Origin of the sequence: Aquimarina latercula DSM 2041, from assembly GCF_000430645.1 — a bacterium.
GTDB classification, from domain to species: domain Bacteria; phylum Bacteroidota; class Bacteroidia; order Flavobacteriales; family Flavobacteriaceae; genus Aquimarina; species Aquimarina latercula.
This window is the reverse complement of the sequence record NZ_AUMK01000004.1, coordinates 115,344-230,686: the sequence shown is the minus strand read 5'-3', so window position 1 is coordinate 230,686 and position 115,343 is coordinate 115,344. Positions and strand designations below refer to the sequence as shown.

The 115,343-nt window shown below is 31.4% G+C and carries 100 protein-coding genes (2 of these 100 cut by a window edge); 68 read left to right on the top strand and 32 right to left on the bottom strand.

Annotation, left to right across the window (positions count from 1 at the left end):
• Both H526_RS0105070 and H526_RS0105065 read left to right on the top strand, forming a co-directional pair.
• A protein-coding gene (locus tag H526_RS0105070) for a LysE family translocator (RefSeq protein ID WP_027391990.1) crosses the window boundary here: on the top strand, positions 1 to 526 show its 3' portion. It extends 74 nt beyond the left edge of the window; 526 of the gene's 600 nt are visible here — the last part of the coding sequence; its start codon lies beyond the left edge, outside the window; the stop codon is at positions 524 to 526.
• A 57-nt stretch (positions 527 to 583) separates the two neighbouring features.
• Entirely contained in the window at positions 584 to 1,084 is a 501-nt protein-coding gene (locus tag H526_RS0105065) for a DUF1761 domain-containing protein (protein WP_027391989.1), read from the top strand.
• A 51-nt stretch (positions 1,085 to 1,135) separates the two neighbouring features.
• Here H526_RS0105065 and H526_RS0105060 read toward each other — a convergent pair whose 3' ends face one another.
• Both H526_RS0105060 and H526_RS0105055 read right to left on the bottom strand, forming a co-directional pair.
• Complete coding sequence (locus tag H526_RS0105060) at positions 1,136 to 2,146, bottom strand: metal-dependent hydrolase (protein ID WP_027391988.1); 1,011 nt, start codon at positions 2,144 to 2,146, stop codon at positions 1,136 to 1,138.
• 2 nt (positions 2,147 to 2,148) lie between these two features.
• On the bottom strand, positions 2,149 to 3,336 hold the full coding sequence (locus H526_RS0105055) for a hypothetical protein (RefSeq protein WP_027391987.1): 1,188 nt from the start codon (positions 3,334 to 3,336) through the stop codon (positions 2,149 to 2,151).
• A 266-nt stretch (positions 3,337 to 3,602) separates the two neighbouring features.
• On the opposite strand from H526_RS0105055, the gene H526_RS0105050 reads away from it, so the two are divergent.
• The 6 genes from H526_RS0105050 to H526_RS30625 all read left to right on the top strand — a co-directional run bounded on the left by H526_RS0105050 (position 3,603) and on the right by H526_RS30625 (position 10,142).
• A complete protein-coding gene (locus H526_RS0105050) occupies positions 3,603 to 4,028 on the top strand; it encodes a response regulator (RefSeq protein WP_027391986.1) in 426 nt (141 codons plus the stop codon).
• Positions 4,029 to 4,074: 46 nt separating this feature from the next.
• A complete protein-coding gene (locus tag H526_RS0105045) occupies positions 4,075 to 4,476 on the top strand; it encodes a response regulator (RefSeq protein ID WP_027391985.1) in 402 nt (133 codons plus the stop codon).
• 170 nt (positions 4,477 to 4,646) lie between these two features.
• A complete protein-coding gene (locus tag H526_RS0105040; protein ID WP_027391984.1) occupies positions 4,647 to 5,099 on the top strand; it encodes a response regulator in 453 nt (150 codons plus the stop codon).
• Positions 5,065 to 5,475 carry a response regulator gene (locus H526_RS0105035; RefSeq protein ID WP_027391983.1) on the top strand — a complete coding sequence of 137 codons (411 nt, stop codon included), beginning with the start codon at positions 5,065 to 5,067 and terminating at the stop codon, positions 5,473 to 5,475. The genes H526_RS0105040 and H526_RS0105035 overlap by 35 nt, the downstream gene beginning before the upstream one ends.
• 126 nt (positions 5,476 to 5,601) lie before the next feature.
• Complete coding sequence (locus H526_RS0105030) at positions 5,602 to 8,307, top strand: TonB-dependent receptor (protein WP_245591185.1); 2,706 nt, start codon at positions 5,602 to 5,604, stop codon at positions 8,305 to 8,307.
• Positions 8,304 to 10,142 (top strand): YfiR/HmsC family protein, encoded by a 1,839-nt coding sequence (locus tag H526_RS30625; protein ID WP_051335989.1) that lies wholly within the window; start codon positions 8,304 to 8,306, stop codon positions 10,140 to 10,142. The genes H526_RS0105030 and H526_RS30625 overlap by 4 nt, the downstream gene beginning before the upstream one ends.
• Positions 10,143 to 10,207: 65 nt before the next feature.
• On the opposite strand, the gene H526_RS0105020 is transcribed toward H526_RS30625, so the two are convergent.
• On the bottom strand, positions 10,208 to 10,429 hold the full coding sequence (locus H526_RS0105020; RefSeq protein ID WP_027391981.1) for a hypothetical protein: 222 nt from the start codon (positions 10,427 to 10,429) through the stop codon (positions 10,208 to 10,210).
• Positions 10,430 to 10,841: 412 nt separating this feature from the next.
• On the opposite strand from H526_RS0105020, the gene H526_RS0105015 reads away from it, so the two are divergent.
• A complete protein-coding gene (locus tag H526_RS0105015; RefSeq protein WP_027391980.1) occupies positions 10,842 to 11,360 on the top strand; it encodes a DinB family protein in 519 nt (172 codons plus the stop codon).
• A gap of 3 nt (positions 11,361 to 11,363) precedes the next feature.
• Here H526_RS0105015 and H526_RS0105010 read toward each other — a convergent pair whose 3' ends face one another.
• A complete protein-coding gene (locus H526_RS0105010) occupies positions 11,364 to 11,945 on the bottom strand; it encodes a uracil-DNA glycosylase family protein (RefSeq protein ID WP_027391979.1) in 582 nt (193 codons plus the stop codon).
• 538 nt (positions 11,946 to 12,483) lie between these two features.
• Here H526_RS0105010 and H526_RS0105005 point away from each other — a divergent pair.
• The 14 genes from H526_RS0105005 (at position 12,484) to H526_RS0104935 (ending at position 28,622) form a co-directional block, all read left to right on the top strand.
• Positions 12,484 to 14,124, top strand: a complete 1,641-nt coding sequence (locus tag H526_RS0105005) for a TldD/PmbA family protein (protein ID WP_027391978.1) — start codon at positions 12,484 to 12,486, stop codon at positions 14,122 to 14,124.
• Between the two features lie 31 nt (positions 14,125 to 14,155).
• Entirely contained in the window at positions 14,156 to 15,472 is a 1,317-nt protein-coding gene (locus tag H526_RS0105000) for a TldD/PmbA family protein (RefSeq protein ID WP_027391977.1), read from the top strand.
• Positions 15,473 to 15,670: 198 nt separating this feature from the next.
• Positions 15,671 to 16,291: a DUF4159 domain-containing protein gene (locus H526_RS0104995; RefSeq protein ID WP_027391976.1), complete on the top strand. Its 621-nt coding sequence runs from the start codon at positions 15,671 to 15,673 to the stop codon at positions 16,289 to 16,291.
• Positions 16,292 to 16,305: 14 nt separating this feature from the next.
• Positions 16,306 to 17,301: an AAA family ATPase gene (locus tag H526_RS0104990; RefSeq protein ID WP_027391975.1), complete on the top strand. Its 996-nt coding sequence runs from the start codon at positions 16,306 to 16,308 to the stop codon at positions 17,299 to 17,301.
• A 19-nt stretch (positions 17,302 to 17,320) separates the two neighbouring features.
• A complete protein-coding gene (locus tag H526_RS0104985) occupies positions 17,321 to 18,217 on the top strand; it encodes a DUF58 domain-containing protein (protein WP_027391974.1) in 897 nt (298 codons plus the stop codon).
• Position 18,218: 1 nt separating this feature from the next.
• Positions 18,219 to 19,517, top strand: a complete 1,299-nt coding sequence (locus H526_RS0104980) for a BatA domain-containing protein (protein ID WP_027391973.1) — start codon at positions 18,219 to 18,221, stop codon at positions 19,515 to 19,517.
• A complete protein-coding gene (locus tag H526_RS0104975) occupies positions 19,517 to 21,742 on the top strand; it encodes a tryptophan-rich sensory protein (RefSeq protein WP_342667681.1) in 2,226 nt (741 codons plus the stop codon). The genes H526_RS0104980 and H526_RS0104975 overlap by 1 nt, the downstream gene beginning before the upstream one ends.
• Complete coding sequence (locus H526_RS0104970; protein ID WP_027391971.1) at positions 21,735 to 23,495, top strand: hypothetical protein; 1,761 nt, start codon at positions 21,735 to 21,737, stop codon at positions 23,493 to 23,495. The genes H526_RS0104975 and H526_RS0104970 overlap by 8 nt, the downstream gene beginning before the upstream one ends.
• 211 nt (positions 23,496 to 23,706) lie before the next feature.
• Complete coding sequence (locus H526_RS0104965; protein WP_027391970.1) at positions 23,707 to 24,384, top strand: hypothetical protein; 678 nt, start codon at positions 23,707 to 23,709, stop codon at positions 24,382 to 24,384.
• Between the two features lie 184 nt (positions 24,385 to 24,568).
• Complete coding sequence (locus H526_RS0104960) at positions 24,569 to 25,219, top strand: hypothetical protein (protein WP_155839625.1); 651 nt, start codon at positions 24,569 to 24,571, stop codon at positions 25,217 to 25,219.
• An 89-nt stretch (positions 25,220 to 25,308) separates the two neighbouring features.
• A complete protein-coding gene (locus tag H526_RS0104955) occupies positions 25,309 to 26,049 on the top strand; it encodes a hypothetical protein (RefSeq protein ID WP_027391968.1) in 741 nt (246 codons plus the stop codon).
• An 81-nt stretch (positions 26,050 to 26,130) separates the two neighbouring features.
• The gene (locus H526_RS0104950; RefSeq protein ID WP_027391967.1) at positions 26,131 to 26,781 is read left to right on the top strand and encodes a suppressor of fused domain protein; all 651 of its coding nucleotides are present in this window, start codon (positions 26,131 to 26,133) and stop codon (positions 26,779 to 26,781) included.
• Between the two features lie 519 nt (positions 26,782 to 27,300).
• Entirely contained in the window at positions 27,301 to 27,942 is a 642-nt protein-coding gene (locus H526_RS0104940) for a DUF998 domain-containing protein (protein WP_027391966.1), read from the top strand.
• Between the two features lie 98 nt (positions 27,943 to 28,040).
• Positions 28,041 to 28,622, top strand: coding sequence for a Crp/Fnr family transcriptional regulator (locus H526_RS0104935; protein ID WP_027391965.1), 582 nt, complete (start codon positions 28,041 to 28,043; stop codon positions 28,620 to 28,622).
• Positions 28,623 to 28,639: 17 nt separating this feature from the next.
• On the opposite strand, the gene H526_RS0104930 is transcribed toward H526_RS0104935, so the two are convergent.
• The 3 genes from H526_RS0104930 to H526_RS0104920 are packed head-to-tail and all read right to left on the bottom strand — an operon-like array spanning position 28,640 to position 30,246.
• Entirely contained in the window at positions 28,640 to 29,107 is a 468-nt protein-coding gene (locus H526_RS0104930; RefSeq protein WP_027391964.1) for a nuclear transport factor 2-like protein, read from the bottom strand.
• Positions 29,108 to 29,119: 12 nt separating this feature from the next.
• The gene (locus tag H526_RS28360) at positions 29,120 to 29,572 is read right to left on the bottom strand and encodes an MBOAT family O-acyltransferase (protein WP_051335988.1); all 453 of its coding nucleotides are present in this window, start codon (positions 29,570 to 29,572) and stop codon (positions 29,120 to 29,122) included.
• Positions 29,569 to 30,246: a DUF4386 domain-containing protein gene (locus tag H526_RS0104920; RefSeq protein WP_027391963.1), complete on the bottom strand. Its 678-nt coding sequence runs from the start codon at positions 30,244 to 30,246 to the stop codon at positions 29,569 to 29,571. Before H526_RS0104920 ends, H526_RS28360 begins: the two co-directional genes overlap by 4 nt.
• Positions 30,247 to 30,406: 160 nt before the next feature.
• Here H526_RS0104920 and H526_RS0104915 point away from each other — a divergent pair, with 160 nt between their 5' ends.
• Positions 30,407 to 30,862, top strand: coding sequence for a DoxX family protein (locus H526_RS0104915; protein WP_027391962.1), 456 nt, complete (start codon positions 30,407 to 30,409; stop codon positions 30,860 to 30,862).
• Between the two features lie 418 nt (positions 30,863 to 31,280).
• Positions 31,281 to 31,709, top strand: coding sequence for a VOC family protein (locus tag H526_RS0104910; protein WP_027391961.1), 429 nt, complete (start codon positions 31,281 to 31,283; stop codon positions 31,707 to 31,709).
• 112 nt (positions 31,710 to 31,821) lie between these two features.
• Here H526_RS0104910 and H526_RS0104905 read toward each other — a convergent pair whose 3' ends face one another.
• Entirely contained in the window at positions 31,822 to 32,232 is a 411-nt protein-coding gene (locus H526_RS0104905) for an Lrp/AsnC family transcriptional regulator (protein ID WP_027391960.1), read from the bottom strand.
• 166 nt (positions 32,233 to 32,398) lie between these two features.
• Here H526_RS0104905 and H526_RS0104900 point away from each other — a divergent pair, with 166 nt between their 5' ends.
• The 34 genes from H526_RS0104900 (at position 32,399) to H526_RS0104720 (ending at position 69,073) form a co-directional block, all read left to right on the top strand.
• Positions 32,399 to 32,632, top strand: coding sequence for a hypothetical protein (locus tag H526_RS0104900; protein ID WP_027391959.1), 234 nt, complete (start codon positions 32,399 to 32,401; stop codon positions 32,630 to 32,632).
• Complete coding sequence (locus tag H526_RS0104895) at positions 32,629 to 33,174, top strand: GNAT family N-acetyltransferase (RefSeq protein ID WP_027391958.1); 546 nt, start codon at positions 32,629 to 32,631, stop codon at positions 33,172 to 33,174. Before H526_RS0104900 ends, H526_RS0104895 begins: the two co-directional genes overlap by 4 nt.
• A 221-nt stretch (positions 33,175 to 33,395) precedes the next feature.
• A complete protein-coding gene (locus H526_RS0104890; protein ID WP_027391957.1) occupies positions 33,396 to 34,442 on the top strand; it encodes an alpha/beta hydrolase family protein in 1,047 nt (348 codons plus the stop codon).
• A gap of 117 nt (positions 34,443 to 34,559) precedes the next feature.
• On the top strand, positions 34,560 to 34,841 hold the full coding sequence (locus H526_RS0104885) for a hypothetical protein (protein WP_027391956.1): 282 nt from the start codon (positions 34,560 to 34,562) through the stop codon (positions 34,839 to 34,841).
• 177 nt (positions 34,842 to 35,018) lie between these two features.
• Positions 35,019 to 36,125, top strand: coding sequence for a helix-turn-helix domain-containing protein (locus tag H526_RS0104880; RefSeq protein ID WP_211237824.1), 1,107 nt, complete (start codon positions 35,019 to 35,021; stop codon positions 36,123 to 36,125).
• Between the two features lie 103 nt (positions 36,126 to 36,228).
• Complete coding sequence (locus H526_RS0104875; protein ID WP_027391954.1) at positions 36,229 to 36,792, top strand: porin family protein; 564 nt, start codon at positions 36,229 to 36,231, stop codon at positions 36,790 to 36,792.
• 230 nt (positions 36,793 to 37,022) lie between these two features.
• On the top strand, positions 37,023 to 38,390 hold the full coding sequence (locus tag H526_RS28355; RefSeq protein ID WP_051335987.1) for a serine hydrolase domain-containing protein: 1,368 nt from the start codon (positions 37,023 to 37,025) through the stop codon (positions 38,388 to 38,390).
• A 58-nt stretch (positions 38,391 to 38,448) separates the two neighbouring features.
• On the top strand, positions 38,449 to 39,597 hold the full coding sequence (locus tag H526_RS30620; RefSeq protein WP_081415557.1) for a S1 family peptidase: 1,149 nt from the start codon (positions 38,449 to 38,451) through the stop codon (positions 39,595 to 39,597).
• Between the two features lie 27 nt (positions 39,598 to 39,624).
• Positions 39,625 to 40,464, top strand: a complete 840-nt coding sequence (locus H526_RS0104860; RefSeq protein ID WP_027391953.1) for a carboxypeptidase-like regulatory domain-containing protein — start codon at positions 39,625 to 39,627, stop codon at positions 40,462 to 40,464.
• Positions 40,465 to 40,725: 261 nt separating this feature from the next.
• Positions 40,726 to 41,412: a DUF4386 domain-containing protein gene (locus H526_RS0104855; RefSeq protein ID WP_027391952.1), complete on the top strand. Its 687-nt coding sequence runs from the start codon at positions 40,726 to 40,728 to the stop codon at positions 41,410 to 41,412.
• 196 nt (positions 41,413 to 41,608) lie between these two features.
• Positions 41,609 to 42,106, top strand: coding sequence for a thioredoxin family protein (locus H526_RS30615; RefSeq protein ID WP_139195649.1), 498 nt, complete (start codon positions 41,609 to 41,611; stop codon positions 42,104 to 42,106).
• A gap of 711 nt (positions 42,107 to 42,817) precedes the next feature.
• Positions 42,818 to 44,068 (top strand): DoxX family protein, encoded by a 1,251-nt coding sequence (locus tag H526_RS0104840; protein ID WP_027391950.1) that lies wholly within the window; start codon positions 42,818 to 42,820, stop codon positions 44,066 to 44,068.
• A 187-nt stretch (positions 44,069 to 44,255) separates the two neighbouring features.
• Positions 44,256 to 44,843 (top strand): hypothetical protein, encoded by a 588-nt coding sequence (locus tag H526_RS0104830; RefSeq protein WP_027391948.1) that lies wholly within the window; start codon positions 44,256 to 44,258, stop codon positions 44,841 to 44,843.
• 561 nt (positions 44,844 to 45,404) lie between these two features.
• Complete coding sequence (locus H526_RS0104825) at positions 45,405 to 46,598, top strand: serine hydrolase domain-containing protein (RefSeq protein WP_027391947.1); 1,194 nt, start codon at positions 45,405 to 45,407, stop codon at positions 46,596 to 46,598.
• 188 nt (positions 46,599 to 46,786) lie between these two features.
• The gene (locus H526_RS0104820; protein ID WP_027391946.1) at positions 46,787 to 49,981 is read left to right on the top strand and encodes an AsmA family protein; all 3,195 of its coding nucleotides are present in this window, start codon (positions 46,787 to 46,789) and stop codon (positions 49,979 to 49,981) included.
• Positions 49,982 to 50,047: 66 nt separating this feature from the next.
• Complete coding sequence (locus tag H526_RS0104815; protein WP_035084509.1) at positions 50,048 to 51,193, top strand: helix-turn-helix domain-containing protein; 1,146 nt, start codon at positions 50,048 to 50,050, stop codon at positions 51,191 to 51,193.
• Between the two features lie 106 nt (positions 51,194 to 51,299).
• On the top strand, positions 51,300 to 52,718 hold the full coding sequence (locus tag H526_RS28340) for a S41 family peptidase (protein ID WP_051335984.1): 1,419 nt from the start codon (positions 51,300 to 51,302) through the stop codon (positions 52,716 to 52,718).
• A 195-nt stretch (positions 52,719 to 52,913) separates the two neighbouring features.
• On the top strand, positions 52,914 to 53,498 hold the full coding sequence (locus H526_RS0104805) for a GrpB family protein (protein ID WP_027391944.1): 585 nt from the start codon (positions 52,914 to 52,916) through the stop codon (positions 53,496 to 53,498).
• A gap of 145 nt (positions 53,499 to 53,643) precedes the next feature.
• Positions 53,644 to 53,904 carry an Imm17 family immunity protein gene (locus H526_RS0104800; RefSeq protein ID WP_027391943.1) on the top strand — a complete coding sequence of 87 codons (261 nt, stop codon included), beginning with the start codon at positions 53,644 to 53,646 and terminating at the stop codon, positions 53,902 to 53,904.
• Between the two features lie 228 nt (positions 53,905 to 54,132).
• Positions 54,133 to 55,314, top strand: coding sequence for an FAD-dependent monooxygenase (locus H526_RS0104790; RefSeq protein WP_027391941.1), 1,182 nt, complete (start codon positions 54,133 to 54,135; stop codon positions 55,312 to 55,314).
• Between the two features lie 279 nt (positions 55,315 to 55,593).
• On the top strand, positions 55,594 to 56,826 hold the full coding sequence (locus H526_RS0104785; RefSeq protein WP_027391940.1) for a cytochrome-c peroxidase: 1,233 nt from the start codon (positions 55,594 to 55,596) through the stop codon (positions 56,824 to 56,826).
• A complete protein-coding gene (locus H526_RS0104780) occupies positions 56,798 to 58,117 on the top strand; it encodes a sulfatase-like hydrolase/transferase (RefSeq protein WP_035084506.1) in 1,320 nt (439 codons plus the stop codon). The genes H526_RS0104785 and H526_RS0104780 overlap by 29 nt, the downstream gene beginning before the upstream one ends.
• A gap of 165 nt (positions 58,118 to 58,282) precedes the next feature.
• Entirely contained in the window at positions 58,283 to 59,131 is an 849-nt protein-coding gene (locus tag H526_RS0104775; RefSeq protein ID WP_027391938.1) for a GNAT family N-acetyltransferase, read from the top strand.
• A gap of 115 nt (positions 59,132 to 59,246) precedes the next feature.
• A complete protein-coding gene (locus H526_RS0104770; protein ID WP_027391937.1) occupies positions 59,247 to 60,104 on the top strand; it encodes a helix-turn-helix domain-containing protein in 858 nt (285 codons plus the stop codon).
• Between the two features lie 62 nt (positions 60,105 to 60,166).
• Positions 60,167 to 61,039, top strand: a complete 873-nt coding sequence (locus tag H526_RS0104765) for an SDR family oxidoreductase (protein ID WP_051335983.1) — start codon at positions 60,167 to 60,169, stop codon at positions 61,037 to 61,039.
• Positions 61,040 to 61,050: 11 nt separating this feature from the next.
• Positions 61,051 to 61,812, top strand: a complete 762-nt coding sequence (locus tag H526_RS0104760) for a DUF1330 domain-containing protein (protein ID WP_035084503.1) — start codon at positions 61,051 to 61,053, stop codon at positions 61,810 to 61,812.
• Positions 61,813 to 61,970: 158 nt separating this feature from the next.
• Positions 61,971 to 62,534 carry a Crp/Fnr family transcriptional regulator gene (locus H526_RS0104755; RefSeq protein WP_027391934.1) on the top strand — a complete coding sequence of 188 codons (564 nt, stop codon included), beginning with the start codon at positions 61,971 to 61,973 and terminating at the stop codon, positions 62,532 to 62,534.
• A gap of 131 nt (positions 62,535 to 62,665) precedes the next feature.
• Entirely contained in the window at positions 62,666 to 62,869 is a 204-nt protein-coding gene (locus H526_RS0104750) for a tautomerase family protein (RefSeq protein WP_027391933.1), read from the top strand.
• Positions 62,866 to 63,609: an SDR family NAD(P)-dependent oxidoreductase gene (locus H526_RS0104745; protein WP_027391932.1), complete on the top strand. Its 744-nt coding sequence runs from the start codon at positions 62,866 to 62,868 to the stop codon at positions 63,607 to 63,609. Before H526_RS0104750 ends, H526_RS0104745 begins: the two co-directional genes overlap by 4 nt.
• A gap of 12 nt (positions 63,610 to 63,621) precedes the next feature.
• A complete protein-coding gene (locus H526_RS0104740) occupies positions 63,622 to 63,990 on the top strand; it encodes a nuclear transport factor 2 family protein (RefSeq protein WP_027391931.1) in 369 nt (122 codons plus the stop codon).
• Positions 63,991 to 64,047: 57 nt separating this feature from the next.
• The gene (locus H526_RS0104735; RefSeq protein ID WP_081415555.1) at positions 64,048 to 65,610 is read left to right on the top strand and encodes an amidohydrolase family protein; all 1,563 of its coding nucleotides are present in this window, start codon (positions 64,048 to 64,050) and stop codon (positions 65,608 to 65,610) included.
• Positions 65,611 to 65,999: 389 nt separating this feature from the next.
• A complete protein-coding gene (locus tag H526_RS0104730) occupies positions 66,000 to 66,866 on the top strand; it encodes an AraC family transcriptional regulator (protein WP_027391929.1) in 867 nt (288 codons plus the stop codon).
• Between the two features lie 85 nt (positions 66,867 to 66,951).
• Complete coding sequence (locus H526_RS30610) at positions 66,952 to 68,340, top strand: S41 family peptidase (RefSeq protein WP_081415554.1); 1,389 nt, start codon at positions 66,952 to 66,954, stop codon at positions 68,338 to 68,340.
• Between the two features lie 163 nt (positions 68,341 to 68,503).
• Positions 68,504 to 69,073, top strand: a complete 570-nt coding sequence (locus H526_RS0104720; protein ID WP_027391928.1) for a hypothetical protein — start codon at positions 68,504 to 68,506, stop codon at positions 69,071 to 69,073.
• 5 nt (positions 69,074 to 69,078) lie between these two features.
• Here the strand turns inward: H526_RS0104720 and H526_RS0104715 are convergent, their stop codons facing one another.
• On the bottom strand, positions 69,079 to 70,353 hold the full coding sequence (locus tag H526_RS0104715; protein WP_035084500.1) for a M18 family aminopeptidase: 1,275 nt from the start codon (positions 70,351 to 70,353) through the stop codon (positions 69,079 to 69,081).
• A gap of 136 nt (positions 70,354 to 70,489) precedes the next feature.
• Complete coding sequence (locus tag H526_RS0104710) at positions 70,490 to 70,900, bottom strand: Lrp/AsnC family transcriptional regulator (protein WP_027391926.1); 411 nt, start codon at positions 70,898 to 70,900, stop codon at positions 70,490 to 70,492.
• Positions 70,901 to 71,018: 118 nt separating this feature from the next.
• Here H526_RS0104710 and H526_RS0104705 point away from each other — a divergent pair, with 118 nt between their 5' ends.
• The 4 genes from H526_RS0104705 to H526_RS28330 all read left to right on the top strand — a co-directional run bounded on the left by H526_RS0104705 (position 71,019) and on the right by H526_RS28330 (position 74,614).
• Positions 71,019 to 71,948, top strand: a complete 930-nt coding sequence (locus H526_RS0104705) for a 2-hydroxyacid dehydrogenase (protein WP_027391925.1) — start codon at positions 71,019 to 71,021, stop codon at positions 71,946 to 71,948.
• Between the two features lie 4 nt (positions 71,949 to 71,952).
• Positions 71,953 to 72,366: a VOC family protein gene (locus tag H526_RS0104700; RefSeq protein ID WP_027391924.1), complete on the top strand. Its 414-nt coding sequence runs from the start codon at positions 71,953 to 71,955 to the stop codon at positions 72,364 to 72,366.
• A 94-nt stretch (positions 72,367 to 72,460) separates the two neighbouring features.
• On the top strand, positions 72,461 to 72,955 hold the full coding sequence (locus H526_RS0104695; protein ID WP_027391923.1) for a MepB family protein: 495 nt from the start codon (positions 72,461 to 72,463) through the stop codon (positions 72,953 to 72,955).
• Between the two features lie 441 nt (positions 72,956 to 73,396).
• Positions 73,397 to 74,614 carry a S8 family serine peptidase gene (locus tag H526_RS28330; protein ID WP_051335981.1) on the top strand — a complete coding sequence of 406 codons (1,218 nt, stop codon included), beginning with the start codon at positions 73,397 to 73,399 and terminating at the stop codon, positions 74,612 to 74,614.
• A 154-nt stretch (positions 74,615 to 74,768) separates the two neighbouring features.
• Here the strand turns inward: H526_RS28330 and H526_RS0104685 are convergent, their stop codons facing one another.
• From H526_RS0104685 to H526_RS0104625, 13 genes are all read right to left on the bottom strand, one after another.
• The gene (locus tag H526_RS0104685; RefSeq protein WP_027391922.1) at positions 74,769 to 76,190 is read right to left on the bottom strand and encodes a TolC family protein; all 1,422 of its coding nucleotides are present in this window, start codon (positions 76,188 to 76,190) and stop codon (positions 74,769 to 74,771) included.
• Positions 76,191 to 76,201: 11 nt separating this feature from the next.
• Positions 76,202 to 76,870, bottom strand: a complete 669-nt coding sequence (locus H526_RS0104680) for an ABC transporter ATP-binding protein (protein WP_027391921.1) — start codon at positions 76,868 to 76,870, stop codon at positions 76,202 to 76,204.
• A 181-nt stretch (positions 76,871 to 77,051) separates the two neighbouring features.
• Positions 77,052 to 77,795, bottom strand: coding sequence for a GIN domain-containing protein (locus tag H526_RS0104675; protein ID WP_027391920.1), 744 nt, complete (start codon positions 77,793 to 77,795; stop codon positions 77,052 to 77,054).
• A gap of 52 nt (positions 77,796 to 77,847) precedes the next feature.
• The gene (locus H526_RS0104670; protein ID WP_027391919.1) at positions 77,848 to 80,280 is read right to left on the bottom strand and encodes an ABC transporter permease; all 2,433 of its coding nucleotides are present in this window, start codon (positions 80,278 to 80,280) and stop codon (positions 77,848 to 77,850) included.
• A gap of 163 nt (positions 80,281 to 80,443) precedes the next feature.
• Positions 80,444 to 82,822, bottom strand: a complete 2,379-nt coding sequence (locus H526_RS0104665; protein WP_027391918.1) for an ABC transporter permease — start codon at positions 82,820 to 82,822, stop codon at positions 80,444 to 80,446.
• A 14-nt stretch (positions 82,823 to 82,836) separates the two neighbouring features.
• Complete coding sequence (locus H526_RS0104660) at positions 82,837 to 85,191, bottom strand: ABC transporter permease (protein ID WP_027391917.1); 2,355 nt, start codon at positions 85,189 to 85,191, stop codon at positions 82,837 to 82,839.
• Between the two features lie 45 nt (positions 85,192 to 85,236).
• Positions 85,237 to 87,663: an ABC transporter permease gene (locus H526_RS0104655; RefSeq protein ID WP_027391916.1), complete on the bottom strand. Its 2,427-nt coding sequence runs from the start codon at positions 87,661 to 87,663 to the stop codon at positions 85,237 to 85,239.
• 25 nt (positions 87,664 to 87,688) lie between these two features.
• Positions 87,689 to 90,136 (bottom strand): ABC transporter permease, encoded by a 2,448-nt coding sequence (locus tag H526_RS0104650; protein ID WP_027391915.1) that lies wholly within the window; start codon positions 90,134 to 90,136, stop codon positions 87,689 to 87,691.
• Between the two features lie 25 nt (positions 90,137 to 90,161).
• Positions 90,162 to 92,582, bottom strand: coding sequence for an ABC transporter permease (locus H526_RS0104645; protein WP_027391914.1), 2,421 nt, complete (start codon positions 92,580 to 92,582; stop codon positions 90,162 to 90,164).
• Positions 92,583 to 92,637: 55 nt separating this feature from the next.
• A complete protein-coding gene (locus tag H526_RS0104640) occupies positions 92,638 to 95,019 on the bottom strand; it encodes an ABC transporter permease (protein ID WP_027391913.1) in 2,382 nt (793 codons plus the stop codon).
• A gap of 55 nt (positions 95,020 to 95,074) precedes the next feature.
• Entirely contained in the window at positions 95,075 to 97,474 is a 2,400-nt protein-coding gene (locus H526_RS0104635) for an ABC transporter permease (RefSeq protein WP_027391912.1), read from the bottom strand.
• Between the two features lie 45 nt (positions 97,475 to 97,519).
• A complete protein-coding gene (locus H526_RS0104630; RefSeq protein WP_027391911.1) occupies positions 97,520 to 98,197 on the bottom strand; it encodes an ABC transporter ATP-binding protein in 678 nt (225 codons plus the stop codon).
• Between the two features lie 26 nt (positions 98,198 to 98,223).
• The gene (locus H526_RS0104625) at positions 98,224 to 99,474 is read right to left on the bottom strand and encodes an efflux RND transporter periplasmic adaptor subunit (protein ID WP_027391910.1); all 1,251 of its coding nucleotides are present in this window, start codon (positions 99,472 to 99,474) and stop codon (positions 98,224 to 98,226) included.
• 363 nt (positions 99,475 to 99,837) lie between these two features.
• Between H526_RS0104625 and H526_RS0104615 the strand changes: the two genes are divergently transcribed.
• Both H526_RS0104615 and H526_RS0104610 read left to right on the top strand, forming a co-directional pair.
• Positions 99,838 to 101,184, top strand: a complete 1,347-nt coding sequence (locus H526_RS0104615) for a sigma-54-dependent transcriptional regulator (protein WP_027391908.1) — start codon at positions 99,838 to 99,840, stop codon at positions 101,182 to 101,184.
• Entirely contained in the window at positions 101,174 to 102,517 is a 1,344-nt protein-coding gene (locus tag H526_RS0104610; protein WP_027391907.1) for a sensor histidine kinase, read from the top strand. Before H526_RS0104615 ends, H526_RS0104610 begins: the two co-directional genes overlap by 11 nt.
• A 76-nt stretch (positions 102,518 to 102,593) precedes the next feature.
• On the opposite strand, the gene H526_RS0104605 is transcribed toward H526_RS0104610, so the two are convergent.
• The gene (locus H526_RS0104605) at positions 102,594 to 103,199 is read right to left on the bottom strand and encodes a pyridoxamine 5'-phosphate oxidase family protein (RefSeq protein ID WP_027391906.1); all 606 of its coding nucleotides are present in this window, start codon (positions 103,197 to 103,199) and stop codon (positions 102,594 to 102,596) included.
• Positions 103,200 to 103,347: 148 nt separating this feature from the next.
• On the opposite strand from H526_RS0104605, the gene H526_RS28325 reads away from it, so the two are divergent.
• On the top strand, positions 103,348 to 104,406 hold the full coding sequence (locus H526_RS28325; protein WP_081415553.1) for a succinylglutamate desuccinylase/aspartoacylase family protein: 1,059 nt from the start codon (positions 103,348 to 103,350) through the stop codon (positions 104,404 to 104,406).
• Positions 104,407 to 104,431: 25 nt separating this feature from the next.
• On the opposite strand, the gene H526_RS0104595 is transcribed toward H526_RS28325, so the two are convergent.
• From H526_RS0104595 to H526_RS0104560, 8 genes are all read right to left on the bottom strand, one after another.
• A complete protein-coding gene (locus H526_RS0104595; RefSeq protein WP_051335979.1) occupies positions 104,432 to 105,778 on the bottom strand; it encodes a DUF3526 domain-containing protein in 1,347 nt (448 codons plus the stop codon).
• A complete protein-coding gene (locus H526_RS0104590; protein WP_027391904.1) occupies positions 105,775 to 107,226 on the bottom strand; it encodes an ABC transporter permease in 1,452 nt (483 codons plus the stop codon). Before H526_RS0104590 ends, H526_RS0104595 begins: the two co-directional genes overlap by 4 nt.
• A 73-nt stretch (positions 107,227 to 107,299) precedes the next feature.
• A complete protein-coding gene (locus tag H526_RS0104585) occupies positions 107,300 to 109,798 on the bottom strand; it encodes a TonB-dependent receptor (protein ID WP_027391903.1) in 2,499 nt (832 codons plus the stop codon).
• Positions 109,799 to 109,824: 26 nt separating this feature from the next.
• On the bottom strand, positions 109,825 to 110,520 hold the full coding sequence (locus H526_RS0104580) for an ABC transporter ATP-binding protein (protein ID WP_027391902.1): 696 nt from the start codon (positions 110,518 to 110,520) through the stop codon (positions 109,825 to 109,827).
• Between the two features lie 308 nt (positions 110,521 to 110,828).
• Complete coding sequence (locus H526_RS0104575; protein WP_027391901.1) at positions 110,829 to 111,728, bottom strand: GTP-binding protein; 900 nt, start codon at positions 111,726 to 111,728, stop codon at positions 110,829 to 110,831.
• A gap of 140 nt (positions 111,729 to 111,868) precedes the next feature.
• Positions 111,869 to 112,825 (bottom strand): alpha/beta hydrolase family protein, encoded by a 957-nt coding sequence (locus H526_RS28320; protein ID WP_051335978.1) that lies wholly within the window; start codon positions 112,823 to 112,825, stop codon positions 111,869 to 111,871.
• A gap of 30 nt (positions 112,826 to 112,855) precedes the next feature.
• Positions 112,856 to 113,533 (bottom strand): GTP cyclohydrolase I FolE, encoded by a 678-nt coding sequence (folE, locus tag H526_RS0104565; protein WP_027391900.1) that lies wholly within the window; start codon positions 113,531 to 113,533, stop codon positions 112,856 to 112,858.
• Positions 113,534 to 113,539: 6 nt separating this feature from the next.
• On the bottom strand, positions 113,540 to 113,944 hold the full coding sequence (locus H526_RS0104560) for a MerC domain-containing protein (RefSeq protein ID WP_233557601.1): 405 nt from the start codon (positions 113,942 to 113,944) through the stop codon (positions 113,540 to 113,542).
• Positions 113,945 to 114,047: 103 nt separating this feature from the next.
• On the opposite strand from H526_RS0104560, the gene H526_RS0104555 reads away from it, so the two are divergent.
• Positions 114,048 to 114,680 carry an ABC transporter ATP-binding protein gene (locus H526_RS0104555; protein WP_027391898.1) on the top strand — a complete coding sequence of 211 codons (633 nt, stop codon included), beginning with the start codon at positions 114,048 to 114,050 and terminating at the stop codon, positions 114,678 to 114,680.
• Between the two features lie 50 nt (positions 114,681 to 114,730).
• A protein-coding gene (locus H526_RS0104550) for an ABC transporter permease (RefSeq protein WP_051335977.1) crosses the window boundary here: on the top strand, positions 114,731 to 115,343 show its 5' portion. 551 nt of this gene lie beyond the right edge of the window; the window shows 613 of its 1,164 coding nt (coding positions 1–613); its start codon is at positions 114,731 to 114,733; the stop codon falls past the right edge of the window.

Genomic DNA, 115,343 nt, shown 5'->3' with positions numbered 1-115,343 from the left:
CAATAGTAGTTTTCAGTATGGCTTAAAAGCAGGGTTTTCTGTTGCTTTTGGTATTATAGTCAGTGATTTCATATGTGTTTTATTATGTTATTATGGACTTTCTACTTTTATGACAGTAACTCAGAATCAATTTTGGATTGGTATTATAGGAAGTGTTATACTTTTTGGATTGGGAATTAATTATCTGCTTAAAAAAGCTGTAATTACTAGTAATATATCTATTAGTTCTAAAAAATGGACTTCTTTTTTTATCAAAGGCTTTAGCGTTAATTTTTTTAATCCTTTTGTATTTATTGTTTGGATCGGAGTGTTTAAATATGGATATGAAAAATATTCAGATTCCATAGCGCTTTTAGTTTTTTTGATAGCTGTGCTATCAGGTATATTGACTACAGATTTATTAAAAGTTTTTCTTTCAGATAAGCTTAAACCATTCATATCTCCTTATAGATTGAAAATATTCTTTAGGATAACTGGAGTAGTTTTGCTAATCTTTTCTTTCCGTTTAGCCTACCTAGTTTTGTAATATTTGATAAAATTCATTTTTGCTATATTTGAGTAACAACTTAAAAAACAAACCAATATGGAATTTAATTTATTAATAGTTGCAATCGCTGCTCTTGTACCTATAGTATTAGGGTTTATATGGTATAACCCAAAGGTTTTTGGTACTGCTTGGATGAATGCTTGTGGATTTACAACAGAAGATTTAAAAGGAGGGAACATGGCTGTAATTTTTATTGTTTCTCTTATTCTAAGCCTTATGTTGGCTTCTTCGCTTCCGACTATGGTAATACATCAAAATGGTTTTTTTCAGAGCTTAATGAATGAGCCGGACTTAACTAAGGAAGGGACAGAAATCTATCAGTATACTCAGGATTTTATGAATAAATATGGAACCAACTTTAGAACATTTAAACATGGTGCTTTGCACGGTGCAATGGCTGGAATATTTTTAGTTTTACCTGTGTTGGGAACAAATGCTTTATTCGAAAGAAAGGGAGTGAAGTATATACTAGTAAATGTTGGGTATTGGACTGTGTGCCTAGCATTAATGGGAGGCATTATTTGTGAGTTTACCTAATGTATTTAACAATAAAAAAGAGGATTTATATCTATTATAAATCCTCTTTTTTTATTTATTCCCAAGTACGCGAGAAAAGAGTTTTTTAAGCATAGGAGAAGCTTCTTCCACATTACGTTCACGTTCTTTAGCTTGTAAATTACCATTTTGATCATAATACAATTCGTAGCTAAAGACAAAACGACTCGCATCTTTACCCATTCCTAATTGTCCAAATCTAAGATCATTAAAGTATAATTTATCGTTATCAGATTCGATCGTATACCAACCTTCACTTAATTTAATTAGACGCGGAATTAAAGGATCATTTTTTGCTTCACCTAGTAAATAATGGTTTTTAGGAAACTCAGTAAAATTAATAATATCTGGTTTGTCAAGTAAGGAATAATATCCGATAAGAAAGGATTCGTCAGTTTCTATATTGGCTGTCCATAAAATGCTATTTAATGCAGTAGGTCGAGTTTGTATTTGATTATATGTAAGATGTTGGTTTTCTAAATTAGTGGTAAAATTAGATTCTGCAATTTGTTGTAATACCAAAGTAAGCAACATATAAAAACTACTACAGTACAATCCTAGATTATTAAAAAACTTTCTTTTAGGATTTGTACGTTTGTAAAACATAGCTATGAGTACAAAAACTAAAAACGGGACAGTATATAAAGGATCTGCTACAAAAATATTATGAAAAGCCACTTTATAGTCTAAAGGCCAAAATAATTGTGTTCCCCAAGTCGTAAATGCATCTAAAATAGGATGGGTAAATAGACTAAGAAACATAAGCTTGGTCCAATCTTTCCAATCTGCTTCTTTGTTTTTATATATTTTACTCACTAGCCATCCCAGAAGTGGAGCCATAAGTATACTGAACAAAATAGAATGTGAAAACCCTCTATGCAATTCATTAGAAGTAACGCTGTCAAAAAATAATTTAGCTAAAACATCTAGATCAGGAATCGTTCCAGCAATTGCGCCCCAAAGCATAGCTTTATTTCCTACTTTTTTTCCTATAGCAGCTTGACCAACAGCAGCACCGAGTACAATCTGAGTTAATGAATCCATTATTAACTTAACTGAAGTTTAAACGGATTTCTTACTTCATATTCGCTGGGAGAAATGAAATCAACCAAAGGTTTTAATAATTTGTTAGAAATTGAATTTCCATGACGAACATATAATTTCATTTCTACGGGTTTTGCACCTACGCAACTTTTTATGATTTCTGCTGTTCTACCCAATCTTAATTCGTCTACTTTTTTAGATACAGCAAGATCTACATAATCATAAAGCATACGTTGGTAAATATCATAAGACTTATTGTATTTGTAATCAATACCAATATGATTTGCTTCTACAATTTTATTAAGAATAAAAGAAGTGGTGAAACCAACAAGGGTATCTTTTAAGAAGTACGCTTTAAAAATAAACGAATCCTGAAGCGTCTTTTTTAAATTTTCAAAAGTAATTGCATTAAGTTTTCCAATTTTAAAATCAGCTTTATCTAGAACAGAAAGATATAAGGCGTCTATTTCTTTATGATATGTATTAATATCTTCATCCGTAAAATCTTTGACAATGATATCAGCAGACTTTTTAAAAACCTTTTTAGCTCTTGTTCTAAATTTAGTTTTCATACTATCCAGATAATCATCAAAGCTATTCCAGTCTTGTTGTATTTTTAATACCATATTGACGTCGATGCTAAACTCTCTAAAATCTTGTCTTTTAATATAATCACTTTGATTAAATGAAGAAGGCCAAAATTCTTTTAATAATATAAATGATGGCTTTTCTGATTTTTCTGATTTTCGAATTTCTCGTAACGCATCTGATAAACTTTCAAACGCTTCTTTAGAACTAATGTGAGGAGCATACAGAAAACCATGTTCTCCACAAGAAAAAAGATTTCCGCAGACAAGTACTCTCACATCCATACTTTTCATAAAAGTATTTTTGATTGCGTCACTTATTCGACAAGGGAACTCCTGAAACTTTAAATCTTCAGTGTTAAATTTTATAAGTTGTGTTACAGCAATTCCTACAGGGATATTTTGATCATAGAATAAAACATATCGAAATCCAATAGTTTCTGATAATGTCTGTTCTAAAGTGTTAAGATAGTTTAGTGTAAGAAAAAGATTATTTTCATTATTTACACTATTCCAATCTTTAGAAGGAACATCATTAGTACTCTGAAATATTGAATAATGAAGTTTAGTTGTTCTACAACTATTTTTTATTTTGTCAAGCATAAATCCCTTACCAATGTTTTTGACAAACTGTTGTCTGAATAGCATTCAAATTTACATTTATTTTTAATAGTAGTTTGTTAAACGATTGTCAATTTTAATTTTACAATTTTAAAAGGCTTTAATACCGTAATTTGGATACGGAAAAACATTTAATGTTGTTTTGTCGTGTAAATCACGTTTTTAAACGAAAAATGCCATGAAAAGTCTGATTTTATGATGCATATTTCAAATAAGTTTAGTTTTTTTGATTGTAATTGGAAAATTTTATGGGGAAATCAGTCACTTGTGTGCTTTTAATTGATGATGATAAGGCCACAAATTTCTTTAATGAAAGGGTAGTTACAAAACATAATAGTTTTGATAATGTAAATACAGTGCAGAGTGGGAAAGCTGCATTAGAATACCTTTCTAAAGTAGAAAATAGAGAAGTAATAAAACCTGATCTTATTTTTTTAGATATCAATATGCCAGCCATGAATGGATGGGAGTTTTTGATAGAGTTTGCGAAACTGAACAAAGCTATTACCGAAGGAATTAAAGTAATTTTATTATCAACATCTTCTAACCCTGATGATGTTAATGAATCGATAAAGAATCATTCAGTGGATGATTTTATTAATAAACCATTATCATTAGATTTATTAGATAATGTAATGCAAAAACATTTTTCTAAACGTGTGATAAAAAGTTGAGTTAAGATCACCTTTATTGTTTAAGTGTTTTTATATTTTTGCTTAAATGAATAAGTTAAAAAAGATTCTTTTAGTTGATGATAGTAAAGCAACCAATTTCTTTAATAAAACAATAATTTTAAAAACAAATTGTGTTGAAGAAGTTGTTTTAACTACTAATGGTGAGAATGCACTGGAAAATATTCAGACAGCTTCTATTCCTGAAATAATCTTCTTGGATTTGAATATGCCTATAATGAATGGGTGGGAGTTTCTAGAGCAATATGATACATTGTCAGATTCTTGTAAGAACACAATAATAGTAGTGTTGTTAGGAGCCAAGTTAAGTGAAGAGCAAGAGATAAAACTAAAATCTTTTCCGCAGGTTATGGAGTTCAGAGATAAGATGTTAACCAAGGAAGTTGTTCTAGATATTATTTCTAAGTATTTTAAGAATGCTATAAAATAATATCATATATGGTATTCCAATTATCTTTTTCAAAAGTACTATTTTAAATTAAAAATGCGCTTTATCGTTTGTTTTTGTATTTTATCGTAAAATACTTATCTAAAATTTTATTAAGATTAGTTTTCTTGTATTGATGTGGTTCTTTTGTTCGAAACCAACAAAAATATATTATGTATAATCCAATTGATTGTGTTTTATTGATTGATGATGATAAACCTACCAATTTCTTCAATAGTAAGATTTTATCAAAACATGATAGTTTCAATTCAATAAGGGTACGACAAAGCGGAAAGGCTGCTTTGGAATACTTAGCTGATGTTGATAAAGGAACCGAATTAAAACCTAATCTAATCTTTCTTGATCTTAATATGCCTGCTATGAATGGTTGGGAGTTCTTAATTGAGTATTCCAAACTAAATCAAAAAGTGATAGAAGGTATTAAGATTATAATACTTACCACATCTTCTGATGTTAGAGATGTAGAGAAATCCAAAGAAAATCATTTTGTAAAAGATCTTGTTAATAAACCATTATCATTCCCAACATTAAATAAAGTAGTTAAAAGACATTTTTTTAAACCCCACTCCAATGAAAACAATAGCAAAAGTACTTTTAGTCGATGATAGTGATGCAACCATTTTTTTTAATAAGATTGTACTTTCAAAAACTGGATATGTTGATGACATATTGATCGCTAAAAATGGTTTAGAGGCTTTACAGATTATCCAATCAGGAATAGTTCCGGAGATTATCTTTTTAGATATTAACATGCCGGTAATGGATGGTTGGGAATTTTTATCAAAATTTCAAGACTTAGAAAACTCTTTAAAGAATACAACGATCATTTTAATGATTGGCGCAGAACTGACAAAAGAAGATAAAGAATTAGCAGGATCTATCGATCAAATTAAAGAATTTAGTGGTAAAATGTTGTCTAGAGTTGGTGTAGATACTATCAGACAGAAGTATTTTAATAAAGAATTGACTTCGATAGAATAATTATTTGGTCTCTAAATCCACCAAAGGATATTAGTTTTAAGAAACTTTTGTTTTTTATTATTTATATTGCACAAACGGTTTAATAGCACAAACGTTTTAGTTGTAAATAAATTTAAAATTACCTTTATGGTTAGATTACAGACTATATCCTGTATCGCCTCAATACTCTTTTTTTGCCAAATAACTTTATCACAATCTAGAGCAACTATCTCCGGGAATGTTTCCGATCAATTTGGTAGTTTACCGGGAGCAAGAGTTAGTATAGAAGGGACTAATCAAAATACTACAACAGATGTAAATGGAAACTATACGTTTGATGTAGAAGAAGGCGAGTATGTTCTTACCGCTGGATTTGTGATGTATAACTCAGTTTCCAAGACTACAATGGTAAAAGTTGGAGAAACTGCCCAGTTGGATTTTGTACTAGAAACAGGGTTTTCTATAGATCAACCCATTTCAGTTGGTTCCAGAGCAAAACCAAGATCTTTACTTAAAACAACGGCGCCTGTGGATATTATTTCTCCTCAGGAGATTACTAATTCCTCACAAATAGAGTTAAGCCATATTTTACATTATTTAGTTCCATCTTTTCACTCTACCAATCAAACCATAGCGGATGGTACGGATCATATTGATCCAGCAACTTTACGTGGTTTAGGACCTGATCAAATCTTAGTATTAGTGAATGGCAAACGTAGGCATAATAGCTCGTTGTTAAATGTAAATGGAACTGTTGGTAGGGGTACAGTGGGGACTGATTTTAATGCGATTCCTATAGCATCTATAGAACGAATAGAAATATTACGTGATGGTGCAACTTCTCAATATGGATCAGATGCAATAGCAGGTGTGATAAATATTATTTTAAAGAAACAAACAGAAGTTATTAATATAGATAATAGGGTTGGTATTACGACAGAAGGAGATGGTTTTACTACGTATTCTTCGGCTAATTTTGGATTAAAAATTGGTAAGGAAGGTTATATTAATGTGACTGCAGAATATAGAGATAGAGAATCAATAAATAGAGCAGGAGATTATACAGGAACGGTTTATACAGATGATTTAGCAGAAGATCAGAGGTTAATCCAAGAAAATAATTTCTTTGATCAAACAGGGTATTCCGGGAATAGGGTTATGGAAATTGGAAGTGCAGAAACACAAAACCTTACGTTGGCATTTAATGGAGAAATCAAGATGTCCGAAAAAGCAACATTTTACTTACAAGGAGGAAGAAATTATAGAGAAGGTATGGCGGCTGGATTTTACCGTTTTCCAAAGGATCAGGATAGAGTAGTGCCAGAGTTATTTCCTAATGGTTTTTCGCCCCAGATATTAACTGATATTCAGGATGATGTCGTTGCAGGTGGAATTAGGGGAGTTAAGAATGGGTGGAATGTAGATTTTAGTCACTCCATCGGTATCAATAGCTTAGATTACACGGTGAATAATTCTAACAACGCTTCATTAGGTGTTGCTTCGCCTAGAACTTTTTATGCGGGTGGGTTCGAGTATCAACAAAACACCACCAATTTGGATATTTCTAAAACCTTTGATTGGTTAAAAGGAGTTAACATAGCATTTGGAGCGGAATTACGAGTGGAAAATTATCAAATCGTAGCAGGTGAGGAGGCATCATATATCAATGGTGAGAGTACATATTTTGATGAGTTTGGAAATGAGCTTCCTAGAGCAGCTGGAGCTCAGGTGTTTCCGGGTTTTCAACCAGAAAATGAATTAAATCGCTTTAGAACAAATAGTTCCGCTTATTTTGATGTAGAGACTAATATCTCAGACAAATTATTGGTGAAAGCCGCAGCAAGATATGAAGCTTATAATGATTTTGGAGGACAAGCTATCTGGAAACTGTCCAGTAGATATAGGATTAATGATAATGTAAGTGTTAGAGCAGGGTTTTCTACAGGTTTCAGAGCACCATCATTGCATCAAGTGTTTTTCCAAAATATTAGTACGCAGTTCGTAAACGGCGAAAGTATTCAAGTAGGAACGTTTAATAATGAAAGTGCAGTAGCTACAGAAGCATTTCAGATTGACAAGTTAAAGCCCGAATTGTCAAAACATTTTAGCGCTGGAATTAGTGGGAAATTAAATGATAATTTTACTTATACCTTTGATTATTACTTAATTAACATTGATGATAGAATAGTGCTTTCCGGGAGATTTGCTGAAGGGTATGAAACAATTCTCGAACCTTTTGGAGTAGGTGCGGCCCAATTTTTCACTAATGCTATTGATTCTAAAACATCAGGAGGAGATGTTGCAATACATTATAAAACGGACCTGGGAATTGGTAAACTGGGAGCCTCTTTAGGTGGTAATATTACAAGTACTAAAGTAAAAGGAAATATAAAAGTATCTCCTTCTTTAGTAGGACAAGAAGACGTGTTGTTTAATAGAGAAGAGATTGCTAGGGTAGAATCTGCACAGCCTAATTATAAGATAAATTCTTTGTTGTCATATGAGTTTGGTAAGTTTAGGCTGCAAATGGTCAATACGTTGTTTGGAGAAGTAAAGTTTGTACATCCGGATGATGGGGATCAATCGAATTGGGTGCTAAATAATTATACCGGAAATATAGAATCTCGTGATCAAATATTTTCTCCAAAATTAACAACCGACCTAGCGGTTTCTTACCAGATTAACGATTATGTGAAATGTACACTAGGAGGGAACAACATTTTTAATGTCTATCCAGATAGACATAAACATTCAGCAAATACTAGTAACGGCAATTTTGTTTACAGTAGAAGAGTACAACAATTCGGAGTTAATGGTGCTAATTATTATCTTCGGTTATTGTTAAAGTTATGAATAATAATTTGTGTAGTTTTTTATGTATTCAATTGAATAGGCAATATGTTTTAATTGCATTCTTAGCCTGGTTTTCCGCATTTGGGGCTAACAACCTTATTGCTCAGGAGACAGCTAATGAAGAAGTGAAAAGAGTACAACGTGCTATATTCGTATACAATTTTGCGCAACAAGTAGGCTGGCCAGAAATAGATAAGATAGATACTTTTAAAATAGGGGTTTTGGGGCCAGATAGAACAATTATCGACCTAAAATCAATGGCTCAAAAAAGAAAGATTTTTGGAAAGCCGGTAGAAATTGTTCGTTTTCAATTTGTGAAAAGTATTAAAGATGTTCAGTTGTTATATGTTCATAATAAGTATAATTATGATATAAATTATATTCTTGGCAAAATTTCAGAAAAAAATATATTACTAGTTACAGAAGATTACTTTTATAATTCTTCTATGGTCAACATGGTTAATGTTGGGGATTCTTTTGAATACGAGATTAATGTAAGTCGAATTAAAAATGAAGGTTTTGTAATAGCTCCCTCATTAGAACAATACGCAATTACCTCTTCTCAAAAATGGAAAGGTTTATTTAAAACGGCAGAAGAATCTTTAGAAAAAGCTTTAGATGAGAATGAGGAGCAGAAGGTTGCTATTAGGGATAATGAAGAACAAATAAAGCAACAAGAAGAAAAAATATCAAATCAAGCAAGGGCTATTGATACAATCCAAGGGAGTATTGTAGATAGAAATAATTGGATTGAAAAGCTATCAAGTGAAAGTAAAATACAAGAAAAGAAATACGAAGAAAAACTCCTAATAGAAAAAGAGTTAGAGAAAAACATTCAGGATCAGGTTGCATTTATTAAAAATCAGGAAAAAAAGATAGAAACAAGTATTCAAGAGATTAAAAAACAACAAGAATATTTAGAACAACAGAATGAAGAAATTAAGGAAAAGGAAAAGATTTTAGAAGAACAACGTTCGGAGCTAGATAATCAAAAAAAGATTAATTGGTACTTAATTGCGTTGATCGCTCTAATTCTAATTGGAGGTTTTTTTATCTATAGAAGTTATCTTAATAAAAAAAGATTGAATGCTTCCTTAGAGGAGAAGAATAAAGAAATACACGAGCAATCATTAGTGCTAGAATCAAAAAATAAAGAACTAGAACAATTTGCGTATATCGCTAGTCACGATTTGCAAGAACCTTTAAATACAATTTCCAGTTTTATAGGTTTAATATCAGAGGATTATGGAGATGTTTTTGATGACATAGGAAAGGAAAGTTTGAATTTTATAAAGGATGCTAGTATTCGGATGAAGAAACTGATTGATTCTTTATTAGAATATTCTAGATTAGGAAGAACTAGAGAGTTTACAAAAGTGGATATGAATACAGTTTTAGACGAACTAAAAGGCGATTTTACTAATATTTTAGAAAGGACTAATGCTAAAATCTATTCGAAAAAGTTGCCTGTTGTTAAAGGAAATCCTTTAGAGCTAAGATTGTTGTTGCAAAATTTGGTTAGTAATGGGATTAAATTTACAGAAGAAGGTATCATCCCCGAAATTCATATAGAGGCAATTAAAAAAAGAAGAAAAGACGAACCTTCCAAAAAATATTGGCAGTTCTCGGTAAAGGATAATGGAATAGGTATTCCTAAAATTCACCAAGATAGGATTTTTGCAATTTTCCAAAGACTCCATTCTAGAGAAAAATATCAAGGTACTGGAATAGGATTAGCGCACTGCAAGAAAATTGTAGAATCTCACAACGGCGCAATTTGGTTAGAATCAACGGAAGGAAAGGGAACTACTTTTTACTTTACAATTCCCGAATAGCAATACATAAATAGTACCTCATAAGTAGCTGTAATCTATAATTACTTATGAGGTATGTAGTTTTTCTAAACTTCAGGTCTACCCTTAAGTCTTTTTTCTATTTTTTGTTTTTTAGCAGTAATGATCTTCATCATTTCCATGATTTCCGGATCTTTATTTTGTTTGTAGATTTCATTAAGACTCAAAACGAGATCTTTTGCTTCTCTTGATGCTTCAACTCGATCACTAGTGGACATATTGCTCATACTTCTGCCCTCAAACTCACGTGCTTTCTCCATTAATTCCATAACTCAGTATTTATTGTAATAATAAAAATGTTTTAGACTACTTTATAAAAAATAAACTATTTAGTCTTTAATTTAACACTTTTGGGGTAAATATATAAAAAAAATCGACATTTATTGTCTCTTATATATAACGGAAATAAATGAAATGATAAATGATCATTATACTCAGTTTTAATAAATAGATGTTTTTTTAGCAAATGTTGTATTTACTTCAAATATTTAACGAATTAAATACATTGTTTTTTAGGTTTTTATCTGTTTTTTGATTTCGGTGATTTGTTATTTTTTTTAATAAAGCGATAAACATTTTATTAAAAATAAAGATTACTGGAATCTTCAGTTTATAAAAACTGGACTACTATTCTTTTAATATGATTTGATATCATTGTATGTATATTATAAATCAAGAAAAATGAATAGTACAGATTTGGAGCCCAAAGAATATGATGAATATTATGGTAGATATATTAAAAAGTTGTCTCCACAAGTTAGTATAATAAAAGGTTTCGAAATAGGAAAAGATGATGTGATTATTTTTTTTGAGTCTATTCCTCCGGAAAAACAAGAATATAGACATGATATTAATAAATGGAGTATCAAAGAAGTTTTACAACATTTAATAGATACCGAACGCATATTTATGTATAGGTGTTTTCGTATTGCCAGAAATGATCTAACTCCTTTAGCAGGTTATGATCAAAATATTTATATAGATCCTTCAGGAGCAAATCAAAAATCTATGAGCGAATTGATTGGTGAATTCAAAATAGTAAGACAAAATTCTATTTCATTCCTAAATAGTATTAGTAATGATCAGTTGATGTATATCGGTAATGCTAATGGTGGTGATATGTCAGCTAGAGCTGCAGCTTTTACCATAATTGGTCATGAGATTTGGCATATGGATATTATAAAAGAAAGATATTTATAAAATTTAATTTCGTTTGGTAATTATAGATTTAATACTGTTCTGTAATTCAGGAATTACCTCTTTTTTAAACCATTCATTTTTTGCTTGCCATATATTATTTCTTGGCGATGGATGTGGTAGCACAAAATAATTAGGTAGGTATTCTTTATAATTTTTCACAGATTCTGTAAGTGTTCTTTTAAGTTTATTTCCTAAGTAATATTGTTGTGCATAGGTACCAATTAATAGTATAAGTTCTACATCCTTCATATTGCTTAGTAATTTTTGATGCCATAATGGAGCACATTCCTTAGTAGGAGGTAGGTCACCAGATTTTCCTTTTCCAGGGTAACAAAAACCCATTGGAATTAAAGCTGTGATTTCAGAATTATAAAAAGTGCCATTATCAATTCCCATCCACGCTCTTAAATTTTGTCCACTTTTATCATCCCAAGGAATTCCGGATTTATGAACAACACTTCCTGGAGCTTGTCCTATAATTACAATTTTACTTCGTGTATTAGCAGAAATAATAGGTCTCGGACCTAATTCTAATTTTTGGGCGCATACGTCACATTTTGAAATTGAAGATAAAAGAGTATCCATATAGTGTTGGAAATTTAGAAGGTTAAATTACAAAATATTCTAACAGTTCATGTTAATAATAAGCTTATTATAAAGACAATACATTCATCTCCGTTTTTAGAACGTATTGCCCTAACTTGTGGTTTGTATTATTCAGCTTGATCTATTTAGTCGTGTTTTTGTGTATTTAATAAGGAAGAGCTTAAAAGTTTAACAAAAGTTTAAGTATGTGTGTTTTTAATGATTTTTTCGTTGTTTTTGGTGTGTTTCTTTGAGAATTATTTAATTATTAAAACAAAGTTAATTAATTGTTTGTCAGTTGTTTATGGTTGATTGATTGAAAGAGCTACTTTGCGGAATCCTACGTTGTGGATTTAATCGTAGTCCTCTTTCAGAGTATGGAAGTTTAATATTATTTTTCTACTTTTAAAGCTAACGGAAGTTAGTCTTGTAACAAAACTTTAGTAATCTCTTCTAGTAATTGATTAGTTAAAGTATTTTTTACAGGAAAAAGTTCATCAGACTTATTTTAATATTCACTCAATCAAAAAAGAGGTTTATGAAACGTAGAGATTTTATTCAATACACAGGATTAGGAGCAGGCGCTTTAATGATGCCTTCATTACTTCTGGGAAATGATATTCCCGCAGAAGCATTGCTTAATCCGGGAATGGATATTGCCATTCAGAAAAAGATGGCGGATGTTGCACTCAATACTGCAAAATCATTGGGAGCAACATATGCCGATGCCAGAATAGGTAGGTATTTAAACCAATATGTATTTACTCGAGAAGATAAAGTACAAAACGTAGTTAATACAGAATCATTTGGTATCGGAATTCGAGTAATTGTTAATGGTACTTGGGGATTTGCATCTACCAATAGTGTTACCGAAGACGGAATTAAGAAAGCTACAGATCAAGCAGTAGCAATAGCAAAAGCAAATTCTAAATTTCAAAAAGAAGAAGTAAAACTGGCTCCAGTAAAATCACATGGAGAAGTATCTTGGAAAACTCCTATAAAAAAGGATTTTAAAGATGTACCAGTTTCCGAAAAAGTAGACTTACTATTATCGGCAAATGCAGCAGCATTAGAGAACGGAGCTAATTATGTTAATTCTGGACTCTTTATGGTAAATGAACAGAAATATTTTGCATCTACAGATGGATCATATATTGATCAAGATGTACATCGTATCTGGCCAACATTTACAGTTACCGCAATTGATAAAGGTACTGGTAAATTTAAATCACGCCAAGCAATGAGTGCTCCAATGGGTATGGGGTATGAGTATATGGACGGATTAGCTTCAGAAAAATTAAAAGGCCCTGAAGGTCTCAAACTATATCGTGGAAGTTATGATATCATAGAAGATGCAACATTGGCAGCTAAGCAAGCGAAGCAAAGGTTAACTGCTAAATCTGTTGAAGCTGGTAAATACGATTTAGTACTAGAACCTAATCATTTAGGGTTAACAATTCACGAATCTGTTGGACATCCATTAGAGTTGGATAGAGTTTTAGGATATGAAGCCAATTATGCAGGAACAAGTTTTGCTACCTTAGATAAATGGAAGACTAAAAACTTTAAATACGGTAGTGATATTGTAAACTTAGTAGCAGATAAAACCCAAGTAGGATCCTTAGGAGCTGTAGGCTATGATGATGAAGGAGTAAAAACTAAGAAATGGGATTTAGTTCGTAACGGTGTATTAACCAATTACCAGGCAATACGTGATCAGGTTCATATGATAGACCAAAAAGAATCTCATGGATGTTGTTATTCTCAGAGTTGGAATGATGTACAATTCCAGCGTATGCCTAATGTTTCTTTAGAACCAGGAAAAGAGAAGTATTCTATAGACGATATGATCAAAGATGTAGAAAAAGGAATCTACATAGCAGGTAGAGGTTCTTATTCTATAGATCAGCAACGATATAATTTCCAATTTGGTGGAACTGTATTTTTTGAAATCAAAAACGGAAAAATTGTAGGTATGCTAGATGATGTAGCGTATCAATCTAATACACAGGAGTTCTGGAATTCTTGTGCTAAGATATGTGACAAAGATGATTACCGAATGTTCGGATCATTCTTTGATGGTAAAGGACAGCCTTCACAAGTAAGTGCTGTATCTCACGGAAGTTCTACTACACGTTTTAATGGTGTGAATGTGATCAACACAGGTAGAAAAATTTAAATCACAGTCTTATTTACAAATAAAAAATATCATGGCAATATATTCCAAAGAAGAAGCAAAACAGATTATGGAAAAGGCATTGAGCTTTTCTACTGCAGATGCTTGTGAAGTAAATTTAAGCGGAAGCGAAAGCGGTAATATCCGTTATGCTAGAAATACAGTGTCTACAGCAGGACACAGATCGAATCAAACCTTGGTTGTACAATCTAATTTTGGAAAAAAATCGGGTACAGCTACGATTGATGAATTTGATGATGAATCATTAAAAAAAGTGGTAAAAAGAGCCGAAGAACTGGCAAAACTCTCTCCAGAGAATCCAGAATTTATGTCCCCACTGGGACCACAGACATACGATAAATCGATTACATATAAAGAAGCCACAGCAAAGGTATCACCAGAATATCGTGCAGAAGTTGCTAATAGCAGTATCGAACCAGCTGCTGCTAAGGATGTTACTGCAGCGGGGTTTTTTAACGACTCCGCAGGTTTTAGCGCAATGATGAACTCTAGTGGTTTGTTTGCATACAACCAATTTACAGATGCTAGTTTTACAGTAACTATGCGTAGTAATGATGGTACTGGATCTGGTTGGGTGACTAGAGATTACAATGATATTTCTAAGTTTGATGCAGTAGAAGCCTCAAACGTAGCGATCAATAAAGCAGTAATGTCTAAGGAAGCAAAGGCAATAGAACCAGGAAAATATACGGTTATTTTAGAGCCAGCAGCTTCAGTTGGTCTTTTAGGTAATATGGCGTTTGCATTTAATGCACGTACGGCAGATGAAGGACGTAGTTTTATGTCTAAAGAAGGAGGAGGAACCAAAATGGGGGAAAAGATCGTAGATGAGCGAGTGAATATATGGTCAGACCCTTTAAATCCAGAAGTGCCTACAGGAACTTGGAACGGTTCAGGACAACCACTTAAAAAGACAAGTTGGATAGAAAATGGAGTAGTGAAAAACCTAGCATACAGTCGTTATTGGGCAGAGAAAAAAGGAGTAGATCCTGTTCCTTTCCCTAATGGATTTATTATGCAAGGCGGTGATGCTTCATTAGAAGATCTTATCAAAGGAACTAAGAAAGGTATTTTAGTTACGCGATTATGGTATATCAGAACTGTAGACCCGCAAACATTATTATACACAGGACTAACCAGAGATGGAACTTTCTATATAGAAAACGGAAAGATTAAATATCCAGTTAAGAATTTCAGATTTAATGAGAGCCCAATCATTATGCTAAATAACCTAGAAACTCTAGGAAAGCAGGTTAGGATTGACGGAAATCTGGTGCCTTATATGAAGATACGAGACTTTACCTTTACCAGTCTTTCTGATGCAGTATAATCTTATAGTACTGTCTTAACTAAAAATTAGAAACTATCAGATAGAGCGTAGTTAAAATGTATAGTGTAAATCACATATTTTTTAATTGCGCTCTAATGGTAGTAATTGGTTTAAGAGAATCCTAATTAACTTTAATTTTAGATCATTTAGTATTTAATAATCTATATTGTTTCCTTAGTATACCTAGTTAATTTCATATTGAGCAATAAATTTTTCTTTACACGATTACAATACGAATCAGGAGATTGGGATGTAGACCAAAGGATGCCTTCTAATCTGTTAAATTCTCTTGTGGAGTATACCACCTTAAAAGTAGACACTCAAGAAAAAATCATCTCGTTAAGTAGTGATGAAATTTTCAAAAGTCCATTTTGTTATATTTCTGGTCATAAGTTAGTACAGTTCACTAAAAAGGAAAGAGAAAACTTTAAGAAGTATGTAAACAACGGTGGTTTTGTTTTTGCAGATGATTGTAATCACGATATTGATGGGTTATTTTCTAAGTCTTTTGTTAGGCAGATGGCGGATATTTTCGGTCCACAAGCGTTAAAAAAGATACCTAATAATCACGAAATTTATAAGGTGTTTTTTGAGTTTGAAGATGGACCTCCAACTACATCTCAGGAATTAAATGGATGGGGAGATGATATTGTACATGATTATTTAAAAGCAATAGTTATTAACGGAAGGATAGGAGTTTTATTCAGTAACAAGGATTATGGTTGCGAATGGGATTATGATTTTAGAAATAAACGGTGGTATAAAATAGACAATACCCGATTTGGGGTTAATATCGTGATGTATGCATTAACATCATAAAAGATAGTATTCATATGGATAAAGAGTTAGTAGATATAGAACAAGAAGTACATATTCTTACCGAAAAACTTCAGAAATTAAGGAAGGAAATAGGGAAGGTTATTACAGGCCAAGAAGAAACTATAGAACAACTATTAATTACCTTTCTTGCAGGTGGTCATGCACTATTAGAAGGAGTTCCTGGTTTAGCCAAAACCTTAATGATTAGAACTTTGGCTCAAGCCATTGATTTAAACTTTAAGAGGATACAGTTTACGCCCGATTTAATGCCGTCTGATATTATTGGTACAGAGATACTAGAAGAAGATTATAGCACAGGAAAGAAGTTTTTTAAATTTAATAAAGGACCTATTTTTTCTAATATCATATTGGCGGATGAGATCAATCGTACACCACCAAAAACACAAGCGGCTTTGTTAGAAGCAATGCAAGAGTTTGAAGTAACCTATTCTGGAAAAACATATGAATTAGACAAACCATTTTTTATTCTTGCTACGCAAAATCCAATAGAACAATCAGGAACATTTGCATTACCAGAGGCACAACAAGATCGTTTTTTATTGTACATAAAAATAGGGTATCCTACGGAGTCAGATGAAACAACAATTTTAAAAAATACGACAGGTTCGAAAAAAGAAACCTTGAATAAAGTAATTTCGGGGGACGATATTATTAGGTTACAACATTTGGTTAGAGAAGTCCCTATAAGCGATGATCTGATCTCTTTTGTCAGTAAAGTTATAAGAGCTACCAGACCAGAAACAACAACGAATTCTTATGTGAAGGAATGGGTCAATTGGGGAGCAGGACCACGTGCTGGTCAAGCAATGATATTAACGGCTAAGGCTAGAGCATTAGCAAAAGGAAGATTATCAGTGACTTTAGATGATCTTAAACACGTAGCCATACCTGTTTTAAGACATAGAGTTATTGTCAATTTTAGAGCAGAGTCAGAGGGTATTACATCTGATAATGTTACACATCATCTATTAGATGATATAAAAGTATGAGCTTAGAAAAAAGAAGTAAGTGAGACAAAACTATCATCAATTATTAAAACCAGAACTGATAAAAAGTGTTTCTGGCTTATCGCTTATAGCGAGGGTGATTGTTGATGGGTATTTGTCGGGACTAAATAATAGTCGTAATGTAGGTTCGGGAATGGAGTTTACGCAATTTCGTAATTATGAACCAGGAGATGATCTAAGATTGCTGGATTGGAAAATGCTGGCCAGATCAGGGCGATATTATATCAAACAATCGGAGGTAGAAACCAATATTTCTATAAAATTTATTTTGGATGCTAGTAACTCTATGTTACACAAAGAGCAGGAACTTTCTAAAATGGATTATGCCAGAGTATTAGTAGCTTCATTAGGATATATGTCTCAAAAACAAGGCGATGCTATTGGATTGTTTGGATTAAACGAAGATCGTTTATATGATTTATATCCTAAAATCCAGAAACAGCATTACAATCGCTTTTTATTAGAACTGGCCAATATAGAGAATAAAGGCAAGTGGCCTGCGAATCCAAATGCATCAAAAAGCTTACATGACCGCAATCATAAAGAACTCATTTTTTTTATAACAGATTTATACGAGCATGATGAAGAGTTAACTTCTTTTATAAAAGGATTAAAAACCCCTAGAAACGAGGTGGTGGTATTACATCTTATGGGAAATAATGAATTAGAGTTTTCTTATAAAGGAACTGTAACATTCGAGGATTTAGAGACAGGAGCAAAGCTAAAAATAGATACGAAGACCGCTAAAAAAGAATACTTAAAGGCTTTAGAGGCCATGATCAGTACTACAAAAGATACTTTATTGATGAACGATATTAGTTATCATATGTTTAAATTAAATGATCATATCGGAGAGGCGTTACAAGTGTTCCTTAAAAAACGAAATAATCTAATCTGATATGTCTTTCTTATATCCTACATATTTATGGGCATTATTAGGACTCTTGGTACCTTTGGCCATACACCTTTGGAGTAAAAAAGAAGGAAAAACAATAAAAGTAGGTAGTACTAAATTATTAAGCGAATCAGACTCTAAACAATCCAGAAGCATCCAATTGAATGAATTATTACTACTAATTCTTAGAATGGTATTAACAGCAATGTTAGTTTTCCTAATTGCTGGATTTCAAATTAAGAAAAGAGCGAATTCGACTCCAATAACATATATCATAGAACCTACGTTGGTACAAGATCAGAGGATACAAACCATTGTAGATACTCTAGAGAGTGGAGCATCGCTGCGACTCTTACAGACTGGTTTCCCTGAGTTGGATAAAGATGAGTTTGATTTTAAAAATGACGAAACACCTAACTATTGGCAATTAGCAAAAGATATGGAAACATTGCGTTCCGATAGTATTGTTGTTTTTACAAGCGCAAAGATAACCGGGTTAAAAGGAGCTCGACCAACGATTTCTAAAAATAGTACTTGGATCGCATTGGATAGTAACGAACCTGTAGAAAGAGTCCTCAGCGTAACTAAAACAAAAGATACAGTAGAAATACTCTCAATTACAAGTGATCAAAATGTAGCATCTTTTAGTAAAAAAAGAGTAGCGAAGAATAGCAATACACTCGGGTATACTATAACAAATGATAGTTTACTCTTTTCGGCTAAAGGAAAAGAGCAAACGGTAGCACTTACAGCGGAACGAACAGCGAAGGTGATGTTGGTGTATACAGATAGTCTAAAAACTCAAAAAAAATATATTGAAGCATCGCTAAATGCAATATCAAAATATCTAAAGAGAACTATAGATATCGAAATACGAACAGCAACAGAAGACATAGCGTATTTAGAATATGATTTGGTAGTTTGGTTATCTACAGCGATTGCTCCTAATACGACAACAAAATTATTGGTATATCGTCCAGATACATTTGCTAATACTATTATTGAAGCAGGGACTTCGAGTACCATTTTTTACCTTACAGAACCGTTGAATAGAGAGAATAGTATTGATAAACACCTGTCAGAACAACTTTTGCAATTGTTTGATTTTTATAAAGAAGAAAAATTAGATATCGGTAACTATGATATGCGAAGTATTGATATATCAGAATTAGAACCCATAACTTCTGTGAGTGCAGGAGATAAAAAACAATATGAATTGTTAGATATTTCTAAATGGTTATGGTTATTAGTAGCAATTGGATTGATAGCAGAACGAAGTATCGCAAAATATAGAAAACAATAGTGAGATCAGGATATAATATATTAGTTGGATTTAGACAGCGATGGCAACTGATGCTTTGGTTAGAAGTGGTCTTATATGCCGTAGGTCCTGCAATTCTTGTATATGTTGTCTCTTCTAGTGTTTTATGGACTGTGATTGCGCTACTTGTGGTAGCAAGTATTGCTGCAATGATCATAAAACCATGGAAAAAGAGTTTAGAAAATATAGCCAGTTATATCGATCTACATTTAGAAGATACCGAATATAGTACGAGTCTGCTATTAGCATCAGAAGAACATTTATCTGGTTTAGCCAGAATACAGCAACACAGAATCCAGGATGTATTGATCACAAAGCTAAAAACCATCAAACCTCCGCATCATTTGATTAGAGGAATTGTATTGGTAAGTGTATGTGTGTTGATCGGTTTTGTGTTATACAAATTTGATCTATTTGGAGCAATACAAAAATCTCAGCAGCCCAAAACTATTCCAGAAACCATTGTTTTTACAGCCACGGATTCTACTGAGATTTCAGTAGCACCGCCAAAAATTCTAAAGCAAGAGCTATTTATTACATATCCACGATATACACAGCTTCCTGCTACCAAAACAACCGCAATGGATATCAAAGCGGTAGAAGGATCTAGGATATCTTGGCAGATACAATTTGATAAAGAGATTAAAGAAGTGACTATAGAAAGTGCAGACAATAGGTATGCTATGGAACAGATCGATGGAGTATATACGGGGAACACTGTGCTTAGCACTTCTGGATTTTATAATTTTAAGTTTACAGATCACCAAAACAACTCGTATGTGTCAGATTTGTATGCTATCGAAGTGACAAAAGATAAGAGTCCTACTGTGGCCATTAAAGGAATAAAACAATTTACTTCTTTTGATTATGAGCAATCTAAAAAAGTATCCTTTATCACAGAAATTAAAGATGATTATGGGATTGAAGATGCCTATATTATTGCTACAGTGAGCAAAGGTTCTGGTGAATCGGTAAAATTTAGAGAAGAGAAACTCAATTTTAGCAACGTAACTACAGGAAATAAAAATCTAAACCTCTCTAAAAGGATTGACCTAGATCAGATGAATATGGAACCAGGTGATGAGCTGTATTTTTATGTAGAAGCTTTGGATCGTAAAAGACCTAAAGCCAATATTTCCAGAAGCGAAACCTTTTTTGCAGTAATTAAGGATACCATTTCCGATACTTTTGCGGTAGAAGGAACGATGGGAGTAGACCTGATGCCAGATTATTTTAGAAGCCAACGACAATTGATTATAGATACCGAAAAACTTCTTAAGGACAAATCTAAAATGACTACCCAAGAGTATAAATCCAGAAGTAACGAGTTAGGTTTTGATCAGAAAGTATTGCGCCTTAAGTATGCGGAATTTATGGGAGATGAATCAGAGTCAGAAGGTATGACAGAAGGTGATGAACATGATGATGAGCACGAGCACGAAGAAGAACACGGTCATGAAGAAGGACACGAGGAAGAAGATCCATTAGCAAAATACACCCATAAACACGATAGTCATAATGAACATAATCTGGTAGAGGAAAAAGAAAAAAAAGAAGACCCTCTAGAAGAATATTTACATAATCATGATGATCCAGAAGAGTCTACACTCTTTACACAATCACTAAAGAGCAAGTTACGCCAAGCACTGAATGAAATGTGGGATGCAGAACTGTATTTACGATTATACACACCAGAAAAATCACTGCCTTATCAGTACAGAGCGCTAAAACTAATCCAGGATATTAAAAATAGCGCTCGTATTTATGTACATCGCATTGGTTTCGATCCTCCACCCATCAAAGAAGATAAACGATTGACGGGCGAAACTGATAAGGTAGCTGGGTATAGAAAAACAGAAGAACTAGAACAAGAAGATCTGTATCCCGCAATACGTGAATCGATCACTAGATTAGAAGCACTCATCTCAGAAAAAACGGGGATTACGGAGGATGATAAAAAACTTTTTGGCAAAGCCGGAAATGAGCTAGCCATAAAAGCGATAGAAGATCCAGGAAAATACCTAGAAACATTACAACAACTAAAATGGATTTCTGAAGATGTAACAGTCCCAGAAGAAGCATTGATTGCATTGCAAAAAGGACTATTTATGGCACTACCAGCAGTATCACCAAATCCTGTAAAAACAGCACAGCAATCGAGCGAAATAAATGATTTATTAGTAAAAGAGTTAGAAATTCATGATTGAGAATATTACTTTTTTACATAGTAATTGGATGTGGCAGATTGGGTGTGGTGCGCTGGTACTATGGTTAGTTTTTGTTTGGAAAGAATTACCTCTCTGGGGAAAACCAAAGTTTTGGATCAGAATAACGGTTGCACTTCTTGCCGTGATATCTATAACGATCATCGCGCTAAAACCTGCTCGATCGATACTGCCTAAAAACACCAAAGTAGCACTACTAACTTCAGGATATGAGCGATCACAGTTAGACAGTTTAAAAAAAATATATAAACGATTACAGACGGTTGATTATATAGAGAATCAGCCCATTTTTGGGAAAGCAACAACTTCGGATACTGTTTTTGTATTGGGATATGGTGTAGCGTCTTTTGATTTTTGGCAGCTAGCGAATAATCAGGTACAGTATGTGTCTGGAGATATCCCCACAGGAATAATTAGATATAGGTATGATCAAGAAAAAGTAGTAGGAACACAGTTTGAGCTAGAGGGAGTCTATAACGATCCAATAGAAGGAAATATATTGGTGCTGGAAGGACCTGGAGGAAATGGTCTGGATTCTATTACCTTGGCGGCAGATGCAGAACAATCTTTTAATTTACGTACAAAACTAAAAGCGAGTGGGCGATACATTTTTTCGATTACAGAGAAAGATACTATAGGAAACATACTATCTAGAGATCCAATCCCAATGATCGTAAAAGATCGAAAAAAGTTAAAGGTATTGATTGTTAATGACTTTCCTACGTTTGAGACCAAGTATCTAAAAAATTACCTCTCCGAAATGGGTCACGAGGTATTGGTAAAGAGTAAAATTACCAAAGGAAAGTATAAGTTCGAGTATTTTAATAGAGACCGAACACCGATGGGTGTTTTTACTGAGAAAAACCTGAGTCCCTTTGATCTGGTGATCTTAGATGCTAATACCATCAAGAATCTTGGAAGAAATGCGACCACAGCGTTAGAGAATGTAATAAGACAACAAGGATTAGGCGTGTTTATCCAGCCCGATGAAACCTCCTTTAGATCCAGAAAAGGATTTGCAGGATTTGATTATGTATCATCAAAACGTACAGAAACGAAGCTACCTATTGCACCAAAAACCAAGATAACAACTTATCCCTTTGTTTTTAATAATCAAACAGAGATCCTAGCCGTACATCGCGATACAGATAAGAAGATCATTTCTGGATATAAATATATAGGAAAAGGAAAAGTAGGCACTACGGTATTGGAGGGTACCTACGAACTGATTTTGGACGGCAATACCCAAGAGTATCAACAACTATGGGCTGGGATACTGACAGCCATTGCTAAAAAAGAAATTGCTGAGGTAGATTGGGATACCAACCAATTATTAGCGATAAAAGATCACCCCTATATTACTACGCTTAGAACCAAAGTAGCTACACCAGAAGTAATAATAGCAGATGGATATCGCATAGCGATGCAGCAAGACATACACTTACCTAATCGTTGGCAGGGAACCACCTATCCTAAAAAGCTAGGTTGGCACCAAATCTCGATTGCACAAGACAGCACTACGGTGTTGGAGTATTATGTAACGGATACGACCGCTTGGTTATCGCAATTGGTATATGATAGGATGCAACAAAACAGTCGTTTCTTTGATCGGTCCATACCTACAGCCAAGGCACCAAGGGCTCCTTTAGCGCCCATAAATCCAATAGGGTTATATATCTTATTTTTATGCTGTATGGGATATCTATGGCTAGTGCCCAAAATAGAAACTACCTGATTAGATTCTTATTTCTCGGTTTGATAAAAGCTGATTTCTTTATATAAGAAAGCTTTTTTTTATGCGTTCTAAGGGAATTTTTAAGTTGTTTTTGGAATTTAAAGCAAAAATTGACTATCGAATTAAACAGTTATCGATAAACATAAAAAAGATATATAGTTACCTTTTGTGACTATATTTGCATGTTGTAAGCAATTTAAACCTACCTGAAATGTTTTTCCCATCAGATACAAAATACAAAGAGACAAAACTTATAAAACAAGGAAAAAGTAGAATTGATGAGGAATTTAAGCTTCTTTCAAAATGGATTTCTGAGAATTATAATGTTACCGTTCTTAATATTCAAGAGGATCTTAATGAAGATAATAATATATTAAAAATTGATATACATGTAGAAACCATTAAAGAGGAACTGAAACTTACAATGAGTGAGGAGTATTATTTCAATGATATTACTACTAATAAACAGAAAGAGATTGCAGAAAAATACATTCAAATCATAAATTCCTCAAATAGCCTGAATATATCTCCAAAAATAAACGATATCTCTATTTTTTGTTTCGCTTTTGAACCACTTGCTAAACAAGAAGCAAGTTTATTAATTCCTGAAAAAAGAATTGAGAATATATATGAAGAATTAGAACTTCCTGAAATTTGGAGAATTTCTCGCTGCTTTGAAAATGTGACCCTATTCGTTTATAAAGACGAACAAAAAAATAAAATCAAAAATTCAGTTAAATTTAAGCTGATTGAGGGCAAATATTTTGACCTACTAAAAGAATACGATGAGTTCAATTATTGGAAAAGAGAAAACGTTAAAATTACAATAGACTCAAAACAGAATTTTGATGATAATTATGAGAGTAGTTGGATCCAATATTATGACTAAAAACTACTTACAACAACATATATGTGATCATAGCGGCTAAGTGATGAATCGAATGGTTGTTGTTTTTTTGGTAAGACGGAATGCTTGCATAAGGTAAAAGTTAGTAACCAATGTGCAGAAAAATCGAAAAATAGGGTAACATTTTGCCTTGTTACGATACATATATTAAATGTTAACAATAATTATGAAAAAAAACCTTTACTTCATTTTAATCATCATATTGATATGTTCTTGTCAATTTACTGTAAAGTCAGGTAAAAACAATTTAGGTATAATGCCTGAGGTTAAAGCTCAATATTTTGAAAACATTTATGTTGTGGATGAGAAAGTTTGTGAGACCAAAGAATTACCGGTTACTAGGTTTGCTGTGGAATATCCAAGTATATTTGAAGTGGAAACACCGAATGATAAACAAAATCATATAATTGTAAAAAAAATTATTGATAATATAGTTACTGAAGAGTTTACTATTGGTAATTCTACCTTAAACCTAAAAAACGAAAATTTGGCCTTAGAACTATTGGAGAATCTTTCAAAAAACTTAAAGCAACAATTCCCTGATTTAGAAATTGTTTCGGTAGGAAAAAAGAATCTTAATGGAGTGATGACCTATCTTTTTGAGGGTAAAGTTGATTATTCTGATTTTATTGATCAAGGTTATAATGGAATATATAAAGTTATGTGTTTACTTCCGATCCCTAAACAAAATCCAGATGTAAATGCTGTACTTATTACATTCATTGCTAACGAGCAATCTGACATAAAGGAATTTTCAGATTTTGCAACTAATGGAATGATCGGACAAGTTTATAAAACTTTTAGATACATTGAATAAATATTGCTAACAATTTGTATAATGTATAAGCATCCCGAGGATGCAAACGCATCATAGAATGGACGTTACACCTAACCTTAATAAACAACATGAAAAAAGGATTATTAATTTTAACGCTACTACTAATAACTTCATTTTCTTTTGCGCAGAAGGATTTTTTAGCAGGAAAATGGAAATATGAAAAAATCCCTGACCATATTGAAATAGATGAACAAGGACTTAAAATGGCTAATGAATTTTTTAAAGACATGACTCTTTCATTCGACCAAAATAATTATACTCAAATTGTAATGGGGAAATCAGAAAGCGGAACATGGTCTTTAATTAGCGAAAGTACTTACGAATTCAGTTCATCAAAGGGTTATAAATATGAAGTTATAATTAAAAAGATTAGTAAAAATCAAATCATATTCAAACAGAAAAATAGAGCATGGCAATTAATAAAATCTGACAAAAAGGCTGCTATTGAGATTCAACAGAATTCACTAGATAAAATAGAAGGCTTAAAAATAGTTGCGAAAAACTTACTTGGAAAATGGTTTTATAATGGACGAATAAAAGATGGAAAAGAGAGTGGGGTAATACTTAAACACAATAAAGATGAGGTCGTTAATTACGAATTCAAAAAAGATGGAATGTTCATAAACAATGCACCACTTGATATAGAACTTATTGGTATTTGGAAAATCGAAAAAGATAAAAAGACTCTTGTCATTGAAAGTGAAAACAAAACTGAATTCATAAAAATTGTAAAACTTGACGGTAAAGAACTTCATCTTTACAATCCTAAAAATGAATCTATTTTGAAATTCAAAAAAAATGAAAACTAGGTGTAACAGTTTGTATAGTTCATATCCTCCCTTTGGGAAGTAAACACAACATGTATAAAACGTTAGTAGTTATAACAAAAAATGACTAAAGAAGAATATAAAAGAAAATTTGAAGAAGATGAAGCTGTTGGGTGGTTAAGTTTGGATAAATTGACAGAAAAACTATACCCAAACCAAGAACCTAAACATTATGGAACAGTTATCAAATATATGCTTGGTGGCGAAGATCCATTAGATGGAGTTAGTATTTATGAAAGTAAAAATCAAAATAACCATTATCATTTTGTGTCTTACGGAATGTCTAACTTGTACTATGATCTGGATAATTGTGAAGAGGAATTTAGTGGATGGGGATTTGAGTTTACATTTAGACTAATCCCATTTAAGGAAGATAACGAAGATCCTAAATGGGTGATTTCCTTAATGCAAAACCTTGCAAAATATGTTTTTAATAGTAAAAAATGGTTTGAAGAATATCATTTTATACCTGCAAATGGACCTATTAGATTAAACACGGAAACTAATATTACTGCAATTGCTTTCGTTGAAGACCCTGAAATGGGAACAATTAAGACACCTAATGGAAATGTTCAGTTTTTACAGATGGTAGGAATTACAACGGAAGAATATGAGCAATTGAAGCAAAACCCTAAGACTGGTGAAACTAAGATTGTTCTAGATAGGTTAAAAAAAGAAAATCCATTATTGATAACTGACCTAAAAAGAAAATAATACAACTGCTAACAATTCGTATAGTTCATTTGCTCCACTCGCTACCGCTAATCTGCAGCTAGTGGCAATACTCATGAGAAAACATAACCAAGAGTCTTAAACCCTATTTGATACATTTTTTATAAATGATATATCTAAATTACGTAGCACACTAGTTATAAACTAACAACAGCTGGGACTACAATTTGAGCCTCTTTAAATGTGAAACTAATCGCAGATTTCAAATAAATTTGGACTCGCTGCATTACGATAGGTATAAACTAATTAAAGTCAAAAACTATCCGTTTTACTTTAATCTTAGAAAATATCCGGATTCGATCTCAAGATTGTTCAGGTGTAATTGAATCAACTGCTAATAAAAACACATAGAACTAATATCAGGCTTCCTACCTAAAAAATTACTAGTTTTATAAAAACAATTAATTTTTCGTGTAGCTAGTACTAAGTACCTGGGCTGGAACTAGTCATATACGAAGACCTTACCTGCAAGTGCATAAAAGAGATCTAAAATAATAGTGAATGAACAATAAAATCACTTTTTTTATAGGAATACTAGGAGTTAGTCTTTTTGTAGTCTCTTCTATTTTAGGTGGATTTCTAATTGAAAATTATAACATATTCAGTCAATATATAAGTGAATCTTATGCAATTGATACTAAATATGGAATTTTTTTTAGAATATTTGGTTATATTCCAAGTGGTATTCTTATTGCTTTATTTTGCTTTCTTGGAGTGAGATATTTTCCACCGTCTAAACTACTCAAAATAGGATTTCGCGGAATCGGAATATTTTATGGGTTAGCTACAGTAGTTGTTGGAATATTTCCTTGTGACAGTGGTTGTAATAAAGAATTAATTGATCCTAGTTCTTCTCAGCTAATTCATAATTTTGTGGGTATACTAACTTATTTATTTGTTCCTGTTTTTATGATTTTAATTGGATTTGAATTAAAAAAAGGGCTCAATAATACGTTTTCTTTACAATCAATTGTATTTGGCGCAATTAGTATGTTGCTTGTATATATATTAGTTTCTAACTCAAAATCTGAATACATCGGACTTTATCAAAGAATGGTAGAGTTGGTGTTTGTTATATGGGTAATCTTTTGTGCTATTGTAATAAAAAATAAAAAACCAATAAGTAACAAGGGCTATAATTAATTCAGGGCTCAGTTCTTGACCAAAATTTTAGAACTTTTAACAAAGACCGCCAAATTTTTAATTTGGCTATAAAACTGAAATAAGATAAAAATAGCATAATGTTTAGTGAAATAGTAGAACTTATTAGAAAAGCAATAGAGATTTCTGATGAAGAAGCTAAAATAGTTGAAGATTGTATTCCAATCAAAACTTTTGAGAAAGGGACAATATTATTAAAAGAAGGTCAAGTCTCAAGAGAATCATATCAAAATTTATCTGGATTAGTTCGTAAATATTATATCATTGATGGTAATGAAGTAACAACTAATTTTTACGAAGAAGGCACATCAATCGCTTCATTTACAAGTCTACATCAACAATCTCCTGCTAAACACTATTTTGAATGTATAGAAGATTGTAAACTAGCTGTTTTAAATAAGGATAAAGAAAAGGAGCTTATAGAAAAAGTGCCAAAGTATGAAGCCTTGTGTAGAACTTCAGTAGAAGAAGATTTAGGAAAACAACAGGATTCTTTGGCTGCTTATTTAATTTCTTCACCCGAACAACGCTATGTAAGTTTACTTAATGATAAACCAAAGCTTTTAAATAGAGTTCCATTATATTATTTAGCAAGTTACATCGGTGTAAAACCAGAATCATTAAGTAGAATTAGAAAAAGGATTATGAAAAATAGATCCTAATAGTTGTTTTTACTTTACTACCAATATTCAAATATTTTAGAGATTTTACCTTTTCTAAATTCAAAAAGTGTCACTTGCGGTTCTCCTTCTTCAATCCTTCCATTGTTTTTTAACATATAGCTTCTTTTAACCATGACAACATTGAGTCCAACAATTTTATTCTTTATTTTAATATCCACGATTTCTCCATTATACGCTCCATTTTTTTGATTTCGAACATAACCGTTGTACAAGTTTTCTCTAGAATAAATACCTCCATATTTTGGATGAACATATGTGAAATCATCAGTAAAAAGCTCAAAAATTAAGTCAATATCTTTTATTGTTGAATTAGCCTGAAATGTCTTAAGGTTTACATCATAGTATTTTTGGACTCCAATTTCTAATGAGTCCTTATGCGTCTTAGTAACATTCTGCGCTATAGTTTGAGTTGTTGTAAAAAGTATGAGTATCGAGATTATTAATATTTTAATAAGTGTTTTCATAATTGATATTGGTTACGTATTAAAAAAATAAATTCCATTTAGTATGCACTTTGCTAGTAAAAAACTGCTGACAATTAATATTGCATTAAAACCATAGTTAACTTCTTTCTTTTGTGTTTTATAATAAATCTTATTCCTTTTAAAAACAGCTGCTAAAACTCCCATAATTATAAACCAAATGGTAAATAGGAAAGATAATTCTGTGTAAATTAAAAGACCAACTAAATCGTGTGCAAATCCTGAAAAACCAAACGTTAAGACTAGAGCTACATACGAATGACATACTCTTTTTAATGGTTTATAAATATATTTATTGAGGTAGTAGTTCCATATTGGATTCCAGTGTACCCAAAACAAATCAAAAGAGTTGGCGCCCAAAGACCTTTTAAACATATTACCTAAAGAATTCGAATGTCCAAGCGGAACACCATTTCGCTTTTTTACATAGTTATTTAAAGATATCATATATTAAAGGTTTTTTGTGAAAAGCCTTTAACCAATAACCAAATCGTAAATGACAACTCACCAATTACACCAGTAAAAACAACAATTGCCTGAAAATAAGATTGATATTCATTATAGCTAACTAAAAATAGTTTTGATAATCCATCAATAAAATAACCTAAAGCGGCTATAATCAATAAAAAACTAATAAATCTATTTATGTAATTAGATTTAAAAGCCAAAAAACCAAGTGATAATAAATGGATTCCAAAAAATAGAAGACCGATAGTCCAAAATTCATCGAATTTTTTGAACAAATCAATTACCCTAGTTTGTAACTCTGAAGAGTTTGTTTTGCCAGAAGTAATAGTATAGATCTTATTTAATTGGACTAGAGCAACTAAAAAAAATGAAGCGTGTAAACCTCTAAATAAGGAAGCTATATATGGTACTATTTTTTGAGTTGGTTCTGTGATTTTAAATAATGACCAGATCAAAAACACATCTAAAATTAGCATTATAAAAAAAGCAATCAACCCATGTCTAAATTGAATGGAATCATTTATAATATTCAAGGTTGTTTGTTCACTATTATCTAAATCTACCAGATTTTCTAGAATTGCAAAGTTTGCGTAGAAACCGGAAATGAAAATTAAGAGGTATGCAATCCCCGAAGCTTTAGTCATTGCTTTCATAGTTTTGTATTTTACATAGTAATACAAATCTATAGCCATCTATAAAGTTATAAATTGACTTTGGTTAAGAAGTGAAATAAATAAGAAACCTATTACTTAACCAAAGTCAATTTTTTTTAGGAATTCCTTGTTGACTTTTGTACTTCAATAATCTTATTATATGAAACCTTTAATTATACTTTTATCAAGTTTTGTAATTTCCTTGTTTGCTATCAAAATTATAAACAAGGAATATGATTTTGCATTATCAGGAAGAATTGCAATGTCGATAATGTTGGTGTTTACAGCAATTGGACATTTTATATTTACTAAAGGAATGTCTATGATGATACCTAAATTTATTCCATATAAAGGGGTATTCGTTCATCTAACAGGTGTATTTGAAATTTTACTTGCAATAAGCCTTCTTATTCCGCGATTGAAATATATATCTGGTTGGACACTAATTATTTTTCTTCTACTAATGTTACCAGCTAATATTTATGCTTCAATAAATAATATAAATTACCAAAAAGGAACATTTGACGGAAGCGGTCTGGCATATTTATGGTTTAGAATTCCTCTACAATTTCTGTTTATAATCTGGATTTTTCTTAGCACTATTCCAATTCATTAAAGAAATTAGCGACCTTCACTCCCGCTAGTTTCTAACTAGTGGCAATATTCGTGATAAGACACACTAAAGAGTCTTAAATCTTGTTTGATACATTTTTGATAAATGATATGCTTAAAGTTGCGTGGTACACTAGTTGTAAACTTAACGTCAGCTTAGAGATATTACGTCAATGATATTCCCGAAACAACGTGGGGAGAGACTACAATTTCATCGCATAAATTCGTAAACAATTTTTGGTTTTTTATAGGCTATCATTTTTGATTTATAAAAATAGACAGATCTTTAAATAACTAATAATAGAAGTTAAATTAATGCTCCAAGAACAAAGAATTGAGATTGTATTTGCTAAATTAGTAACTTAAATACATAACGAGACAATTTGTAAAACATTGAATATTAATTATTTATAAAATAGGATATGGCAACAATCAATACTTATTTAAGCTTTATGGGGACCACAGAAAAAGCATTTAATTTTTACAAATCTGTATTTGGTGGTGAATTCGTTGGTGGAATAAGACGTTTTGGAGATATGCCCGAAAATGATTTAATGTCGGAAGAAGACAAGAGAAAAGTAATGCATGTTGGATTACCAATAGGACCTGGGAATTTCCTTATGGGGACTGATGTACTTGAATCCAACGGACAATCTCTAACGTTTGGAAATAATTATTATATATCAATCAGTCCAGAGAGTAAAGAAGAAGCTATTAAGTTGTTTAATGGGCTTTCATTAGGAGGAACAATAACATCACCATTAGAGGGTACATTTTGGGGAGCATACTTTGGAACATTTACTGATAAATTCGGAGTGCAATGGATGGTAAATTATCTTTCAACAAACTAAAAAATTAAGAATGATAAAACCATAACCCAATAAAACCGAACGTTTCTGTCCATTAAAGTTAATATGATATTTCTAAAAGAATACATCCCTTTTACCCTTCATAAGAAATGTATTATACTTCTAAAATAATACTCGTTTTAGAAGCACCATACTCAGCGATTTTTTCAAGAAAGGAAACAAGATGCTTATTGTTTCTAAAATAACCTAAAATGCATAAACAATCATCACCAGTAATTCTATCACAACTTTGTACTTCTTCCATCGTACTTATTTGTTTTATAGCATCAGATGTTCCTGCAGGTCCTCGGTGCATTACTAATGTTATATATGCTTTAGTCTCAATACCTAATTTTTCGTGATTCACCTTTAAAGCATAACCTTCGATTATGCCTTCTTCTTCCATTTGTCTAACACGTTTACCTATTGCGGGAGCAGACAACCCAACTTCTTTTCCAATAGTAGCAAAGCTTTCTCTAGCATTGATATGCAGCATTTCTAATATTTTTCTGTCTAATATATCCATTTGTAATCAAAATTATTTTATGTTTTATTCGATACAATCGAATGTAAATATAGTTCAATTAATTTGATTGTAAGGTAAAAATGGATTTTTACGTTCTATATTTGTTTTGTTGATTTTGGATAGGTAGTTTCCAATTTTAAATATTCAAATAGAAAAAAGATAAAACATGAATCCATTTTTAATTGATTGTATTGGTTATGGAGGTTTAGTTATAAACTTATACTCAATGTCCACTAAAGGTGAGTATAAACTAAGACTAATCTCGTTAATCGCTAATGCAGTCTACATTTTATACGGCACAATAATTAGTGCAACTCCAATAATTGTAGGATGCACTATTGCTGTATTTCTGCATGGATATCATTTAAGACGATTGACAATTAAAAAGGATGGAAAATGATTAGAATAGAAAAAGCTAAAGAAACGGATATAACGATTTTAGCACTTTTAGGAAGAGTAACCTGGGCCGAATCTCATGGGCATTATATAGAGGATAAAAACAACTTATTAAAATATCTAAACGAGAATTTTTCAGTTTCTAAAATGAAACGAGATATAAGCAATCCTAAAAACCTTTTCTATATTATCTATGTAGATGATTTACCTGCTGGTTATGCAAAATTGGTGGTAAACGCAAAAAATGAAAATATTGCCTCTCAAAATAGTTGTCAATTAGAAAGAATCTTTATTCAAAATGAATTTATTCCATTAAAAATTGGACAGCAACTTCTAACTTTTGTTGAAGAAAGAATAAAAGCATTACAATTAGATACGATGTGGCTTACGGTTTACATAAAAAATAATAGAGCCATTAGATTCTATGAAAGAAATGAATTCAAAAATATAGGAGAATTAAACTTTCTTGTCAATGGAAAAGCGTATGAAAATATAGTTTTCTCAAAAAAATATAAGTATTCAATACTATTTAAAATCGATGAATAGGAATTGATTTATGAAAAACTAGGATAAAGGAAATGAACTATTTCCGATAATGAATAAGAAAACCCTGCTATCGCTAGTTGGCAACTAGAGACAGTTGTAGGTAACTTTTTATAACTGTAACATTATTAAAATATATATATCCTTATTAGGAAACCTTCTAAAAATTAAATCATTAGTCGTATCTAAAGATTGCAAACAAATTGAAAAGTGTTACTACAGAAATGAGAAAAATAGTCATAATCACAATCCTATTCCTAATTGTCATTGGTTCACACGCGCAAAGCAAAAAACAAATTTTAGATTTTAAGTTTGAAAGGGTTACCTTAAACGGTGTATTAAATCTTCCTAAAGATCAAAAACCTAAGGGAATAGTGCTGATCATTCATGGATCAGGAAAAACCAATGCCGTTGCTCAAGAGTGGTATTTGGATGTAAGAGAAACAATTGTAAAAACCGGATATGCCACGTATATGTGGGATAAAATGGGATGTGGGAAAAGTGGTGGTAACTTCAATTATAATCAATCTGTCTATAACAGTGCATCCGAAGCTATCGCAGCTATCAATATGCTTAAAGAAAAGAATATATTAAAATCAAATAATATTGGTTTATATGGAGTTAGCAGAGCAGGTTGGATAAATCCAATTATAATAAATGAATACAAAGATATTGCATTTTGGATTTCGGTAAGTGGTGTGGATGACAAAGAAAACTTTGGCTACCTTCTAGAAGAAAATCTAAGAATTGAAGGACTGTCTAAAGATTCCATTGCCCTAATTGTTGATCAATGGTTAAAAGGAATAAAGATAGCTCACTCAGGCGAAAGTTTCGAAACCTATATGAATGCCACTAAAGAACTCCAGAACAATGCGTTTTGGTTACGATTTGTTCAAGAGAATATGGGAGGGATGAGTAAAGAGACATATATTGGTTTTCAAGTACCTCTTATGAAAGAAATACTTGATAAAGAAACAGGTTTGCCAGTCTATATCGAAGATTTTGATGAGGTCTTATCAAATGTAAAAACTCCGGTTTTAGCATTATTTGGAGAAACTGATATGAACGTAGATTGGAAAAAAACTAAATTATTATATAAAAAAACAATGGGAAAAAATACGGACTTGATAATAAAATCATTCCCAAATTGTAATCATAATATTCATGAATGCCGGACTGGAGGATTCTATGAGTTCCGAGATGATAAACTACCTTACAAAAGATGCGATGGTTTTCTTGATACTATTGAAGATTGGTTACATAAAAGATAAAAGGTCACAAACTATTAGTAAGCTATTCGTAAACTACCTCAAAAACAACGTAACATTTGATCGTTATATGGGACTTATATTTAATTGCCGTACTTAACTTGAGAAACGAATATCATATTGAAAAAAACCGAAAAGAAATCTGATTCATTATTTAATAATTTAGATGTACTATTTGAAAGTATTGAAGGGTTAATGTTCGGAACACCTTACTTGATTATGACTTCAATGGGAACTTTGATTAAAGTACTTTTTTTAAGCTTCATTTCGTTAGTAATGTTTAATCAATTGATAAAACTTAAAAAATTATGGAGTAAAGAATATTTAATGTCCAATATCGTTAATCCTTGGAATTGTGTTGTAACCATTATCTTTTTTATAGCGTTATTTAATTTAACATAGAAAAGAGCAGTATATCTGTAGTTTTTTTAAATTTTAATCAAAAGTCTTCTGACTTATTTCTTTATAGAAATTTTGCAACAAACGATAGAACAATACAGTTACTTATAAAATGATTGTAAAAAGTGAAGGGTTTAAAAATAAGAGATTGAACTCATATTAAAAACTGATTGCATTTAATTGTCTAACAAATTGAATGAAACTATATTAAATTCTGTAGTTATTACCAGTGGAGTATTAGGATGTTTCTTATGCCTATCATTGGTAACTACGTCTTTTTATAAGAGTCGTGCAAACAACTATCTTTCTCTATCATTATTTTTGCTAATAAATTTAACCTTTCTTGGGAGTTGGTCTGATAAAGAAAATCCCATTTTAGATTTTTTAGGCCTTATCATGTTAGAGTATCTTGTTGCTGTAACCTTATTTATATACTTTCTTGTCCAAATCGAGCATGAGTATCTAAAAGAAAAATGGTTTAAGTGGTTGTATGCTCCATTCATTTGCTCTTTTATTATAGAAATTATTCTTCATCTAGACACTGTTTTTCACCTATATGACTCAGATTTTGCCGTTGTTATAGACTATATTAAGCTCTCTACCGTATTTAGTTACAATTTGTTTTTAATCTTTTGGGGCAGGCATTTAGTAAAAGAATCAAACAGAATCTCAAAAGAAAAAAAGCGTTGGTTACTACGATTAAATTTTTTCATTATCAGTATTGTCGTTTGTTGGCTTTTGGCCAATATAGAAATAACTTTTTTTGAGTCGGAGTACAGCGCTAATCTCTTAAGAATTCTATTATCAATTTTGTCTTGGTGGATATTATATTACGGTGTGTTTAAATTGCAAGTAATAGTTCAAAAAGACGAAATACACCAATATTTATCTTCTAAGAAAGAAAGTAATACGAAATCAAAAAGGATAATAAATGAATCGACCGTTTCTAAAATTGTTACACAGTTATATGCATTAATGGAAGAGGAGCAATTATTTAAAGACCCTTTTTTAAGTAGGTACGATATAGCCACTCGATTAGAAACAAATGAAGGTTATTTGTCACAGATTATAAACGAGGAAACTAATAAAAGTGTTGTTCAGTTTGTAAATGAATATCGAGTGAAAGCGGCTCAAAATATATTACACAATCCAGTATTTAATAAGTATTCTGTCGAGGCCATTGGAATGGAGGTAGGTTTTAAATCTAAAAGTGCTTTCTACAAAACATTCAATTCTAGTCTGGGAATGTCTCCGGGAGCTTATAGAAAGCTCAAAAAAACGTCCTAATTCGTGTAAATCCTTTGTTTTAGTACTTCATCAACCTCAAAATTAGCTTTTTGTTTTCTTTTGAAATTTACTTTTACACGAATAAATCAAAAAACATAAAATCATGAAAAAAGTAATATTAATAATCGTTATAACAGTTTTTACAATATCGAATGTTAATGCGCAAGACTTTAATTTAGGAGTAAAAGGAGGTCTTAATTTCGCAACACTTACAGGAGCAAACCACTCTGAAATCGGTTGGACAACAGATTTTAATCTGGGAATTATGGCTGAAATTAAAATTTCTGATAAATTCTCTTTGCAACCAGAATTAATGTATTCCGGACAAGGATATGGTTCAAGTGTGAATTCTGAGGGTATTATTGCACTCAACTATTTAAATGTTCCATTAATGTCAAAATATTATGTGACCAAAGGATTGAGTGTAGAAGCAGGACCGCAAATGGGATTTTTACTCTCTACTAAAGGAGGCACCCAAGATTATAAAGATCTTTTTAAAACAGCAGATTTTGGAGTGAATTTTGGTGTAGGTTATAAACTAGATAACGGGCTCAATTTTAGTATAAGATATAATCTTGGGCTAACTAATATAAATAATATGGATGGTATTTCGGATAAAAATAGGAATGGAGTATTTCAGGTATCTATTGGCTATTTCTTTTTTTAAAACATTTGCTATACAAAGAAAAACCTGAGTTTTTATAACTCAGATTTTTCTTTATCTAATTGAAGAGTTTAACCAAATAATAGATTCCTATAAATTAAAGTACGATTTCGTTCATAAAACGTCCTAATTCGTAAAACTGTTTTATTTCAGTACTTCTCCAACCTCAATAGTAGCTTTTAGTTCCGTTTTGAGATCTACATTCGCAGTAGTAAATCAAAAAACAGAAAATCATGAAAAAAGTTAATACAATCATATTACTTCTAATGCTATCATTTTCATTAGTGAGTTTTAGTTGTACAAATATTAATAAACCAAAAGACATATCTGTAAGCACTGTTAGTAATCTAAAACAATATGTAGGAGATTATATGTATGAAGAAATGGGAATTATAATAAATATTTATACCAAAGAGAAAGAAAATGACACGAAGCTTTATTTTAATTCACTCTTTGAAGGAGAAAGTGAATTAATTGCATCTGGAGAACACAAATTTGCCTTTAGAGCAGAAGAAGAAATTAAAGTAGAATTTAAAAAGGTAGAAAATGGCGTTTTTAATGAATTTACTCTAATACAACCAGACGAAACGTTTAGAGCGATTCGTATGGAAATTGATGATCTAAATATCATAGATAAAAAACTTACCGAAAGAGATTTCTCAGGAGTTATTTTAATCGCTCAAAATGACAGCATCATATTTAACAAGGCATATGGGAGAAAAAATAGTCAAGACAATGGGCTAAATGACGTAAATACAGTTTTTGATATTTGTTCTATTACCAAACAGTTTACGGGTGCAGGAATACTAAAATTATCAATGCAAAATAAGCTGGCTACTACCGATAAACTATCAAAATACTTTGATGCCGTTCCTAACGACAAAAGAAATATAACCATCCATCAGTTACTCACACATTCTTCAGGTTTAACAGCTGGGATAGGAGGTGATTACGATACTATTACAGAAGAGGAATTTCTACGCCAAGTATTTAGTAGTAAACTAATAAGCCCAGTTGGGACAGCATTCAATTATTCTAATATGGGATATAGCTTACTCGCATTAATAATTGAGAAAGCTAGCGGAATGGATTATGAAACTTTTTTGAATGAAGAAATTTTTAAACCTTCAAAAATGTACCATACTGGCTATGTAATTCCGGATTGGAAAAATAACGAAATTGCTAATGGTTATGTAGATAGTACGGAAGCTAAAAAACCTAATGAAGAGAATTGGAGTGACAATGGTCCATACCTCAATCTCAAAGGAAATGGAGGTATTCTAACAAGAGCAAGTGACTTACTGCTCTGGAGTCAAGCAATACGTGACTACACAGTACTTGATGAAGCAACAACATCTAAATATCTTTATCCTCATTTTGAATACAATGGTGGAAATGCTCACTATGGCTATGGTTGGGGAATTGTAAATAAAGATTTAGAGGACGAAATAGTTCGTCACGCTGGTGGGAGTGACTTGTTTAGTTCAGACCTGTGGATGTATCCTAAAAAAGAAATTACAATAATTATTCTTAGTAATAAATCGGATCTACGTGTCTTTTCAATAGCAAAAAGAATATCAAACTTTTTACTAGCAGAGTAAAAGCACTATACCTAAAACTGTTCCCTGTAAAATGGAGTAATTAATACAAAAAACTAAAATGAAAAGAATAAATTCAATCGTATTGTTTCTAATAGTATCATTAATATCAGTAAGCTTTAGTTATACAATTAGTAACAAGCGTGAGGTAATGATAACCAGACATGACAAAGATGAAGCCGAGTTTCTCAAACTTGCCAAGAAGTTCGAAAAATATATATGTCATTTAAATCTACCTGATTGTGAAGGTACCATTGTAGCGGATCAGTGGGTTTTATCTGCAGCTCATTGCGCCGTAGGAATTACGCAAAAATTTGAAAATGGAAGAAAACACTTTGTGATCATAGACGATGTCGAAATAGAAGTAGATAAGGTTATTATGTATAAGGAATGGGATGATCCACAAGCCGATAATTCTTTATTAAAAGATATTGCATTATTACATTTAAAAACAAAACCTATTGATGCGATGCAAGCTAAATTATATGTTGATGAAGACGAAGTAGACAAGCTCGTGTACATGGTTGGAAGAGGAAATAAAGGTGATGGACTCATTGGAATAAATGGTAACGATGGAAAACAAAGAGGTGCTACCAATAGAATTGAAACAGCAACTAAAAATTGGTTGACATGGACATTTGATCATCCAGATACCCAAACAAAATATCTTACAGAATTTGAAGGCATTAGCGGTCCGGGTGATAGTGGCGGACCTGCTTTTATTGTAAAGAACAATACCGTTTACTTGGCAGGAATTAGCTCATGGCAAGATACAAAAGGAGGAGACGAAGGACTTTATGGTGTGGTAGAAAACTATACAAGAGTATCGCAGTATATACAATGGATTAATGAAGAAATGACAGGAAATGGCAACGTTTCTGAAGCGATATTAAGAGTAGAGCCGAAGCCTGATGCTACTGTTTATGAACCAAAGATCATATCTGTAAATGCAGGTATTTTAAAGAAATATGTTGGCGAGTATGAAATATCAGGAAATATAATGAGGGTGCATAAAAAAGAGAATGACACTAAGATTTATCTTTTCGTATCCGAAGGCCAAGAATATGAATTTGTTCCAACTGGAGAACACGAATTTTCTTCTGAAATATTAGAAGGCTATAAATTAGAATTCAAAAATGAGAAAAATGGAGTTTTTAAGAAATTAATTATAATACAACCTGACGTAACGTACGAATTGACTCGTAAATAAAAAGGAAAATAATTAAAAAAACAAAAAATGCATCAATACAAATTATCTTTAAAATTTTTCTTGACTTTATTAGTACTATCTAATATTTGTTGGTCCCAAAATTTAACTTTAAAAGGAACAGTTAAGGGAGCTAATAATGAAAAATTAGCATATGTAAATATTGGAATTAAAAATAAAAATACAGGAACTATATCCGATGAAAATGGAAGTTTTAGTATTAGAATACAAGAAGAAAATAAATCTGATAGTTTATCTTTTTCCTATGTAGGCTATAAACAACATACTATTAAAATTTCTGATATTGTTGAAAAAAGCATCAGCCAATTTGTTCTTGATCAGAAATTGGTGTCTTTAGATGAAATCACAATTATTTCAAAGAAAACAAAAGAAAAAAAGTTAGGAACTACATCGTATGTTAGTTTCGTTGTAGGTGATGTTCGGGCCGATAATAATCAGAATAATAATATTCAAGAATTTGCTAAAAAACTCAAAATAAAAAAACCTTCAAAACTCTTAGATGTAAGTATCGCACTCTCTAATGTAAATATCGATGCTGCAAAATTTAGAATAAATTTTTACAGCATAAAAGATAATCTTCCTTTTGAGAAAATAGGTGCTAGTAATATCATTATTGAAAAACAGATAATAAATGGCTGGAATACATTCGATTTGAAAAAATTTGATTTGAAATATGAAAACCCTGTCTTTATTGCAATAGAATATTTACCTCAGGAATATAATGAACAAGCACCATTTAATTATAACGGGCAATTATTAGGAAGGGCAGTTGGGCGTTCATCAAGTGTAGGCAATTGGAATGTAACAAAAGGAGCTAAGATATCCATGTACGTAACAGTGCGGCAATAAGTGAAAGAACTATTGCCGGCAACTTGTGTAATTGATTGTTAGAATACTGGTGAATTTACTGCTATTGCTGAATTGATATTACTAAGAAAATCAATAAAAGAGTGATAGATATTGTTTGGTATGATTGTTTTATAAAAGATGTCTCCAAAGTTGCGAGTTACACTAATCATAGATTAGCGACAGCTTAGAAGTAAAGCTTTCAAAACGAGAGGCGTAACAAATCATCTTCATAATCGTCTTACAAGAAACTAACCAATTAATATGATTTCAATGAAAAAAGATGCTAGAGTTTCTGGTTTATTATATATTCTTATGATTATATGTGGAATGTTTAGTCTTGTATACATTCCGTCAAAACTTTATGCCTTAGACAATGCCCTGGAAACTCATAATAATATCACTACAAATGAATTGCTATTCAAAATAGGAATATTGAGTGATTTGTGTATGATTACTATTTTTATCTTTTTATCACTTTCTCTATACAAATTGCTCAAGCAAGTCAATAATAAAGTAGCAATTATAATGGTTGTTTTAGTTTTAGTAAGTGTTGCATTTTCATATGTTAACTTAATACCTAAACTTGATATCATTTCTTTGATTAATAATAAAGTAGGAATTAACACTACAGATATACAGGCTGAAAAACTTTTAATACTTCTTAGATCGCATTATAACGGGTTTAGCATTGTTCAAATATTTTGGGGTCTTTGGTTACTTCCATTTGGTTATTTAGTTTTAAAATCTGGCTTTATTCCTAAAATTTTTGGAATTCTACTCATAGTTGGATGTTTCGGTTACTTGATAGATTTTTTAGGATACTTTCTTTATCCAGATTCCTATGGAAAAACAATAATTCCAACAATAGCAAGTCTTCCTCATGCATTAGGCGAAATTGGAATTGGTTTGTGGCTTTTAATTATTGGAGTTAAGAAAAAATCAAGTTAAATATTTATCTGGTTCTCCTGCTACAGCTAGTTTACGATAAGTAGCAATACTCATAAGAAAATATAGAAAAGGGTAACCGATCTTGTTTGATCGGGATTTTATGCTATTTTTAAAGCTAAATAAACTATAGAGAGTAGTTGGTAATCTATTATAATGAAAACATAAATATACTCCAGAGTTGTACTTGATTATAGAAATGATAGAAAAGCTTATTAAATACCAAAATGATTCTGAAAAGAACTTTGAAGAAAAGAAAAATATTTCAACAATTGTAAACTATATTTTTGCTCTTATTATTTTCTTTTCTTCAACAATAGTCTCAGCATTTACCTTTCCTTTTAGATTCTTATATAAGAAAATATTCTTGAAGAAAAATAAATCTAAAATCATTCATCTCAATGGTAAAAATATAGATTCAGTTTTGAAAGAGGAAAAACTAGTTTTAATCGATTTTTGGGCTGAGTGGTGTGGTCCATGTTTGATGATGAACGCTACTATAGAAAAATTCGCAAATGAATCAAAGAATATACAAATCGCTAAAGTTAATGCCGATTTAAACAGAAAATTGTTAGATAGATTTCAAATTAGAGGTTTGCCTCAGTTCATTTTATTAAAAAATGGAAAAGAAATTAAAAGATATGCAGGTGCAATGACAGTTTTTGATCTAAATAAATTTTGTAGTGAAACGGATTAATGCGCTACAGCTAACGTCATTTTGTTACTAGTGGATAACTATTATATTTTTTTTTAGGGTAAGATTGTTTTAAATTATCTAATGGAGGTTTGTAATATTTGTTAGTCCCTAACTAGTAAAAAAGGATATTATTTTGTGGTAAAAATATCCAAGAAAAATAATGAATTCTATTATAAATGAATAATTGGAGGGAATATTTAATAGCATTACTAGCAAACATACTAACTGGATTTCTATTGAGTATAAATTGCGAAGGCGAAAGATGTTTGATCATTATTCTAGCTTTTTCTTACTGTGTAATAGCTGCAATCTCCTATTTACCTTATTTGTTTTATAAACCCTTTAAAGAAATAAATAATGAAAAAATTCTTGCCTTTTTCTTCCCTAGTTTATTAATGTTTATTGCTATTTTTTTATGGTTAAAATTTGGATCAAACATGTCGTTAGGTTCACATAATATTTTATCAATAGGTTTAGCGATATTGCCTAATACAATTTTACAATTGATTCTATTTTTGGTTACTATAAAAAAACGTAATGCTAACCGATCTACTAAGTAAGGCTAAAGTTTTACAATATTATTCTGTTTTTTTAAATAACGGATAGAAAAAATATTGAGTTTTCTAATAGTAAATCTTATATACTACTCCATTGTAACACATTACTAATTCCGGATACTAATAATTTATAATAATCTACAAGGAATCATCCATGAAATTATTGACGCAAGAATATAAAGAACATTGGAATACGGTAAGCAAATTAATATTTAGAGCACTATTTACATATTTTGCTCTCTATATACTTCTAATGTTATTAAATCCTCTTTTTGAAGTACCATTTAGATGGATTGGTAAAGAAGTTTTTAAAGTAAACTACGAATATGAGGTAAGTGGTAATGGTAGTGGAGATCACACTTTTGCATATTTGACATTATTTGTAACTGTAGTTTTAACATTAATAACCGTTGTTATTTGGAGCATTTTAGATCGAAACCGTAAGAGCTACAACATGCTTTTTTATTGGTTTTTAGTATTTCTACGTATTGTTTTAGTAGCTGTAATGCTTCTTTACGGCTTTGTTAAGGTTTTTAAACTTCAGTTTCCATCAGCTTCATTGACTCATTTGCTCGACCCTTTAGGTGATTTTTCGCCAATGGGATTAGCGTGGACTTATATGGGGTTTTCAAAAGGTTTTAATGTATTTGTTGGTTTTATGGAAGTACTTGGTGGTTTGTTATTAATTCCTAGACGAACACAAACACTTGGCTCATTTATAATTATTGGAGTAATGACGCAAGTGGCCATGATGAATTTTTGTTATGACATTCCTGTGAAATTATTTTCGATTCATTTAGTGTTAATGGCTCTGGTGATTTTTATAACTGACGATAGGTTTTTAAAAGTATTTATTAAAAATAAAGCAGTAGATGTATTTACTTATTATCACCCTGTTAAAAACAACAAATATCATAAAGTCATATTTTGGATAAAATCCATTGGTTTATTTATTCTTGTTAGTTTAATTTCATTTAATTTTTATACCACAGAAAGTCATAGAGGGATCAATAGAGAAAAGCCATTACTCTATGGTATATGGGAGGCTTCATATTTTATTAAAAATGGAGATACATTACAACCATTAATTACAGATAATTATAGATGGCGTTATCTTATTGTGGACTTAAAAGATAAGGCAACTGTAAAAACAATGGATGATCTAAAATATCAATATAAGTTCATAACAGATTGGACATCTCAAAAAATAATGATACATAAAAAGGATTCGGAAGCTGAACATTATAATTTCAGTTATAAAAATCCCAATTCAGAATTTCTTGAATTGGATGGAATTATAGACTCCGATACATTACATATTATATTTTCGAGAAAAGATCACGAAAAATTTAATTTGAACTCTCGCGGTTTTAACTGGATTAATGAGCGTCCTTACAATAAATGAAACAGTTCTTTGAAGTTTTCAAAAACGTTCTTGATTTTTTGATTATTCATATTAGAAGTAGAGAAAAATCGTATGTTGCTTTTGATTGTTTCCATAAAATTATTGTAACAAATTTAATTTTGAATCTACATATTAGTAGGGATGTATCTAATTGTTTACATCTCACCGTAAGTAAATAGTTAAAAATATGTTAGAAGGAGAAAGTATTCGAGGAGTGATATCAAGCTTACGTAATAATGAAACGTTACTGAGGTCTAAAGAACTATTAGAAAAAGAAAACTTAAAAGATACTGAAGGAAAATCAAGCTTAAAAAAAGCTTCCGAGGAAGAAATACAACAAATAGGAAAAAAAATAAGAAAGGAAAATCGAAAAGAAAAGAAAATACTAATTGGTATCGCAATACTTATAACAAGTGTTTTTACATATTTTACAATTAATGTAATCCGGCAAAACACTGTAGATACAGAGAGTATAGAAATACTTAAATTCCAGGAAAAGGAAAAAGAGTTTTTAATACTTATTGAAAAAGGAGATGAGTGGTTTGAAAAAGGAAAATGGTCTAATTCTATTTTTTACTATGAACAAGCAAAAGAAGTTTTCCAAAAAAACTATGAAATTAATTACAGACTCGTTCGATCATATAGCTTTCAATGTGAAAGTGAATTTAAAAATTGCCATGAGGCTAAAGAACTGTTAGATAAACTCTTTTTTATGTTTCCTGATAAAGAAAAAGAACTATTAGAAATCAAAGAGAAATTAGAATATGAATATTAAAGAATACCCATTAGCAACTTTCACTACAGTTAGTTTATAACCTTTAACCATACCCGTAATAAAGTATACGATCTAGTTATAGATCTAGTTTCATTTGATTTTAGAGTTTAAGTGTCTAAAGCAAAATGATATGCTAGTTCTAAACTATTGGGAGCAGTGATATCAAGGAAGGTACTAAGAAATGGACATATACAGAATAATTAAATCCTTTTTATATCTATTAGGAATATGTTTTACAATCTATTCGATTATTCAGCATGGAATAAGTAGTAGTCACACTCCTCCAACTGGGTTTGTAATACCCTTTTTCTTTGTTTTCATTGCTTTCTTTTTTTTGATTATTGATTTTTTAGCTAAAAAATATTTGAGAAATTATAATTTGCATATAAAAATAAATGTTCTTTCAATCTTAATTAATTTTATTATAATACTTTCAATTCTTTTAATAGCTTTATAATAAACTGTTTTACCAAGTTCGTATCTTTTTTACTTGTCAAGGCAACCATTTGATCTTAATACGCGTCTATTATATCATAAAGGAATCTAAAATAGGTTTTAACAATGGTCAGAACACGATATTTCATTTCATTCTTATTTCTAGTCGTTAGTTTTAATATTGATGCTCAATCTATCAAAAGAATAGATAATTCAGTAATCTCTACCTCAGTTTTAGACAATAAAATTATGCATTTAAAAAATGCTGGAAATGTACACGGTCTTACAATTGCAATAGTTACTAAAGACAGTGTTCTATTTCAGAAAGCGTACGGTTCCAGAAATTTAAAAGATAAGCAAGAACTAAAAACTTCACATAATTTTTATGCTGCTTCTCTTAGTAAACCACTTTTTGCATTTATTGTTATGAAATTAGTAGATGCAGAAAAGATTGATTTAGACAAACCTTTAGTAGAATATTTAGATAACCCTTTATATTCCTATGAATTTGCTCACAGTTATGAAGGTTTTAAAGATTTAGAAACCGATAAAAGATATGAGAAAATTACCGCAAGAATGTGTTTGTCGCATATTACTGGGTTTCCAAACTGGAGATATATCACTAAATCAGGGATTGATATGGAAAACCCGCTGGAGATCGAATTGGAACCAGGAACTTTTTATAGTTATTCAGGAGAAGGTATTCAATTGCTTCAGTTTGTTGTAGAACAAATCACTAAAACTAATCTAGAGCAACTTGCAGAAAAATACGTTTTTAAACCATTTAAGATGGATATGACAAGTTTTCTTTGGCAAAAAAGATTTGATATGAACTATGCGGTTGGTCACTACAAGAAAAGAAAAACCTTAAAACGAATAAAAAGAAATCAAGAATATGCTGCTGGTAGTATGGATACAACGCCAGAAGATTATGCCAAGTTTATACAAGCGATGTTAGCCCAAAAGGGACTTAGTGAAATAACGTATGAGGAGTTTTTTAAACCACAAATAAGAATTGAGTCTAAGCAACAATTTGGTAAAAATCGATTGATAAAAACGACAGAAAACAGTGATATCCAATTAAGCTATGCCCTAGGATTTGGAACCTATAAAACACCATTTGGAAAAGCAGTTTTTAAAGAGGGGCATATTAAGGGTTGGGAACATTATACGGTATTTTATCCATCACAGAATTTAGGAATCATAATCATGTCCAACAGTTCCAATGCCGAAAGTATTTTTAAAGAATTATTGGAGGTTACGGTGGGCGATACTTGGATGCCTTGGTATTGGGAAAACTTTATGCCTTATGATAAATAACAGTTATGAACATTGCTTTGTAAAGGTTATATTTCATAATTATTTATTTAACTAAGCATTGATAGATTTTTTTATGTTAGATAAGTTTGATCAAAAATGCTGTTAAACAATACAGGAATTCGCGTTCCAAATAACATTTTTTCATACGAATTCGTTACTTTTAGGGTCATAACCTAAAGATACCTGCTGTGAAGATTAAAAAATTCTGGAAACGAATTTTATTAGGACTAATTTTAGTTCCAATGTTAGTAATAGGAGGCCTCATGCTATATATTCAGAGCAACCAATCCGAAATTATTAAAGGGGAGATCGCAAAACTAAACAAAGAACACAAAGGTCTTATTAGTGTTGGTGAAAGTAAATTATCCCTTTTTAGTAACTTTCCATACATTTCTATTAAAGTATATGATGTAAAAATCTTTGAAACTAAAGAAGATAATGCACCTATCATTATGGATGTAAAAGATATATACATTGGTTTTAATCTATGGGATATAGTAAAAGGAAATTATGACATTCAGTCTTTAGTTATAGAAGAAGGTGTTTTTAATATTGTAATTCATGAGAATAATACAACGAATATTCAAAATTCCTTAGCAAGTACTTCTGAGACAGAAACACCATCTACCAATATTCATCTAAAAAAAATTCGATTTAAAAGTTTGGATATCCATACTCTAGATGAGGCTACAAATACAGATGTCGAAAAATTCATGTACGCTGGTACAGGTGGTTTTAGCCAAAAAGATAGTATCATTGCTGGACATATAGATACTCATTTTGAGTTGAATGTGATCAAAGATGGAGATACTACTTTCATTCATAATAAACATTTTGAGGTACATACAGATGTGATATTTAATGAATTTACTGGTATTCTGGATATAGAACCTTCTGGGATTGTTATGGAAAATGGTGATTTTGAGCTAGAAGGATCAATAGATACTAAGAATGATGTAGATCTAAACCTTTCTATAAAAGGAACAAAGCCTAATTTTGATATGTTGATTGCTTTTGCTCCAACAGATGTTATACCTGTATTAGAGAAATACAGAAACGCTGGAGAAATTTATTTTAACGCTAAGATTGAAGGGCCTGCTAATAAAGGAAATACGCCTTTTGTTCGGGCCAATTTCGGAGCAGGAAAAGCTTTCCTAGAAAATACTAAAAGAGGGAAGAAGATTGATAATATGGGCTTCAATGGTCATTTTACAAATGGAAAAAATAGAGATGTAAGTACAATGGAGTTTTCGTTAACTGATATGACCGCATCTTTAGAAAAGGGAGAATTTGAAGGGTCGATTTTTGTAAAGAATTTTGAATCTCCAGAGGTGGATATGAAAATAAACTCAAATTTTAATCTCGATTTTATTACGGAGTTTTTTGAATTGGAGCAAGTTGAAGATGCTTCTGGAGAAGTTTCGTTGAAAATGAATTTTCACGATATTATAGATATTGATGAGCCCGAAAAGGCTTTACAGAAACTAAATCAAGCGTATTTTACAGAATTGATTGTAAAAGATTTAAGTTTAGTGGCCAAAGATCTTCCAGCTCCCTTGCACGATCTTAATATAAATTTAGTAATGAATGGTAAAGAAGCAACCCTAAACAAGTTTGAACTATTGATGGGAAAATCAGATCTATCTGTAAGAGGTTTTCTTTCGGATTTACCTGCAATTGTACATCATACGAACATCCCAGTAGATGTTCATTTGGATATCGCTTCTAAGTATTTAGATATTGCCGAATTAACAGGTTTTTCAGTACAGGATACTACCAAAACTGGTTTTGATGAACAAATAAAAGAATTGAGTTTAGGCCTTTCTTTTAAAGCCTCTGCAAAAGATTTTACAGAATCTAAATATTTACCAAAAGGTGAATTTTTTATCGATAGTCTATATGCAGATTTAAAGCATTATCCACATAAATTACATGATTTTCATGCTGATGTACTAATAGATGATAAGGATCTCAAAATAGTTGATTTTACAGGATATATAGATGATAGTGATTTTCATTTTGATGGGCTTATACATGAGTATGCTTTTTGGATGCAATCCCAACTTAATGGAGATGTTGATTTAGATATCAACGTTACTTCTAAAAAGTTAAGGTTAGAAGATGTCTTTTCGTATAAGGGAGAGAATTATGTTCCTGAAGAGTATCGACATGAAATTTTTGATGATTTGGCATTGCACCTTACTTCTAGTATGCATTATAGAGATTCTGCTTTGCATTCCATTGACTTAGCTTTAGACAAATTAGATACAAAAATGGAATTGCACCCACTACGCTTTGATAATTTTAGAGGAAATATCCATTATGAAGATGAGCACGTGGTAATAAAAGATTTTCATGGCGAAATAGGAACTACTAATTTTAATTTTGATCTTAATTACTATTTGGGTGAAGATGAAAAAATAAAGAAAAGAGATAATTACCTCTCAGTAAAAGCAAATTATATTGACTATGATGCGCTTTTTAACTTTGATGTGAGCTCTCCAGAATCAACAGAAGTTGTGACTTCAACAACTGCTGATGTAAAAGAACATGCAGAAGCTTTTAATTTATATGAGTTGCCGTTTACGGATATGCAATTTAAGGCAGACATCACCCACTTTATTTACCATAGAATAGATCTTCAAAATATTAAAGCGGATATCAGAACAACACCCAATCATTATATTTATATAGATACCTTAGATATGGATGCAGCTGGAGGAAATATTCGATTAAGTGGGTATTTTAATGGTAGCGATCCAGAACATATTTATATGCAACCAGATTTGGTTATGAATAATGTAGATTTAGATAAACTACTGTTCAAGTTTGAAAATTTTGGACAAGATCATCTCGTTTCCGAAAATCTACAAGGAAAACTTACATCTAGAATTAAAGGTAAGATTAGAGTATATCCAGATATGGTACCGGATCTTGATCAATCTACCATAGAAATGGATGTGAAAGTACTAAATGGAAGATTAAAAAATTATGATCCAATGCTTGCGCTTTCTGACTATATGGGAGATAAAAACTTACAAAATATTCGATTTGATACTTTACAAAACAGCTTGGATATAAATAAAGGGAAGATCAATATTCCTGCTATGCGGATCGAATCTACTTTGGGTCATATGGAATTATCTGGTTCGCATGACAGTAATCAAAATATTGATTATTACATACGAATTCCTTGGAAAACTGTGCGAAAAGCTTCTTGGCAAAAGTTATTCGGAAAAAAGAAAGATTCTGTTGTTAGTAAAGAACAAGAAGATGAAATTGTAGAAGTAGATCCGGATGAAAAAATAAAATATCTTAACCTAAAGATCAAAGGAAGTATTGATGATTATAAGATTTCATTAGGCAAGAAAAAGGGGAATTAACTTCACGACTACTAATTTGTTTACCAAAATAATGACGTACAGATATCTTTATAAGTAATGCTGTAAATGATTACATCAAACTCTATTTTATTTACGATTATTAGTGTTTTTGCATTGCAGGCGATAGTACTAAGCGCCATGATATTTTTTAAACGCCCAAAAATATTAGCTCAGAAGTTTTTAGCGATGTTGACTTTTTTTTATGCTATTATGGCATTAAATATTGTCTTAGTTAATGTTTTGAAAGATCATAATATGCTTGATGTTTTTAGATATGTTCAGCTAGAAATGCTTTATGGTATTGGTCCTGCACTGTATTTTTATACTAAAAGTGTTACGGATACATCATTTAAATTTTCAAAACAACATCTTATTCATTTCTTACCGTTGGTTTTAGAGTTTATTTTTTATAGAACATCAATTTATAGAAATGGAGCGGATGGTTTGTATGAAAACCCCATTCCTAGTATAAGTTATGTATATTTAATAGAACAATGGATAGGTGTTATTTCTATCATTACCTACAGTATTATATCATTACGGTTACTCTTTAATCACCAAGTTTTACTAAAGCAATATTATGCTAAGTTGGATAAGCATTCATTTGACTGGTTAAAAATCCCTATACTTATTTATGCATCATTTTTTATTCTATGGAATATCATAACAGAAATTGATCGATTTGTTTTTGATAGAAGCCTTAGAGAATATTACTTTCTTCCTACATTCGTTGTCCTCTCCATACTCTGTACCTGGATCGCTTTTAAAGGATACCTTAGAAAACAAGAATCATCTTTGGCGTTGAAAGTTTTAGTGGATACATCCGAAAAGGTAAAAAAACCAATAAAAAAAGACACTCAATTTATTAAAAAATTGGAAGAGTTAATGCAAAATGAAAAGCCTTATTTGAGTACGGACATAAACTTAACTAAGCTTTCCGAATTACTACAAATGAAGCCCAAGATAGTTTCATTAAAGATTAATCAAAATTGTTCAAAAAACTTTTATGATTTAATCAATTCTTATCGTGTGGCAGAATTTAAAGAACGTTTAAAATCCTCTGATAAGGACAAACTATCATTATTAGGTCTTGCATATGAATGTGGTTTTAATTCAAAATCTACTTTTAACCATGTTTTTAAGAAAACAACACAGTTAACTCCAAGTCAATATCTTAAGGGAATTGAAAATACGTCCGAAAAGAAGCAGTAGGACGATTAATAACTTTTTAGGGATTAATATTGTGGCTTAAACAATTAAAATAGCATCGATTACTCTTTATGTAAGATGTGATTAAAGGTGCTTAATCCAAAAATTAATGAAAAAAAACATAACAATTATTCCCTTAATTTTTATATTTCTTTATGGAACTATAAATGCTCAACAAGCAACTACAAATTTTCAAAAAGGACAAGTTCTTAGTGATTTAGATTATTTGTACCACTCATTAGAAAACACACATTTTAACTTATATGCATATACATCAAAAGATGATTTTGAGAGAAATTATCAAATTGTAAGAAGTGAAATAAAAAAAGACTCTTTTAATCTTCTTGAAACAACATCACTATTACAAAAAGTTATATCTGCAGCAAACAATGCCCATACTAGAATTGTGTTCCCAGGTTCTATATATATGGAATACGTTCAATCTGGGGGCACCATTTTTCCATTAGAGATTGCTTTTGAAGATGGAAAAGCCTTAGTTAGAAAAAATTGGTCAAAAAATGACATTAAAATCGGTGCTGAATTGAAAAGTATTAATGGCAGATCAATTGATGAGGTTTTGCAAAAAATCTATCCTCAGATTTCAGCTGAAAGATCCTATTTAAAGAATGCACAAATTGAGTCTTTAACGCTGTCAAGATTCTATTGGCAAGTTTTTGGAGAACAAAAAGTTTTTAACATAGAACTTTTTATAGAAGGCAAGCAAAAAGAAATACGTTTAGATGCCATAAAAGCCTTGGAAGATTTTGAAATGCAACGGGATGATATAATAAATCACAAAAGAGTATTTAGATTTAAGTCAAAGACAGCTTATTTAAACCCTGGTAGTTTTGCAGGTAATGAGGATGACTATAGAAAGTTTATAGATTCTGCCTTTATTGAAATTAAAAAAAGCCAAACAAAAAATCTTATTATTGATTTAAGAAATAATCCAGGTGGAAATGATTCATTTAGTGATTATATGGTGTCTTATATTGCGAATAAACCTTTTAAGTGGTTTTCAAAATTTCAACTTAAAACTAGTCAATTACTAAAAGAACATGTACGACAAACCAAAGATACAACCGAAGCTTTTTGGAGATCTGTACTAGAACATAAAAATGGAAAAATATATAATTATGATTTTGGGTTTTATGAACCACAACCTGAATTAAAACGTTTTAAAGGTAAGGTCTATGTGTTAGTGAATCGGCAGTCTTATTCACAATCTACTGTTACAGCAGCTCAAATACAGGATTATAACTTTGGAACCATCGTAGGAGAAGAAACAGCGGAATATGCCAATTTATATGCTTCAATTTTCAGCTATAAATTACCGGAAACAGACATAATAATAGATGTGTCTAAAGGTTTAATTGAGCGTGTTAATTCTAAAAAGGAAGACAAAGGTGTAATCCCCGAAATTAAAATCAAAGATCATTTGTTGGATGACGTCGATGAAATATTGAAAGAATTGTTATTGATTATCCATAGAGATTTAAAAGATATTACTAAAGGTAGAAGAGATTAATCCAAGGTAATCATTAAAATAGTGTGGCTGTTAATGTGTATTTAATTAACTGCTTATCGTATTTTTAGGTGAATGTATTTTTTGTAGAATTTAAAGTTACTAATCAATATATAGAAAACAGAAAAGTATGGTAACATTTAATCTTTTTAAGATACCTATATTGGCGTTTTAAAATGAACTAAAAATAGATACCTAATGAAAAAGACTTTAAATGATTTAACCAAAGAAGATTGGAATACGCTTTTTCCAATTGAATTGGTTGAGCATAATCCCGAATGGAAAAACATTTATGAAAACGAAAAAAAACGGATTTTAGATAGAGTAGGAAAGGAAAAAATATTGCGAATAGAACATTTTGGTAGTTCATCAATTACTACAATAAAATCTAAACCATATATTGATTTAATGATCGAAATTCCTGAAGAACTATTATTCGATAGACAATTAATAGATCAATTTATAGAATTAGGTTATTCACATTTCGAAGTTCCTGCAAGAGAAAATATCGAAAAGTATTCTTCATTCGGAAAAGGATATAATTTAGATGGAACTAAAGAACAAATTTTTCATATCCATATGTGTCCGAAAGATAATGTAATGTGGAAACAAATTGACTTCAGAGATTATCTAAACGCTAACAATAAACGTGCAAAAGAATATGAAAGTTTGAAATTAGAATTAGCTTCTAAGTTTAAAAATGATAGGGGTTCTTATGTTCTTGGTAAAACGGATTTTGTAAATGAAACTTTGAACATTATAAAAGAAAACACTAAAGCATAATTACATAAAAAGAGAGTTGCTAGTTCGTTGGAAAATCAAAAATTTATTTTGTATAAAACACGAACTATGATTTTTTTAAACATTAAATTTCTTGTGCAACGACATTGTCAATATATTCATAACAATAATATTCTGATAAATAATAGTGGAGAAAATATTAAATAACATAAAAGATTTTTTCACGGAGTTTCCAGAGTTTATATACCTTGTCATTGGTATTGTTTTTCTTGTTTTGTTCATTGGAACAGTAAAAAATAAGAATTGGGCAATTGACCCAGAAAGTGGAAATCAAAGAATGTTTTATAATATGTTTGGTCATAAAACTTTTAGAGTATTCATAGGGGTTGTTTACGTACTAGGAACTCTTGCAGGTTTTTGTGGATTTTTTCTTTATTTTATGGGGTAATAATTACATATGTTGATGGTGGAGAATATCTAAAAAGGAAATATCCGAACTTGGAAGTAGTGGATGATAGCAAAATTTCGGTGATCCATAATGGAAAATTTATTTCATCTAATGGTAGCTTAGTAAGTTATGTTGGTTCTTTTGATTTGTTAGAAAAATTAATAAGTAAAGAGCACAGAAAATTTGTTGAAACTTCAATATTATATGATAGGTTAAAAAGATAAATTCATGACAGAAAACATATCGATTATCGGTGGCGGAATTGGGGGGTTAGTAACTGCCTTATCCTTTGATAAATTAAAGATTCCATATACATTATATGAAAGAGCTGCTTCTTTAGAAGAAGTAGGAGCGGGGATATGGTTATCACCAAATGCATTGCAAGTTTTAGAATGGATTAGCCCTAGTTTATTGGAGGAAATTCAGAATACGGGAAATACTTTTAACCGGATTATGGTAGCTAATCATAAGTTAAAACCGATATCAGACTCTAAACAAGATTTTGTTCAAGAAAAATTCGGTTACGCTACTATGGCAATTCATAGAGGAAAGCTACAGCAAATTTTATATAAATACGTGCAGGAAGAAAATATTAGATTAGGGAAAGAATTTAAGAAATACCTTGAGAACCGGGAAAAATCTTATGAATTACATTTTGGAGATGGCTCTGTTGTAAATACTAATTCTATAATTGGTGCAGATGGAATTAATTCTAAAATTAGAAAGCAATTATTTCCAAATAGTAAATTAAGATACTCAGGGCAAACATGTTGGAGAGGTATTTCTAACTATAATTTAGACGCTCAATTAGAGTCTGTAGGTTTTACTTTATGGGGTAAAAAATTACAATTTGGGGTATCTAAAATTTCCGAAGGGAAAGTATATTGGTTTGCTGTTAAATTGAGTGCGCCTAATTTGACCGATGATAAGAAAACTATAAAGAATCTTCTAACAAGGATGTTCTCAGAGTACGATCCATTGGTAACTGATCTTATTAAAAATACACCTAGCGAGACAATTTTTAGAGGAGATCTTTCTGATTTAGAATTACTAAATAAATGGAATTCAGGAAATATTTGCCTAATAGGGGACGCTGCACATAGCATGACACCAGATTTAGGACAAGGAGGTGCCCAAGCAATTGAAGATGCATTTTATTTGTCAAATTTTATTAAAGAAACTAATAATACGGAAATAGCTTTTGATAAACTCTATACCTATAGAAAGACAAAAGTTGAAAAATTAGTGAAACAATCGAGACTCACCTCAAAAATCGCAATAACAAATAGGTTTATAGAAGTCATTCGAAACTTAATTCTTAAGAGCACCCCTGAATCTTATATGAAAAAACAGATGTATGAATTGTATAAATTGGATAAAACTATTGCTACTAGTTTATATGAAAACTAATTTTCCTCAATTTATCAAACCCTAATAAGGTTCTATTCTATGTCATTTTTTTAAACTCATACTTGTTCGTGTGATAATAATTTTAGTTATTATTTCTGTTGTCAAAATATTAAGTTGGCTCTTTGATGATTAATCTGGTTAGGAATACAGAAATAGTCTATGGTCAATATATTAGAGATGCTAGGAGTGAAAAGCATTAATAAAAGTAAAATAAAAAGTTTTCGTATTAAACGTTTTGGTATAGTCAAAGTCTTAAACTTATACTAAAATGTTTAGTTTATGAAAAATTTAATGTCTCTATCATTATTGTTAATAGTTATATTATTCAATTCTTGTAGTAATAATGATCAAGAAGATTATGTCCCAATAGAAGAAGATTCTAGTTCCGAAATAAATCTGCCCGACGTATTTTTTAATTACGCCAATATCATATTACCTGAACATTATACTGAAAATAGTTTTCCTGATCAATTTCAGTTTCAAGCGGCAATCGAATTCGATAACACACCAATTGATAATCCCATAACAGATGCAGGAGCAACATTAGGAAGAGTACTTTTTTACGATGAAAAACTGAGTGCAAACGGTACCGTTTCTTGCGCTTCTTGTCATAAAGCTGAACATGGGTTTTCTGATCCAGATATTCTGAGTAAGGGATTTGAAGGCGGACTTACCAGAAGGCACTCTATGGGAATCGTAAATGCTCGATTTTATGAAGGAGGGAAATTCTTTTGGGATGAACGAGCAGCAACTCTAGAAGAGCAAGTGTTGATGCCTTTTCAAGACGAGGTAGAAATGGGTTTGACACTTCAAGAATTAACTAATATTGTAGCTGAACAAACTTACTACTCGAGTTTGTTCGTAGATGCTTTCGGAGATCAGAATATAACGAGTGATAGAATCTCTAGAGCATTAGCACAATTTATAAGAAGTCTTGTTAGTACAACGTCAAAATACGATCAAGCAAGGAGTGATGTAGATTCGCCAATTGTAGATTTTCCAAATTTTACAGAACAAGAAAACGAAGGTAAAAGACTTTTTTATATGCCTCGACCACTTACAAATGGATTGAATGCTAACTGTGTCGCTTGTCATATGTCTGAAGCTTTTGTGGCTCCTATTCCAACAGTTACTCCAATTCCTAGTGGAATTACAACTTTTGCCACAACCAACGGATTGGACGCAATTTCGACTACTGATTTAGGAGTTAATGAAACGACAGCTAACCCTAATGATATTGGTAAGTTTAAAGTTCCTTCATTGAAAAATATCGCTATTCGTCCGCCATATATGCATGATGGAAGGTTTGCAACTTTAGAAGAGGTAATTGAACATTATAGTTCAGGGATTCAAAACCACCAAAGTCTCATATCACCATTAGTAAATTCAGAGGGACAAGTTGGCCAATTTAATTTTACAGAAGAAGAGAAAGAGGCTTTAATAGCTTTTTTAAATACATTAACCGACAACCAAATGTTAACTGATGAAAAATATAGTAATCCATTTGAATAATATCAAACAACTACTGTATATAATGGTGTTTTTTACATTGTTTAGTTGTAATAGAAATGAGGCGGTTATTGATGTTTCGAACCCAATTGAAACTTCTCCAAATATTCTTTTTATTATTGCTGATGATTTAGGTAAGGATGCTATTAATGGTTTTTTCGAAGGTAACATAAAACCGAGTACTCCTAATATTGATGCAATACGAAATTCGGGATTGTCTTTTAACAATTTTTGGACGTATCCAACTTGTTCGCCAACCAGAGCATCTATTCTAACTGGTAAATATGGTTATAGAACGGGTGTTAAATGGGCAGGAGACGAACTTGATTTATCAGAAACGAGCTTACAGAAATATATAAATGATCAAACAAATGGTAATTATGCAACTGCAATAGTAGGGAAATGGCATTTATCAGGAGATAATACAGTAGTAAACCCTGAAATTTTTGGTTTGGATTATTACTCCGGGATTATAAGAGGTGCGCCTCAGAGTTACTATAATTGGCAATTGACGGAAAATGGAGTAAGTAATGTAGAAACAGAATATATAACTAAAAAGATTACTGACTTGGCCAATGATTGGATACATCAACAAGATAAACCATGGTTTATGTGGTTGGCTTATAATGCTCCTCATAAACCATTTCATGTACCACCAAATGAAATGCATTCTCAAGGAAACTTACCTTCATTTTTAAGCGGAATGGATGAAACACCATATTATATGGCTGCAATTGAAGCAATGGATTATCAAATAGGGGAATTATTAGATGATATGCCTCTAGATGAAAGAGAAAATACTATAATTATTTTTATTGGTGATAATGGGAGTCCGAATGAAGTAGCACAATCTCCATACACGTTTTTTACTGCAAAAGGTTCTTTGAATCAAGGAGGGATAAATACACCAATGTTTATTTCTGGTAAAGGAGTCTCGAGAACCGGAAATGATGATAATTTAATTGTAAGTTCTGATTTGTTTGCCACCATTTCTGAAATTGCTGGAGTATCGGTAAATCAAATTCATGATAGTAAAAGCTTTATATCTTTATTTACAGAAGCCGTATCAATAAGAGATTATCAATATTCAGAAAAAGATGATGGGGTTAATAGTCTTTGGACTATAAGTAATGGGAATTATAAACTTATCGAAAACGCCAATGGTAGTGAAGAATTTTACAATTTAAATAATGACCCTTATGAACAAAATAATTTATTAAATGGAAATTTGACAACAAACGATATTAATGCTAAATCAGTTTTAGAAACTGAGTTATTAAATATCAGAAATTAAAAAAAGAAAACTGATTACAAAAAATAGATTAGATAAATTAACTATATGTGATGAGAAGTTTGATCTTTCAATTGTTAGGAGGGAACTTAAAAACATAAACGAAAGAATAATTTGGTACATTCGGGAAAATAATGATAATGTAGTTGTAACTAAGAAATTTAGGAAATGGAAATTAAAACCTTAAAGGGAATTAATAAAAAAGATATTCTAAATGTATTCAACAAATCTTTTTCGGACTATTTTATTCCTTTTAGACTATCTGAAGAACAATTAATTTCGAAAATGTTAGCCGATAAGACAGATCTTAATATATCGGTAGGAGTTTACGAAAAAGAAAGCCTGATAGGGTTTATTTTGCACGGATATGATATAATCGATAATAAAAAAGTAGTATATAATGGAGGAACAGGAGTTATTCCAGAAAAAAGAGGTGTTGGTTTAACAAAAAAAATGTATCAATTTATTTTACCCATTTTAATGGAAAAGAGAATCGATACGCTGCAACTAGAAGTTATAACTAAAAATATTCAGGCTATTACTTCATATAAAAAATCGGGTTATAAAATTGAAAGAGCATTACTATGCTATAAAGGGAAGGTTAGTGTATTACATACAAATGACTATATAGTTGTTAGGGTGTTAGAAGATTATAATTGGGACTTAATGAAAACGTTTTGGGATATATACCCTACTTGGCAAAATTCTAAAAATGTTGTAGATGAATTAAAAAACATCAATGTTTCGTTAGGTGCCTATATAGATTCTAAACTGATAGGTTATATAATTTATAGTCCAAGTAATAAACGAATACAGCAAATAGCGGTAAGTAAAGATTTCAGAAATAAAAAAATAGCTTCTACTTTAATTCACGAATTAATTAAAAGATATGGGGATGAGTTTTCTATTATTAATATAGATAAAAGCTCAAAACCTGTAAATGCATTTTTAGAAAGAATAGGACTTGAAAATAATCTAGAGCAGTTAGAAATGAAATTACATCTTGATAAAAATTAGAGCTAGCAAAAAATTATTTTTATGAAAACCTAAAACATGACCCAAATTGACAACAAAATGACTCAATTAGAAAATTTAAAATAACTTGTAAGAACTATCTTTACAAGAAAAGAAAATGGTACAAGACTATAAAACTATAGACTTATTTGGAAAACTACTATTTGAAACTATTATTTTAAAACCACCATACAAAAAGCCAAATTTAATGCCAAACGAGGCTTGTTTTTTGTACATACTAAAAGGAGAATACGACTCCATTTCTGAAACCGAACGACTTAAAATAGAGGCTCAAGAATCTCTTTTAATGAAATGTGGTAACTATACCTGTAATATGCGTTCTTCGGAAGTATCTGATACGTATCAAGCACTTGCCGTACACTTTTATCCTGATATTTTGATGAAAGTCTATGAAAATAAACTTCCGGATTTTCTTACACAAAAATTACCTTTAGATATAGGTATGTCTAAGCTTAATAGCGATATTTTAATTCGAAAATATATTGAGGGAATTTTGTTTTATTTTCAAAATCCGGATTTGGTAACGGAAGAAATATTGATTCTAAAACTTAAAGAAATCATTTTATTATTAAATCAGACGACAAATGCTCCAGCGATTCGATCGATACTCTCTAACCTATTTAGTCCAAGTTCATATTCCCTTAGAGAAATCGTAAAAGCTCATTATTATGAAAATATATCTTTAGAAGAATTAGCAATTTTGAATAATCAAAGTTTATCTAGTTTCAAAAGAGAATTCAGAAAAATATACAATTCATCCCCAGCCTCGTATTTACGAGAGAAAAAATTAGAAAAGTCTATACAACTACTTGTATCTACAGATTTAAGAACTACAGATATCGCTTATGAATGTGGATTTACGAATGTTTCTCACTTCTCAAAAACTTTCAAAAATAAATATGGAATTTCTCCAACAATGTATAAGTTGACCCATTTAGACAAACCTTTGAACTAATCTTAAAACACTTCCGTTTTCTCTATTCTCATCTTTGCATCAGTAACAAAAAATATGTAAAAATGAAAACAGTACTTATTACAGGATCTAGTAACGGATTTGGTTATTTATCTGCATTAACATTAGCTAGAAATGGACATAGAGTTTGGGCAACGATGCGTGATATCAATGGAAAAAACAGAATTAAAAAAGAAGAACTTGAAAAAATTGCTTTAGAGGAAAAGATTTCAATTACGATAGCAGAATTAGATGTAACTAGTGATAAATCTACTAATGATTTAGTAGCTAGAATTCTTACTGAAGAAAAAAGCGGATTGGATGTTTTAGTAAATAATGCTGGTGTAATGTATGTAGGTATTACAGAAGCATATAGTATAAAGCAAGCGCAGGAACAATTTGACACTAATTTTTTTGGTGTGATTCGAACTTCCAAAGCGTTTCTTCCTTTTTTGAAAAAATCTTCAGATGGATTGATAGTCAATATTTCATCTTTAGCAGGACGATTGGTTTTTCCATATTTTGGGATTTATTGTGCTAGTAAATTTGCTTTAGAAGCATATTCTCAATCATTAAAATATGAGTTAAAGCCATTAGGTGTAGATGTTTCTGTTATAGAACCTGGGCCATATCCATCTGGGCTATTATATAGTGGGCCCGAGGAAGAAGATAAAACTACATTAGAAAGTTATGGAGAAATGGCCAATGTTCCGAAAGCAATGCTTCAAAATTTTGATCAATTCTATAAAAGTGATGAATCACCTAATCCGCAAGAAATTCCAAATGCTATTTTAAAAGTGGTCGAAATGGAAAAAGGAAATAGACCAATTAGACAAGCTGTCGGAGTAGATTATAATACTAACGATTTGAATAGTAAAGTAAGTCCAATTCAAGAAAATTTGATAAAGGAAGCTTTACAAATGGAGCACTTAATTTAAATCCGTAAAAAATGAAATATTTAAAAAAGTTAATAAGCTTTACGGTCTTAGTGTTATTACTATTACCAAGTATTATGAATGCACAAAACTCAAATAACAATCCCAAAAATATGAGTGAAATGGAAACAAAAAATCAAGAAATAGTAAATGTTGCTTTGGTATATATAAAAGAAGGTGAAGAAACACGTTTTGAAGAATACAAGAAGAAGGGAGGTGCTATTTTGAAGAAGTATGGAGGAAGAATAGAACGTATTATTAAACCAAAAATACTAGCAAAAGGAAAAATAGAAATGCCTGATGAAATTCATTTTGCCAGTTATCCTAGTATGGAAGTATTTAATATGTTTAATGAAGATCCAGAGTTTATAAAAATTAGAAATAAGTATGCTGTTCCTTCACTTAAAAATATTTCAGTTTTTACGAGTAGGAACACTGATTTTGAATTTAAGAAAGAAAAGGGTGATAAAACCAAAACCTATGGTATTGCCTTAATTTACTTTAATGAAGGGGAGAAATATAAAAAGCAATTTGAAGATTATCATGATGAAGTTTGTGAGATAATGCCAGAATTCGGTACACATTTCGAACGTTTTATAGCACCATTTCAATCAAAGGGAGATATTGCACAACCAGATGAAATACATCGTTTTTATTTTGATTCAATGGAAGGTTTACAACAAATGGGAGCAGATGAACGAATGCAAGCACTATTTCCTAAAAGAGATACCTCATTAAAAAATCTATATTTTTTTATTGGTGAAGCTAGTTTATAATTGAAAAGAGAAATAAAGACTCATAATTCCATTTATAGAGAATAGTAACTCGATTTTTTATTCGAATTGCTATTCTTTTTTATTTTGTAAATTACCTCCGCCAAAAGCAATTTCACGAAACACGTTACTACTAATTAGGACTACGAGCCATTAGCTAAATGAAACACCCATTAAGGCAACATATTGAGGAGATAATTGAATTAACGGATGAAGAATTTGATTTTGTTTTAACTCATTTTGAAACTGATAAAAAACGGAAACATCAATATCTTGTTCAAGAAGGGGAAGTGGTAAAAAAAGAATATTGGATAACGCAAGGGTGTGTAAAAAGTTATTTTTTAGATGATAATGGTAAGGAACATATTCTTAGATTCGCAATGGAACATTGGTGGATTACGGACTATGAATCTTTTGTAAAACAGACTCCCTCGAATATATACATAGATTGTATAGAAGATTGCGAGTTGTTATACATTTCTTTTGAGAATAGGGATAAGCTTACATCTCAAATGCATAAAATGGAACGGTTTTGGGCAAAAAAAAGTAAGTTTGGTCGTATCGCTTTACAAAAAAGAATCCTTTCACTTTTAAAAAATTCTGCTAAGGAACGGTATGATTTATTACTAGAACAATATCCCCAACTATTTCAAAGAGTCCCTAAAAAACTTATAGCTTCTTACTTAGGGGTTTCTAGAGAAACCTTGAGTAGACTTAACCCATAGTTTAATTTTTTATAAAACTTAATTTTCATACTAATAAAGTGACATAGATCACTTTAAAGTAGTGATATACCTCCTTATAATTTCTTCTGATTCCTCTCAACTTTGTAGTGTTAATTTAAAACTATAAAAAGATGCCTTATATCAACATCAAAGTTACCGATGAACAGGTAACCAAAGAACAAAAACGTCTGTTAATTGTAGGTGCGACACAATTGCTTGCAGATGTATTGGACAAGAACCCTAAAACCACGCACGTGGTTATAGAAGAAATCCCTATTGATAATTGGGGAGTAGATGCAAAACAATATTCAAATTCAGAAAAATTTAAATCATGAAAAACAAAACAATAATTATTACAGGAGCCTCTACAGGTATTGGAAAAGCTATAGCAGCTTATTTTATTGAGCAAAATAGTAATGTAGTTATGAACTCATCTAATAAAGAGAATTTACAAAAAACGTATGAAGAACTTGGATCACCAAAAAATGCAGTGTATTTGGCTGGAGATATTAGTAAAAAATTTACAGGTCGGGAACTAGTACGTCTAGCGAAAGAAAATTTTGGCTCTGTAGATGTCTTAATAAATAATGCAGGTCTGTTTGCTCCAAAACCTTTTTTAGATGTTCAAGAAGAGGATTTAGAGCTTTATTGGAATGTTAATTTAAAAGGAACTTACTTTACAACACAAGCGGCAATTCCAGAAATGATAAAACAACAAAACGGTTCTATAATAAATATAGGTACTGTACTTGTAGATCACGCTATTGATGGTTTTCCTGCAACTGCGCCGTTAACAAGCAAAGGAGCTATCCATTCATTAACAAGACAGTTGGCTGCAGAGTTTGGTAAAAATAACATTAAAGTAAATACAATAGCTCCTGGAATTATTAGAAGTCCTTTACAAGGAAAAATGGGAATTGAAGATGCTGATAGTTTAGCTGGATTACATTTATTAAATCGTATAGGAGAAGCTAATGAAATAGCAGAAGCTGCCTACTATTTAGCATCTTCTGATTTTATCACAGGTGAGACTATTAACGTAGCAGGAGGTCATACAGTTGGGCACGCTATTTAAAAAAGAGAAATTATGTATAAAGATAATATAAAAGATATCGAAAAGGTAATAACGAATTATTTCGAAGGCATTTTTTATGGACAGGTTGATAAACTAGCATCTTGCTTTACGGATAATGTGTTTGTCTATGGTGATATTAACGGAGTTCCTTATAAGAAAAGTGTGATAGAATATTTGGAAGGTGTTAAAGAAAGAAAAAGCCCTAATGATTTAAACGAAACATTTAAAATGGAAGTTGTTGGGATTGATATTATAGGAAATGTAGCTATGGTAAAACTACGCGTACCTATGTTAGGTTATAACTATTATGATTATTTATCCCTAACGAAAGTGAATGACAACTGGAAAATTGTGAGCAAAATTTTTACGCATGTAGCGTAAAGATGTTGTTACATTTTTTTAAGTATAGAGTCTAGATTATAAAAGATTCAAATAATAATGAAAAAGAAACTATTTAAATTTCTGAAAATTTTATTAGGTATTTTATCATTTCTAATACTACTAATTATGGTTGGAGCTTTTTGGCCAATGCCAAAACTGATTCTTCCGGTAAAACATAATACCATACTCATAAAATCAATAAATATTATAGATGTAAAGTCTGGTCAAGTTTTAGAAAACAGAAATGTAGTAATAAAAGATAATATCATTGCTGCTATTGATAGTTTAGAAATTTTAGTTGAAAATTCTAATTCATTAATAATTGATGGTACTAATAAATATATGATTCCAGGTTTATGGGATATGCATACACATTCAAATCAGCATTCTCCTTGGTTACATCATCCACTTTACATAGCCAATGGTATTACAGGAATTAGAGACATGTCTGGGCAATTAGATCGTAAAGATAGCTATTGGGTAGGTAGTAGAGAACGGTTACAATGGAATGCTGAATTGAATGCGTATAAAAGAATTATGCCGAGATATGTTTTACAAAGTAGTTATCAAATAGATGGAGCTTCTAGTGTACCTGATGGATTTCCAGATTTTTTTAAACTAGATACCCCAGAACATGTAGATTCATTGTTACATTTTTATAAAAAAGAACAGGTAGATTTTATTAAGGTATATCAGCAAATACCAAAAGAATCATATAAAGCCTTGGCTAAAAAAGCACCATCGTATGAAATGCATATTGCTGGGCATAAACCAATGTTTCTTAGTTTGGAGGAGGCTGTTAATTTAGGACAACGTAGTTTCGAACATGGTCGTATTTTTATGTTCGAATCATTTCCGGAAGCAGATAGTTTAAAAAAACCTAATAATTGGAAAAGCTATTTTTCTAAATCAAAGAGAAGGTTAGTAGATGAATTTGATCCAAAGATTGCTACTAAACTTATGAAATTAATGCAATTAAAAAATGCCCATTGGACACCAACCTTACAAACGTTAAAGTTTGAAGCGAATGCTCATCTCGAAAACTACATAGCAAACCCTAATTTAAAATATATCACAGGAATTAGAAAAAGGTTATGGTGGGGTATAGATACTAATAATAATGCTTCAAGAAATATGGATGATCAAACTAAAGATATAAGCCAAAACTTTTACAAAGCGGCAATGAATCAAGTGAGATTGGCTAATAGCATCGGAGTGCCAATAATGACTGGGACAGATGTAACAGACTCGTATATATTTGCAGGGTTTAGTATTCACGAAGAATTGATTGAGTTAACAAAAAGTGGATTAACAAACCTCGAAGCTCTACAAAGTGCTACTATAGTACCTGCTAAGTATGCAAAAAAAGAAGATTCTTACGGGAGTATAGAAAAAGGAAAAGTAGCTGATTTGGTTCTATTACAACATAATCCTCTAGAAAATATTACCCATACTAGTAAAATTGATGGGGTACTTATGAATGGGGTCTATTATGACTCAGAAAAAATAATAGAACTCAAAAACTTTACAGAATCAATTGCTACTAGCTTTCATATGAATAGTAAAGTACTATTAAGTTTTTTTAAAAGCCCTCTTATAAGAGTACAATTTGCGGATTAAATCTATAACTATTTGATGGATTGAAAGATTTCTCTGTAACCAATAGTATTATTATTTAAATAGTTTACTCTAAACTGGCTTCATTTTTGATGAGTTTTAAAACGGATATAAACCACTTACTTTGAAATTAATTAGAACTTTTTTATTGCTTATTAGTTTCTTATGGTATTGAAAATTATAGAGAAATCAAATTATGAAAGGTTACACTTTACTATTTTTAGTATGAATATAGAAGATGGTGTAAATTGTGAAATATAAAATCTAATTTTAGGTAAATAATTCACTAGTAACAACGGTGTATGATTTAGTATCAATGAAGTCAGAATTTGTTTTAAGATTTTATTTAATAATAATAAAACTAAGAAGCATATAATAGTTATATATTAAAAATGGAATACAAAGAAACATTACCAGATCATTTATTTTCGCATCATATAGAAAGTTATTGGCATATTTTTTTTGAGAAACAGCCAACAGAAGATGCTTTAGAAATGTTTCTGCCGACTTGTACATTTAATATAATATTTATTGATTCTCATAGTATTGTAAGGAGTAGTTTGCACACCAAGTGGAAACGATTAAATCCCGGAGCTTACTTTATTGGACAAACAAATACTTCATTAAGTTTTAAATCCAAAAGAGCTGTTAATATTACAGGAATCAGATTTAAACCATTTGCTTTTGCAAATCTTATTAAGAACCCACTCATAAATTTTAATGATACTATAGTTAATCTAGAAAATATTTTCTCTCTAGATAATATAGCACACTTACTTATCCAAAGAATTTCTATAGAAAGTAAAACTGTAATACAAGAACAGCTTATTAATGAATTTATTAATGGTTTGTTATCAAAAACAATGTCAGTAGACGAAAGTTTAAGAGCTCAGTTAAACTTTATAATGTTTAGACATGGTAGTATACAGATCAGTGAATTGTTCAAAGAATTTAATGTAAGTAAAGTGACTTTGCATAAACATTTCGTAAATAAAGTAGGGCTTTCTCCAAAAAAAGTTTCACAAATATGGAGAATGAACAGAATACTTCAACTAAGAGAAGAATTTCCGAATATGAGTCTAACTTCAATAGGTTTAGAGGCTGGGTTCTATGATCAGGCACATTTCATTAAAGATTTCAATGCAATTTTTAATATAACACCATTTAAGTTTTTTGCTCAAAAATCAAACCTGGTAGAAATTGCAAATCTTAATATTACAAAACGATTTACCAATCAATACGATCCTATTATATCATAATAGATTTGAGATTTTTTTTTACCATTTACTTTTTTACAATTTTATAAAAACTCTATTTTTTAATTTCGTTTAAAAATCTAAAATAATGATGGTAATTCGTAAATGCATTTTTCTTTTTTTAACCCTATCACTATGTAATATCTGTATTTATTCACAGGATAGTGTGTTAAGCATAGAATATAAAAAAGAGGTGATTAATACCCTGTCTGATTTGATGAATGATAAATACGTCTTTCCTGATATTGCAAAAAAAACAGAGGAACATATAAAGGAACAATTTAAGAAAGGACATTTTGATCAGTTTACATCTAATGAAAGTTTTGCAACCGCTCTAACGCAATCGGTACAGTCTATCAATAATGATAAACATATGAAAATTATGAGTCAACCGCCATACGAGGCTCCCGCTATGACACCAGAACGACTTATTGAAGAGAAAATTTTTAACCTCAAAAGAAAAAAAGAGTATAATGCTGGTTTTCATAATGTTAAAGTGCTAGAAGGAAATATAGGATACCTTGATTTAAGAGGGTTTACTTATTTTAAAGAAGGAAAAGTAATTGCAGATGCTTACATGAAACTTATCAGAAATACAGATGCGGTAATAATTGACTTAAGTAAAAATGGTGGTGGAGATCCTGAAATGGTTCAATACCTATGTAGTTATTTTTTTAAAGGCGATATTCACTTAAACAGCCTTTATTTCCGAGAAGGTGATAGAACAATTGATTTTCATACACTTGATAAGGTGGATGGAAAAAAAATGATAGATGTTCCCCTATTTGTAATTACAAGTGAAAGAACATTTTCTGGTGCTGAAGAGTTTTCATATAATATGCAAACACAAAAACGAGCGACTATTATAGGTCAAACTACAGGAGGAGGAGCTAACCCAGGTGGTACCGTTCCAATTAATGATTTTTTAAGTGTTTTTATTCCAACTGGAAAAGCTATTAATCCAATTACTAAAACAAATTGGGAAGGCGTAGGTGTAGTTCCTGAAATTAAAGTAAGTAAAGATGAGTCATATAATAGAGCACATGAATTAGCAAAAGAAGGAGCAGATCAATTTAGAGAGAAATTAAAAGGATTATACACCAATACTTTTATTAATCTTTTATCAAAATTAGAGAAATATGATGAAGTGAATTCTGAAAAAAATATATTAGCTACTTTAAAAGATTGTAAGGAAAAAGGACTTATTGAAGAATGGGAAATTAATGCTCTAGGATATCAATATATGATGGAACATAAAAAAACAAAAATTGCAGTCTGTATATTTAAGTCTAATACTATTTTACATCCACAATCTGCAAATGGATTTGATAGCTATGCAGAAGGATTAATGAATCTGGGGAGCTATGATGAGTCTATAGAAAACTATAAAAAAGCAGTAGAGCTTGCAAAAACTGACAACTCTCCTGATCTTTCTGTTTATCAAGAAAATTTAAAAAAAGCATTGAAGAAAAAGTAAGTGTTTAGCAATAGTTTGTTTCTAATAAAAATAAAAATTGAAGAAATCTAATATGATAGTAATTGTGTACATTTTGTTTATTTTTATATGGATATTATAGTTTGAAGAACCTATAATGTTCAAGGAAAATTGTTTTTCCACAGAAAAAAATAGATAACAATTCATGAAGCTCTTAAAATTATCTTTTATCATAATGATTATAAGTTTTCTTACGGCCTGTAATCTTACCCTAAACCCTAATGGTCCACGCCCTAACAATCCTTTTTTTATAACTACGGAGCAGGTTACGGTTAAAGGGGTAACAATACCCGAAGGAACCAAGTTAGAGTATGAAAAACACTTCCTAAAAAAAGGAGAGCAAGGTTCAATATTAAATGAAAAATACCTTACAGGTTTTAGACTACCAGAGAACAAAACTATAAATTGGGGAGGTGTACCGATAAGTGCTATTCATAAGTTTTATAATAAAGATATGAGCGGTTATAGTGTGTATGCAAATTTTAAAGTAACGCCTGATAATGAAACTACATTTTACAAAAAATGGAAAGAAGAAGGTTGTGATCTTGGTATCACTGTAAAGAATAGAGATGATTGGTCTTTTAATAATTCTAATATATTAGATATAGAAGGTTGTAGCGTGTTATACCAGCGTTATGATAAGGATGATAAAAAACAACAAGATTTTCTTGATGCAATGTATAAAGCATTAATGGATGTAAGATCCCAAGACTAATATATCTAAGATGAGGTTTTGTAAAATTCAGTAAAAACATCAATAATATATTCATGATCTTGTGTTCCACACATTTCTCTAATACTATGCATTGACAACATTGGATTTCCAACATCAATTGTTGGTATTCCGATGTTAGAGGCAACCATAGGACCTATAGTAGAACCACAACCGATATCATTCCTACTGCAAAAATCCTGAAAAGGAACATTTGTTTTTTTACACCATTGTTTAAATTTAGCTATAGAAAATGCATCTGTGGCGTAACGCATATTGGCATTACTTTTAATTACTGGACCAGCACCAAGTAATGGTTTATGATTGGCATCGTGTTTTGTCGTGTAGTTTGGATGTACTGCATGAGCCATATCTGCAGAAATAAAAAAGGAACGTGCTACAGCTTGAAAAAAAGTCTCTTCCTTGGAGGAAATAGAAGAGTGAATGCGTTTTAATGTAGTTTCTAAAAAATTAGAATTTGCTCCATTTTGCGATTCAGAACCAATTTCTTCATGCTGAAAATAAACGGCCATTTGAACTTCGTTATCCGCAATGGTAGATTTTTTTAAACCTTCAAAAGAGGCATGGACACTTGCTAAATTATCCAATCTAGAAGCGTAAATAAATTCATCATGAATACCTCCAAAACTGGATTTTTCGGCATCAAATAAAAATAAATCCCAACTCAGAATGGTTCCAGATACTCCTGTTTCTTCCTTTAACCAATTTTCAAAATTGATGTCATTAGATAGTCCAATAACGGGGAACATATGTTCCTGCGGATTCGGAGTAAATCCTTTTTTATTAACTTCTCGATCTAAATGAATAGCCAAACGAGGAATTCGTATTTTTTTTTCTACCGTAATAAGTTTTTGCTCTAATACACCTGTTTCATTTTCTATAATTAATCTGCCGCCAAAATAAAGATCTCTATCAAACCAACTACTTAATAAAACACCTCCATAGATTTCAATATTTAGTAATTGATATCCTTCTTTTGTAGAAATGGGATTGTTCTTTATTTTTAGACAAGGAGAATCCGTATGTGCACCAATGATTTTAAAAGAATAATCATTAGACCATTTTTTAGGAGTTCTAAATACTATAATTGAGCCATCAGCTCTAGTTACAAAATACTTTTCTTCTTTCTTTAAATCCCAAATGTCCTGTTCAAATAATTCTAGATAGCTCCGAGAAATCAATTCTTTTTTTAAGTTAGAAACTACGTGAAAAGAGGTAGAACCGGAATCTATGAAATTTAAAAGACTTTGGGAGTAAGACATTAAAAGTATTTTTTAGTTGCTCTAAATATAGTTAAAGCAAGATTTTTAATCAAAAGCAAATGTAATTAAACAATCTATAGAAAAACAGACCACAGTAATATTATACTCATTATCGAAGAGAATATAAAATATAAGATTAAACTTTTGATAAAATAAGAAACGTATTAGTATCCCCATGAATCATTAGTTTATCCAATAACTCTTGTAAAGAAGTTTGATTTTTCACTACAACTTTTAGATGTATATTTTGGTTTCCTGTAATGCGATGTGCTTCTTTAACTTCGGGGAAGTTTTTAATTACTTTAAGAATATGAGCTAATTGTCCAGGAAAAACTTTAAGCAATATGAAAGCTTCTAAATCGTATCCTAATTTATTATTATCAATTTGAATACTATACTTCTGAATCACACCTAAATCTTCCATCTTTTGAACTCTTTCTCTAACGGATGAAGGAGATAAATTGATAGTTCTCCCTAAATCAGCAAATGATAGTCGTGAATTATTTTTTAAAATGTCTAACAACTGCTTATCTATAGTATCTATCATAGAATCGATGATTTTTTGTTTTTAAATTCATTTTTTCGATGGTAAATATAGTTATATTTCGACGATTCAACTTTTTGGTGTATAGGGTTTAGTATACCTTTGTGTAAAATTCTTGTTCATGAGTATTCTTATAATTTTTAATAATAAAGATCCAGAACCTTGGAAGAAGGTATTAAGCAAAAAAATAGTTACTACTAGTATTGAAATATATCCAAATGTAAAAGATGTAGCTGCTGTAGATTTTGTTATTTGCTGGAAACCAGAAAAAGATATTCTGAAGAAGTTCCCAAACATAAAAGTCATCCAATCTGTGGGTGCCTCTATAGATCATATTACTAATTCGCAAACAATTGCAGAAAACATTATTATTACAAGAATGGTGGATATGAAATTGTCTATTGATATGTGGGAGTTTTTGCTAACTGTTGTACTAATGCAATTAAAGAATACCAAAAGATATGTACAACAACAAGAAAAGAGAATTTGGGATCAAAAAGAATATAAGTCTATTGAAAACACGACCATTACAATTTTGGGTTTAGGTAGTATTGGGGGATATGTAGCTAAGAAATTCGCTGATTTAGGATTTACCGTAAAGGGATGGAGTAATTCGAAAAAAGAAATTTCTGGAGTGAAAAGTTTCAATGGAGTTGATGCATTTGATTCTTGTTTAAGTCAATCTGATGTTTTGATTAATCTATTGCCTTTAACTGATGAAACTAGAGATATTATAAACAGAAATACATTAAGGAGACTTGCTACTGATGCAATTTTTATTAACGTAGGAAGAGGTGAACATTTGGTAGAAGAAGATTTAATAGAATTACTTGATACGAATAAACTTGCCGGTGCTTTTCTTGATGTTTTTAGAACAGAACCATTACCAAAAGAGCATCCTTTTTGGAAGCATCCAAAAATTCAAATAACACCACACGTGGCAAGTTTAACTAATGTAGAAAGTGCGGCAAATAAAATTGTAGAAAATTATAAGCGATTTTTAGATGATAGAGAACTATTAAATAGGGTTTCGTTACATAAAGGGTATTAGTAAAATGGATACAAAATTTCATATAGCATTTAAGGTAAAGGATATAGAAAGTACTATTTCATTTTATCATATCATACTTGGCTGCAAATTAGGAAGACAAACAGAACATTGGGTGGATTTTGATTTTTTTGGACATCAACTTTCTGCTCATGTATCGGATGCAATACCAGAATTAGATTATTGCGGAAGAGTGGAGAACCTTAAAGTTCCGATTCCGCATTTTGGTTGTATTGTAGATGAAAAGGTATTTCGAGATATACAAGATAGATTAGAAGATCATAAAGTAGATTTTATTTTTAAACCTCAAAAAAGGTATCAAAATGAAAAAGGGGAACAACAAACGATGTTTATTTTAGATTTTAGTAAAAATGCTATTGAGTTTAAAACGTTTAAGAATGATCATAATATTTTTAAATAAGGATCATCTATATGAGCTTAATACAAACTGAAATGGGACATGGTATATATTATTAATTACCCTATGAATTGAAAAAACAAACAGAGTTAAACGCATGGATGATAATCTTAGTCAGATAAAAAAGAAAGTGTATGATAGATGTTCTTTAAAAATTTTAGATTATGTAAAAGAATCAGAAAGTCAAGAATATTCTGCTTGCAGATTTAAGCTTAATGGACAAAATGTTCTAAGTAGAACTGCTAAAGTTACACCAAAAAAAGTGGGGCAATTCGTAACTTTTTGGAAACGAAAAGAGAATGGACCTATCGAACCATATGATAAATCTGATCAAATAGACTTCTATATAGTTAATGTAAGTAAAAAGAATAAGTTGGGGCAATTTGTATTTCCAAAATCTTTATTGATTAAAAAGGGGATTATATCAACAGAAATAAAAGAAGGAAAAAGAGCATTTAGAGTATACCCTAAATGGGACATCACGAAAAGTAAACAGGCGCAACAAACCCAAAAATGGCAACTTAATTATTTTTATGAAATTAATGATAAAATTGACTTTGAAAGCGTTTTAAAATTATATACAAGTCAATAATTAGTTTTAAGGTATAATTTGGAGTTTTTTAGGTTGAATTATGAAAATTGAATGATTTATTGGGAGTTTTTTTATTTAAATTCTTTAGAATTAGTCTTAATAAATTTTATTTTTTCGCCAAATTACAGTTAATTAAGTGTTAAACTCACTTATTTTTGATTTTTTTAAGGGGTAAATTCCCTGTTATTTTTTCCTTTTTCTGAAATTCTTGGTTTTTGATTCAACCTGTTGATTTTCAATAATGCAACTATGTTGCTTTATTAGTAATGTAGACTTTTTTTGTAGTATTCATGGGCAGTGAGTAGAGTGTTGCCCTTTGGTTGTTGTGTGTTTCCCGTATTCCGTTGTTGTTAATAATCTATAATTTTGTTAGTCTAATTTTATTAGAACTCAACATTTAATTTAAAACTAAAATTAAAACTTAACGCAAAATTAAAAATTATGAAAACTAGACTTAGAATTTTAAGCACAGTAACAGTATTTTCTTTTCTTTTTTACAGTTGTGAAAAAGGTGGAGAAGGAATTACAGATTTAGAATCAGAAATTGAAAATGTAGATGCTATAGGAGCTGATCAAGCGATACCGGGAGAGTATATAGTAGTTTATACAGAAGATCAGTCTATTTCTGGAAAAAGCGCAGAAATGAAAACAAAATCGGCGCAAACATTATCTAAATATGCAATAGCAGAAGATAATATAAAGCAAACGTATAGTTCTGCTATTCAAGGATTTGCGGTTAAAAACTTATCCGAGAAGCAAGCTGATTTGCTTAGGAACGATCCTGAAGTAGCTTATTTAGAGCCTAACTATATCCAAAAGTTGGATGTTAAAATAGGAAAACCTGTAAGTACACTACCAGCAACAGTACAAAATAAAGCGGTGACTAATGACTCACAGTTATCTAATGGAGAATTTCTTCCTTGGGGAATAAATCGAGTAGGTAGAGCTAACGGTGCAGGAAGAACTTGCTGGATAGTAGATAGTGGTATTGCACCACATAGTGACTTAAACATAGACACTGGCAGAAGTAGAAGTTTTGTTGGTGGATCTTGGCAAGATCAAAATGGACACGGAACTCATGTAGCAGGAACCGTTGCTGCAAGAAATAATGGTTCTGGAGTTATTGGCGTAGCTTATGGAGCAACTGTAGTTTCTGTTAGAGTTTTAAATGCCGCAGGGAGTGGTGCTACAGATGGAATTCTTGCAGGAATAGACTATGTAGCTAACAATGCTGGTAATGGAGATACTTGGAACTATAGCGTAGGTTTCCGTAATCGATTTACATCTCAGGCAATAGACGACACGTTTAGAAATTTAGAAAATACAACTTATGGAGCTATGGCAGCGGGTAACAGTAACGATGATACTCAATTTTATTCACCACAAAGGTTAATAACTAGCCGATCTTGGTGTGTTGGAAATATGACTAATGTAGATGCTCCTGCCTCTGGTTCAAATTTTGGTAGTAGTGTCGATCGTTGGGCTCCAGGTACAGCAGTTTGGTCTACTTGGTTAAATGGTCAGTTTAATAATATTTCAGGTACCTCTATGGCGTCACCACACGTAGCAGGAATATTATTATTAAGAGGTAACAGTACAGGAACAGATGGGTCCGTAAGTAAAGGAGGATATACAGCTCCTATTGCTACCTTAAATTAAAAATAGATAAATAGTTTTGAATTAGTTAGAGGCTGAGTAATTTCAGCCTCTTTTTTGTTTTTTTGAGAGAAATTATAAGAACATAAGATGTTTTTCTGTTCTAACGTGTAGAACTAAATATTCAATCTTCTGGTGAGATGATATAGTTTTATCTTTATAAAGTATTACCTCTATAAAACTCTAAAATTTTAACCCGAAGTAAGTATTCATATTTAGCATTGGTGAGGTTGGTTCTTGCATTATCCAAATTATTTTTGCTTGTTATATAAGCAATAAAATTTGACACTCCATTATTAAATCTAATTTCATTTACCCGATAAGATTCTTCAAAAGCTGTTACTTGATTTTGTAGACTTTCATATCTATTAAATGCAGCCTGCATATCAAAATGGACTTGGGCAATTGCATTTTTTACTTCTAATGAAGTTCGTTCTAGTTCTATAAGAGATTCCTCGGCTTTAATTTTTTCTAATGCTACATTGTTTTTTGCTCTAAAACTATTAAAAAGAGGAATATCAACCGCGATACCAACAACTGTATTTAAATTATTGTCAAATTGATCCAAATACTCAATTTTATCTCCTCTAAACTGGGATTGTTCAGTGAAAACCGAAATTTCTTCATTGTTAACGGTAACAAAATCTCCTGTTTCTACAATACTCGATCCAATTTCAGTAAATGTTTCTGCAACACTAGAATAGTTGGTGTTTAACTGTCCAAAAAATGAAATTTCTGGGATGTATTGAGCTCTAGCAACTTTTATTCCTTTTGCTGCTGCTTTTGCTCTTAATTCTTTAGCTTTAAAAGTGGCTAAATTTTTCATTGCATCATTAAAAACATCTTCAGACGAAAGTTCGTATTTTTCAAAATCTAATAAAATAGATGTTTTGTCAGTATCAATATTTTCACGGATATTCATCAATCTAGTAAGACTTAATTTTGCACTGTTTAGATCACTTTCTGCCGCTAGTATATTAGTTTCATCAATAGTTTTTTGACCTTTTATGTCGGCATAATCAGCAGGATTCCCAGATTCTTCACTATATAAATCTTCTTGTTGTTTTAATTGTTTATTAGTGGCTACTAATCTTGCTTTGGCTAATGCTAATATATCTGTTCTGTTTAGTACCTGTAGATATGCTAAAGTAACATTAAGAATTAATGTTTGTTTAGCTTCTTCTATTTCCATTTCAAAAGCTTGCCTATTCAATCTTTGTTGCTTAACTGTATTTAATAATCTAAAACCATTAAATATCGTAGCATCGAGATTTAATCGTGCATTAGAAAAAGTAAGTTCTTGATTTATAAAATCATTGGTAAATGGATCAATACTTCTTCCGTTATTTACACCTATATTATAATTCCCATTTAATGATGGTAGAATGTTTGCTGTGGCTTGTCTATGATTAATTTTGGCTGTACTAGCATTTAAAACAGAAGACTTTAGGTCCAGATTATTTTTTAGTGCTATATCTACACATTGGGCTAGGGAGTACCTTTCTGCGTCTTTTCTTTGTGTAAATCCTAGGAATTGTAAAAGAAAGACACTGATACATATAATTGATTTCAGTGACATGAGTTGTTAGGTTATTCAGAGACGATACGTCCGTCTAAAAGATTAATAATTCTTGATCCATAAGAAGCGTTTTTTTCAGAATGAGTGGCTTGTATTATTGTAACACCTTCTTTATTTAATTCAGAAAATAACTCCATAATCTCCGTACTCTGTTTAGAGTTTAAATTTCCGGTTGGTTCATCAGCTAAAATTAGTTTTGGCTTAGTAATTAATGCTCTTGCAATTCCTACCAATTGTTGCTGTCCACCACTTAATTGAGATGGAAACAAATCTTTTTTACCCACAATATTAAAACGATCTAACATATCAGCTACGAGTGCTTTTCTTTCTGAAGATTTTACGTTTTTATAGAGTAGGGGAGTTTCGATGTTTTCATAAACATTTAATTCATCAATGAGATGATACGCCTGAAAGACAAAGCCTATGTATTCCTTGTATAGTTTAGATCGTTGTTTTTCTTTCATGGTATGCACGGCTTCATCTAAAAAGGCGTAACTACCTTCTGTAAAATTGTCAAGCATGCCGATACAATTTAATAATGTAGATTTACCGGATCCGGATGGTCCCATTAATGAAATAAACTCGCCTTCTTGCACTTTTAGGTCGATAGCATCGAGTAATGCTATTTTTTTTCCACCTGAATTAATTATTCTTGATGTATTGTTAAGTTGTAAAATCATAGTTGTTTTTTGATGATGATTATCTATGTTGTTTTTCGTTGGTGTAAAAAATAATCAGTTTAATTTTTTAAGAGTCTTCTGAGAGATGCGTCTTGGTCGAATGGTATTAAATATTCTGGGGTTTTCTCGTCTCATACAGACATAATTTTCTGAAATTGAATTCATTTTTGTAATCATAATATTACTGAATTTCTGATATTTCTACGTCTCCAATATTTAAACCTTTTTGAATGCTCGCATCACCTTTGTAGTACAATTTCGCTTCTCCAAAAGCTGTAAGTTTAATACGATCAGATGCTTGAATTTTAAATTCGGCCTCTCCAAAGGCTTTTAGCTTAGTATTTTTATTGTCTACGGCAAGTAGATCCGAAGTGCTTTCTCCAAAAGCTGTTATTTTCTGATTTTCGATAGATCCGTTTTTGATAGCTAATGTGCTGGCTCCATACATATCAACATCAAAGTATTCAAAATTTACATCGTTTAAAATTATTTGTGATTCCCCATAAACCTTTAATCGAAATGTTTCTGCGGTGATCTTACTTTTACAAACTGTAGCTTGTTCTCCTCTAATAGAAAGATCAGTAAGTTGTCTATAGTTTATGGTTACGGTAAGTACTTTGCCTTTATAAATAGGTACTTTTCTTTTGGTGCCATTAATCATTACTGTTTTATTTTTTGTAGTCTCTTTAGCATCATCTAGATAGACACGAAGTACATTTCCATTTACTTCGATATTTATTTTGTCTTCTGGTTCGGTACTCTTTTCTATGATTACAGATTCTTGATTGTTTTCCACAAAAGTTGCCTCTATATGTGGGCTGATGATTACTTTGTTAAAAGTAGTAACAGTTTTCTTTGTTTGTCCAAAAATTAATTGTGCAATAGATAACGCAATTAAAGCCAAAAAATATTTTAAATGTTTCATGATGAATGAGTTTTTATGTTCGTTTATATGATTGAATTGATGATATTAATTTTTATTCTGTTTTTAAACTTTTAATTGGGTTTGCGATAGCTGCTTTGATAGTCTGAAAACTTAGTGTGATGATTGCAACTAGCAGAGTGATAATACCTGTGAGTGCAAAAACCCACCAATTTAGTTGAATTCTGAAAGCAAAATCTCGTAACCAACTGCTCATAAACCACCACGCAATAGGTGTCGCGATACAAAAGGCAAATACAATTAGTTTTATAAAATCTCTAGATAGTATTTTTACGATAATTGCCGTAGAAGCTCCGAGAACTTTACGTATTCCGATTTCTTTGGTACGTTGTTCTGCGATATAAGTGGCTAATCCAAATAATCCTAAAGCAGCGATAATAACAGCAAGTACGGTAAAAATCAAAGCGATTGTACCAATTCTTTTTTCTTGCTGATACATATCAAGGAAGGAATCATCTAAAAAACTATAGGTAAATGCTAGTTCGGAAGAGGTAGTCTCATATTTATTACGAATTTTGCTAATAAAACTTTCTACATCACTTGTATTAAATCGATATGCGGTTCTCCAATTATTATCACCTAATCTAAGACTTAAAGGTCCTACATCATGACGTAAAGATTCGAAATTGAAGTTTTTTACTACTCCGATGATCGTATAAATTATTTTTTCTTTTGTATCTGTGGTTTTATATAGTTTCTTACCAATTGGATCTTTAAAACCTGTTAACGCTACTGCTTTTTCATTTAGAATGATAGCGGTAGAATCGGTTCCAAAAGAACGAGAGAAATTTCTACCAGCGATAAGCTCCATTCCCATAGTTTTTATATAATCATAATCCGTTCTCCAATATTGCATATTAAAACCGTTTTCTGTAGTAGCAACTATTTCTGTGCTAAAAGTGGTATCAGATCTTGCAGATTTCGAAACTGGAATATATCCTGCAAAAGAAGCTGATTTTACTTCAGGAAATTGTTCTATCTCTGATTTTAATGATTTCCGGGTTTCATCGGATAAATTAGCATTATCTACAATTAATACTTGATCTTTGTTAAATCCCACATCGGTAGTTTGGATATGTTTTAGTTGTTGATAAACCACAATGGTTCCAATAATGAGCACGATCGAGGTGGTAAATTGAAAAATGACTAAGAAATTTCTTAAGTTGTTTTTGTTTCCCCCTTTAGATAGATTTCCTTTCAATACGGTTATTGGTTGGAATTTAGAAAGGAAAAATGCTGGATAAATACCTGCTAAAGGTCCAACAATAAAAGGCAGTAGAATTAAGAAAACCAGAAATTGTGGTTGTAGTAATGCTTTTATTGAGATTTCCTTGCCGGAGATGTTATTAAACCAATCCAAAGAAAGAAATACAAATATAATGGCAATACTATGTGCTAATACTACAATAAGTGTAGACTCGCTTAAGAATTGTAAGACTAATGATTTTTTCTCTGTTCCTAATACTTTACGAATCCCAACTTCTTTTGCTCTACCCGATGATCTGGCTGTTGTAAGATTCATAAAATTAGTGCAAGCAATAAGAAGAATAAATAAAGCAACAGCAGAAAAAATGTATACATACTTTATAGAGCCATTAGCACTAAGTTCTATACTACGAGAGGAATGTAAATGAATATCTTTAAGAGGAATTAGGGAATATTCAATTTTGTTACCAGCGGCTTCAATATCTTCTATGGTTTTAACTTCCATGTATTGAGATACTTGTGGTAATAAATATTTTGCTACAATTTCCCTAAAATGGGTATTGAACTCTTTATAATTTGTACCTTCTTTTAGTACAACATATGTATGGAAATTATGACTTAGATAATTTCCGAAACCATAATCAACGTTCTCCATAGAGAATAAAAAATCTAACCGGAAATGAGAGTTTTTTGGCATATCTTCTATAACAGCCATAACTTTATATAAGGTCTTACCATTACTGTTGGTTTCTAAAGTTTCACCAATGGCATTATCAACATTCCCAAAGTATTTGATAGCTGCTTTTTCTGACAATACGACTGTATTTGGCGCTTGTAATGCTGTTTTAGGATTTCCTTTTAAGGTGGGAAATGTAAATACATTAAAAAAAGTAGAATCTACATAAGCAACTGAAAACTCTTCTATAAGTTCCGTTCCTTTTCTGATTAATCTAGATCCTTCAGAAGCATATATTCTAGTGTACTCTTCTACTTCAGGATAATCTTTTTTCAAAGTAGCTCCCATAGGATCAGAACTCACCGCCATATTCATTTGGGTACCGCCAAAGAGTATATCAGAATTGATTCTATAAATTTGATCTGCTTTTTCGTGAAATCGATCATAACTTATTTCATCCGTTACAAATAAAGCAATAAGAATAAAGCAACATATTCCTAATGAAAGTCCAGCTGTATTGATAAAAGTAATCCCTTTGTTTTTTATGAGATTTCTCCATGCTATTTTAAGATAGTTTCTGATCACGACGTTGATTTTATTTTTTGATTGTTGAATTTGATATCTATATAGTGAAGATGATGCCAAAATCTTAAAAACCTGAAAAACAGAAGTTTGAGTTTGTTTTTGAAATTAAATGTGTTCGGTTTTGATACACTTTTTGTTCAAAAACGAACACTCTAAAACTTATTTATTCAGATCTTAAAGATGTAATAGGATTGACTAGAGCGGTTCTTATTGCTTGAATGCTTATTGTTATTATAGCAATTAAGATTGCTGCTAAACTAGCGATAATAAAAATCCACCAGTTTATTTGTACCTGATATGCAAAATCCTGTAACCATTGATTCATTAATAACCAACCAATTGGAACTGCAATAATGATAGCAATCAAAACGAGTTTTAAAAAATCTTTAGATAATAATTTTACAATTCCCAGAACACTTGCTCCTAGAATTTTTCTTACACTTATTTCTTTTTTTCTTTGTTCAGCATTAAAAATTACTAATCCTAGAAGCCCTAGAGAAGAGATTAATACTACAAATAGGGTAAATATTTTTGATAAGGTTGCAATTTTATGTTCTGCTTCATAAAGTTGCTGATAATCAGCATCTAAAAATGAAAAATCGAAAGGATATCCGGGTTGAAAAGTGTTATGGATGGATTCGATTTGATCTAAGACAGTAGTTGTCTGGGACCCACTTAATTTTAGTACAATATCAGTACCAAATTTTCTAAACCTTAAAATAAGAGGTTCTAATTTTTTGTGTAAAGAACCATATTGAAAATCCTCTACGACACCTATTATTTCCACTTTTTTATTTCCTTGATCTATTAAAGTGCCCACAGGGTTTTGTAACCCCATAAGTTTTGCAGCAGAAGCATTTATAATGATTTTGGTGTAATCATCCTGAAATTTTTTAGAAAATCTTCGCCCTTTTATAAGTGGAATACCCATTACTTCTGTAAACTTATATCCAACTCTAGGGGATTGAAACATAATATTTTTATCAGAAGGAAGATTGCCCCAATAAAATCCACTTTGACTATCATTGGCTTCTAGGATACTTCCATTTATAAAGGAAACAGAAGTAACCTCTGATATGTTTTGTAATTCATTGATAAAAGTGTCTAGTTTAGTATCATCTCCATTATAAGAAAAAGTAAGAATATGATCACGTTCGTATCCTAAGTTTTTATTCATTACAAAGTTGATCTGATTATTCACTATAAACACTCCAATAATGAAAACAATTGCCAATGTAAACTGAAAAATTACAAGACCTTTGCGAATCCATGCATCTCCAAAAGATTTTTTTAATTTTCCTTTTAATATATAAATAGGTTTAAAACTAGATAAATAAAATGCAGGATAACTACCTGCTAAAAACCCTGTGATTATTAATAATACAATAAGTGAGATTATAATATTTAGATTAATAGTTAGTTCGATATGTTTGGCTGTAATAGTATTAAAATATGGTAATACTAAAATAACAATGACAATGGCTACCAGTAAAGAAATTAATGACAGGACAAAAGACTCTCCAATAAATTGAGCTATCAATATTTTTTTACGACCACCGAGAACTTTTTTAATACCAATTTCTTTTAACCTTTTGCTCGCTTGAGCTGTTGATAAATTCATAAAATTTATACAGGCAATAAGCAAAATAAGAAATGCTATCATTCCGAATAATCTAATATAAACTACACGACCCCCAACTTGTATTCCATTTTGGTAAGGTTGTTTTAAATACCTTTCCGAAAATTGTTGAACAAAGAGTGTGAACATTTCTCTATTATCAACTTTAGTAGATAGATGTTTTGCAATTTTTTTGTTGAAATTATTGATATCTGTTCCTTCTTGTAGGATTAGGAAAATTTTGGCATAACCACTTTTCCAATCGGTGACCCAGCGTGAAGTTTCTTTAAGTAAATCAGAATGTACAACTGAATCAAATTGAAGTGTAGAATTATCTGGAACATTTTTAAACACTCCAGAGACCTGAACAGTAACTTTTTTTGAACCGTCACTCCATTTATAATCCCAATCTAGTATTTTTCCAATAGCATTTTCGGGAGTTTTGAATAATTTTGTTGCCAATTCTTCTGATAATACTACGTTTTTTTTGTTTGATAAAACGGTAGTTTTTTCTCCTATTAAAAGATCAAAAGAAAAGTTTTCGAAAAAATTTGAACTTGCAAAAATACCTTGCCCTAGTTGTTCTTTTTCTTGATTAGAAAATATACCTTTTGGTGTTATGAAATCTGCATTAATTACAGTAGAAGATACTACTTCGGGAAATTCTTTTGCCAAGGATTCTCCTAACAAAAAAGAATTGTTATCCATAGTGATGATCTTATTTTCTACCTCGAAATTAGCTATGACCTGGTATAGGTCCTCTTTATTTTTATGAAAAGTGTCAACACTTTTCTCATCACGTATCCAAAGAAGAATTAATAAAACGCAGGCTAATCCAGTAGATAACCCTGTAATATTGATTATAAAATTAACTTTGTTATTTTTTAGATTTCTAATAGCGATTAAAAAAATATGTCTAATCATAACGTACGTTTTTATTACTCAGTTTTTAAACTACTCACAGGATTTGCTATCGCGGCTTTAAATGCTTGAAAACTTACGGTAGCTAATGCAATTATAATAGCAACAAATCCAGCAATAATAAAGACTACCCAGTTAATTTCTATTCGATAGGCATATTCCTGTAACCAATTACTCATTACTAACCAAGCTAATGGTGTAGCTAATACAATAGCGATACATACCAGTTTCAAAAAATCTTTAGATAATAGTTTTACAATTCCTGTTACACTGGCTCCTAAGACTTTTCGAACACCAATTTCTTTACTACGTTGTTCTGCAGTATAAGCAGCTAGACCGAAAAGACCCAGACAAGAAATAAGTATTGCGAGTAATGCAAATATTTGAGATAATTTACCAACTAGCTGTTCACTTTTAAATATTGCGTCAAACGCCTCATCTACGAAAGTATATTCAAAAGGGAATGCAGGGTTGTTGTTTTTCATAATTTTCTCGATAGAAGCTAAGGTATCTTCCATAGCTACACCTGATTTAGTCTTTATATAGAAGTATCTGGCATAGTTATGATTATTAAAAAATATAACAGGATCACTAGAAGCATACATATCTCCATATTGATAATCCTTAGTAACACCTATTATCTGTAAAACATCATCACCGGCAGTGATTGTTTTTCCGATAGGAGAATTTTCTCCCATAAGTTTAGCAAGAGATTGAGTAATTATGATGTTAGTACTATCCAAGCTCTGATTTTTCTTAAAACCTCTTCCTTCTATAAGCTCTATACCAGTTGTGTTAAAAAAGTCAGAATTGACATGCCTATATGATATTAAAACATCTTCTGTATCGGTTCCTCCTTGCCATTGTAAGCCAGAACCATTATTTCCTGCGGATAAAATTTGAGAATTACTTAATGCCACACCGCTTACAACTCCTGTGTTTTTTAGGTCTTGTTCTATCACTGTAAACTTTTCAATTATATTGCCATTAGCACGCATTCTAATTAGTTGATCTTTATTATATCCTAAGTCTCTATTTTTTACGTGCTGAATTTGTTGGTAAACTAGTATAGTACAAATAATGAAGACGATTGAAATTGTAAACTGCCCCACCACAAGTCCTTTTCTAATAAAGGAAGCAGAACCACTAGTAGCTTTTATTCCTTTTAAGACCTCTACAGGCTTAAAGGATGATAGATAGAATGCTGGATATATACCAGCAAATAATCCACTAATAATAGTTGTGATAAATAAAATAGCGATATGTAATGGATTGGATAAACCTAATACCAGATCTTTTTCTATTAAAATATTAAATTGTGGTAATATCAGTAATAAAAGAAAAATACTTAGAATAGATGCTAAAAAAGACATCATAAGTGCTTCTATTACAAACTGAATCATTAATTTTAGACGACTAGATCCGATAGCTTTTCTTACTCCAACTTCATTAGCTCTTTTTTCACTTCTAGCTGTAGATAGATTCATAAAGTTAATGCAAGCTATTAACATGATGATTAAAGCTATTATAGAAAAGAGACGAACATACTTAATTCTTCCTCCGACTTTTTCTCCTCCTTCGAATTTAGATTCTAAATGCCAATGTTTTAAAGCGTGCAAAAAGGCGTAGGTATCGGTGTTCGGATTTTTTGATGGTATAATTTCTCTAATTTTGTTATCTACTTCCGCAATATTAGCTTCAGGAGATAATTTTACAAAAGTGTCAGAAAAGTTACTGCCATACTCATTCATCCATTCGGCACCATCCTGATATCGTTCAAAAGGAGCAACCCAATCAAAAGGGAATGTAAAATTTGTAGGAGGGTTTTCTATAACACCTGTTATGACATAATTATCTCTGTTGTTTACTTTGATAGTTTTGCCTAATGCGTTCACATTTTTACCAAAAAGTTGCTCAGCTGTTTCTAAAGTAAGTACAATGGCCTCAGGATTATTAAAAGCATTCTCTCTAGTACCTTCAATAAATTTTAGACTAAAAATTTCTAAAAAATCTACATCAGCGTATCTTCCTTGTCTATTGATAGCATTATCACCAACGGTAAAAAGACGTTCTTCAGAACTTGATCGAGTTGCTTTAATTACACCAGGAACTTCATCTTTCATAGCCTGTGCTAATGGCCCAGGTGTTGAATAAAAAGTTCGCCACTCTCCGTCATAGTTCTGATTGGTAGGAATATAATATATTTGATCCTGATCAGCGAAGGATTCATTAAAACTTAATTCATCTTCTACCCACAGAAAAATTAGACTAGCACACGTAATTCCAATGGCTAAACCAAAAATGTTTAAAAAACTATATCCTTTGTTTTTAAGTAAACTACGGAAAGCTATTTTTATATAATTAGTGATCATGATAGTTCGTTTTTTGACCTGCCAAAGGCAGAAAAATTGTTTTATTTATTCCGTTCTCAATGAATTTACAGGATTGGCGGTTGCTGCTTTAATAGCTTGTATACTAACCGTTAAAAAAGTAATAGTCATTGTTACAATACCTGCTATTAGGAAAACCCACCAGCTTATTGAAATTCTATATGTAAAATCTTGTAGCCAGTTTTCCATAAAATAGTAGGATAGAGGAGTAGCAATGGCTAATGCAATAAGTATTAGTAAGAAAAAATCTTTTGTTAACATTTTCATGACTGTACTGACACTTGCTCCCAAAACTTTTCGGATACCGATTTCCTTCTTTTTTTGTTCTGCCATAAACGAGATTAGACCAAATAATCCAAGACAACTTATTAGGATTGCTAGGGTAGTAAATACAATCGAAATATTTGCCAGTCTTTTTTCTTCTGCTATTAATTTTTCTGTTTCTTTATCAATGAAATTGTAAATAAAAGGTGTAGTTTTATTTACTTGTTTCCATACAGTTTCCATCTGATTAAGAATCATTTCGAAATCAGAAGTGTTCGTTTTTACAAGCAACCATTCTGAACTAATATCTAGAAAAAGCATAATTGGTTCTACTTCCTCTTTTAATGAAGCAAAATGAAAATCTTCTGTGATACCAACCACTTCTACAGTTTGTACATCACCACCTGTAGAAAATGAAAGGTTTGTACCTACCGCATTTTCTATTGAAATGTTAAATGCATCAATAGTGGCTTTATTTACTACTACACGACTACTATCCTGACTTTTTAGTCCTCTACCTGTTAATAATTCGGTATCTATTGTTTTTAAATAATCACTTTGAATACCATTTACTTTTACTAATAAAGGTTTCGTTGGATCGTTACCAGGTAAATAAGCACCTACATCTCCACGTAAAAATTGAGATGGATATATATTACATCCAGAAATGGATTTTATTCCAGGAATCTTACTCATATTTGTTTTTAAAGTATTGTATTGAGTAAAGGCTTCTTGTGTTCCTAAACGAACTGCAATTAAATTATCTTTATTAAAACCCATATCTTTATTTTGAGCATAACGAACTTGTTCCGTGATAATATATACCGTGGCGATTAGGCCAATTGAGATTACAAATTGAAAAACTACTAGGCCTTTTCTCAAAAAGGTTCCACCGACAGCAGCGGTGACGGCTCCTTTCAAAACACGAGTTGGCTTTATAGAAGATAATACAAGAGCTGGATATATCCCAGCGATAATGCCCGTTAGAATACCAATTACAAGAAGTATTGATAATACACGCCAGTCAAGAATTGCTAAGAAACTTATGTCTCCTTGGGTTAGTTGATTCACTAGAGGTAATAAAATACATGTTAATGGAATACTAACAACGGTAGCTAATAGGGATAATAGAATAGATTCTCCAAGAAATTGACCAATTAATGATTTTTTATCTGCACCGATAGTTTTGCGAACACCAATTTCTTTAGCACGTTTATTAGCTCTTGCAGTACTTAGATTGATAAAATTAACACAAGCTACTAATTGTATGAATAGTGCTAACGTAATTAATAAGTATAAGTAGCTAATATCGGATACCGGACCGATTTGCCTAGATATACCTTTGGAATGTAAATGGATATCACTCACTTTTTGTAAGATAAGTTCTTTCTTAAAATTAAAAGCAGCAAAGTCTTTTGCACCACGATTCTCTAAAAATTCAGGTAATTTGTTCTGAACTAAAGACGCATTTTCTGGATTATTTAACTTTACATAGGTATAGATAAAGTTTTGAGTAGCAAAGTTCTGAACGGTTCTAACAAACTGTCCTAATCCAGGAGTGTTTATGGTGACTAAATAATTAGGGTTTAGATGAGATTTTTCTAGATCGCTATCATCAAAAACACCAGTTACAGTTAGTGATAGTTGTTGTTCTCCACTACCAGAAATAATAGTTTTATTAAGCACAGGCACATCACCAAATAGTTTTTTGGCTAAGCTAGAAGATAATACTACAGTATTGGGAGCTACCAAAGCAGTATCTGGATTACCTTCGAGTAAATTGAAATTAAAAATGTTAAATATTGTGGGATCTGCAAGATACCCTCTAGGCTCGTAAAATCCTGCCGTACCATCACTTGTGCGAAGTAAATCTTCGGTGCCTTCACCCATATATACTAATCGAGTAGCTTCAATTACTTCTGGGAAATCTTCTTTCATAGCAAACCCAATAGGAGGACCGCTAGAAGCAGCATTAAATAGTTTTGCGTTAGGATCTTCAATAATGGTTCTTACCCGATATATTGCTTCTGCATCTTTATGATGATCATCATACCCTAATTGAGCAAATACATAAATTAAAATACTTAAACAGCAGACAGTCCCAACAGTTAATCCAAGTAAGTTGATTATTGTTTGTAATTTATTCTTTTGAAGACTCCTCAAAGCTATTTTAAAATAATTCCTTATCATGATTGTTCGTTTTTTGATTGATGATTTATTCTGTGCGTAATGAGTTTACCGGATTAGCATTTGCTGCCTGAAAGGTTTTAAAACCTATTACCAATAATGCGAATAGCATCATTAAACATCCACTTACTAAAAATGTCCAAAAACTTATATCGCTTCTGTATGCGAAATCCTGTAACCAATTATGAATTCCATACCAGGCAATTGGTGTTGCTATTATAAATGCAATACCTACTAGAATTAAAAATTCTTTGCATAGCAATGTGTTTATCTGTAATAATGAAGCTCCTAAAACCTTGCGAACACCAATTTCTTTAACCCTTCTATTGGTAGTATAGATTACTAATCCAAGAAGTCCTAAACAACTAATTAGAATTGATAAACCTGTTGCCCAATTCAATAATTTAGAAACTTTTTGTTCTCTTTTATAAAACTTAGCTACAGTTTCATCCATAAAATCTATACGATAGTCTTCTTTATCTGTGTATACATCACCATATGCAGATTTAATTTTGGATAATGTAGATTGCAAATCGTCGGGATTGGTGTTTTGGAAAGCGATATGTACTGCTTGGAATCGACTAAAAACATCTCTGTCCCAATCACCTCGTAATGCCATTGGACGAATCTCTGATTTTAATGAACGTTGATAGAAGTCGGCCATAACACCTACAATAGGAACAGTATAATCTCCGAAGTCTATTCTTTTTCCGATGGCATCTTCTGGTGTTTTAAACCCATAGACTTTTCTTGCTGCTTCGTTAATAACGATTTCTTTTATAGTATCGTTTCTATATGTTCTACCCGCTAATAATTCTAGTTCAAAAAGTTTTGAATAATTGGTATCCCCAAAAATGAATTGTAAATCTGATTGAACATCTCTTTCTTCAGTTTTGTAATTGGTGGTTGTAGTGTTAGAAGATAAAGAAGCTGGTGGCGCACCTCCTAAACTTAATTGTTTAATTTGTGGAATACTTTGTAACTTTTGTAAGTATCGTTTCTTCTTATCAAGTTGTCGTTCTCCTCTAGGACTATAGACCGATACAACAGCCTCTGTTTTAAACCCCATATCTTGATTAAGCAAAAAATTAATTTGTTTTCCTACTAATAAGGTTCCTATTATAAAAACTTGAGCAATTGTAAACTGAAAAACAGTAAGAAACTTTCTAAGCCCATTTTTTCTTTCCCCGACTGCGATATTATTTTTCAGGACCGTAATAGTATTAAATTTTGATAGTACCAGTGCAGGGTAAAAACCAGATAGTATGGTGATTATTACTACAAGTATTACGATGCCAATGATAATTATTGGATTGCTGAATAACTGAAAATCTAGGTCTTCGGCTATGAAATCTGAAAAAAGATTAAGTAACCATTTTGATAATATTAGTGATAGTATAGTAGAAAATAATACCAATAAAAATGTTTCTCCTAAGAATTGACTAATTAGTTGTTTTCTAGAACTACCTAATGTTTTTCTTATTCCAATTTCTTTTGCGCGCCTTGTTGCTTGAGCAGTATTAAGATTTATAAAATTAATACATCCAAGTAATAATAGAAATAATGCCACAAGTGCTAGATTTCTTAATAAAGGTTTGCTGGCTTGCCCTTGTGTCCAATCGTAAACACCATAGTTTTTATTAAAATGAATATCATTTAGAGTTTGTAATTTAAACTCTTTAGATTGTCCGTGGCTACGAGAGTATTCATCTAAATGTTCATCTGCCAAAGCATTAAACTCTTCCTGTATTTTTTGAAAGTTTGCTTGTTGATTTACCTTAACAAATAACTGTGAATTAGAATCAGTAGAATTCCAATTCTTGTCTAAGAAGTTTCCTCTTAATCTTGTTTTAAGAAGTGTTGGACCTGAGATAAATTCTTGAAAAACAAAATCTGTTCGCTCTTTAAAAGATTCTACGACTGCTGTTACCGTAATATTTAATGAATCGTTGTAAATTAATGTTTTCCCTATAACTTCATTCGGTGATAAATCAGGGAAATAATTGGAAGCTCTTTCGGCTGTTAGCACAACATTATTTGGGTTTGATAATGCAGTTGACTGATTTCCTGCAATAAAGTTATACTGAAAAAGATCGAAATAATCTGGGTCGGTAAAAATCACATGTTTTGGCCATTTTAATTTGATGTTTTGTTCCTTGTTTTGAACACTTGCTGGTCTTTCAACATAGAAGCCACTTACTATTTCAAAATTCGAATTATCTTTTATAGCATCTTCTAAGGCTACCGTGACACCTGAGTTATAGAATGTTCCTTCTGGACTGTGAAAATCTGTAACGATTCTGTAGATCTGGTCACCATCGGTATGAAACTTATCAAAACTGTAATCATAATATACCATTAGGCCAATAATGAATGATACACTTAAACCTATAGTAAGACCAATTACATTGATCAAAGAAAATACTTTTTGCTTCCGTATATTTCTCCAAGCTATTTTAAAATAATTCCTTATCATGATTGTGCGTTTTTTGATTGATGATTTATTCGGTTTTAAGACTTTTTATAGGGTTCTGTATAGCAGCATTGATCGTTTTTATACTAATCGTAGCCAATGCAATTATGATTGCAATGCTTCCTGCTGTAAGAAAAATCCAAAAAGTGAGATGTATACGATAGGTGTAATTCTGAAGCCATTGAGAAGAAAAATACCACGAGATGGGAGTAGCTATTATGAATGCTATGAGTACAAGTTTTAAAAAGTCGGTAGTGAGCATCATTGTAATTTTTGAGACACTGGCACCCACTACTTTTCGGATTCCAATTTCTTTTCTGCGTTGTGCCACTACTAGAAGTGAGATAGCAAATAAACCAATACAACTTAAGATAATTGCAAGGATAGAACCACTACCAATCATAGTTATCATTGAGCGCTCGTTGTGTAGTGTACGTTCGATGTTTTCATCTAAAAATGATCCTAGGAATTCTGCATTAGATTCTATGGATGCCCATGCAGCTTTTACATTCGTAAAGGATTGTTCTAGATTGTGAGGTGATACTTTTACATATACGTGTCTTAAATTCCAATTAGGTAATGCAAAAAGCGACATCGGTGCAATATTTCGATCGAGTTCCTGGAAATTAAAGTCTTTTATGACTCCTACTACCGAAAACGCTATAGAATCTTCTAAGATGATTTTTGTGTTTAAAATATCTTTTTCGTTTAATTGCTTCGCCATCGATTCATTGATGATTACCGATAAACTATCACTGGCTAAGTTTTTTCGAAAAGAACGACCTTCTGTAAGATTTAAATCTAAGGTTTCTACATAGTCTGCATCAACAACTAACATGTGAGTATTTATACCACGACCTTTATGGTCAAAACCTAAAACACTGGTAGAACGATTTCCGTCTTTTCCAAAACCCAAAATATTATTGGAAGCTGTAATACTAACTATATCTGTATAGGCTTCAAGTTTGTTTCGAAGTAGTTTCAAAGCTTGCTGATCATTACGTTTTCCATTAAGAGGAAAAGCAATTACCTGGTCTTTATTAAATCCTAAATCTTTTGTGCGCATAAACTCTAACTGATTCCAAAGCACCAGTGTTCCACTAATGAGTACTATAGCAATTCCAAATTGCAATACTATTAAACTGTTTCTTAAATGATTCTTTCCACTACTTTCTATTTTGCCTTTTAGACTTTGCAAAGTGCCTAATCGGCTCATTAATAAAGAAGGATACCCTCCAGTAATTACTGTGATAACTACCAAGCTTAAAATTAAACCAGATAATGTATAAGGATTCAATAAGGTTTCGAAAGAAGCTTTAGTTTTAAATAATGTCTGAAAAGGTTGTAACAATAAAGAAGCAGTAAAAACTCCTAGACTTGTAGATACCAAAAAAACTAAAATACTTTCACCCCAAAACTGAAAGAACAGTTGCGATTTATTAGCTCCTAACGTTTTACGCATTCCAATCTCTCTTAATCTTTGCGAGCTTTTTGCGATGGTCATATTTATGAAGTTGATACAGGCGATAAATACAATCAAAATAGCAATACCTAATACCGAATATGGCATACTACGATTTACAGTTACCATACCTTGATTAAAATTAGCAAAACGAGTGTCAGGAAATGACAATAGTTTAATTTGTTTATAATGTCCATCCGCATTAGGTTGTGCACCGTCACGTTTGGCATGTTCAATCTGACTTTTATAATGCAGTTTGGCGAAATTTACCGTGCTTTTCTCTAGCTGTTCAGGTGTTATTTCTTTAGAGAGTTGTATATAAACTTCGTGATTCGACATATCCCATCTCCCTATAGTTCTGGCGTAAGCGTGCTTCGATTGACTTTTAAAATTGAGCGCAACATCAAAACCCATGGAACTTGTAGCAGGAAAATCTTTAACAATGGCAGTAACATTAAATGGTACTTCTTCTTCATCTCTTAAAACTGTAACAGTTTGCCCAATAGGATTTTCTGCTCCAAATATTCGTTTTGCAGCTTCTTCAGTAATAACAATGGAAGATTCTGAGGTTATTGGATTTTGAACATTTCCCTTTATTATTGGAAAGCTAAACATATCAAAAAAATCAGGATCTACATAAGATGCATGCATATTCAGTTGTTTGCCTTGATGACTTAATAGAATACCCGAGCCACTATGTCGTGTAATCCTTTTAATGCCAGTTGTTTCATTCTGAAGTGCTGCTGCAAAAGGCTCTGGTTTTGCAATATTAGCTTTAAGCCCTTTGGGAGTGCTATCTTCTGAATATACTTGATAAAGTTGGTTTCCTTTTTCATGAAAACGATCAAAGGAAAGTTGAAAAACTGCATACATAGATAACAATATAGCTACCCCAAATGCTATTGTAAGCCCTATAATATTTAAGAAGGAGAAGGTTCGATCTTTCCATAGACTTCTAAATGCTATTTTAAAATAATTCCTGATCATGATTGTTAGTTTACTGTTCGTTTTTTGATTTGTCTAAAGTGATAAATTGATTGATTTATTCTGTTCGTAATGCTTTCACTGGGTTTGATAAGGAAGCTTTTACCGCATGAAAACTAACTGTTAGTATTGCAATTAATATAGCAGAACCACCTGATAAAAGGAACATCCACCATTTTATGTCTATTCTAAAAGCAAAGTCTTGTAACCAATTGTACATAACATACCACGCAATAGGAGAGGCGATAGCAAAAGCGATCATTACTAGTTTTAAGAAGTCTTTAGACAGAAGGTTTACAATTTCTGAAACAGAAGCTCCGATTACTTTGCGAATTCCGATTTCTCTTCTTCGTTGTAAGGTACTATATGCTGCAAGTCCAAGTAATCCTAAACAAGAAATTAATATAGCTAAGCTAGCGAAGTATAAAAATAGGTTGCCGAATCGTTCTTCGTTTTCATATTGTTCATTAAAAGAATCATCTAGAAAGAAGTAATCAAATGGTTGCTCAGGTAAAAAAGATTCCCACAATTTTTCAATTTCGCCAATGGTTTCTTTTATATTGTTAGGTGCTAATTTTACTGTAATTAAATCATTTCTATTTCGCTCCATTCGCATCGTGAGTGGACCAATATTATCGTGTAATGAATTAAAATGGAAATCTTTAACAACACCTATTACTTGACCTTCTCGACCCCATTGCTTGAACCTGGCACCAACTGCATTTTGCGGATCATTATATCCCAAAAGTTTTACCGCTTCTTCATTAATAATCATTGCTTGCGTAGAATCAGAAGCAAAATCTTTAGAAAAAGCTCTTCCTGCTATTATTTTAAGATCGAATTGAGGGATATATTCGTGATCTACAAAATAGAGATCTAAGTTTGCAATTTGAAGATCCCCCGCTTTATTTTCTATTTCAGAATAGGCAGATGAGTTTCCTCCTCCAGGAACACTAGATCCTAAGCTTGTAAATTTAACCCCAGGGATTTTATCAATAGCGTGCTTTAGCGATAATTGTGATTTAGAAGATTCAGCCTCAAGAATTAGTAAACGATCTTTGTTGAATCCTAATTCCTGATTTTGCATATATTTCATTTGATTATAAATAATAATCGTACCAGTTATAAGAATAATTGAAATAGTAAATTGGACAATTACTAAGCTTTTTCGAAGAAGAACACCTTTGCCACCAGTAGAAAAATTTCCTTTTAAAACCTGTATTGGTTTAAAAGATGATAAAACTATTGAAGGGTAAATTCCAGCAAAAATTCCTATAGCTAATGAAATACCTAATAGTTTAATTATATTGACGTAGTTAGAAAAAAGACCTTCACTAATTATTTTTCCAGCAATTTCATTAAAAAATGGTAAGATTATAATGATTAATAAAGTTGTTATTAAAAAGGCTAATAAACAGGTTATAATAGATTCTCCAATAAATTGTAATGATAGCTGTTGTTTTTCTGCTCCCATTACTTTTCTAATTCCTACTTCTTTTGCTCGTTCTACAGAACGAGCGGTGGTAAGATTAATAAAATTAATAGATGCAATAAGAAGAATAAAAATGGCAATGATAGAAAATATATACACATTAGTCATACTGCCACCTCCAGTTCCACCTCTTGTGGATTCTAGATATAAACTTTTTAGAGGTTCTAAATTTAGAGTTACAAACATTTTGCTCTGTTTCATGAATTCACCACTATGCTTTTCTAAGAAAGCAGGAAACTTGGAAGCAAGCTGATCAGGGTCAGTATTAGAATTCACTAAAATGTAAGCTGCAGCGTCATAACTACCCCATCTAGTATCTAATTCTTTATCTAAATGCTGCGTAAAAGTTGTTAATGATAATATTATATCCGCTTGTATATGAGAGTTTTCAGGAAAATCTTTCATAACTCCAGTTACAATAGAATTATAACCTTCTTCAGTTATTTTTAAGGATTTACCAATAGGGTTTTGATCACCAAAATATTTCTTAGCTGTAGTTTCAGATAATACGACACTGAATTGTTTTTTTAATACTTCTTTTGGGTTTCCCTGTAGTAGTTCGAAATCAAAAACAGAGAAAAAACTAGAATCAGCAGCAATAGCATTTGTTTCTTTAAATTTTAGATCGCCTTTTCGAACAATCATATTTAGATCATTAATTCTTACCGCAGAAATTATTTCAGGAAAATCCTTCTCTAGATTTGGTGGTACTGCCCAAGCAGTAATATTAGCTTCTATATTATCAGAAGGAGTTTTAATATCGGCAACTACTCTGTAAATGTCATCAGCTTTACTATGAAAGCTATCGTAGCTTAATTCGAAACTAACATATAGCAGCATAAGAAAACTAGCCGTCATTCCTATTGATAACCCCGTAATATTGATGAATGTAAAACCTCTTCTTCTCCAAAGGTTTCTCCATGCTATTTTAAAATAATTCCTGATCATGATTGTTAGTTTACTGTTCGTTTTTTGATTTGTCTAAAGTGATAAATTGATTGATTTATTCTGTTCGTAATGAATCGACTGGATTGGCTGTGACCGATTTTATGGCTTGTATACTAATAGTTATGATTGTAATAATAAGTGCTCCAAAACCTGCTATAATAAATGTATTCCAAGAGATCTCTGTACGGTAAGAAAATTTTTGTAACCATTGACTCATAAAATAATAAGCAATCGGAGCGGCAATAAAGAGTGCTATAATTACCAAGGTTATAAAGTCTTTAGAAAGTAACATCCATAAATTACCTAGAGAAGCTCCAAGTATTTTTCTTACACCAATTTCCTTGGTACGTTGTTCTGCTACAAAAGAAGCTAGGCCAAATAAACCTAAAAGACTTATAAAAATAGCTAAGATTGTAAATACTTTGGCAAGGCCTGCAATTCTCTCTTCTGCTCTAAATTTTTTGGCATATTCTTGATCTACAAATTGATAATCAAAAGGGAGGTTTGGAAAATTCTTTTTGAATATTTCTTCAATTAATTGTAAACTACTACTTATGCTTTTATCGGGGTTTAAACGTACATTGTAATAACTAGCATTATTATGTCTATCAAATACGTACATTGCTTGTTTTACAGGACTATAAGGTGATTGCACAATCATATCTTTCATAATACCGATAATTTGCATTGGAGGTTCCGGATCTTCTATATCAGAATCTCTTATATATTTTCCAATTGGATCTTTTAGCCCCATATACTTAACGGCTGTTTCATTAAGTATTACGGCGTTAGAATCTGTAGCAAATTCTCTAGAGAAGCCTCTGCCGGCTACTAATTCAATATTAAGCGCTTCTGTAAATTCATACGAAACAGCGGTATATGCTAGATCTTCTTGAAATCCTTCTGGTTTCCCTTCCCAAGTATATCCTCCGCGATTAGACCAAACTGCTGTGGTGGGACTACTGGTGGTTGCCATTTCCATGACAGCACCAGACGCGATAAATTGATTACGCATAATATCTGCCTTACCTTCGAATTCTGGGCTGAATGTTGGAATTTGTACCAATCCCTTTTTACTATAACCTGCAGGTCTGTTTTTACTGAACTCTATTTGATTCATAACTATGAGTGTACCTATTATAAGAGCAATGGAAACAGTAAACTGTGTAACTACTAATACTTTTCTTGGCAATGCTGCAAAACGGCCTGCTTTAAATGTGCCTTTTAATACAGCAACAGGGTTGAAAGAAGATAAGTATAAAGCAGGGTAGCTACCTGATAAGAAGGAAGTGATAAGGATAAAAATTAAAGAAATACCCCAAAATTGGATACTACTCCAAGGAAATACAATTTCTTTACTGGCTAGGTTGTTAAAACTGCTTAAGAAGAGTAATACCATTATAATGGCTAATACATAAGAAAAGACAACTACTAAAAATGATTCACTTAAAAATTGAAAAATAAGTTGTCCTCTTTTAGAGCCAATAGATTTTCTAATACCAACTTCTGTAGCACGTTTTTCTGAACGCGCTGTGCTTAAATTGACAAAATTGATACAAGCAAGTAATAAAACAAAAAGCCCAATTATCCCAAAAAGCCAAACATTTTCTATACGTCCATTTTTGCGTATACCGTCTACAAAATTAGAACGTAGATGCCAATCATCCATTGGTAATAGCATTAATTGCGGATTAAATCTAGATTCGTCCTCTGCTACTTTTTTCTTAGCATCTTTTATAATGGAAGTTACAGCTTCCATTGTTGTGTTTTTGTTAATCTGAACAAACAGTTGAAAAGAATTATTACCCCAAGAATCTTTTGCATTTTCTATCCAAGGTTGCATTTTAGTATAAAATTTCCAAGGACTGATATAATGCATATCTTCAAAAGAGTTATTGATAGGAACATCTTCATATACAGCGGTAACGATCATATCTGTTTCATTCTGTAATTTGATTATCTTACCAATAGGATTTTCTTTATTGAATAATGCTTTTGCAGTAGATTGTGATAGCATTATAGAATTGTTTTCTTTTAACCCTTGTCTTACTCCTTGTAAAATGTTTAAATCTAATATTTTAGGGCCACCTTCTTGCATAAAATTACCTGAACGTGAAATACTAGTTTCTCCATATCGTAAGTATGAAGAGTTGGTCCAAGAAGACATTACTAAATGTTCAAAATGGTCATTGTAATTTTCACGTAGTTCGAATTCCAAAGGCCTTGGAATTGCAGGCCCAGTTCCAGTCTTTCCATTAAAGGTTTGACTTTGAAATATCTGGGCAACGGTAGATTTGTTATTAAAATAATTGTTGTAATTAAGTTCATCTGTAACCCAAAGTCCAATCATAATAGTCACTGCCATACCAATGGCTAGACCAGAAATATTAATCAAGGAATATATTCTGTTTTTAAGGAGGTTTCTAAATGCTATTTTGATATAATTCTTAAACATAATTACTGATTTACTGTTCGTTTTTTGATGATTTGATGATGACCTCTATACTAATACGTTTTCTGTAACCTTTTGTCCGTCTAGCATTCTTATGATTCGATGACTATATTTAGCATCATGTTCACTATGTGTAACCATGATAATTGTGGTGCCCGCTTCATTTAATTCAATTAATAAATCCATTACTTCATTACCATTGGTACTATCTAAGTTACCTGTAGGTTCATCTGCCAAGATAAGTTTCGGGTTATTGACAACAGCTCTTGCTACTGCTACACGTTGTTGTTGTCCACCGGATAATTGCTGCGGAAAGTGGTTACGTCTATGCATGATTTGCATTTTTTCTAAAACCTCTTCTACACGTTTTTTTCGTTCTGCTGGTTTAACACCTGTATAGATTAATGGAAGCTCTACATTTTCAAAAACTGTAAGTTCATCAATCAGGTTAAAGCTTTGAAAAACAAAACCTACATTATGTTTTCGAAGATCCGAACGTTTACGCTCATTATATCCAGCTACTTCTTGACCATTAAATTTGAAACTTCCTCCATCGGGATCATCTAATAACCCTAGAATATTAAGTAGCGTTGATTTACCACACCCTGATGGTCCCATGATGGCAACAAATTCCCCTTCTTTAACATTAAAAGATAGTTTGTTTAGCGCTATGGTCTGTACTTCTTCAGTTCTGTAAAACTTTTCTAAGTCCGTAATTTGTATCATTTTATTCGTTTTTTTAATTGACTTTTTTACTTTAATATTAATTCTTCAGTATCTCCAAAGCTATCATAGCTTGATGTTACTACTTTATCTCCAGGTAGTAATCCTTCAATGATTTCATAGTATTCTGTATTTTGACTACCTAATCGGATAGCTACTTTATATGCTGAGTTGCCGTTTTCTGTTATTTTATATACCCAATTACCACCAGTTTTTTGAAAGAATCCTCCTTTCGGAATTAATAGTGCTTGTTTTTCTGCGCTAAGTGCTACTCGGATTTGAAGATTTTGCCCTCTTCTTATTCCTTCCGGTACATTACCTTCGAATTGCATATCTACTTGAAACCTTCCATTGTTTACCTGAGTAAATACCTTTTTTATGATTAACGTATATGTTTCATTATTAAAGGTAAAGGTTCCTTTTTGCCCATTATAAATTCTTGAAATATAATGTTCATCAATATCTACTCTTACTTTAAATCCGCTTAATACATCAATTTGCCCTAGTCGTTCTCCTTTGTTTTTTGATTGTCCAATTTCTGCATCTAGTGATGTTAATTGGCCATCTACTGGGGCACGCACTACAAGATCACCAACTTTTTTTCTCATCAGTTCTAGAGCACTTTGTGTTCTTGCATATGAACTCTGCGCTTGACTAACTTCTTGTTTAGTAGCAGAAGAATCTTGACTTAATACTTGTTTAGCCAGTTGCATACGTTGTTGTTGATATTTGTAATCATTAGCGGAAGATTCATATTCTTGTCGCCCTACAGCTCCTTTATCATATAATCTTTTATTTAATTCATATACTCTTTTAGCTTCTATCAAACTGTTTTCTACATCGGTAAATTGATTACGACGATTGATTGTGTTTTGACGAGCAGCATTTTGAGAAATCTGCATTTGAGTTAATAAATTATATACTGAAGTTTCTTGATTGATAAGACTTAATTCTAGATCGGTGTTTGACAATCTTAATATTGGTTCTCCTTTTTTCATTATGGCACCATCTTCTACAAATTTTTCTTCTACTCTTCCACCTTCTAAAGCATCTAGATAGATAGTTGTAATTGGTAATACAATTCCATTAACAGGTATGTTTTCTTGAAATACATCTTTTTTAATTGTACTTATTGCAATGCGTTCTTTCTCTACATTTAACTTAGAACCACCCATTGATTGTGAAAACACAAATATTAAAAGTGCTAGGAGTAGTACACCACCTATCAACATTGCTACACGTGATTTTGAGAATTTCTTTTTTTGAATTGGAACGTCCATGTCAGGTCTTTTGATTATTGATGTTTATTAGTTGATTTTGTTTTATTTTTTTTCGAATTGGTTAATAGATTTTCAAACATCTTTTATAGTCAGTAAGCTTACTATTAATATTAGAATTGATTTGCTCATTTTATTTTGTGTTATCTAGTTATAGGTTATCATCTTATTTGTGTTCATTTCTTATGTAGTCAAGATGGTGCCAAAAAAACAAAGTACTGACTATCAGTATTTAATGATTTTTTATAAAAATAAAAGTGTTCGATTTCGATACACTTTCTGTTCGGAAATAGTACATTTAAGAATCTTTAGTATTTTATTTTTCTATTTTTTATATGCTGCAGATAATATTGTAATATTGTATCAATGGTATTAAAAGAAGCTACAATTTTAGTTATTGATGACGATGTAGATGTACTAACTGCATTACGTCTTTTATTTAAGCCTTTGGTGAAAGAGGTGGTAATCGAAAAAAACCCAAGTAATATTGGAGCTCAGATAAATAAAAAGAGTTTTGATATTATTATACTTGACATGAATTTTAATGGTTTGGTCAATACCGGAAATGAAGGTATTTTTTGGTTAAATGAAATTAAAAAGTCGAAACCAAAAACAGATGTGGTGTTAATCACTGCGTATGCGGATATTGATTTAGCAATTAGAGCATTAAAAGAAGGGGCTTCTGATTTTTTAGTGAAACCTTGGAAAAATGAAAAAATAATACACACGATTAGTTCTTTATTAAAGGCTAGAAAATCCAATGCTTCTGATAGTAAATCATCTCAGGTAGGAACAAGTACAATAATAGGCGAAAGCGAAGCAATTAAAGATGTTTTCTTAAAACTAAAAAAGGTTGCGCCTACGGATGCAAATGTTCTGATTTTAGGAGAAAATGGTACTGGTAAAGATTTAATTGCAAAAGCATTACATGATAATTCTAATAGAAGAGATCAACCTTTCGTTAAAGTAGATGTTGGAGCATTAACATCTTCATTGTTTGAGAGTGAGTTATTTGGATATAAAAAAGGTGCCTTTACAGATGCTAAAGAAGATAGAGTAGGGCGGTTTGAGGCTGCTAATGGTGGAACATTATTCTTAGATGAGATTGGTAATATTACTTTAGGACAGCAAGTACGTTTACTAACTGTGTTACAAAATAGATTAGTTACTCCACTAGGATCTAATGAAGCTATATCAATTGATATTAGACTTATTTGTGCTACTAATATTGAACCGAAGGTATTAGCGGATGAGCAAAAGTTTAGAAAAGATTTAATTTATAGAATTAATACGGTGGATATTGTAATGCCACCTTTAAGAGATAGAGGAACGGATATTACCTTATTGGCAAAACATTTTATATCTGTGTATGCTGATAAATATAATAAAAGCCAATTTTCATTGGATTCTGGTTTTATTTCTAAGCTTAAAAATCACGATTTCCCTGGTAATGTAAGGGAGTTGCAGTATGTTTTGGAACGAGCCGTAATTATGGCTGATAGTACTTCCTTAAAACCAGAAGATTTAGTGTTTTCTTCCATAGAAAGACAGACTAGTAAAACTTCTAGCACCACAATGAATTTAGATAGTTTAGAAAAAAATGCAATTCTTACTGTTTTAGAAAAAAATAAAGGGAATGTTTCAAAATCTGCAAAAGAGTTAGGAATAACCAGAGCAGCATTATATAGAAGGCTAGATAAATATGAACTATAACGGTTATATTACCAGACTCTTTTTTAGGATTTTAATATTGGTAGCTCTAATATTAGGTCTTGTGTATACTATTGATAAAGAGTATACCAGTAGTATTACTATAATTAGCTTCGTTATTTTATACTTTTTATATTCTACATATAGTTTTGTGAAAAGACGTTTTGTAGTGATGGATGATTTTTTTGAAGCTGTTAAATATCGAGATTTTTCTAGATGGTTCCCAGAAGATAGAGGACCAAAGGATATCAGGTTTTTATATAAAGGTTTTAATGAAGTTAATAGAACGATTAAAGAAATAAACTCTAAGAATGAAGCCCAATATGTATATCTACAGAAGATTTTAGAAATGGTAGATATTGGGATTATTGCCTATAATCTAGAAACAGGAGATGTATTATGGTCTAATGATTCTTTTAGAGAAACTTTAGATGTTCCTTCGTTTAAGAATATTCGTTTTGTAGAAGGAAGAAAACCAGATCTATATGATGCTATATTTGAAACATATCATAAAGAACCAAATTCAATTTCTATCGCGGTTCAAAATGAGAAAATAAAAGTGTTAATTTCTGATACCGTTTTTCAGGTAAAAGAAGATCCATTTAAGCTTATAGTATTACAAAATATAGATGATACACTAAATAGGAATGAATCTGAAGCTTGGAAGAAATTATTGAGTGTAATGACTCATGAAATTATGAATTCTATAGCACCTATTTCGTCTTTGGCAGATACTTTACAGTCGCATTTACAGCTTACTCTCGATAATCCAGATGACTATCCATTAGAAATTGAAGATTTAAATTCAGGTATAAAAACGATTAAGAATCGGAGTGAAGGTCTATTGAAATTCGCTAAAACCTATCGAAGTCTTAGTAAAGTAACACACTTAAACCTTGATAGAAAAAAAATAACCGAACTTTTTGAAACGATACAATTATTAATGCAACCATCTCTAGATGTAAAAAATATAAACATTGAGTTTAAGGTTACTCCTCCAAAAATTGAATTAGATATTGATAGCTACCTTATAGAACAGGTACTAATTAACCTTATTCTTAATGCGGTTGATGCGTGTAAGCATAGACCAGATCCACAAATAAGAGTACTAGCAGAACAAAAACCAAATAGAAATATAGTTATTAAAGTATATGATAATGGTTCAGGGATTCCTCAAGATATTATGGATAGTATTTTTATTCCGTTTTTTACAAGTAAATCTACAGGTAGTGGAATAGGACTTAGTTTATGTAAACAAATAATGTTACTCCATAAGGGTAAAATTTTGGTTAATAGCAGAGAAAATGAAGGTACCGTATTTAGTCTAGTATTCTAGAGATTAAATTGGCAATTATATTTTGTTATATAAAAGCGGAAAAATAATTAGTTTTTAATTATCCTTTTTTATAGTTCTATTTTTGAAGTTCCTTTAACTGTTTTTCTAATTCGATTATTTTATTTTCAAGTTGTTTTACACGAGGTTGAAATTCTTCGGTTGTGAATCTTTGTTCTATATGTTGAGGACAATTGATATCCCACGCGTTAACTTTAATTTTTATTATACGTTCTACTTCGGCGGTATAATTTTCATCAAGTACCTGTTGTAAAAGTGGGTTATTTGGTTCGTGAGTAACAATTTCTCCCCAAATTTTTATTCTCATCCTGTTAGGGTAATCCATTAAAAAAAGATGAACTTTAGTGTTAGTGTCAAAATTACCAACTGATATGTACTGCCTGTTTCCAGAATAATCAGCAAATGCTAAGTGTTTTTTATCTAATATTTTAAGGAATCCTTTAGGTCCACCTCGATGTTGAATATAAGGTTGCCCATTAGCATTTACAGAAGCCATATAGAATGAATCTCTTAAACTGATAAAAGATCTAAGACTATCATTTATCTCATCCTGCCAGTCACGACGTTCTGCCATTTTTTGATAAGTTTTTCTGGATCCCATTTCTTCCTGTCGCTTTTTTACCTCTGCACTAAACGCTATATCACTAACAAAATTCTTACTCATATCTAAATTTTAAATCACCTTAATAGTCTATGTATTTTATAATAGCTTTCATAATTTTAATAAAACTTACCAAAACTTTATATTATAATAATGATGTATAAAAGCTTATTATAATTTACTTTGTATAAGCTTAATTATCTTTGTTTATATGCTCAACACAAGACTCTTGTTATACGTTTTTATTTTTTTTGTCGCTAATGGGATAGCACAAAATTCTTTTATTTTTCAAAATAAATCTATCAAACCAGGAACTAAAGAAAATTTCAAAATACCTGTAGTTAGTGATAAGGATAGTACATATATTCCTGTTACTATATTTCATGGATTAAAATCAGGGCCTGTTTTAGGAATCACAGCGGGAGTTCATGGCTATGAATATCCACCTATTCTTGCCGCTCAGCAATTGAATCAAAAAATAGATCCAATAAAGTTATCAGGTACTATTATCTTAGTGCAAATAGCTAATGTGCCGGCTTTTTTAGGTAGAAGCCCATTTTTAAATCCATTGGATAATAAGAATTTAAATCGTTCTTTTCCTGGCGATGCTAATGGATCTATAACCGAACGCATGGCAGATGTACTTACCAAAGAAGTAATCGCAAGATCTAATTTCTTTGTTGATATACATGCTGGGGATGCACCAGAAGATTTACGTTCTTATAATGCATGGTATCAGAGCGAAGCGCTCCCACAAGTTTCTAGAAAAGGAAAAGAAATGGCTTTAGCAATGGGTTTTGATTATACTATCATTTTTAATATTAAAAAGGAACGACTCCAGACACCTAGTTTGTATTGTTCACAAGAAGCATTTCATCGTAAAATACCTTCGGTTGATATTGAGTGTGGTAAATTGGGGATTCCTGATAAAATGGAAACGAATAGAATTGTTGATGGAATGTTTTCGTTATTAGTTCATCTTAACATGATGAGCTCTAGCTCTAATGACGAATTTGTTTCCACAAAACCAATAATCGTAGCGAAGCGATTTACAATTAAAAGTCTATCAACTGGACTTTTTTATTCTGATAAAAAAGCAGGGGACTTTATTAAAAAAGGAGAACCAGTTGGGTATATAACTGATTTTTTTGGCAATACATTAGAAAATATTAAGGCATCACAAAATGGAATGATCCTTTATATGATTGGTACTCCTCCTATTAATAAAGGTGAAACTATTATGAATGTTGGTATGATACCAACAATGTAAAGAGACATAAAGCTTACTATTCGAATTATAAACGTCTTATTCTTGGTATTGAAATCAAAATCATAAATATGGATGCAACTACAATTGGAATCATACTTCTTACAGGTGATACCTTAACGTTTGTTTCATAATATTCTGGAGTAAATTGTTTCCAATCGATAGTCTCTGCTTGTTGTTTTTCAAATATTTTTGGATAAAAAAACAATCTTAGTTTTTCATGATACGCATCAGTAGCTTCTAGATAATCCATTTGTTGACTCATACTTGTCCCAGATAATCGATTAAAAACTAGTTGTATATGCATATTTGGAATTATTGATGCAATTTGATTACTGGTTTGTTCACGTAGCTTTATCTTTTCATTTAAAGCTTCTTGTTGATTTTTAGAGTCATCATCTCCCATTTGCTGCATGGCGTAATACCATAACCAGTTAAACCCATCTGTAGGATATCCATATTTTTTAAATTGAGGATAGTGTTTGTAAAACTTCTCTATAGTTGCTAATTTATCGGTATCCCATTTAACGTGATACCCATCTCTCTGTGCTATAGCTGTGCTTAATGCTTCTGGGACCGGATATTTCGTTGATACATATGCATTAATGCCAGCAGGTAAAAGAATGATTAGTACTAGCCAAACTGATAAAAGTAATAAGGCATTAAAACCAGAAGATTTCTTGAAAATAATGATAAAAAAAGTAAGCGTAAACCAAAATAGGATATATAACATTGATAGCCCTAACATCCAAAATAAGTTACGGTCAAAAGTTAGATTAAGCACTAGTTTTGCTATGAAAAAAAGAACGATTAGTGCAGTATATAATAATAGCATTCGGATTAAAAGCTTTGATATAATGAACCCTAATTTAGATCTCGCTTGTATGGTTACTAATCGCCAAGTACCAGTTTCTGTTTCTTCAGAAAGAACATTAAAAGATAGCACAATGACTAATAATGGAAATAAATAAATGATTACAAATGATAGATCGAGATTACCGGATTGTAAATTCATTGGGTTTACCAAATCAGTATCATATTTTTGAGCTTCAAAAGTCTTAATAGTAATTCGCTTTACAGTAGGATTCACATCTGACTGACCAATGGATAGTCCAGCTAATGGGTTTAAGTTGTTTATATAGGCGAATTTTGCATAATATAGTAATAACCCTAAGTCTTCATTATGCAGCGCTACTTGTCGATCAAAATGTTGTGCTTGATATGATTTTACTTCTGCTATTGCATCTTGTTGTCTCTCCAGATGTTTATTGCCAATAACAATACTAATTATACCTAAAAGTGTAATAAGCAATAAACTTATCCGGACCTCTTTAGATCTGATACATTGCTGTAAAAATAACTTTAACGTTGTCATATAGCTTTTGCTTTTTTTGATGTGAATAACAATAACCAGAAGACAAATAACATCCATAATGTTATGGAGATCAATGTAAGAGAAGCTTCTTTAATTGATTTAGAAAAATTCATTGGTTGGTGTCTAAAATCTTTAAATTCTGACCAATGTTCATGATCAACTACATGTTTTTTTCCTTCAGATCCACTTTCTTTTTTTGGACTTATATATTCCATTTGTAATTCATTCATAGTTTGAGCTAACTGATAACGATACGTATCGGCTTGATCTTGAAAATCAATATAAGATGAAAAATCTGTTCCTGACATTATCATGGATAATTGTTTGATAGCAGTAAAAGGATTGATAAATGATGAAAACTGGGTTACATCATTTTGACTGTTATAAATAGAGATCAATTTTTTATAATGCTTTCGATACAAATTAGCCGTTATTTTTTCTCCCTCTCTCATAACAAAACCTGAGTAGTTAAAAGGCAAATCTGTTACTTTTTTAACATTATGAACACTTAAAACAGAGTCCCTTAGATTATTATAATGTGGATCATTAGGATTGTGACTATCACCTTTTTTAATAACTTCTTTTTCAATAGCAGATTGAAATGCTAATTTGCTAGGAGTAGGAAACCAATAATTACCCATAGCTTGTGCAGATTTTGGTAATAACACCACTAATAGTAACCAAATACCTAATAACCTAAGTAAAGCACCTTTTGAAGTATGGGTGCTTGCAGAAACAATGATGGTTAAGGTTGATATAATAAATAGAAAAGCTAAATAGCCAAAGCTTATGAATAATAACCGTAGCCAAAGAAAATCATTAGCACCTTGTTGTCCATAAATCAAAAGGGCAATAATTACTGTCAAAAAAACGGGAATAAAATACAACATAGAAATAGCAAAAAGTCCGAGAGATTTTCCGAATAAGATCTCTTTCCAGGTAGCTCCTTGGGACAATAACATTTTTAGCGTTCCATTCTGGCGATCTTTTGCAACACTAGAGAATCCTAAAAAAAACAAGACCAACGGAAGTACTAGCTGTAATAATAATGATAAGCTTAATTCTCCGAATCGCAGCATACCTGTAGAAAAAGTAGCTTCAGAAAAGTTTACGCTATTTTGTCGATGGGCTTCTAAAAAAACTGTATTCCCAGTAAAACTTTCTAACCCATGATCAAATATTCCTAAGGAAGCATTTATTCTAAAAGCAAAAGTTCCAAAATGAGCCATTCGGTGTGGATGCTTATCTGGGTTAGCCTCCCAACTCTGTCTAGCTTTGACTTGATGATCTAATCGAATTTCATTCTGTGTAATATGATTTTTCACACCACTAACAGCGGCATAGCACGTTAATACTATAAAAATGGAATACAATAGATAGAAACTCTTGGGAGTTGTTGCATTATGCCAAAAGTTTAATACGAATAACTTAATATTAACCCATTTCATATGTTCGCTTTTATTGTTTGTCAATGGTGATATAAAACCGATATGATTGATCCAATCATATCGGTTTCATTCTTTAAAATGTATACGTTGCATTTAACAAAATATTTCTTGGAGCACCTGGTCCTAGTCTAGAAGGGTTAAGACCACCTAACCAATAAGTATCATTAAATAGGTTGTTTACTTTTAGGCTTAACTGCATATTGATGTAACTAGGCTTGTAATATACAGCTGCATCAAATATTGTGTATTCTGGTAATAATACTCTATTGGTATCGTATGTAGGATTGTACCACGTAAATCTTTCGTCTACATATTGTGCACCTAAACCAACTCCAATTCCTTTTAAAAATGAAATTGAATTAAAATCGTATCTCCCCCAAAAATTTGCATTATGTTTTGGAGCCCCACCGATTCGAGCTCCTATAAATTCTGCGATAGCATCTTCTTCAATTGTAGCATCTGTATAAGAATAAGAAGCTGTTAATTGTAAATTTGGTAGTATATAACCTGATATATCTGCTTCAAAACCTCTACTTCTTTGTTCTCCTCTTGTTGTTAAATTATCTAAATCGTAGGTGTCTCCTAGCAAGATGTTTTTTTGAGTAACATTAAAAATTGCGAAGTTGGCAAAGATTTTTCCATTTAAAAATTCTCCTTTAGCACCTACTTCTATTAGACTACTTTCTAATGGATCGAATCTACTTGGTGAGGCTGCCCAGAAAAAACCTTCTGCAGTTGGAGATAATGATACTGTATTCGTATGTGGTTGAAATCCTTCTAAATATGTTGTATACGCACTAATATCATCTGTAATTTCATAAGTTACACCAAGTCTAGGTACAAAAGCACTAGTTTTAAATTCTTCTTCATCATTTTTGTAATCAAAAATGTCTGTAAACCACTCATACCTTAAGTTTACTAATGCTGATAATTTTCCAATTTTGAATTGGTTTTGAATATAGATACCGTTTGAAGTGTTTAAATTTGCAGGAATTGTTAATTCAGCAAGATTGTAACTATTTGTATTTCTGGCTCCATTAAAAGGGTTTTCTAAATTAAAATGTGGAACAGCTGGTACAGGCATAGTTACACCATCTACAACCATTTGTTGAAAATTACCAGGGTTAGTTGGGTCATAATTAGCCTGACCTCCATCAACTGTTAGATATCTTCTTGCACGAAGGAATCCAGCTCCAATTTTTCTTTCCCATCTCGTAGCATCGTATCCAACCAATAATTTATTGGTAATATTATTTTTTTTGATGTCATAATTAAAATAGGCACTAAAGTTATCTGTTTCCCAAAATTGTTGTCTTTTGTCATATCGCATTCTAGCAAGTGTAGGAATCACATTTCCATCAATATCAACGGCTGTACCATCAACTCTATGCTCAGCTAAATCTTCATCCCAAGTTTGTTTCATGAACTGTGCATTAAAGCCAAAGTCTTCAGTAAACTTTTGACTAAAATTAGCCATAAATATGAGTTCTTTAGTTTTATAGTGATCGTTTGATGCACCTACGTTTCTTGTGATTGGTGTGCTATTCAAATCAAACTCGCCATTAATTGCACCAAAAATTGGCTGACCTCTGTCTAAATTACCCTCGGCGTTATTGTAAATCATTTCAACATTAAGTGAGGTCTTATCGTTAGGAATATAACTTAAAGAAGGAGTGATTAAAATAGCATTGTTATTTACAACATCTCTAAAAGAATCTGCTTCTTGAAAAGCCGCATTAAAACGATATAATAAAGTTTTAGATTCGTTCAATGGTCCTGTGAAATCAGCTGTCGCTCTTAAAGTTCCAAAACTCCCTGTTGTTAAACTTACTGAATTTCTTTTTTCAGTCAATGGTTTTTTAGTTACCATATTTACAGTTCCACCAGGATCTGCACTAGAAAAAGTTACTGAAGAAGGCCCTTTGATAACCTCTACACGCTCAAGGTGAGATGTAATAGGTTGTAAAAAGTAATATTGACGTGTACGCATTCCATTAAGCATTTGTCCGTCATCAGCTTGAGTTATACCTCTAATGTTATAATGATTATATAATCCCGTCGCTGATACACTACTTACTGTTTTGACAGCATCTGGTAATTGAAATGCTAGACGATCATCAATAAGTTCTTTAGTTACTGTAGCTACCGATTGAGGCAATTCTTTATTTTTAATAGCTATTTTGGTAGCAGAAAAGGAATAATCACTATTGTAATCTTTTCTTACACGACCGACAACTTCGACAGTCTGTAATTGCTCAGTACCTGCTTCTAATTGAATAGTTCCTACGTCAAATGTAGAATCATCACCTATTTCGATACTTTTCTTATAGGATTGAAATCCTAAATATCTCACTTCTAGGTTGTAGTTGCCAGAAGGAGCATCTATTTCAAATTGTCCAGATCTATTAGTTAGTTTTCCAAAATTATTTTCAGAATTCTCTAATAAAATGGTAGCTCCGACTATTGGAGTATTTTCGGCGTCGACGATGGTTCCTGTTACTTTTACTTGTGCAAATGTGGCACAACCAAATAATATAAATAAAAGGGTGGGTAATAATCTAAAAAGTTTCATTGTGTGTTAATTGATTTGTTTTACGTTTAGATAGTTTTTAAGTATAAATCTTGTAGTTGAGTTGCGGTTATAGAGTCGGTATTGGAAGTATGTACAAGTTGTCCCTCTTTCATAATTCCAATTTTTGTTCCTACATTGACTGCGTTAAAAATGTCATGAGTAGCCATAAAAATAGCCTTGCCGTCATTGCTTAATTCTTTACAAATTTTGGTAAACTCAAGTGTGGCTTTGGGGTCCAAACCTGAGATGGGTTCATCCATGAAGATGTAATCCGCATTTTTAGAAAGTGCAATGGCAATACCAACTTTCTGTCTCATCCCTTTGGAGTAGGAGGATAGCTTGTTTTGATGTGCGTTTTCTTGTAGTCCTGCTTTTGATAAAAAGTCAGAAAGCTGTTTGTTTGAGTATTTAAAACCCGCCAATCTACTGAAGAAGTTTAAATTTTCAGTACCAGATAGATTACCGTATAATTGCACAACTTCAGGGATGTATGCAATCATGTTAGTGGTTTTGTTATTATTGGGTGTAACGGTAACTCCATTAATTAAAGCTTCGCCACTAGTAGATTCAATTAGGCCTAAAAATAAATTAATAGTAGTTGTTTTTCCGGCACCGTTTTGACCTAGTAAACAAAATATTTCTCCTTTATCAACTGATAAATTTAATTGGCTAAGTGCTTGATGTTTACCATATGTTTTGGTGAGATTTATTGCTTTAAGCATATGAGTTTTTTTTAATTGAGAGTTAAGCCCTTTTTGTTCCTTAATCAAATTATACAATTGATCAAAAAACATATAGTTTATACTGTAAAAGAGTATTTAAAGCAACTATGTTGCAAACTTAATTATAATATTTGTTTTTGCAACACTGTTGCGTTAATATTATGTTAATGGATTTTAAAATTCTGTGGTATTAGCACAAATATTATTTGATTCATTTTTGGAAATAGATTGGTATATTTATAAAGAATATGTAGAGCATATTGTCTATTTACTGCGATACTCTTTTTTATTTTACTAGGGTCTTAGTTTTATTTTTTAAGACTAGTTTGGATAACTTTTTCTAATAATGAAGATTCACTTCCCGGTCCTACAGTAAGAAGTTTTGGACCTGTGATAGGTATGCCGTTAAATGGTCGAATAAAAACTTGACCATCTGGATTACGTTCAAAATAAGTATACTTTTTTTCGTCTCCAATTTTTGTGCAACCTTTTACCCTTAGTATACTTTTTGGTAATGCATTGCAGATAGTATATATGCAATCTAAGTTGGGCAGATCTGGCAGATCTGTGGAGCAAGAAGACCAATGTGCTTTTTGATGATCAAGTTTTTGAGCGATGTTTTTAGAAGGCAAAAATTCAGGAAGCAGTGTGGCATCAATTTCATCCATTGTCATAATTTTAGCGAATCGGTTGAGTGCTTTTAATTCTTTCCTAACAAGAGTTTGTCTATTTTTAGTTGTTTTTTCAAGATGAGTTAGGATAATCAATGAAGACACTTGTACTTGATTTGCTTCTAGCTCATCATATTCTCCTCTTTTTTGCCAATTTTTTACATCAACAACGGATATCTGGATAGGGGGTAAGAATCTATCGTTAAGTCCAACACCTAAGAACTCCATTAGCGCACATGCATCAGAAGTGCCATTGGCTTCGATTAAAGTAATTCCATTAGTACGTACTGGAATTCGGTTTACGTGATCTCTCAATTCATTAATACCACTGCAGCAAATACAACTACCTGTAAGGGCTCTTATCCATTTAGGATCAATTTTATCGATAAGCTGAAGTGCATCGAGATTTGCATTTTCATAATCATTTAGAACAATAAAAGGGTTCCAATTATTCTTGATATAGCTTGTTACCAAATGCTTCAAAAGTGTCGTTTTTCCAGCTCCCAAAAAACCAACAATTGTAATTATAGCTTCCATGTTTTAATAAAAAAGTAAAATTTTATATGGTTAAAGAAGATTAATAAAGGAGTAAAATACCACTGGATTAGACGGGGATTATATTTCCGAATAACAATACAACACTTTTAATACTAATCCATCTTTTAAATAAAAGAAGGTTATCTGCCATGTAACTCCATATTTGGTAAATCATTAAGCTCTTTTACATAAAAATCAAAAAAGCTTTTGGTTTGGGCAAAAAACTCTTTTCTAAATTCTGATATTCGGTGATCAGCTCCTTCAAATAAAATATAACGAACTGGATGTTTATATTCATACAACTTGTTCAATAACTCTAGTGATTCTGTTGCTGGAACACGCCAGTCAGCGCTACCTTGCATTATTAACATTGGAGTTGTTTTACACATTTTATCAGCCCAAAATACTGCCGACCGTGCTTTGAGTTCTTTTTCTTTATTTTCATAATAATTAGGAATAACCTTGGCATATACATTCTCTTCAAAATCGGGTCTATGTACGAGATGTTCGAAAGCATTAGCAGCACCCGCAAGGACAACGGCAGCTTTGAATTGACATGTTTTTTTAAGTGAAAGATATGTCATCATACCTCCTCTGCTAGCACCTTCTATTCCAATTCTCGATGTATCGGCATTATCAATTTCTCCTAAAGTGTTAACAAGACTTAGTACATCATTTACGTCCTTTCCGCCTCTTTCTTCTTGTCCTTCACCACCATCATTACCTCGGTATTGACTTGCCACGACTACATATCCCCAACTAGCAAGTTTTCCTAAAAAGAAACCCACTCCAGTCTCATTCCATTTCCCGAATTCACCTGTACCTCCGCGATTTGAAATGATACAAGGGAAACTACCTTTCTGAACTGGTTTAGCGATAAAACCTTTAACTTTAAGAGAGTCTGATAGATATGTAATTCGAAAAAATTCAATGTTTTTAAGTGCTTTAATCATGGCTGAATCAGCCTTGTGAATTTTGGTAATTATAGAATCACTTAAAATTAACCTTTCCTTTTCTATAATTTTCCCATTTTGGGAAAAAGAAACAAAACACTTAAAAATAGTGAAAAGCAAAAGTAATGTTAGTTTATATCTCATTATTGGTTTTTACTTAATGATTTCTAACATTTAAATACTTTCAAAAGGTTTGTTTATAACATCAAAGAATTCTTTTCTAGTATCCGGTTCAATAAACTTTCCTCTATATTCGATGGTAGTCGTAAAACTGCTTTTATCTTTAATTCCTCTTGAGGAAACACAAAGATGTTTAGCCTGTATTACTACAATCACATCCTCAGTTCCTAGAGTTTCTTGTAAGTCTTTTAAAATTTGTAAGCATAATCTTTCTTGTACTTGGGGACGATGGGCATAATAATCTACCAATCTATTGATTTTTGATAGCCCGATTACCTTTTCTTTAGGAATGTATCCCACATGTGCGGTACCAACAATTGGTAAAAAGTGATGTTCACAAGAAGAATCAATATTGATGTTTTGCTCAACCAACATTTTCTGATATCCATATTTATTTTCAAAAATGGAAGTCTTAGGGCGGTTCTTTGGATTTAGACCGTAAAAAAGTTCTTTTACATACATTTTCGCAAACCTGTAAGGAGTTCCAGAGAGACTGTCATCGGTTAGATCAAGTCCTAACTCTTTCATGATTTCAGCAAAATGATGTTGTATGTTTTTAATTTTGTCTTCATCAGATGTGTCAAAAGCATTTGCCCGTAAAGGAGTTTCTGTTGAATTGGAAATATGCGCATCTCCAATTAATTCTATTTCGTTTTGATTCTTAGTGCTCATTATGCATTAATTTGTGCAGCATTTTTCATCTTTACAACGGCAGTACTTCTTATTATAAAAATGTAATCCTACTAATATTAAAGATACTACGTAAATAACTTCTTCAGGAAGCGGTATAATTGATAGTTTTTCATTCATTATAATAAATAACAACATCGTCCAAGCTGACCAAAAAGCATATTTTATTCTATGGTTTGTGGTGGTTTTAGTGGTTTGACGAATTGCGATAAATGAAAGCCCTAAAAAAATAATATCCAGTGATTTCCACCATAAAGAATGTCCATCTTGAAATAAGGTGGAGCCGGTATTGGCTAGAAATAAAAAAGGAGTTGCTAAGCAGTGTGCTAAACATAAGCTACTGGCTATAATACCTAAGGTATCGGAGTTGCTGCGTATTTGTAAAATATTCAAAGTAAAAGTGTATATATTTTAATGAGGGCAAAGATAGTGTATAATTTACAAACGCAACTTTGTTGCGTTAATAATATTTATTTATTTTTGACAAAACTTTTTTATGATCCGAACGACATCGTTAAGGTTTGCATATAAGAACACAAAAACTAATACTTTTTATTTTCCAGACATAGATTTATCATTTGAACAAAATGCTTTGATTTTGGGAGACTCAGGTATTGGTAAAACTACGTTGTTACATATTATGGCTGGTCTTTTAGTTCCAAAAAAAGGAAATGTATTTATTGGTAATACTTGTGTGCAACAACTTACAAGAAATCAATTAAATAATTTCAGAGGTAAGCATATAGGAATAATTTTTCAAAGAGCATATTTTATTAAGTCTTTAAGTTTATTAGAGAACATTAAAATTCGTGAGAAACTGTCTAAAAAAACAATAGATCAAGAAAGGAGAATAGGATTAATAGAGAAATTGGATTTAATTGATGTTAGGAATAAGAAAGTTCAAGAATTAAGCGAGGGTCAAAGACAACGACTTTCCATTGCTCTTGGGATTATACATAAACCAAAGGTAATCTTAGCAGATGAACCTACTTCTAATTTAGATGATAAGAATTGTGAGAGGGTCATCTCCTTATTAAAAAAAGAGGCTCAGATTTGCAAAAGTAATTTGGTCATTATCACCCATGATCAAAGAGTTAGACCACATTTTGATAAACATATAATCCTCTAAATTTGTTATACTTAGCGTTTAAAAATCTCATTTCAAAACCTCTTAATACAATGCTTAGCGTTTTGCTATTAACGTTAAGTATTTTGTTAGCTACTTTTGTTTTACAAATAAGCAAACAGCTTAATCATCATCTAGAGAAAAATAGTAAACCATTTGATATGGTAGTTGGCGCAAAAGGAAGTCCTTTGCAACTTGTATTATCGACTATCTTTCACATAGATAACCCAACTGGAAATATATCTCTAGATGAAGCTTTAAGGATAAGTAAAAATCCTATGATAAAGGAAGCTATACCTGTTTCTTATGGTGATAATTATAAAAGTTATAAGATTTTAGGAACTTCTAGTCAGTATTTACTTAAATATAATGCTACCTGTAAAGAAGGGAAACTAAACACGAAAAATTTTGAAGCGGTATTGGGTAGTAAAGTAGCTAGTAACTTAAACCTTAGCGTTGGAAGTACTTTTGTTAGTTCTCATGGGTTGATACAAAATGAAATTGATATTCACGATGATAAACCTTTTGTAGTTAGTGGAATTTTAGTGTCTACAGGAACAGTGGTAGATGATCTTATTATAACAAATCTTGAAAGTATTTGGGAAGTTCATGAGCATCCATCAGATGAAGAACACATAGAAGGTGAAGAACATACAGAGCACGAGG

Coding starts and splice junctions, on each gene's coding strand:
- H526_RS0105065 (WP_027391989.1), top strand. CDS start 584: ATGGAATTTAATTTATTAATAGTTGCAATCGCTGCTCTTGTACCTATA.
- H526_RS0105060 (WP_027391988.1), bottom strand. CDS start 2,146: ATGGATTCATTAACTCAGATTGTACTCGGTGCTGCTGTTGGTCAAGCT.
- H526_RS0105055 (WP_027391987.1), bottom strand. CDS start 3,336: ATGCTTGACAAAATAAAAAATAGTTGTAGAACAACTAAACTTCATTAT.
- H526_RS0105050 (WP_027391986.1), top strand. CDS start 3,603: ATGGGGAAATCAGTCACTTGTGTGCTTTTAATTGATGATGATAAGGCC.
- H526_RS0105045 (WP_027391985.1), top strand. CDS start 4,075: ATGAATAAGTTAAAAAAGATTCTTTTAGTTGATGATAGTAAAGCAACC.
- H526_RS0105040 (WP_027391984.1), top strand. CDS start 4,647: ATGTATAATCCAATTGATTGTGTTTTATTGATTGATGATGATAAACCT.
- H526_RS0105035 (WP_027391983.1), top strand. CDS start 5,065: ATGAAAACAATAGCAAAAGTACTTTTAGTCGATGATAGTGATGCAACC.
- H526_RS0105030 (WP_245591185.1), top strand. CDS start 5,602: ATGGTTAGATTACAGACTATATCCTGTATCGCCTCAATACTCTTTTTT.
- H526_RS30625 (WP_051335989.1), top strand. CDS start 8,304: ATGAATAATAATTTGTGTAGTTTTTTATGTATTCAATTGAATAGGCAA.
- H526_RS0105020 (WP_027391981.1), bottom strand. CDS start 10,429: ATGGAATTAATGGAGAAAGCACGTGAGTTTGAGGGCAGAAGTATGAGC.
- H526_RS0105015 (WP_027391980.1), top strand. CDS start 10,842: ATGAATAGTACAGATTTGGAGCCCAAAGAATATGATGAATATTATGGT.
- H526_RS0105010 (WP_027391979.1), bottom strand. CDS start 11,945: ATGGATACTCTTTTATCTTCAATTTCAAAATGTGACGTATGCGCCCAA.
- H526_RS0105005 (WP_027391978.1), top strand. CDS start 12,484: ATGAAACGTAGAGATTTTATTCAATACACAGGATTAGGAGCAGGCGCT.
- H526_RS0105000 (WP_027391977.1), top strand. CDS start 14,156: ATGGCAATATATTCCAAAGAAGAAGCAAAACAGATTATGGAAAAGGCA.
- H526_RS0104990 (WP_027391975.1), top strand. CDS start 16,306: ATGGATAAAGAGTTAGTAGATATAGAACAAGAAGTACATATTCTTACC.
- H526_RS0104980 (WP_027391973.1), top strand. CDS start 18,219: ATGTCTTTCTTATATCCTACATATTTATGGGCATTATTAGGACTCTTG.
- H526_RS0104970 (WP_027391971.1), top strand. CDS start 21,735: ATGATTGAGAATATTACTTTTTTACATAGTAATTGGATGTGGCAGATT.
- H526_RS0104965 (WP_027391970.1), top strand. CDS start 23,707: ATGTTTTTCCCATCAGATACAAAATACAAAGAGACAAAACTTATAAAA.
- H526_RS0104960 (WP_155839625.1), top strand. CDS start 24,569: ATGAAAAAAAACCTTTACTTCATTTTAATCATCATATTGATATGTTCT.
- H526_RS0104955 (WP_027391968.1), top strand. CDS start 25,309: ATGAAAAAAGGATTATTAATTTTAACGCTACTACTAATAACTTCATTT.
- H526_RS0104950 (WP_027391967.1), top strand. CDS start 26,131: ATGACTAAAGAAGAATATAAAAGAAAATTTGAAGAAGATGAAGCTGTT.
- H526_RS0104940 (WP_027391966.1), top strand. CDS start 27,301: ATGAACAATAAAATCACTTTTTTTATAGGAATACTAGGAGTTAGTCTT.
- H526_RS0104935 (WP_027391965.1), top strand. CDS start 28,041: ATGTTTAGTGAAATAGTAGAACTTATTAGAAAAGCAATAGAGATTTCT.
- H526_RS0104930 (WP_027391964.1), bottom strand. CDS start 29,107: ATGAAAACACTTATTAAAATATTAATAATCTCGATACTCATACTTTTT.
- H526_RS28360 (WP_051335988.1), bottom strand. CDS start 29,572: ATGATATCTTTAAATAACTATGTAAAAAAGCGAAATGGTGTTCCGCTT.
- H526_RS0104920 (WP_027391963.1), bottom strand. CDS start 30,246: ATGAAAGCAATGACTAAAGCTTCGGGGATTGCATACCTCTTAATTTTC.
- H526_RS0104915 (WP_027391962.1), top strand. CDS start 30,407: ATGAAACCTTTAATTATACTTTTATCAAGTTTTGTAATTTCCTTGTTT.
- H526_RS0104910 (WP_027391961.1), top strand. CDS start 31,281: ATGGCAACAATCAATACTTATTTAAGCTTTATGGGGACCACAGAAAAA.
- H526_RS0104905 (WP_027391960.1), bottom strand. CDS start 32,232: ATGGATATATTAGACAGAAAAATATTAGAAATGCTGCATATCAATGCT.
- H526_RS0104900 (WP_027391959.1), top strand. CDS start 32,399: ATGAATCCATTTTTAATTGATTGTATTGGTTATGGAGGTTTAGTTATA.
- H526_RS0104895 (WP_027391958.1), top strand. CDS start 32,629: ATGATTAGAATAGAAAAAGCTAAAGAAACGGATATAACGATTTTAGCA.
- H526_RS0104890 (WP_027391957.1), top strand. CDS start 33,396: ATGAGAAAAATAGTCATAATCACAATCCTATTCCTAATTGTCATTGGT.
- H526_RS0104875 (WP_027391954.1), top strand. CDS start 36,229: ATGAAAAAAGTAATATTAATAATCGTTATAACAGTTTTTACAATATCG.
- H526_RS28355 (WP_051335987.1), top strand. CDS start 37,023: ATGAAAAAAGTTAATACAATCATATTACTTCTAATGCTATCATTTTCA.
- H526_RS30620 (WP_081415557.1), top strand. CDS start 38,449: ATGAAAAGAATAAATTCAATCGTATTGTTTCTAATAGTATCATTAATA.
- H526_RS0104860 (WP_027391953.1), top strand. CDS start 39,625: ATGCATCAATACAAATTATCTTTAAAATTTTTCTTGACTTTATTAGTA.
- H526_RS0104855 (WP_027391952.1), top strand. CDS start 40,726: ATGATTTCAATGAAAAAAGATGCTAGAGTTTCTGGTTTATTATATATT.
- H526_RS30615 (WP_139195649.1), top strand. CDS start 41,609: ATGATAGAAAAGCTTATTAAATACCAAAATGATTCTGAAAAGAACTTT.
- H526_RS0104840 (WP_027391950.1), top strand. CDS start 42,818: ATGAAATTATTGACGCAAGAATATAAAGAACATTGGAATACGGTAAGC.
- H526_RS0104830 (WP_027391948.1), top strand. CDS start 44,256: ATGTTAGAAGGAGAAAGTATTCGAGGAGTGATATCAAGCTTACGTAAT.
- H526_RS0104825 (WP_027391947.1), top strand. CDS start 45,405: ATGGTCAGAACACGATATTTCATTTCATTCTTATTTCTAGTCGTTAGT.
- H526_RS0104815 (WP_035084509.1), top strand. CDS start 50,048: ATGATTACATCAAACTCTATTTTATTTACGATTATTAGTGTTTTTGCA.
- H526_RS28340 (WP_051335984.1), top strand. CDS start 51,300: ATGAAAAAAAACATAACAATTATTCCCTTAATTTTTATATTTCTTTAT.
- H526_RS0104805 (WP_027391944.1), top strand. CDS start 52,914: ATGAAAAAGACTTTAAATGATTTAACCAAAGAAGATTGGAATACGCTT.
- H526_RS0104790 (WP_027391941.1), top strand. CDS start 54,133: ATGACAGAAAACATATCGATTATCGGTGGCGGAATTGGGGGGTTAGTA.
- H526_RS0104785 (WP_027391940.1), top strand. CDS start 55,594: ATGAAAAATTTAATGTCTCTATCATTATTGTTAATAGTTATATTATTC.
- H526_RS0104780 (WP_035084506.1), top strand. CDS start 56,798: ATGAAAAATATAGTAATCCATTTGAATAATATCAAACAACTACTGTAT.
- H526_RS0104775 (WP_027391938.1), top strand. CDS start 58,283: ATGGAAATTAAAACCTTAAAGGGAATTAATAAAAAAGATATTCTAAAT.
- H526_RS0104770 (WP_027391937.1), top strand. CDS start 59,247: ATGGTACAAGACTATAAAACTATAGACTTATTTGGAAAACTACTATTT.
- H526_RS0104765 (WP_051335983.1), top strand. CDS start 60,167: ATGAAAACAGTACTTATTACAGGATCTAGTAACGGATTTGGTTATTTA.
- H526_RS0104760 (WP_035084503.1), top strand. CDS start 61,051: ATGAAATATTTAAAAAAGTTAATAAGCTTTACGGTCTTAGTGTTATTA.
- H526_RS0104755 (WP_027391934.1), top strand. CDS start 61,971: ATGAAACACCCATTAAGGCAACATATTGAGGAGATAATTGAATTAACG.
- H526_RS0104750 (WP_027391933.1), top strand. CDS start 62,666: ATGCCTTATATCAACATCAAAGTTACCGATGAACAGGTAACCAAAGAA.
- H526_RS0104745 (WP_027391932.1), top strand. CDS start 62,866: ATGAAAAACAAAACAATAATTATTACAGGAGCCTCTACAGGTATTGGA.
- H526_RS0104740 (WP_027391931.1), top strand. CDS start 63,622: ATGTATAAAGATAATATAAAAGATATCGAAAAGGTAATAACGAATTAT.
- H526_RS0104735 (WP_081415555.1), top strand. CDS start 64,048: ATGAAAAAGAAACTATTTAAATTTCTGAAAATTTTATTAGGTATTTTA.
- H526_RS0104730 (WP_027391929.1), top strand. CDS start 66,000: ATGGAATACAAAGAAACATTACCAGATCATTTATTTTCGCATCATATA.
- H526_RS30610 (WP_081415554.1), top strand. CDS start 66,952: ATGATGGTAATTCGTAAATGCATTTTTCTTTTTTTAACCCTATCACTA.
- H526_RS0104720 (WP_027391928.1), top strand. CDS start 68,504: ATGAAGCTCTTAAAATTATCTTTTATCATAATGATTATAAGTTTTCTT.
- H526_RS0104715 (WP_035084500.1), bottom strand. CDS start 70,353: ATGTCTTACTCCCAAAGTCTTTTAAATTTCATAGATTCCGGTTCTACC.
- H526_RS0104710 (WP_027391926.1), bottom strand. CDS start 70,900: ATGATAGATACTATAGATAAGCAGTTGTTAGACATTTTAAAAAATAAT.
- H526_RS0104705 (WP_027391925.1), top strand. CDS start 71,019: ATGAGTATTCTTATAATTTTTAATAATAAAGATCCAGAACCTTGGAAG.
- H526_RS0104700 (WP_027391924.1), top strand. CDS start 71,953: ATGGATACAAAATTTCATATAGCATTTAAGGTAAAGGATATAGAAAGT.
- H526_RS0104695 (WP_027391923.1), top strand. CDS start 72,461: ATGGATGATAATCTTAGTCAGATAAAAAAGAAAGTGTATGATAGATGT.
- H526_RS28330 (WP_051335981.1), top strand. CDS start 73,397: ATGAAAACTAGACTTAGAATTTTAAGCACAGTAACAGTATTTTCTTTT.
- H526_RS0104685 (WP_027391922.1), bottom strand. CDS start 76,190: ATGTCACTGAAATCAATTATATGTATCAGTGTCTTTCTTTTACAATTC.
- H526_RS0104680 (WP_027391921.1), bottom strand. CDS start 76,870: ATGATTTTACAACTTAACAATACATCAAGAATAATTAATTCAGGTGGA.
- H526_RS0104675 (WP_027391920.1), bottom strand. CDS start 77,795: ATGAAACATTTAAAATATTTTTTGGCTTTAATTGCGTTATCTATTGCA.
- H526_RS0104665 (WP_027391918.1), bottom strand. CDS start 82,822: ATGATTAGACATATTTTTTTAATCGCTATTAGAAATCTAAAAAATAAC.
- H526_RS0104660 (WP_027391917.1), bottom strand. CDS start 85,191: ATGATCACTAATTATATAAAAATAGCTTTCCGTAGTTTACTTAAAAAC.
- H526_RS0104655 (WP_027391916.1), bottom strand. CDS start 87,663: ATGATAAGGAATTATTTTAAAATAGCTTTGAGGAGTCTTCAAAAGAAT.
- H526_RS0104650 (WP_027391915.1), bottom strand. CDS start 90,136: ATGATAAGGAATTATTTTAAAATAGCTTGGAGAAATATACGGAAGCAA.
- H526_RS0104645 (WP_027391914.1), bottom strand. CDS start 92,582: ATGATCAGGAATTATTTTAAAATAGCATTTAGAAGTCTATGGAAAGAT.
- H526_RS0104640 (WP_027391913.1), bottom strand. CDS start 95,019: ATGATCAGGAATTATTTTAAAATAGCATGGAGAAACCTTTGGAGAAGA.
- H526_RS0104635 (WP_027391912.1), bottom strand. CDS start 97,474: ATGTTTAAGAATTATATCAAAATAGCATTTAGAAACCTCCTTAAAAAC.
- H526_RS0104630 (WP_027391911.1), bottom strand. CDS start 98,197: ATGATACAAATTACGGACTTAGAAAAGTTTTACAGAACTGAAGAAGTA.
- H526_RS0104625 (WP_027391910.1), bottom strand. CDS start 99,474: ATGGACGTTCCAATTCAAAAAAAGAAATTCTCAAAATCACGTGTAGCA.
- H526_RS0104615 (WP_027391908.1), top strand. CDS start 99,838: ATGGTATTAAAAGAAGCTACAATTTTAGTTATTGATGACGATGTAGAT.
- H526_RS0104610 (WP_027391907.1), top strand. CDS start 101,174: ATGAACTATAACGGTTATATTACCAGACTCTTTTTTAGGATTTTAATA.
- H526_RS0104605 (WP_027391906.1), bottom strand. CDS start 103,199: ATGAGTAAGAATTTTGTTAGTGATATAGCGTTTAGTGCAGAGGTAAAA.
- H526_RS28325 (WP_081415553.1), top strand. CDS start 103,348: ATGCTCAACACAAGACTCTTGTTATACGTTTTTATTTTTTTTGTCGCT.
- H526_RS0104595 (WP_051335979.1), bottom strand. CDS start 105,778: ATGACAACGTTAAAGTTATTTTTACAGCAATGTATCAGATCTAAAGAG.
- H526_RS0104590 (WP_027391904.1), bottom strand. CDS start 107,226: ATGAAATGGGTTAATATTAAGTTATTCGTATTAAACTTTTGGCATAAT.
- H526_RS0104585 (WP_027391903.1), bottom strand. CDS start 109,798: ATGAAACTTTTTAGATTATTACCCACCCTTTTATTTATATTATTTGGT.
- H526_RS0104580 (WP_027391902.1), bottom strand. CDS start 110,520: ATGCTTAAAGCAATAAATCTCACCAAAACATATGGTAAACATCAAGCA.
- H526_RS0104575 (WP_027391901.1), bottom strand. CDS start 111,728: ATGGAAGCTATAATTACAATTGTTGGTTTTTTGGGAGCTGGAAAAACG.
- H526_RS28320 (WP_051335978.1), bottom strand. CDS start 112,825: ATGAGATATAAACTAACATTACTTTTGCTTTTCACTATTTTTAAGTGT.
- folE (WP_027391900.1), bottom strand. CDS start 113,533: ATGAGCACTAAGAATCAAAACGAAATAGAATTAATTGGAGATGCGCAT.
- H526_RS0104555 (WP_027391898.1), top strand. CDS start 114,048: ATGATCCGAACGACATCGTTAAGGTTTGCATATAAGAACACAAAAACT.